Genomic DNA, 112,469 nt, shown 5'->3' with positions numbered 1-112,469 from the left:
GGCTCGGGGGTAGGACCACAGGTGTAACCGGAAACAACCCGGCTTTCCCTGCGCGATGGGTTACGGCTTATATGTGCTCACCCCGGTGAGACTGGGCTTTGTTGTCACCGTCTCGCGAAGATGCTTCGCATCTCGCGAGAGACACCTACCACTAGGGCGTCAGGCCTGCACGATTTCGCCGTCCGCTTCATGCGCACTCGTCAGTTGCGCTTGCCGCGTCCACCGCATCTCACCGCAACACTCCTGACGATGCGCAGCGCCCCTCGATCGGGTGAGACGGGTTATTCATACATTGAGTTGCCTTTCGGATAAAGCGAAATATTTTTGCTCCAAGGGCTTGACCCGTCGGGCAACTCAGTGATCGGCAATTTCCGGGCAGCAGGACTGTTTGGCTCTTGGTGCGCAGCAGGACTGCTGTTCCTGCAGCCATCGGTCGCGCGGCTTGCAACTCGACGGGCGCGCCGAGAGATAGACCCGGATCGCCGCGTCGCCGGCATCCATGCGTTCCGCCTGATAGATTTGCATCGGCCGAACACCGTCGCTCACCTCGAAGGTCAGCCTGGCTTGCGGGTCGAAGCCGACCGCCTCGTCGACCTTGCGGATGATCGCAAGAAGCTTTCCGGCTGGCATGTGGCCGCGGTTGTCCTCCTCGATGTCCCAGAGCTGAATGAAGGTCTCGCTCCAGCTCTCCGGGTTCGCGCCGCAATCGAGCGCCCTGAACGAACCGGTCTTGACTTCGGTCACGTGGTAGCTCGGGCGGACGTCCCGGCCGTCGTAGCTGAAGATCAGCGGCTTCTCCTTGTGCGCCTCGAGGCTGGAAAGGAGGGCTGCGGATGACAGCTCTTCCACCGGAAGCAGGGCGCCGACGATCGAACGGGTATTGGCAAGCGTGTCCATGGCTGCTATCCTCATTTCAATGATTATTGAATTGTAGGATTATCGAAAGATGGAGGAGCGTCAAGCCCGAACCGCGTTTGCCGCGCTGTCGCAGGAAACGCGGCTGCGGATCGTGCGGCTGCTGGTCCAGGCGGGTCCCGAGGGGATGGCCGCGGGTGCGATTGCGGAGGCGGTCGAGGTGTCGCCATCCAACGTGTCGTTCCATCTGAAGGACCTCGAGCACGCCGGCATGATCGTGCCACGCCGCGAGGCGCGCTCGATCATCTACTCGGCGGATTTCACCGGTTTGCGCGACCTCATTGCCTTCCTGATGAAGGATTGCTGCGCGGGCCACCCGGAGATCTGCGCGCCGGCGCTCGCCGCTGCCCAGTGCAAGCCTTCCACGGGCAAGAAGAAGGCGCGTGCCTGATGCGCGATTTCGATCTGCCACGGCGCCTTGTGGCTGAATGTCTCGGCACGTTGCTTCTGGTCGCGACCGTCGTTGGCTCCGGCATCATGGCAGAGGCCTTGACCAAGGACGTGGCGCTGGCGCTGCTCGGCAACACGCTGCCGACCGGCGCCATTCTGGTGGTGCTGATCACAATCCTTGGACCGATATCCGGCGCGCATTTCAATCCGGCGGTCACGCTGGTGTTCACGCTCAAGGGCGAACTCCGCCCGCCGCACGCCGGGCAGTACGTCGCGGTGCAGGTGCTCGGGGGAATGCTGGGTGCGATGGTCGCGCATGCCATGTTCGGCCTGCCGCTCCTGGAGTTCTCCGCCAAGGCGAGGACCGGGTTCCCGCAGTGGTTTGCGGAATTCGTTGCCGCGTTCGGATTGGTCGCAACGATCATCGGTGGCCTGCGGTTTCGCGAGGCCGCTATCCCATGGCTGGTCGGGCTCTACATCACGGCCGCCTACTGGTTCACCGCGTCCACGTCTTTCGCCAACCCGGCTGTTGCCATCGCGCGATCATTCACCGATACGTTTTCCGGTATCCGCGCGCAGGATCTGCCGGGATTCATCGTCGCCGAGATTCTGGGGGCGATGGTCGCGCTGGCGCTGATGACGTGGCTCCTGCGGCAGAGCGAAACGAAGATGGAAGCAATCCGATGACGATCACGATCTACCACAATCCCGCTTGCGGAACGTCGCGCAACGCCCTCGCCATGATCCGCCAAAGCGGGGAGGAGCCGGAGATCGTCGAGTATCTCAAGACGCCGCCCGCGCGCGACATGCTGATCTCGCTGATCAAGGCCATGGGCATGACGCCCCGCGCCCTGCTCCGCGAGAAAGGCACGCCTTATGCGGCGCTCGACCTTGCCAATCCGAAATGGAGTGACGACGAGTTGATCGATTTCATGATCGCGCATCCGATCCTGATCAATCGGCCGATCGTGGTCTCGCCGAACGGCGTGAAATTGTGCCGGCCGTCCGAGGCCGTGCTTGAACTTCTCGCCACTGACATTGGCCAGTTCGTCAAGGAAGACGGAGAAGTGGTTCCGCCCAGGACGCCGGGTGCGCGCGCCGGATGAGCCGCCGTGCAGACAACGTCCTGATCGTTGCGCTCGGGACCACGCAAACCCTTGCCTGGGCGTCGAGCTATTATCTGCCCGCCATCCTCGCGGACCCTATTGCGCGGGACCTCGGCATCTCGACGAACTGGCTGTTCGCCGCGTTCTCGATGGCGCTCGTGATCTCCGGGCTGCTCGGTCCGCGGGTCGGCCGCCAGATCGACCGGATGGGCGGACGCGAGGTGCTCTGCGCGTCCAACCTCATCCTGGCGTCCGGTCTGATCCTGCTTGGGCTGTCGCAGAGCGGCGTGCTGATGGCGGTGAGCTGGTTGTTGCTCGGCGTCGGCATGGGCCTTGGCCTGTATGATGCAGCCTTCGCGGCGCTCGGGCGCATTTACGGCAGCGCCGCCCGCCGCTCCATCACCGGCATTACCCTGATCGCGGGTTTTGCCAGCACCATCGGCTGGCCGCTGAGTGCGTGGGGGCTCGCAACCATCGGCTGGCGCTGGACCTGTTTCGGCTGGGCCGCGGCGCACATTCTGATCTGCTTGCCGCTCAATGGTTTCCTGATCCCCAGGCTGAAGCGAGAGCATCAGATCGCGGCCGACACGCCGAAGCCGCACATTGCCATCGACCGCGCGATGGTGTTGCTCGCCTTCGCCTTCGCCGCCGCCTGGAGCGTGACGTCGGCGATGGCGGTTCATCTGCCGCGAATTTTGGAGTCGCTCGGTGCGACGCAGGCGCAGGCGATCGCCGCGGGCGCACTGATCGGTCCGGCGCAGGTGGCGGCGCGCATTGTCGAAGCGAGCCTGCTGAAGCGTTTCCATCCGCTCTGGTCAGCGCGCCTGGCCTGCATCACGCATCCCTTGGGCGCCTGCGTCATCGGCCTGTTCGGCGGGGGCTTCGCGGGGGTGTTCGCGCTGTTGCACGGCGCGGGGAATGGAATCCTGACGATCGCGCGCGGCACGCTGCCGCTGGCGATATTCGGTCCGAAGGACTACGGCTACCGCCTGGGACTGCTCGGCGCGCCGTCGCGACTGTCTCAAGCCCTCGCGCCCCTTGTATTCGGATTCCTGATTTCGCCGCTCGGCGGCTATACGCTTGTGGTCACGTCGGCCCTCAGCCTTGCCGCGCTGCTGGCATTGATCGCGCTCAAGGCCGCGCCGAAGGCTTAGCGGTAGCGGATGGCGGCGGCATCGGTGTCGGCAGGGCGGCCGATCCGCGCACTCCTTCGGCTCGATCTCAATCGTGCCGACACCCCTAGGGAGGTCCAGCGCCGCCTGACGAGCCATAGACCTGGCCGTTGGCGAAGCTTGCGTCGGCAGCGGCAAGTTGCACGTAGATCGATGCCAGCTCGACGGGCTGGCCGGGTCGGCCGAGAGGGGTATGTCCGCCGAAGTTTTCCAGCTTCTCCATCGATGCCCCGCCGGACACTTGCAGCGGGGTCCAGATCGGTCCCGGCGCGACGGCGTTGACACGAATGCCCTTTGGTCCGAGCTGCTTTGCCAGCGACTTCACGTAGTTCATCGTCGCAGCCTTGGTCTGGGCATAGTCGTATAGGTCGGGCGAGGGATCGTAGGCTTGCTCCGAAGCCGTACCGATGATCACCGCGCCCGGCTTGAGATGCGGCAGCGCGGCCTTGATGATCCAGAACGGCGCATAGACATTGGTCTTCATCGTCGCATCGAAATCTTCCGAAGAGACGTCCAGGATGGACTCGCGCGCTTGCTGCCGGGCTGCGTTGTTGACGATGATGTCGAGGCCGCCAAGCCCGTCGATCGAGCGCTTGACCAGCTCCTTGCAAAAACCTTCGTCGCGAAGATCGCCAGGAATTGCCAGACCGTTGCGCTTCTCGGCCCTGATCAGGCCGATGACCTCCTCCGCATCGGGCTCTTCCGAAGGAAAATAGTTGATGGCGACGTCGGCGCCCTCGCGCGCGAAGGCGATAGCGGCGGCGCGCCCCATGCCGGAGTCGCCACCCGTGATCAGCGCCTTGCGCCCGGCGAGCCGGCCCGAGCCGCGATAGCTTCGTTCGCCATGGTCCGGCCGCGGCTCCATCTTGCTTGCAAGACCGGGCCAGGGCTGGCTTTGCCGCCTGAACGGCGGTTTCGGATATTTGCTGATCGGGTTCTCGAGCGGCTTGCTGGCCATTGGCTGCTGTCCTTTCCGAAAGAGCTGATGGCCTAACCGGCGGGACGGGGAATCGTTGCTAACGCCTGGGGATGGAGGCGCTGGGGCGAAAGTCGCCGCTAGTTGCGATCCGTACCCTTCATGCGCCGGACCGTGTCGATGAACGCTTTGATGATCGGCGAGTGGCCGCGGCCGCTGTGATGGGCGATGCTGTACTGGGTCTTGATGGTGCGGTCGCTGATCTCCAGCGCGCGCAGATTGGGGTGCGGCACGAATTCGAAGTCGGCGACGACGCTGATGCCGAGGCCGCGCTCGACCGCCTTCCACACGCCCTCGCGGCTCTCGATCTCGAACACCGGCTCGATCCTGATGCCCTCGGCCTGCATCGTCGCCTCGAACGCGCGCCGCGTGGTCGAGCCGCGCTCGCGCAGCACGATCGGCTGGTCGGCCAGCTCGCGCAGCCTGACCGACTTGCGCTTGAACCAGGGATGATCGCGGTTGACGAACACGATCACGCGGTGGGTGCGGTAGGGGATCATGGTAACGCGCGGATCCTCCGGCACCTCCGCCAGGATCGCGACGTCGGCCTCGAAGTCGATGATGTGGCGGAAGGTGCGTTCGGAATTGCCGAGCAGGGTCGAGATCTGCACCTCCGGATGATCGCGCTTGAACGCCGCGATGATCTCGGTGGCATGAAACGGCCCGACTGTCGCGACCCGCAGGTGTCCTTTGGTGGCCTTGCCGTGTGCGGCCAGGAGGTCGTGGGCTTCGTCGCAGAACGTCATGATGCCGCGGGTGATCTCGAACAGCGCGGCGCCGGCCTCGGTGAGTTCGGTGTGCCGCGGCTTCCGGATCAAAAGCTCGACGCCGTAGCTCTCTTCCAGCTCTTTGACCTGGATGGTCAGCGTCGGCTGCCCGACATTGAGCACGCGCGAGGCCGCGGTGAAGCCGCCATGGGCGGCGACCGCGTGGAAGGCGCGAAGCTGGCTGAACACTATTGACATAATCAATAGAACGCATCCGCAGAATGAATTTGTCAATAGCAGCCGGCGCCGTACCTTCGCGCCAAACGGAGGACGCGCTGATGGACTGGACTTATTCCAACCCGGTGAGGATCGAATTCGGAGTCGACAGCTTCGACAAGCTGCCGGGACTGATCGACAAGCGCGCCTATGCGCTCGTGACCTATGGCGAGCCGGTCTTCGACGAGCTCGAGCGGCGACTGCGCGCCGCGGCGGGACCATCGGTCCTGACCATCCGCGACGTCGCGCCCAATCCGGACTATCGCCTGCTCACCGAACAGACCGCGCGTTTTGCCGGGCTCGCGAAACAGCCCGAGGTGATCGTCGCGCTCGGCGGCGGTTCGGTGATCGACTCCGCAAAGGTGTTCGCGGCCGCCGGCGGCGACTTTGCGACCGTCAAAACCTATCTGGAGACGCAGCAGGGCGCCGAGCGCCTCGCGGCGATCCCGATCATCGCGGTGCCGACCACTGCCGGCACCGGCAGCGAGGTGACCTGCTGGGGCACGGTGTGGGACGAGGCCAACGGCAAGAAATATTCGCTGGCACGTCCATCGCTTTATCCGACCCATGCGGTGATCGATCCGCGCCTGATGCTCGGCAAGCCGCAGCTTCTCACCATCAGCACTGGGCTCGACGCGCTGTCGCATGCACTGGAGAGCATCTGGAACCTCAACAACAACCCGGTGTCGGCCAACCACGCGGTGGCCGCGGCGCGCAGCATCCTCGACGTGCTGCCGAAGCTCGCCAATGACCTCGGCGATCTCGAGCTGCGCAGCCGCATGGCGCAGGCGGCGCTGTTCGCGGGCCTCGCGTTCTCCAACACCAAGACCGCGATCGCGCATTCGCTGTCCTATCCGATCACGCTGCGGCACGGCGTGCAGCACGGCATCGCCTGCTCGTTCTCGCTGCCGATGGTGCTGCGGAGCGTCAAAGGGGCGGGCGGGCTCTGCGAGGACAGTTTGAGGCAGATCTTCGGCGCCGATCTGGCGCGGGCCGCCGACGATCTCGAGGATTTCATGGCTCGGCTCGGCATCTCCTGCAATCCGGCCGCCTACAGGATCGAGCGCGCCGAATGGCACGCGCTGATCGCGGACTCGCTCGAGGGCGAGCGCGGCCGCAACTTCCTGGGGTCGAAGGAACGGCTGATCGAGGCAGCGCAGACGCAGCGGACGCCCAGCGCGGTGAACGCGTGACGACACCGCAGTGACAAGGAGAGGCATCATGCAAGACAAGCGCAAGACAATCACCGTCAACGGGCGCCGTTACGAAGCGCCGACGCGGCCAACCGTCGTGATCTGCCTCGACGGTTCGGAGCCCGGCTATATCGAGCAGGCGATCGAGGCCGGCGTCGCGCCGACCTTCGCGCGCTTCATGAAGGAGGGCGCGCATGTCCATGCCGCCAGCGTGATCCCGAGCTTCACCAATCCGAACAACCTCTCGATCATCACCGGGCGGCCGCCCGCGGTGCACGGCATCGCCGGCAACTACTTCTACGACACGGCGAACAACGCCGAGGTCATGATGAACGATCCGAAGTTCCTGCGCGCACCGACCATCCTGGCCGGTGTCCATGACGCCGGCTACAAGGTCGCCGCCGTCACCGCCAAGGACAAGCTGCGCACCTTGCTTGCGTACGGTCTGGACTATTCCAGCGGCCGCGCCATCGCCTTCTCGTCGGAGAAGGCCGACCAGGCCACCAGGGCCGCCAACGGCATCGATGACGTGCTCGACTTCGTCGGCCTGCCGCTGCCCGAAGTCTACTCGGCCGATCTGTCGCGCTTCGTGTTCGCGGCCGGCGTCAAGCTGGTCGAGCGCTACCGTCCCGATCTGATGTACCTGTCGACCACCGACTACATCCAGCACAAGGTCGGGCTCGGCACCAAGATCGCCAACGACTTCTACGCGATGATCGACGGCTATCTTGCGGAGCTCGATGCGCTCGGCTGCAACATCGTGGCGACCGCCGACCACGGCATGAACGACAAGTTCCTGCCCGACGGCAAGCCCGACGTGATCTACCTCCAGGATGTCATGGACGACTGGACCGGAAAGGGCGCGGCGCGGGTGATCCTGCCGATCACCGATCCCTATGTCGCCCATCACGGCTCGCTCGGCTCGTTCGCGACCATCTACACGCCAGAGGGCGCCAACGTCGACACGCTGCTGTCGCGGCTGCGTGCGACCGGAGGCATCGAGGTCGCGCTGACGCGCAAGGAGGCCTGCGCCAGGTTCGAGCTGCCGCCGGACCGGGTCGGCGACATCGTCGTGATCTCGACCAGGCACAAGGTGCTCGGCACCAGCGAGTCGCGTCACGATCTCTCGGGCCTGACCGAGCCGCTGCGCTCGCATGGCGGGCTGACCGAGGAGCGGGTGCCGCTGATCGCCAACCGCAGGATCGCGCTGCCCGCCGGTCACGCCCTGCGCAATTTCGACGCCTTCGACGTCGCGCTCAACCGCATCCAGTGACGCATTCGGACCCCAAGGACAGTGCCATGAACATCCAGAGCCCGGCCGTTCGCCACGAGCAGATGCGGATCGCAGGCAGCCTCGTCGACACCGACGAGCATGTCGAGGTTTTCAATCCCTACACCAACAAGGTGGTGGGCACGGTCCCGGCGGCGCGGCCGGAGCATGTGCGCAGCGCCTTCGCCAGGGCGGCCGCGTTCAAGCCGAAGCTGACGCGCTACGAGCGCCAGCGCATCCTGCTGCGCACCGCCGAGATCCTGGCCGGGCGCAAGGAGGAATTCGCGCGGCTGATCACGGCCGAGTCCGGGCTGTGCTGGAAGGATTCGCTCTACGAGGCCGGCCGCGCCTATGACGTCTATTCCTTTGCCGGCCAGCTCGCGATCAAGGACGACGGCGAGACGTTCTCCTGCGATATCAGCCCGCAGGGCAAGGCGCGCAAGATCTTCACGACGCGCACGCCGTTGCTCGGTGCGATCTCGGCGATCACGCCCTTCAACCATCCGCTCAACATGGTGAGCCACAAGATCGCGCCGGCGATCGCGACCAACAACCGCGTGGTGCTGAAGCCGACCGAGCTGACGCCTTTGACCGCGCTCGCGCTCGCCGACGTGCTCTACGAGGCCGGGCTGCCGCCCGAGATGCTGTCGGTGGTGACCGGCAATCCGCATTCGATGGGGGATGCGATGATCACCGATCCGGACGCCGATCTCGTGACCTTCACCGGCTCGGTCAGGGTTGGCAAGCACATCGCTAGCAAGGCCGGCTACAAGCGCCTGGTGCTCGAGCTCGGCGGCAACGATCCGCTGATCGTGATGGAGGACGCCGACCTCGACAAGGCGGCCGAGCTCGCGGCCACCGGCGCCACCAAGAATTCCGGCCAGCGTTGCACGGCCGTGAAGCGCATTCTCTGCGTCGAGGCGGTCGCCGACGATTTTGCCGCGCTGGTGCTGAAGAAGGCACGCAAGCTGAAATGCGGCGACCCGATGGATCCGACGGTCGACGTCGGCACCGTGATCCACGAGGGCGCGGCGAAGGAGTTCGAGCGCCGCGTCAATGCCGCCGTCGCCGACGGCGCCGAGCTGTTGCACGGCAACGCTCGCGACGGCGCGCTCTATCCGCCGACCGTGGTGGACCGGATTCCCTACACCAGCGAGCTGGTGATGCAGGAGACCTTCGGGCCTGTGATCCCGATCATCCGCGTGCCCAACGATATCGACAGCGTGATCCGGATCTCGAACGCGACCGCGTTCGGCCTGTCGTCCGGCGTCTGCACCAACCGGCTCGACTATATCACGCGATTCGTCAACGAGCTCGATGTCGGCACCGTCAATGTCTGGGAAGTGCCGGGCTACCGGATCGAGATGTCGCCGTTCGGCGGGATCAAGGATTCCGGCCTTGGCTACAAGGAAGGCGTGCAGGAGGCGATCAAGAGCTTCACCAACGTCAAGACCTACTCGCTGCCCTGGCCGGTCTAGAGCAGCGCGTTCGACGAGGGCCGCACGCGGACAACAAGAACAACGCGGCGGCCGACTGCGATCAACTAAACAAGGGGAGGCCTCAATGTCGATCACGTTCAGTCCGTCGGGCGTCGGCTCGGTCGGAGTCCAGAATCCGGAGCTTGCGACGTCGTTCCGCCGCGCGCAGTGGCGGATGCTGTTCGCGGCGATGTTCTGCTATCTGTTCTTCTACACCGGGCGGCAAACCTTCGGCTTCGCCATTCCCGGCATCCAGGCCGAGTTCGGCGTCACCAAGGAGGCGTTGGGCTGGGCCAGCGCGGCGCTGCTCTGGTGCTACGCGGTCGGGCAGGCGATCAACGGCAATCTCGGCGACAAGTTCGGCGGCCGCCGCGTGATGAGCGCCGGCGCGATCCTCTCCTTCATCATGAACTGGGCCACCAGCCTCTCGACCGGCATCGTCAGCCTCACCGCGTTCTGGGGCATCAACGGCTATTTCCAGTCGATGGGATGGGCTCCGGGCAGCCGGTTGCTGTCGAACTGGTGGGGCCGCCACGAGCGCGGCACGGTCTACGGGCTCTATACATTCGCGGCCGGTCTCGCCTCGGTGCTGTCGTTCGTCACCTCGCTGGTCGTTGTCGGCTACTTCCAGCTCGACTGGCGCTGGATCTTCCGCATCCCGGTCGTGCTGCTGCTGCTCGGCGGCATCGCGTTCTATCTGATCGCGCGCGAGAAGCCCGAGGACATGGGCTTTGCCTCGCCGCATGACGAGGCCGACGATGTCGCCGCTGCGGAAGCCGCGGTCAGCGCCAACGAGGGCTCGCTGGCGCGCTACAAGGCGGTGCTGTCGAACTGGCGCCTCTTGGTCGCCGGCGTTGCGATCGGCTTCCAGAACGCGGCGCGTTATGGATTGCTGGTGTGGGTGCCGGTGCACTTCCTCGGCAGCAACTGGGCCAAGGCCGGCGCCGCCTCGGTGATCGATCCGCGCTGGATCAGCATCGCGCTGCCGGTCGGCATGGCGGTCGGCGCGTTCAGCAATGGCTGGGTTTCGGACAAGGTGTTCGGCTCGCGCCGCTACCTCGCCATCGTGCTCTACATGGCGCTCGCCGCGGTCACCTCGCTGTGCATGTACGCGATCCCGACCTCGGACGTCGTTCTCGGGATGACCGTGCTGTTCCTGTGCGGCTTCTTCACCTACGGGCCGCAATCCTCGTTCTGGGCGCTGTGCCCGGATCTGGTCGGCCACAAACGGGCAGGGACCGCGACCGGGGTGATGAACTTCTTCGCCTACCTGTTCGCAGGTCTCGGCGAGCCGATGATCGGCCACTTCATGGACAAGCATAACCAGACCTCGCTGGTGTTCCTGGTGGTCGCTGTCTGCGCGACCTCCAGCGCGGTGGTGGCGGCCTTCATCCGCCGCTGACGAACGATCCGCATCAGCGGCTCACCACAGGTCCGCGCTTCCGAGAGGAGGCGCGGACCAACTCTTTTTGCAACGAGCAACGCCGTTGCGCGCGCGATCGCTGCAGCCGCAATGCGGGGACCAATTCCCCGAAATTGCCTGGCTCGAGCGGTGACCTGACGCTCAATCGCTCATTACCGGCTGACCAAAATCGATGCATGAAAATATAAATATCACGTAATATCAATATGATATAGAAAATTGCATGCAGAATACAAAATGTGCTTGTCCCGTTTGCCGCCTTGAAGCAGACTTTGCGCAGGGCAGGAGAGGCCGGCGACCGTCAAGGACGAGGGGCGCGGCAGGGCAAAACAATCTGTCGGGAGGAGCGAGCAATGAGCGATCAGGTGTCCACCATCGCAATGGCAGATACGGCAAAGCCTTCCGGCGTGCGCTGGAAGATCTTCCTGCTGATGCTGTTCCTGATCTCGATCAACTATATCGATCGTGCCTCGCTCTCGGTCGCGATGCCGGTCATCGCCAAGGAGTTCGATATCGATCCGGCGATGCAGGGCCTGATCCTGAGCTCGTTCTTCTGGACCTACGCGCTGATGCAGGTGCCGGGCGGCATGCTCGCCGATCGCTTCAAGCCGCGTATCGTGATCGCGCTCGCGACGCTGTTCTGGGGCTTCTTCCAGGCGCTGGCGGCGCTGTCCACCAGCTGGATGCTGCTGCTGCTGACCCGGCTCGGGCTCGGCGCGTCGGAAGCGCCGATCTATCCGGCGGGCGGCAAGCTCAACGCTATCTGGATGACGCAGACCGAGCGCGGCCGCGGCGCCACCTTGCTGGACGGCGGCGCACCGCTTGGTGCGGCGCTCGGCTCGATCGTGATCGCCTGGTTGATGGCGGCGTTCAGCTCCTGGCGCGTCGCCTTCGTCATCGCCGGCGTCGGCACCATGCTGTGCGGGCTGTGGGCCTGGTACTACATCCGCAACGTGCCGCGCGAGCATCCCTCGGTCAATGAAGCCGAGGCGCGCTATCTCGAGGAGGCGCACGCGATCGAGGATGCGGCGACGCCGCCGTCCTCGGGCGCAAGCTGGATGGCGTATTTCCGGTTTCGCTCGGTGTGGTGCATGTGCCTCGGCTGGATGTTCTTCAACACCACGTTCTACGGGCTGCTGACCTGGATGCCGACCTACCTGTTCAAGGTGCACGGCTTCGACATCAAGGCGCTGGGCGGCGCGTCCTTCATCATCTTCTTCGCAGGCTTCGTCGGCGAGCTGGTCGGCGGCTGGATCGGCGATAACTGGCGGGAGCGGGGTGGGTCGCCCAACACCGTGTTCCGCACGCTGTTCGGCATCGCGGCGATCATGGCGACGGTGTCGATCTTCCTCGTCGCCTACGTCACCAACGCGGTTGCGGTCGTGGTGCTGCTGTCGACGACGCTGTTCTTCCTGCGCTGGTGCGGCATGTACTGGGCGATCCCGTCAGCGCTGGCGGGCCGCGGCAAGTCCGGCTTCCTCGGCGGCTGCATGAATCTCGGCGGCAACATCGCCGGCATCACGACGCCGCTGATCGTCGGCTTCATCGTGCAGGCCACCGGCTCCTATTTCCTGGCCCTGATGTATTTCGCCGCCGCGGGCATTGCGCTGTTGATCTGCTCGACCCTGATCGATTACAGCCGCAAGCTCCCGGTCTAGAACGGATGCGGTCGAATCCGCCAAGGGTTCGGCCGCTTGATGAGGCTCACTAATGACACGTCCCGTCCGGCTCGGCATGCTGACGCCGTCGTCGAATACCGCGCTCGAGCCGATCACCTGCGCGATGCTATCGGGGATCAACAACGTCTCGGCGCATTTCTCGCGCTTCAAGGTGACCGAGATCGCGCTGTCGGAGCAGGCGCTGCGCCAGTTCGACGCCAGCGAGATCCTTCGCGCGGCCGAGCTGCTCGCCCATGCCAAAGTCGACGTCATCGCCTGGAATGGCACCTCGGCAAGCTGGCTCGGTTTTGATCGCGACGAGAGCCTGTGCGAGCAGATCACGGCGGCGACCGGGATCAAGGCCTGTACCACGGTGCTGGCCTATCGCGACCTGTTGCGGCGGATCGGCGCCAGCCGCATCGGGCTGGTGACGCCATATCGCACGGATGTGCAGGAGCGGATCATCGCCAACTGGAATTCGCAAGGACTGCATTGTTTTGCCGAGCGGCATCTGTCGCTGCAGGACAATTTCTCCTTTGCCGAGGTCAGCGAGGCCGAGGTCGCAGAGCTGATCGAGGAGGTGGTGCGGGAGGGCTGCGATGCCGCCGTCGTGCTCTGCACCAACATGCGCGGCGCCGGCGCGGCCGAGCGGCTGGAGCAGAGGTTTGGCGTCCCGGTGCTGGACTCGATCGCGGTGACGCTGTGGGCGTGCCTTGCCGCGGCCGGCTGCGATCCGTCGCGCGTGCAGGGCTGGGGCAGCCTGTTCTCGAACCCCGATCTGCGCGCGACCACCGCGATCCACGTGGGAGGGCGCGATCTCCAATCATGACAGTGAAGGCAAGCGGTGACTGAACCCAAGGCGACCAGACGGAACAAGGAACCCAAGCGCGCGATGACCGCGCTGCAACGGCGCCGCCTGCGTGTGCCGCGGGTCGGGCTGCACGAGCAGGCAGCGGCGCGGCTGCGCACCATGATCGTGCGCGGCGAGCTGGCGCCGGGGCAATCGTTGGGGGAGGCGGACCTGTCCGACGCGCTCGGCGTCTCGCGCACGCCGCTGCGCGAGGCGCTGAAGCAATTGGCGAGCGAGGGTCTGGTCGAGCTGCGGCTCAACCACAGCGCCGTGGTGGCGCCGTTCCGCCGTGCCGAGCTCGCTGAACTGTTCGAGGCTGTCAGCGGCATCGAACGCTGCGCCGCCGAGCTCGCCGCGCTGCGCATGGAGCCGGACGACTTCGAGCGGCTCGCGGTGCTGCAGGACAAGATCGAGTGGCATCACGGCCGCGGCGAGCTGCGCGAGTATTTCCAGACCAATCAGCAGATCCATTCGGCGATCGTCGGCTTCGCCCGCAATGCGGTGCTGAAGGCGACGCACGAGGCGCTGCTGGCGCGGGCCGAGCGGGCGCGCTTCTTCGCGCTGTCGGTGCTCGGCCGCTGGGATGAATCGGTGCGGGAGCACCAGGAGATTCTGTCCGCGCTGAAGCGCCGCGATGCGGCGCGGGCCGGGCAGATACTGGCCCACCACGTGCGCCGCACCGGCGAGATCGTCGCCGAGACGCTGGATGCCAAGACACTGGATGCCAAGACGCTGGATGCCGAGGCGGACGGCGCCGCGGCACCGGAGGCACCGGCAAGGCCGCGCGGCCGCAAGACGAGGAACGTTGCGCCATGAAGATCCTGCTGCTCAATCCCAACACGACGGCTGATGTGACGGATCTGCTCCATGCCGCCGGCAGCAAGGCGGCGTCGGTCGGCACCGAACTCGTGCCGCTCACCGCCGCCCGCGGCGTGCCTTATATCGCGACGCGCACCGAGGCGCAGATCGGCGGCGCCATTGCGCTGGAGATGCTGGCCGAGCAGCACAGGAGGGTCGATGCCGCGATCATCGCGGCCTTCGGCGATCCCGGCCTGTTCGCCGCGCGCGAGACCTTCGACATTCCCGTGGTCGGCATGGCGGAAGCGGCGATGCTGACCGCCTGCATGGCCGGGCGTCGCTTCGCCATCGTCACCTTCGCCGGCGCGCTGGCGCCCTGGTACGAGGAATGCGTCGCCATGCACGGACTGAGCTCGCGCTGCGCCGGCATCCGCACGCTTGACGGCGGCTTCCAGTCGATCTCGGAGGTGCAGGCCGAGAAGGAGGAGCTGCTGGTCGCGCTCGCCAACCGCGCGGTCGAGCAGGACAACGCCGACGTCGTCATTCTGTCGGGCGCGCCGCTCGCCGGGCTCGCGGCAAAAGTCCGCGACCGCATTCCGGTGCCGGTGGTCGATCCGGTCGCGGCGGCGGTGCGGCAGGCGGAGACGCTCGCCGTGCTCAAGGCGCGCAAGGCGGTGGCCGGCACCTTCCGCCGTCCCGATCCGAAGCCGACGCGCGGGCTGGCCGAGCCACTCGCCGCAATCATCGAACACCGCTCACCGAAGGAGGGAACAAACTGATGTCCTTCGACACCATCATCCGCGGCGGCACTGTGGTGACCGCTGCCGACACCTTCGCCTGCGACGTCGGGATTAGCGGCGGCAAGATCACGGCGCTCGGTCATGATCTCGGCGATGCGGCCACGATCATCGACGCCACCGACCGCCTGGTGCTGCCCGGCGGCATCGACAGCCATGTCCACTTCGCCCAGCCGTCCGGCGACGGCATCGTGATGGCCGACGGCTTTGCCAGCGGCACGCGATCGGCGGCGTTCGGCGGCAACACCACCGTGCTGCCGTTCTGCCTGCAGGAGAAGGGCCAGACGCTGCGCGAGGCGCTGAAGCATTACCATTCGCTGGCCGAAGGCGAGTGCCATGTCGACGTCGCCTTCCATCTCATCCTCACCGATCCGACCGAACATGTGCTGGGCCAGGAGCTGCCGGCGCTGGTCGAGGACGGCTACACCTCGCTAAAGGTCTTCATGACCTATGAAGGCCTCGCGCTGTCGGACCGCGAGCTGCTCGAAACCATGTCGGTCGCGCGCGAGACCGGCGCCATGCTGATGGTGCATGCGGAGAATTTCGACGCCATCCGCTTCCTGACCGACCGGCTCGAGCGCGCCGGCAACACCGCACCGCGCTTTCATGCGACCTCGCGGCCGATCCCGGTCGAGCGCGAGGCCACCCACCGCGCGATCTCGCTGTCCGAGCTCGTCGACGTGCCGATCATGATCGTGCATGTCTCGAACGGCGAGGCGATGGACGAAATCCGGCGCGCGCAGCAGCGGGGCTTGCGGGTAATGGGCGAGACCTGTCCGCAGTATCTGATGCTGACCGAAAAGGATCTCGATCAGCTCAACATGGAAGGCGCAAAATACGTCTGTTCGCCGCCGCCGCGCGACGTCGCCAGCCAGCAGGCCTGCTGGGAGGGCTTGCAGCAGAAGGTGTTCTCGGTGTTCTCGTCCGATCATTGCCCGTTCCGTTACGACGATCCCAAGGGCAAGCTGACGCCGAATGCGCGCACCTCGTTCCGCTGGGTGCCGAACGGCATCCCCGGGGTGGAGACGCGGCTGCCGATCCTGTTCTCCGAGGGCGTCTCGAAGGGACGGATCGACCTCAACAGCTTCGTCGCCTTCAGCGCCACCAACCACGCCAAGATCTACGGCCTCTATCCGCGCAAGGGCACGATCGCGGTCGGCTCGGATGCCGACATCGCGCTGTGGGACCCGAAGCGCAAGGTGACGATCCGTCACGAGCTGATCCACGACGGCGCGGACTACACGCCCTATGAGGGGCTCGCGGTCACGGGCTGGCCGGTGCTGACCATGGTGCGCGGCAAGGTCGTCGTCGATAACGGTACGCTCATTGGCGGCAAGGGCCACGGCACCTATCTGCCGCGCGCCAAGCCGCCGAAGACCGCGACCATTCCGTAACGCGACCATCCCGTAACAAGCAAAGAGAGAAGGCAGGAGATCAACATGCCCTATGCTGTGACAGACGACGGAGTGCGGCTTTATTTCGAGGAGACCGGATCGGGGCATCCGGTGATCCTGGTCCACGAGTTCGCCGGCGACCTGCGTAGCTACGAGCCGCAGATGCGGCACTTCGGCAAGCGCTTCCGGACCATCGCCTACAATGCGCGCGGCTTTCCGCCGTCGGATGTGCCGGAGCAGGTCTCGTCCTATTCGCAGGCGCGCGCCGCCGACGACATCCTGGCCGTGCTCGATCACATCGGCGCGCCGAAGGCGCATATCGTCGGCCTGTCGATGGGCGGCTTTGCGACGCTGCATTTCGGCTTGCGTCACCCTGATCGGGCGCTGTCGCTGTGCATCGGTGGCTGTGGCTACGGCGCCGAGCTCGACAAGCGCGAAACGTTTCGCGCCGAGGCCGACGTGATCGCGAACATGATCCGCAAGGACGGCATGCCGGCCTTCGCCGAGCGCTACGCCTACGGGCCGACCCGGGTGCAGTACGAGAACAAGGACCCCCGCGGCCACGCCGAGTTCAAGACCATGCTGGCCGAGCATTCGGCGGTGGGATCGGCCAACACCCAGCAGGGCGTGCAGAAGGAGCGTCCCTCGCTCTACACGCTGGTCGACGAGATGAAGCGCATCAATGTGCCGACGCTAATCATCACCGGCGACGAGGATTGGCCGTGCCTGCTGCCCGGCATCCTGATGAAGCAGAGCATCCCCTCGGCCGCGCTCGCGGTGATGCCGAACTGCGGCCACGCCATCAACATCGAGGAACCCGACGAATACAACCGGATCGTCGGCGATTTTCTGTCGCAGGTCGAAAGCGGCCGCTGGCCACAGCGCGATCCGCGCGCGGTAAGTGCCTCGATTACGGGAATGAAGGATTAGGCCCAGGACTCATCCGGACTCATTAAGGCGCAGTCTGATTGCCCTTAGTTGAACGAAGCCAAGGTAGTCGGCGGCAAGCCAGTCGTGGTGCGTAGCAGCCCGACGACGTTGTTTGATCCTGTTGAAGTAGATTGGATCGCTGCGATTGCTGTTCGGCGGGCGCCCGCGCCCCTTTCTGCGTCGCAAGCTCGCCGGCCGAACGCAACGCTGCTGGCATGGCCCCTGGTTCGGCGTTGATGAGCGGAAGCGGACGTCAACCCATCGACAATCACCGCAGCCATTCCTGAAGGGTGACAATTGCAAGATGCAGTTGAAAGCCACCGTTGATCTAAATCAATTCAGATGGCGAAATGTCTGCGGCAGGCTGTGTCGCGTGGGCCGGTGTCGTGCTCAGGCCCCGGCCGGTGGCGCGCGCTGCCGTCCGTCATATTGGAAAGGGAGTGTTTGATGCAAAGGCGATCGAACTCTGAGCCCGCAGACCGTGACGAAGCGCGATTTTCTGCGGTCTGCCGCGTTGGCGGCGATTACGGCAACTGCCAGCAGTTCAACCTGGGCGCAGTCCGAGCGTCCGGGATTCTTCAAGGCCAAGGACATTGCCGAGGCCGGCTTCATCTATGGCCTGCCGATCGTGATGTCCTATGGTGTGATGTACGAGTACGCCGTGGACAAGTCGTCAGGGCAGTACAAGGCGCCGTTCAATACGCTGGTCAACGAGGCCCGCGTTTACACCTACGAAGATACCGCCGTCGTCACGCCCAACAGTGACACGCCGTATTCGTTTGCATGGCTGGACTTGCGGGCCGAGCCCATCGTCTTTTCGGTGCCGGCGGTCGATCCCAAGCGCTACTATTCGCTGCAGTTGATCGACCTTAATACGTATAATTTTGGCTATGTCGGTTCGCGCGCGACGGGCAGCGATGCGGGAAGTTATCTGGTCGCCGGCCCGCGATGGACCGGCGCGACACCGGCCGGCATCAAGAAGGTGTTCCGGTCGACGAGCGATTTCTGCCTGGCACTTTTCCGGACCCAGCTGTTCGACCCGGCCGATATTGAGGCCGTCAAGAAGGTTCAGGCCGGCTACAAGGCGCAGCCGCTTTCCAGCTTCCTGAATCGGCCCGCGCCGTCGCCGGCGTCGGCGCCGTCTTTCCCCAAATTCGAGAAGGATCTCGTCCGCACCGAGTTCTTCGAATATCTGGACTTCGCGCTTCAATTCGCGCCGGCGCTGCCGGAGGAACGCTGGATCCGGGAGCAACTGGCACGGATCGGCGTGGGGCCAGGGAAGACCTTCGATTTCCGCAGCCTGTCGCTGGAAGACAAGGCCGAGATTTTGCTTGGCATGAAGGAGGGCGAGCGCAAGGTCAGCGAGACCGTGGCGAGCCTCGGCAAGGACATCAATGGCTGGCGCGTCAGCTCGGCGTTCGGTGACGCGGCATTCTTTCACGGCGACTGGCTCTTGCGCGCGGCAGCCGCGAAGGCCGGCATCTATGGCAACGACGCGGTGGAGGCCATGTATCCCCTGGGCAAAGTGGACGCCGATGGCAAGGAACTCGACTGCTCGAAGTCGAGCTACACACTGACCTTCCCGGCGGGACAACTGCCACCGGTGAACTCCTTCTGGTCGGTGACGATGTATGACGGCAAGAGCCAACTCCTGGTCAAGAACCCGATCAGCCGCTACCTCATCAACTCGCCGATGTTGCCGCACATGAAGCGCGGCTCTGACGGTTCGCTGACGATCTACGTCCAGAGCAAGTCTCCGGGAGCGGACAAGGAGGCAAACTGGCTGCCGGCGCCGGATGGCCCGATCTATGTGGTGATGCGACTGTACTGGCCGAAAACCACGCCGCCATCGATTCTGCCGGCAGGCGAAGGGGCGTGGAAACCTCCCGGCTTTATGCGCGTGTCCTAGCAACCGGTCTCACATCCGCCGCGTGCGCCGAGCCGAAGCGCCGCCCGCCACAAGACCAGGCATCCGCGCTTTTCGGGACAACATTCCCGGAAGGCGCGGATTTATTTTCGGGCGTGAGCAGCCGCGATTGCCGGCAGCGCACAACTAGTTCACGCGATTGCTGACCGCTGCCGTCATCTTCAGCGCGATCCCTTCAATTCCAAGTCTTCTGATCCAAGCCTTCTGACCGAAGCCTTCTGACCGAAGCCGCGTCCACGGATAGCCGCTCGTGTCAGAGGCGTGACGTCTGCCATGCGCGCAAAGATTGATCCCCCGACGCTCGCTGCAACCGACGCAAACATCGGCGCACATCATCGTTCGTCGCATTCATTCGATCGACACAGCGCTGTCATCGGCGATGGATAACTTGTCGCAGGTCGACGTCATAAATCCTTCAAAAATAAAAGGGGCACTACGGTGAAAGCCAAATTTCTTTCGACGGTCGGAGTTTGTCTGGTTGCTGCCGCTGCGGTGATGTGCAGCGCCGCCGCCCAGGACGACAACAAGGGCAATAACGGCCACGATCATCATCCGCACGACATCCACACCCAAACGCCGATCAAGCATCTTGTCGTCATCTTCAACGAGAACCGCTCGTTCGATCACTACTTCGCAACCTACCCGGTTGCGACCAACCCGACCGGCTCGATTCCGTTCACGGCGAAGCCGCATACGCCGAAGGTCAACAATCTCGCCAGCGCCAATCTGTTGACCAATAACCCGAACAACAACCCGGCCAATGGCACCGGCGCGACCAATCCGTTCCGCCTCGACCGCACCCAGGCCAACACCAAGTCGCAGAACCACGCCTATACGCCCGAGCAGCAGGCGGTCGACAACGGCAAGGAAGACCTGTTTCCGAAATTCACCGGTCGCGGCACCGCCGGCGGCGTCGGCGCTTTCGGCACCAACGGGCAGGTGATGGGTTATTTCGACGGCAACACCGTCACCGCGTTCTGGAATTACGCCCAGAACTTCGCGATGAGCGACAACAGCTGGACCGACACCTTTGGTCCGTCGACGCCCGGCGCGCTCGAGGTGGTTTCCGGCCAGACCAACGGCGCACAGAACATCGTCGGTTCGTCGTCGTCGATCGCCGACGGCCAGGGCGGCCTGACGCTGATCGGCGATACCGATCCTGCCTATGATGCCTGCTCGAGCACGACCAGCCAGGTCCTGATGACCAGCAAGAACATCGGCGATCTGCTCAATGCCCAGCAGATCAGCTGGGGCAGTTTCATGGGCGGCTTCGACCTGACGCTCAAGAACAGCAACGGCACCACCAACTGCGGCCGCAGCACGTTCTCGAGCAACGTCAACGGCACCGTCGTGGACTACATCCCGCACCACGCCTGGTTCCAGTACTACAAGTCGACCGCCAACCCGACCCATGCGCGGCCGAGCTCGGTGAATGCGGTCGGTCACACCTATGTGCCCGGCAGCAAGACGCTCGATCCGGCCAATCATGCCTACGATCTCGAGGACTTCTATGCTTCGGTGAAGGCCGGCAACTTCCCGGCCGTCTCCTACATCAAGATGCCGGCCTATCAGGACGGTCATCCCGGCAACTCCGATCCGCTCGATGAGCAGGCCGGCAATGTCGAGCTGATCAACTTCCTGCAGAAGCAGAAGGAGTGGGGCGAGACCGCCGTCATCATCACCTATGACGACTCCGACGGCTGGTACGACCACCAGTACCTTGCGCCGATCAGCGCTTCGTATGATCCGACCGCCGACCAGGTCAACGGTCCCGGCCAGTGTGGCCGCGGTATCGGCAAGCAGACGCAGCCGAATGGCCTCAACGGCCAGCCGGTGAACGGCCGCTGCGGTCCCGGTACGCGCGTCCCGTTCCTGGTGATCTCGCCCTTCGCCAAGCGGAATTACGTCAGCCACACCCGCATTTCGCAGGCCTCCGTCGTGCGCTTCATCGAGGACAACTGGCTGCATGGCCAGCGTCTCGGCGGCGGCTCGTTCGACGACAACGTCGAATCGATCGCCGACATGTTCGACTTCGAGCGTGGCCACGGCCAGGACCACGAGTATCGGCAGGACACGCTGTTCCTCGATCCGACCGCCGGCACCGTCATCGTCAGCGCGCCGGATGATCACCATCACCACTAACGCCCTTCGGTTCTGATCCAATCAGAACCGAAGCTTTGCCCTGACGCGTTCTGCTCGCGCGAACTGGTCTCCGGTTCGCGCGAAAACGCTTAACGACACTGGATCTGACATGAACGGCCGCACCTTGTGGCTTCTCGGCGCCGGCCTGCTGTGCATGGCGGGCACTGTTGCGGCCGTCGAGACGCAGGGACTTCCGGGGACCAATCCGCACCCGGTGCAGCTCAGGCGTCCGCCGGCCGCTCCGCTGTCCGCCATGGCGCAGCTCGGCCAGAAGATCTTCTTCGACGCGTTGCTGTCCTCGTCGGGCGCATTGTCATGCGCGTCCTGTCACAGTCCGGACCACGCCTACGGGCCACCCAATGACGGGCCGGTGATGCTCGGCGGGCCCGCGCAATCCCGGCAAGGGACCCGCGCCGTGCCGGGCCTGACCTATCTCGAGCGGCAGCCGAATTTCAGCATCGGGCCGGAAAAGGACGATGACGACAATGTCGTCGACTTCGCGCAACTGGCCGCGCTCGGCCAGCAGGCCCCGCGCGCCAAAAAAGTTGCGACCGGGACCGCCGCGTCGGCGGTCAACATCGTGCCGCAGGGCGGACTGTTCTGGGACGGCCGCGCCGATACGCTGCAGGACCAGGCGATATTCCCGCTGCTCGATCCCAACGAGATGGACGGCGGCAGCATCGAAATCGTGGCGCAGAAGCTGCGCCAGGCGAGCTACGCGCCGCGCTTCGCCGAGCTGTTCGGTGCCGGTGTCTTCGACAATACGCGGCTGCTGGTCGCGGAGGCGATGTTTGCCGTCGCGCGCTATCAGGTGGAGGAGCCGAGCTTCCATCCCTACACCAGCAAGTTCGATTACTGGCTGGAAGGCAAGGCGCGATTGAACGAGAGCGAGCTGCGCGGCCTGCAATTGTTCAACGATCCGGACAAGGCCAATTGCGGCGGCTGCCATACGTCGCAGCCGACCCGGGACGGTCTGCCGCCGCTGTTCACCGATCACCAATATGAGGCGCTCGGCGCGCCGCGCAACGCCGCGCTCGCCGGCAACCGCGATCCCGATCATTTCGATCTCGGGGTCTGCGGTCCGTACCGCACCGACATTGCCGAGCAGACGCAATATTGCGGGATGTTTCTGACGCCGACCTTGCGCAACACGGCGACGCGTCGCGTGTTCTTCCACAACGGGGTCTTCACCAGCCTCGAGCAGGTGCTCGACTTCTATAACTTCCGCGATACCAATCCGGAGAAGGTGTTTCCGCGCGGCGCCGACGGCGCGGTGCGCAAATACGATGACCTGCCGGAAAAATATCACGGCAATGTCGACGTCAGCGATCCGCCGTTCGAGCGCCATCCCGGCGACACGCCGGCGATGACGGCGCAGGACGAGGCCGACATAATCGCCTTCCTGAAGACGCTGACCGATGGCTACCAGCCGGAGCGATGAGACGTCGCGACGTTCCATCGCGGAACCGAACCGTGAGTTGGCAGGGCTTCGTCATGCGCGCATAATGGGCGCATGAATGTCGTCGAAGGCAACGGTGCCAGAATCCCGGCGATCGGGCTCGGGACCTGGGAGCTGAGCGGCAGGCCTGCCGCGCGCGTGGTCGAGCAGGCGCTACGGCTCGGCTATCGTCACATCGACACCGCGCAGGTCTACGACAATGAGCGCGAGGTCGGCGACGGCTTGCGCGCCTCCGGCGTGCGCCGCGACGACGTCTTCCTCACCACCAAGGTCTGGACCAACCATTTCATGGCGAAGGATCTCGAGCGGTCGGCGAAGGAGAGCCTGGCGCGGCTGCGCCTGACCGAGGTCGATCTGTTGCTGCTGCACTGGCCCAATTCCCACGTGCCGCTGGCGGAGACGCTGGGCGCGCTGTCGCATGCCAGGCAGATGGGACTGACCCGCCACATCGGCGTCTCCAATTTCACGGTGGCGCTGATCGAGCAGGCGGTCGCGGCATGTCCCGAGCCGCTCGCCTGCGACCAGGTCGAGTACCATCCTTACCTACACCAGGCCGACGTGATCGAGGCCTGTCGGCGCCACGGCATGGCGTTCGTCGCCTATAGCCCGATCGCGAAGGGACGGGTCAAGGGCGACCGCGCGCTGGCGCGGATCGGCGACCGCTATCGCAAGAGCGCTGCCCAGGTCTGCCTGCGCTGGCTGGTGCAGCAGAATGTCGCTGCGATCCCGCGCACCTCGCGCGTCGAGCGCCTGTCGGAAAACATCGACATCTTCGATTTCGAGCTGTCGGAAGACGACATGCGCGAGATCTCGGCGATCGGGAGAGCTGACGCGCGATGACGGGCCCCGCGACGCATGGGGTCTTTGCCTGAGCATCAAGGTCTTGGGAAGCATCAAGTCTTGGAAAAATGGCTGGGTCCTGATCCGGATCATGCTAATGCCCCGCTGGCCGATTGCGGCTTTGGACCGAATGGGGATTGAGGCAGGCGGGTTCCGGCCGGTATTGTAGCCCGGCGGGGAGAGACGTCACTGATGTGATCGAGTGGGATGAAGTTTCGGCCAAACGCGGATCTGATGGCGTCGGTGTTCGTGCACCTGATGCTGCTTGCGCTGATTTTCCTGTATTCGGAGGTCCATCAGTTCGATCCCGTCGCCGCTGACACGGTGCCGGTCGAGATCGTGACGCCGCAGGAGGTCGCCAAGTCCGAGGTCGAGACCAAGCCCGAACCGGCCCCGAGCCCGTCGCCGACGCCTGAGTTGCAGTTGCCGTCGCTCGATAAGCCGGTGGATTCAGCCAAGCCCGAACCATCGGCGCAGGCGCCCGCGCCACAGCAGAGCGCGCCACAGCAACCGCCGCAGAAGCAGGCGCAGCCGCCCAAGCCCACCCCAACTCCGCAACAAGCCGCGGCTGCGCAGCCGGCGCCTCAGCCGCCACCGATGCCCCAGCCAATGGCGCAGCAACAGGCGGCAGCGTCGTCGCCTGCCTATGCGCAGCCCGAGCCCGATCTTTCGGTCAAATACAATGTCATGCTCGGCCTGCCGCCCGATATTTCCGTGAAGCCGCCCGCCGCCGCGCCGTCCGGCCCCGGACCCGGCAAGGACAATTTCGACGCAGCCGCCACCGAGCAGGCGGACGTCGGCTCAAGCGTGGTCGCCGAATTCCGCCGTCACCTGAAGACCTGCCTGAAACTCCCGCCGACGCTGAGCACGGGCGACGACGTGAGGATCAAGCTCAGGGTGTTCATGAAGCCCGACGGTAAGCTCGCCGCGCAGCCCTTGCTGATCGAAGCCACCGCCTCGGAAAAGGGGCCGCTGTTGCTGAAGAGCGCGACCGAAGCGCTGCAGGCCTGCCAGCCCTATGCGATGCTGCCGCGGGATCGCTACGGCGAATGGAAGGTGCTCGACCTCGATTTCAGTCCGCGCGATTTCGCGTCGTAGACGAGGTTCGCCTCAGCTTCCCATCGCCTGCCAGGCATTCGAGGCGAACTGCCGCCGCCAGGTGACGACCACCACGGCGGCCGTGGTCACGAACAGCACCCAGGGGCTGACGAACCAGCCGAGATAGCCGAGCGCGAAGAAGAACGCGCGCTGGCCGCGGTTGAAATGGCGGCCGGCGGATTCGAACAGGCGGGAGGTGCGAATGACATGGGCTTCGGCCTCCGGCGTGTCGCGCCGGTCGGCCGGCGGCATGCCGCCGAACAGGATCGCGACATAGTTGAATAGGCGATAGGCCCAGGCGAACTTGAAGAAGGCGTAGACGCAGATCAGGATCAGCCCGATGCACTTGACCTCCCACAAAGCGGGCGAGGGCGTCAGGTTGACCGGCAGCGCGCCGAGCACCGCGAGCGCGTCGTTGGTGGCGTGCAGCAGCGCCAGCGCGCCGCCGAGCGCGAAAAGGCTGGTGGAGGCGAAGAAGGCGGTGCCGCTCTGGAGCGAGGCCATGATCTGCATGTCGACCATGCGCGTCTCGCGGTGGAGCATGCGGCGCACCCAGACCTCGCGATAGCGGTTCATGCGCGCCGACAGGCTGTCGCGACCGTAGGCCGAGTGCTCCAGCGTCAGGGCATAGACCAGCCATTCCAGCGCAAAGAAGCCGACGGCCAGGATGTCGGTCCAATAGCCGGTCATGTTGCCTTCCTTCGTGAGCGCGCGGCTGACTGTCCGCGCCGGACCGCATCCGCGTCATGTACAGGTTGAACGCGTGCAATGCACTATGGCAAACTACCGTGGCAACAGGATTCCCGGACATGCTCAAGCTCGTCATCGGCAACAAGAACTACTCGTCATGGTCGATGCGGCCCTGGCTCGCGCTCCGCGCCAACGACATTCCGTTCGAAGAGGTCTTCATTCCGCTCTACACGGACCAGGCCGACAAGGACCGCATCCTCTCTTTCAGCAAGGCCGGCAAGGTGCCGGTGCTGGTCGATGGCGACATCACGGTGTGGGATTCGCTTGCCATCATCGAGTATCTCGCCGAGAGATTTCCCGAGGCGAAGCTCTGGCCTGCGGATCGTGCCGCGCGCGCGCATGCCCGCGCGATCTCGGCCGAGATGCATTCCGGCTTCATGGCCTTGCGCAACGAATGCGGCATGAACCTGCATCGGCCGATCCGCCCCGTGGCGCTGTCGGATGATGCGCGCGCCAACGTGGCGCGGATCCAGGAGATCTGGGCCGAGTGCCATGCGCGCTACGGCAAGCAGGGTCCGTTCCTGTTCGGCGCATTCTCCGCCGCCGATGCGATGTACGCGCCCGTGGTGCATCGTTTCCGCACCTACGCGATCCCGGTGAAGGCCGAAGCGCAGCACTATGTCGATGCCATGATGCAGCTTCCGGCGTTCCAGGAATGGAGCCGCGACGGCGTTGCCGAGACGCTGCGGATCGCTCGTTTCGAGGATGTCTGACGGTTGCTGCGCTTCCGAATTGTGACAGCGGTCGCAAAGATCGCGGCTTGACGTCGCGGGGCCGAAGGCGTCGAATCCGGAAAGGCTGGTTTTGCAAGTCGTGAAAGGACTTAGACCATGGGCATTCTCGATTCCCTGGAGAATTCGCCGGAGCTGAAAGGCATGCTTGGCCAGCTTGGCGCGGCGGTGATCCCGGTCGTGCTCGGCGAGGTCCTGGGCAATGGCGGGCAGGGCGGCTTGTCCTCGATCGTCGCCAAGCTCGAGCAAGCCGGGCTCGGCGAGCAGGTCAAATCCTGGATCGGTACCGGTCAGAACCTGCCGATCACCGCTGAGCAGCTCCAGCAGGTGCTCGGCAGCGACACCGTCAAGCAGCTCGCCGCCAGGTTCAACATTCCGGTGGACCAGCTGTCCAAGGTGCTCGCCCAGCAACTTCCGGCTGCGGTCGATGGCGCGAGCCCGGACGGCAAGCTGCCGCACACCGCCTGAGCGGCTGGAATCAGGGTTCCAGCCGGGCTCGGCGGGCAATTTCCGGCTGGCACGCAAATTGCTGCCTATCGCCCTGAAAAACCTGCAAAAATCGCACCTTCGCCATGCCCCAATCTCGCTGGATTTGGGGAGGTGCGATGTGCTAGCTTGCCGCAGGGTTCTCAAAATGCCGGCCTGAGCTATCGGGACTGTCAGCTCAGCCAGCAATCTCTAAGAAAATGGAGAGGGCGTTGAAGCATAAGTACTCGATTGGCGAGACCGTCTATTTCACGGCCAGCAACGTGGCGCGCCCCGCCGCGAGCGGCACCTATCAAGTGATCCGCCTGCTGCCGACCGACGGTGACGACTGCCAATATCGCATCAAGAGCTCGACTGAAGCTTTCGAACGGGTGGCCAAGGAGAGTCAGCTCGCGCTGTCCTGAAGGAGTTGTGCGCAAGCCGGCGGCTGGAGCGGGTTCCGCGCCGCCGCCGTCAAAAGGCCCCGTTCGCAGATCCATTGTGCTGAAGGTTGGACGTCGGGGTGGCGGCGTTCGCCGTCGCCGATTGTGCTTACGCTGCGTTGAGGGACATCGCGCATGAACTGGGCTTCCTCGCTGGATCAGATCTGGCGCTCACCGACCTTCCCGATGTGGCTGACGCTGGCCGCTGCGGGGTTCTTTGGGATCGTCGTTCTGGTCACGCTGCTGCGTGCGGAAAAATCCGTCGCCAACGGCGCGCTGACCGTGATCACGCTGCTGTCGATCGCGGTTGCGGTCGCTGCGACGATCCGTGGCTTCGGCCCAGGTGGGCAGGCGGCGCCGGCCGAGACACGGACGGCGCAACTGGCCAGCCAGACGGTGCCGGCGCTGGCCTGCGTCGACGATCTCGCCGGAGACGCCGTTCTCAACGCCTGCGAGAAGGTGCTGTTCGGTTCATCGGATACGGCGGCAGCGGCGGTCAGTTACGCTGCGGCGCAGATCTCGCGCCTGACTGCGCTCGGCGACCTCGCGACCGCCGAGCGCAATTCGACCACCGAGTTGCAGGCGCTGCGCCGTGCCATCGAGCATGACCGCTACGGCTTGGTCGCCTATGCGCTGATGGCGCGCGACCACTGCACGCCGACCGCGTGCCCCGCGTTCCGCTCGCTCGGCGACAACCATCAGATCATCGCCAACATGAACGAGCGGACCTACGAGAACCTGATCACGCGCTACGCGGGGTCGTGGAACGCGCCGGCCGGCGCCCAGGCGTCGGCCGTCTCCGGCCTGGTCGCGGCGCTGCCGCAGTCATTGCCCACCGGCAAGCCGACCAATGCGGAGTTTCCGAGCTCGGCGAACACGCCGCCGGTCAGCATCATGACGCCCGAGCCGGCAAAGCCAGCCGCCGCCGCACCCGCGCCGGCCGCGCGCGCCGCCGCGCCGCCCGCCGCAGCCCCGAAGCGGCCGCCGGCAGCGAAGCGCCCGGTCCAGATCGCGCCGGCCCCGGCCGCGCCGGCGCCGCCTCCTGCCGCCGCCAGCGCACCGGCGGCTGCGAACGAGCAATGAGCGTGATGACGGCGGCTTGAGCCGCCGTCATTGCACTGTTCCGGCTTCGTTTGGCTCGAAAAACGCTCTAGTCCCGATATCCACCGCCGCGGAGAGCGCTCCCTTTTCAAAGCGCGCGCCGGCCGCTACATCCGGCGCATGCCGCTTCATCTCATCAAGCTCGCCGTCGGTTGCGACTCCGTCAAGGAACTCAAGGGCTGGGTTGCCGAGCGGATGGCGACCGCGAAGAAAAAGGGCCTGCCGCTCCGTCACGTCCACATCACGCGGATGACGCCGAAGCGCGAGGAGGAGATCCTCGCCGGCGGTTCGCTCTATTGGGTGATCAAGGGCGAGATCGCCGCGCGGGAAAAGATCATCGGCATCGAGCCGTTCCGCGACAAGGATGGCATCGGGCGCTGCCGGATCGTGATGCAGCCGAAAGTGATCTCGGTCTCGCCGCGGCCGATGCGCCCGTTCCAGGGCTGGCGCTATCTCACCGCGGACTCCGCGCCGGCCGATCTCACCAAGTCGAGCGCCGCCAGCGTGGCATCGATGCCCGAGCCGATGCGCCGCGAGTTGCGCGACCTCGGCTTGCTCTGAGGCCGATGACTGCCGCGAACTACTGCGTCACGAGGTGCAGCCGGCTCCATTCGGACGCCGGGATCTCGACATAGCGGCTGCCGCCCGCATTGCTGACGGCGACGTCGAGCAGCTCGTGATCGATCCCCATCTCGCCGAGATAGCGTCGGAACTGGTCGGTGAAGACCGAGGTCAGGCTCTCGCGATGCTCGGCCGAGACGTTGGGCGCGAGCCGGTTGTGGATCGCCATGCCGCTCAGCACCACGCGGCTGCCTTCCGGCAGGCTGCGATGCACGCCGCCCGACAGCATCAGCACGCAGGCCAAATCGCAGGCAATGCCGGACAGCTTCTCCTTGGCGTCGAGCGGGCCGCCGGGCCGCTTGAGCGCGAAACATTCCTCCTCGGATTTCCCGGTGCAGGCCTCGACCTCGGTCGCCGCGACCGCGGCATCGATGCCGCGATCGCGCAGGATGCGGCCGAGGCTGGAGGCAACGTTGAGGTTGGAATTCCCTTTGACGTTGATCACCACCGGCAGCTTGCGGCCGTTCTGCCGGTCGAGGATCGCCAGCAGGCGCTTGTAGGTATCCCACTGCACGGCGCCCTCGGCGGCGATCCAGTCCGAGCAGCCCGGGCCGCAGGCATCAGGCGCACCATGCGCGACATAGAAGATCATCGCGCCGGGCGCCGAATTGACCCCGCCGACCGGCGGCCGGGTCTGCGCCTGCACGAGGCCTGCGGCCACGAGCGCGATGCCGAAAGCAATGCCTTTCCTGAAATAACCGCTCATTCCGATCGCCTCTGAAAGGCGCGATCATCCACGCGTCGGCCGCGCAGATGAGGCCGAGCCCTCATTACAGGCTCGAACCCCGTTTGCGCATGAACCGCATCACACTTTCCGGATCCTGCTCTATACCGCGATGTTGTCGATCAGGCGGGTGCTGCCGAGCTTTGCCGCCACCAGCATCCGCATCGGGCCGTCCTTCAGCGAGCCGATCGGCGCCAGGGAGGCGGCGTGGCGGACTTCGAGATAATCGAGCACGAAGCCGGCCCTGGTGATCGCCGCGGCGCCGTCGGCCATTGCAGTCGCGGTATCCTCGCCGGCGCGCAGGCGGCCGGCCGTTTGCTTCATCACCCGGTGAAGCTCGGGGGCGGCGCGCCGTTCCTCGGGCGAGAGGTAGACGTTGCGCGAGGACATCGCGAGCCCGTCGCGCTCGCGCACGGTGCGGGAGCCGAGGACCTTGACGCCGAGGTCGAGGTCGCGCGCCATCTGCGTCACCACCCGCAGCTGCTGAAAATCCTTTTCGCCGAAGATCGCAAAGTCCGGCCGGCACTGAGTGAACAGCTTGCCGACGACGGTGGCGACGCCGCCGAAGAAGTGCGGGCGGAAGCGGTCCTCGAGGCCGGCGAGCGCCGGTCCTTCCGGCACGATGCGGGTGGCAAAGCCCTCCGGATACATGGCCTCGACGCCCGGGTGCCAGACGATATCGACGTCCTCGGCCGCGAGCTTGGCGATGTCGGCCTTCCAGGTGCGCGGATAGGCGCCAAAATCCTCGGTCGGGGCAAACTGAGTCGGGTTGACGAAGATGGACACCACGACGCGGCTGGCGCGCCGCTTGGCGAGGCGAACCAGGGACACATGTCCGTCATGGAGGGCCCCCATGGTCGGGACCAGCGCGACGGTTGCCTTCTTGGCGCGCAGGGTGTCGACGGCGCGACGAAGGGCGGGGACGGTACGGACGACGGTGGGATTTCTCGGCATCTGGTCTCGGCTCGTGGGGCAATCCGGGTGGGAACGAATCTGGGCGGGACGGGTTGGCGTTCGGCAGGTCACGCAGCTTACCAAGTCCGAACCACGATCGGCAAACCGGCCGATAAGCCTTACACGATCTCGAACGCGCGCGGATCAAAGCCGCCGATCGACTCAGCAGTCTTGCTTGATCGATTCATCAGCATGGCCGCAATTGATTTCCTGTCGCAGCGATGCATTTCACTTGACCGCAGCGGCGCTCGCTTTGAAGATCATTGCGGGGATTTGAATCATGTTGGTGCAGGCTCGTCAGGGTCAATCCGGCTCCGCACATGTCATCGTGCTCGGCAACGAGAAGGGCGGCTCCGGCAAATCGACCACCGCATTGCACATCGCCGTTGCGCTCCTCAAGGCCGGCCAGCGCGTCGCCACGATCGATCTCGACTGCCGCCAGCAAAGCTTCACCCGCTACATCGACAATCGCCAGGCCTGGGCGCGACGCACCGGGCTCGACCTCGAGCTCCCGGTACACCACTGCATCAAGTACGGCGAGACGATGCAGATCGAGGAGAACGAGAACGCGGAATTCCAGCAGTTCATGGCCGCGGTGAGTGCGGTGGAACGCGCCTATGATTTCATCGTCATCGATACGCCCGGCACCGACAGCTATCTCATGCGGCTCGCTCATTCGATGGCCGACACCCTGGTGACGCCGATCAACGACAGCTTCCTGGATTTCGACGTGCTCGGTACCGTCGATCCCGCCAACTACGCGGTGACGGGTGAGAGCCACTATGCCGAGATGGTGCGAGACGTCAGGCGCAAGCGCCGCCAGCTCGACGGCGCAACCACCGAATGGATCGTCGTGCGCAACCGCCTGTCGATGCTCGGCTCCCGCAACAAGCAGCTCGTCGCCGAGGGCCTGAAGGATTTGTCGCTGCGGCTCGGCTTCCGTTACGTCGACGGCTTCGCCGAGCGGGTGGTCTATCGCGAATTCTTCCCGCGCGGGCTGACGGCGCTCGATGACATCGACGAGGCGACGCTCGGCACCCGCCCGAGCCTTGGGCACGTTACCGCGCGGGAGGAGGTAACGAGCCTGCTCCGCCAGCTCAAACTGCCGCTCGACGAGCGCGGTCGGCGCCGCGCGGCCAACCGGGCCGAGTGGTTCAACCAGGTCGACAAGCCGCTCGAGGTCCACGACATCCTCGGCAGCTAGGCCGCCAAGCTCTCCCTCGGGCAGGTTCCACGGCCGGCGCAGCAGGTGACGATCGTCACTTCCTGGACGGTGCAGAAGCACGGTAGTCTTGCGGGGTTTTCGGCCACTCCGTCGCCAATATGCCGGAACAAAGCTGGCCAGATCCGGTTTTCCCAAGCCAGCCGCGTTCCCGCTCCCGGTCGGTTGGTCTTGAGGTATTATCGTGCCGCAGAGCCATGGCGCCAGAAGCGAATGCACAAAGGTTGTGTGCACCGCACAATGAACGTGCTGCGAAGTCCCAACTTTTAGACTTCCTGTCACAGCGCTGTGACATATATTCTCAAAAGGAGGCCGAAGAGTCTCCGGCCAAGAACAGCCCTGAAAAGGCGGGCACCTCGAGGACGTCATGAAGCGTGGAATTCTCGTTCTGCTTTCTCTCTCCGTGGTGATCACGGCGGCCTATTTCACCGCGAGCAAGTGGGCGATCCGTCACGAAACTCTCATGTTCAAGGACCCGACGCGCGATGAGCGGCCGGTCGCGGTCGACGTTGCCGTGCGCTTCGACAAGGAGATGCAGGCCGACGCTGGCATGATAACGCTGCCGGTTGCGATCCTCAATCATGGCAATACCGTCAAATTCACCGAATATTCCTTCCTCGCGAACGTGTTCGCGGCGCGCGGCTATCTGACCATCAGCATTCAGAACGACCTGCCGTCGGACGGACCGATGGTGACCAAGCCCGGCGAGCTCTATGTCGGCCGCCTGCCGCAGATCCTGCGCGGCGTCGCCAACATCAAGTTCGCGATCGAGGAGATGAAGAAGCGCCAGCCGAACGCGGACTACGACAAGGTGACGATGGTCGGCCACTCCATGGGCGGCGACATCACGATGTACTTCGCCAAGCAGTATCCGGATGAGGTCAAGAAGGTTGTCACCCTCGACAATCTGCGCGTGCCCTTCGTCACCGCCGGCAAGTTCAAGATCCTGTCGTTCCGTTCGCATGACTCGCAGTTCAAGCCGGATCCGGGCGTCGTTCCCGATGCCGACGAATGCGAGAAGGCCGGCATCACCGTGGTGAACACCAACTTCCAGCACAACGACATGCGTGACACAGGGCCCGAGAAGGCCAAGGACTCGATCCAGGCCATGCTCGATAAATTCCTCGCCGACACCGACAGCGCTGTCGCGCCGGTCGACACCAGGAATGCGCCGCCGAATATTCTGGAGCCCGGTCCCGTCTCGCTCTACGTGCCGGTCGAGAAACCTCAGACCTTGACCGATAAGCTCAAGAAGTCGCTCTCGCTGACCAAGACCGAGACGAAGAAGGATCCGTCGGTCACGAACTGACGGGGCGGCCCGCGGTCCAGGCTGGCCTCTCACGTTGACCAATCCACTGCCGCGGCCCACATAGTGTTTGCTGTACGAGGCAAGCGCTGATGGCCGGCAAGACGATCAAACCGACATCCGGAAGCGATGTACGCCCGGCCCATGAGCCTGGCGTGCTGACATCCAGCGCGAACGACATCGCGGCATTCGTCGCCAGGGCGCGAGCGATGTCGCCGCATCGCGCCGGCGCCCACGGCAGGCTGGTCTTCGCGCTGGATGCAACGATGAGCCGGCAGCCGACCTGGGACCTGGCCTGCGCGCTCCAGGCCGACATGTTTCGCGAGACCGCAGCGCTCGGCAGTCTCGACATCCGGCTGGTCTACTATCGCGGCTTCAACGAGTGCCGTGCCACGGGCTGGATCTCCGACAGCGCCAAGCTGGCGGCGCTGATGAGCAAGATCGATTGCCGCGGCGGCGATACCCAGATCGGCAAGGTGCTGAGCGAGACGCGTCGCGAAGCGGTCGAGGCAGGGGTGCGCGCCTTGGTGTTCGTCGGCGACGCGATGGAGGAGAGCGCCGACGATCTGTGCGCGAAGGCCGGCGAGCTCGGCCTGCTCAAGGTGCCGGTCTTCATGTTCCAGGAGGGCAGGGATGCGACCGCCGAGCAAACGTTTCGCCAGATCGCGCGCCTGACCGGTGGCGCCTGGTGCCGGTTCGATCCCGGCGCGGCGGCGCAGCTGCGCGAGCTGTTGCGGGCAGCTGCGGCCTATGCAGCCGGAGGACGCGAAGCGTTGCTGAAACTGGCGAAGACCGCGAGCGGCGCGGCGCTTCTGATCGGCCAGATGAAGTAGCGCCGCGTCGCGTCAGGCTCCGCCTGACGCCGGTGAAACGAAGCTTCGCATGCTTTTTGTCGCCGGGCCGCCTATATTCCCGACATGCCAACGCTGATCGCCGGCGTCATCGCCGTTGTCGTCCTTTATTCCGCGCTGCAGATGTTTCGTGCGGCCAATCCCGCCGTGCTTGCGCGCGCGATCAAGATCGGCGGCGGGGTGCTCGCCCTCGCGGTCGCAGCCTTTACCGGCGTGCGGGGCGAACTGGCGGTGGCAATTCCGCTCGGCATCTTCGGTGCCGGACTGCTCGGCTGGTCGCCGTTCGGAAGCACCGGATTTCCCAATCTCGGCGGCATGTTCGGCGGTTCGCGCAGCCAGGGACAAAGCTCGCGGGTGCGCTCGCAATATCTCGATATGGCCCTCGATCACGGCAGCGGCGTGCTCAGGGGCCAGATCGTGGCCGGACCGCAGGCCGGCCGCATGCTCGATGAATTCGACCTGTCGCAGCTACTGGCGATGGTCCCGACGTTCGACGCCGAGAGCGTGGCCTTACTTGAAAGCTATCTGGACCGCCGGTTTCCCGCTTGGCGTCAGAACGCGCAGGGCGATGCGGCAGGGCGGCAGCGCCGCACGGCGGCGAGCGGCAAAATGACGGCGGAGGAAGCCTATCAGATCCTTGGCTTGCAGCCGGGAGCGGGGCGCGACGACATCAGCCGGGCCCACAAAGCCCTGATGAAGAAACTCCATCCCGACCAGGGGGGCTCGACGTATCTCGCTGCCCGGGTAAACGAGGCCAAGGATACTCTGCTTCGCACGCATCTCTAACTCCGGCTACGCTACCAACGCCACAGCCGAGAGCTGCCTTCCGTTTCTGATTGATGCCCCGTCTGGCCCGCCGCTGTCCGGCGTGGCCGATCGCTCTTTCGGGAAAACTTAACCGTAAAATCTTGACGAGAAGTTTCATGGTTGCGCCGCGCGCGGCCGGCCGGCCGTTTTCGCGGCGGCAAAAACAAAACGGCCGGCGCTTGCTGCGCCGGCCGTTTGAAATCAGCAGATGCTGGCGATCAGTTGCGCACGGTGATGCAGGAGATCTCGGCGCGCTTCAAGGTGCGGCAGACGGCTTCGGCCTGGTCGCGCTCGAGCCCGGCGAAGCGGGCGCGGTAGAGCTTGCGATTGTCCTTGGCGACAACCGGCTCGGTGAACGGATCGGCCTTGCTGAGCAGGCCGCGGGCGGAGCTGCGGGCCAGGTCGATGCGCTTGTTGGCCTCGCCCTCGGACTCCAGCGCGCCAACCTGGATGATCCAGCCGGTATGCGCGGCGCTCGGCCTGGCGGCGCTGGTCGACGGAGCGGCCTGCACGCTGCGGGTTGCGGGTTCGATCGAAGCCACGGCCTGCGGTGCCGGGGCAGCGGGTGCATGGACGGCCGAGGCCGGCAGCACGCCGAGGATGCCGTTGCCGGTGCCGAAATTGGCCGGCTGCGGCGGCATTTCCGGCCTCGAGGTCTCGGCGGCTCGCGCCATCATCGCATTGGAGGTCTCGGGGACCTCTCCGCGCGAGGGGATCGTGTTGGTGATCGGAGGCGCGGACTGCGCCGGGCCGGCCGCGGCGAGCTTGATCTGGCCGGCCTTGACCTGCACCGTCTTCACCTTGACCGGCTTCATCGGTTCAGCCGAGCCGGGAATCGCGGCGATCGGCTGGGTCTGGATCACGCCTGAGGTCAGCGGCGCCGGCTCGGGCTTGGCCTGCGGCTCCGGCTTGGCCGGGAGCGGCGGCAGCGCAGCGGCGGCCGCCGCCATCAGCGAGGGCTTGCTGGCCGGGCGCGGCGCCTGGATCGCGGCAGCCGCAGCGGCGGGCTCCGATGCCGCGACGGGCGAAGTGTCCGGCGCGCGCGCATTATCCGCGTCGGCGACCTCGACATTGGCGTCGGCCGGATTGCGTTCGGTGATCGCGGCGGCAGTGCGGGTGGTCGCGGCCTTCCCGACGTTCTCCGCGAGCAGGTTGCGCATGATGGCATCGCGCGAGCCGCCGCTGCGGCCGCCCAGCACCACGCCGATCAGGTGGCGGTTGCCGCGGCGGATCGAGGTAACGAGGTTGAAGCCGGAGGCGCGGGTGTAGCCGGTCTTGATGCCGTCCACGCCCTCGACGCTGCCGAGCAGGTGGTTGTGGTTGCGGATCGATTGGCCGCGGAAGTTAAACACCGAGGTCGAGAAGTAGCGGTAATAGCGCGGGAAGCGGTCCTGGATCGCGCGGCCGAGGGTCGATTGATCGCGCGCCGTCGTCACCTGCTCATCGTTGGGCAGGCCGGAGGCATTGCGATAGACGGTTCGGCTCATGCCGAGCGCGCGGGCCTTGCGGGTCATCATCCGGGCGAAATCGTCTTCGCTGCCGCCGATCGCCTCGGCGATCACGACCGCGGCGTCATTGGCGGAGCGGGTGACCAGGCCCTTGATGGCGTCTTCGACCTTGATGGTCGAGCCGGGCCGCAGGCCGAGCTTGGTCGGATCCTGATTGGCGGCGTGCTGGGACACCGGCATCTCGGTGTCGAGCTTCATCTTGCCGGATTCGAGGCGCTCGAACAGCAGATAGAGCGTCATGATCTTGGTCAGCGAGGCGGGGTGGCGCAAGCCGTCGGGACTGGTGGCGGTGAGCACCGAACCGGTGTTGCCGTCGACGATGATCGACGCGAATTGCGGGCTGTAGCTCTCGCGCGCTTCCTGGCTGTGGTGGTGACGGGCGTAGTGGCGCCGGTGACGGCGCGCCTCGGCGCTATCACTCGTGATCAGGATCGCCGTCGTGACGGTCACGAGCCCAAGAACGCCAACTCGCAGCGCCCGCGAGGAGGCCAAGGTTGTTCGAAGCATCTACTTCCCCGTCCCAATTTCTATCTAGATCACTGGCTCGTGAGGCGAAATTGTGCCCGGCGGCCATCGATCCTTGCCTGCGCAACAAACCACTCCGGGCAGCACCGTCGGCCCAAATGGCGGCTCAGGTCGCTCTTCTAGCTAAGGTGTTGTTCACAAACAGCTTTCGAGGCTGTCTGTCGGAAGGCGAACAAAGTCCGGGAATCAGGTTAGGCGGACCGAGTTTCCAAAAGATTAAGCAACCGTTGCGTAGTCCCCCGGGGTTTATCGCGAATGCAGGAGATTCGGGGCTGTGTGATTGTGCGATGCACAATATTTATTGACTCTATTGTGCGATGCGATATGGCTATCGGCGTCAGGGGGCCGGGAGCTTCCCGGCAATGGGAATTTGCGCCTTCAAGTCTGGGAAAAGGAATTCCATCCATGGTCAAGATCGAAGACATTCAGAACTACGGCAAAGAGCATTTCGAGTCGGTCACCGCATCGGCGAACAACCTGCAGAGCGGCGTCCAGGCGATCGCCAGCGCCTATGGCGACTACACGAAGAAGTCGTTCGAAGACACCAAGTCCTTCGTCGAGAAGCTGTCCGGTGTGAAGTCGCTGGACAAGGCGATGGAAGCGCAGACCGATTTTGCCCGTTCCGCCTACGAGACCTTCGTTGCGGAATCGCAGAAGATCGCCGGCCTCTACAGCGACCTCGCCAAGCAGGCGTTCAAGCCCTATGAGGGCCTGGTCTCCAAGTTCGCGCCCGCCGCTCAGTAAGCGCAGCGGACCAAGACAAGCGAAAAGCCCGGCCGTTTGGCCGGGCTTTTTTGTTGTGCCTGAAGCGCGCGACTATTTGGCCAGCCGCAGCTTGCTGAGGGCGGTTCCGATCGTGTTGAACGTCGTTAGGATCTGGGTCGAACTAGTCAGCATGAAGAATTTGTCGGGCGTGCTGGCGCAGTTCTTCAGGACGGTCGAGGTCGGATCGGCGGGCGAACTCGTGTTCACCTGGATCGTGTAGATCGTGTACAACGGCGCTCCGTTCGAATCCTTCGCGTTCTGCAGGTTTTGGCACATCAATGCCTGCCTTGCGTCGATCGGATTGCCTGAGGCCTGCGAGCTTCCGTCGCCGTAGTCGGGCCAGCGGTCCTCGGTATTCAGACCGTCGGACAAGAGGATAATGACCCGGTTGTAGGTCGTGTTGGTGTCCTCCGACGGCGTGTTCAGCGGGCCGCCCACCAGCAGCGACTGCCACGCCCAAGCGAGCCCGACGGCTTGGTTGGTGCCGCCGGTCGGCTGCATCGCGTTGACTGCCGTCTTGAGCGCGCTCCAGTTATAGCTCAGCGGAATGATGGGCTCGAGCGGCGTCGAGGCGCTGCTGTTGCAATAGAATGTGCTGTTCTCATAGTACTCGTTGGCCGGGAACAGCGTGGTGACGTCGGATGATGCCGGCAGCACGCCGGTCGCATCGTTCGGCTGGGTGCGGTCCGTGATGCAGCCCGTCCAGTTGCCGATCGGATTGGTGGAGGCCTGCCGCCAGTCGTTCTTCACCGTGGGGGTCTGACTGGTCGAGGTCCACTGGTTGTTGGTCCACCCGACAATGGCGCTGACCCGGGGCTGGCTCGTATTGTCCACGGTATCGTTGGGGCCCGGCTGCGTCCAGTCGTGGGTATACAGCTTGCCGGTGCACTGATAGACGCCGCCGGTCGTCTTGCAACTGCAGCCGGACACCGCGTTGCCCGTGGAGTCCGTCGGACATGCACAGGAGTTCGAGCCGCTGCAGAACACGCCGGTGCCGGCCGCAGTGCTCACCCAGCAGCCATTGTAGCGCGTATGCGAGTTCGCATCGACGCTGGGGCAAATGTAGCCGGAATAAGTCCCGCTCGACGGGATGTAGTTCGTGTTGGACGTGCTGGTCGGGTTCTTCGTGCAGGTGAAGCCGCCATTGTTGTTGGTCCAGGGGCATCGCGCACCGGGTCCGACCGCGTGCCAGTTCATCGGCAGGCTTGCTTGCATGGTGCCGTTCGCGGGCTGCGTGGTCGGCGGATTGAGCCAGTCGGTCCAGTCGATCCAGCTCTGGCCGACATTGCTGGTGCCGACATTGACGACCTTGGCGAACGGAATGACGGAGATGTAGACGTCACCGTTGTTCTTGCTCAGCGCGCTGAGCTGGTCGATCAGTCCGCCGGTTCCGGCCACGGCGTTGCGTAGCGCGGTGATCTTGCCGTCCTGCGCCATCGATCCCGTGTTGTCGAGGGCTAGGGCGACGCGCATCTTGACGTTGCCCCAGGTGGTGGTCGTCGAGCTCTTGAAACCCAGCGTCGGAAAACCGGCCAGCTGCATGAAGTCGGATTTGATGTGGCCGGATCCGCCCAGCAGAATGTTGGCCGCCGCGCCAGAGGTCGGGGTCGTATAGTTGGCCGTGACGGAAATGCCCTGGCCGTCCTTGTTGGTGTAAAGCGCCGTGAAATAGGTCTGCGCCTTGCTCGGGATCTCCGCGGCCGTGATGTTGCCCATGGTCAGATCCTTGGACAGCATCAGCGCGGTCGAATCGAGCGCCGCCTGCATCGCGGAGCGGGCGTTGTTGGCGCGGGTATAGTCGATCGCGGCTCCCACGAAAGCGAGGAGCGGCAGCATTGCGAAGGTGAAGATCACCGCGACATTGCCGTTATTTGCCCTGGAAAACCGGCGAGCAACCGCGCAGACGCGATCGGAAATGGCTGAACCAAGCATGGTACTCTCGTCGAAATGGATTGCTGTGGCATCTCGACCGGCGCCGCTAAACAGATGGTGAATCAGGCGCCGGAAACCCGGCAGGGCGGCGCGGGGGAGGCTCAAAAGCAGGGCAAAAGCACTCGCTATCCTCAATGACGTCTAAATTAGCGGCCCGACTCCTTTGTCAAATCAGGCAGAAATGATTAACCTTCCGAGGGTTGCCGCGCCGGGAATCGGACCGGTGGGCCGCGCCGGGTCTGCGCTTGCGGCAGGGCCTCGCGAGGCCCATATTCGGGAGGTCGATCCGGCCGCCGGATCGGACCGGGAGCGGCAATCTGGAAAGCATTGCTGGGGGTTCCGCGATCAGTCTTGCGGCAATCGCGACCACCGTCCAACTGCCATCCGGTTTCCCGCCATCCGGCTTCCCTTGGGGAATTCGAACGCCTGAGCCATGTTGCGATCCACGTTGACAGTCCCGATTTCCGAGCCGGTTTCTTCGATGCCGGCGGTGGGCGCCGCGCCGGCGCCGAAAATGAACAATGACGACAACCGGAATGGGGCGGGCAGCGGCCCGTCGACCTCGGTCATCACCAAGGTCAAGCCCAAGACCAAGCGGCCGAACCTATATCGCGTGCTGATCCTGAACGACGACTACACGCCGATGGAGTTCGTCGTCCACGTGCTGGAGAAGTTCTTCAACAAGGACGTCGAAGCGGCGACCAAGATCATGCTGCACGTCCATCATCACGGCATCGGCGAGTGCGGCGTGTTTACCTATGAGATCGCCGAGACCAAGGTGACGCAGGTGATGGACTTTGCTCGCAAGCACCAGCATCCCCTGCAATGCGTGATGGAAAAGAAGTAGGTCGCTGGAACGACTGACCCGCCGCGAGGCGCGGAACGGGTCTTGCATCGCGGTTTTTGATGGTGGTGAACGGCGTTCCCGTACGATCACGGGCGTCGCCGCGCGACGCCCCGATGCCCCGAATTTAGAAGAAAACCATCATCGCGGGACCGGTCTTTCGCCACGATCCGTCGTAACTATATCAAAGGCGATCACGAAGGTTGTTGTTGCCTGACCGGGCGAGGACGATCATGATGGTGGGGGCCATAGAGGACGCGAATGCCGACTTTTTCCCAAAGCCTTGAACAATCCCTGCATCGTGCGCTGGCGATCGCAAACGAGCGTCATCACCAATACGCGACGCTCGAGCATCTTTTGCTCTCACTGATCGACGACTCCGATGCAGCCGCGGTCATGCGCGCCTGTAGCGTCGATCTCGACAAGCTCCGCACGAGCCTCGTCAACTACCTTGAGACCGAATTCGAGAACCTGGTGACGGATGGCGCCGATGACGCCAAGCCAACCGCCGGTTTCCAGCGCGTGATCCAGCGCGCGGTGATCCACGTTCAATCCTCCGGTCGCGAAGAGGTGACCGGTGCCAATGTGCTGATCGCGATCTTTGCCGAGCGCGAGAGTCATGCCGCGTATTTCCTGCAGGAGCAGGACATGACGCGTTATGACGCGGTCAACTACATCAGCCACGGCATTGCCAAGCGGCCGGGCGTGTCCGAGGCGCGCCCCGTGCGCGGCGTCGACGAGGAGACCGAGACCAAGGGCAACGAGGACGCCAAGAAGAAGGGCGAGGCGCTCGAGACCTATTGCGTCAACCTCAACAAGAAGGCACGGGACGGCAAGATCGATCCGGTGATCGGACGCAATTCCGAGATCAACCGTGCGATCCAGGTGTTGTGCCGGCGGCAGAAGAACAACCCGCTGTTCGTGGGCGAGGCCGGCGTCGGCAAGACCGCGATTGCGGAGGGTCTTGCCAAGCGCATCGTCGACAGCGAGGTGCCGGAGGTGTTGGCGGCCGCGACCGTGTTCTCGCTGGACATGGGCACGCTGCTTGCTGGCACGCGCTATCGCGGCGACTTCGAGGAGCGCCTCAAGCAGGTGCTGAAGGAGCTCGAGGCGCATCCCAACGCCATCCTGTTCATCGACGAGATCCACACCGTCATCGGTGCGGGCGCCACGTCGGGCGGGGCGATGGACGCTTCGAACCTGCTCAAGCCGGCGCTGGCGTCGGGCACCATCCGCTGCATGGGCTCGACCACCTACAAGGAATATCGCCAGCACTTCGAGAAGGACCGCGCGCTGGTGCGGCGCTTCCAGAAGATCGACATCAACGAGCCGACCGTCGAGGACGCGATCGCGATCCTGAAGGGGCTCAAGCCGTATTTCGAGGACTACCACCGGCTGAAGTACACCAACGAGGCGATCGAGGCCGCCGTTCAGCTCTCCTCGCGCTACATCCACGACCGCAAGCTGCCGGACAAGGCGATCGACGTGATCGACGAGTCGGGTGCGGCGCAGATGCTGGTCGCCGAGAACAAGCGCAAGAAGACCATCGGCATCAAGGAGATCGAGACCACGATCGCCTCGATGGCGCGGATCCCGCCCAAGAGCGTGTCGAAGGACGATGCCGAGGTGCTCAAGCATCTCGAGCAGACGCTGAAGCGCACCGTGTTCGGCCAGGACAAGGCAATCGAGTCGCTCGCGGCTTCGATCAAGCTGGCGCGTGCCGGCTTGCGCGAGCCGGAGAAGCCGATCGGCTGCTATTTGTTCTCGGGTCCGACCGGCGTCGGCAAGACCGAAGTCGCCAAGCAGCTCGCGGCGAGCCTCGGCGTCGAGCTGCTGCGCTTCGACATGTCCGAATACATGGAGCGGCACACCGTGTCGCGCCTGATCGGCGCGCCTCCCGGCTATGTCGGCTTCGACCAGGGCGGCCTCTTGACCGACGGCGTCGACCAGCATCCGCATTGCGTGGTGCTGCTAGACGAGATCGAGAAGGCGCATCCCGATCTCTACAACGTGCTGCTCCAGATTATGGATCACGGCCGGCTCACCGATCACAATGGCAAGCAGGTCAACTTCCGCAACGTGATCCTGATCATGACCACGAACGCGGGTGCGTCCGATCTCGCCAAGCAGGCGTTCGGCTTCACGCGCTCGAAGCGGGAAGGGGACGACCACGAGGCGATCAACCGGCAGTTCGCGCCGGAATTCCGCAACCGTCTCGATGCCATCGTCTCGTTCGGCCATCTCAGTGTCGAGGTGATCGGCACCGTGGTCGAGAAGTTCGTGCTTCAGCTCGAAGCGCAACTCGGCGATCGCGACGTCACGATCGAGCTGTCCGAGCCGGCCAAGGCCTGGCTGGTCCAGCACGGCTACGACGAGCAGATGGGCGCGCGTCCGATGGCCCGCGTGATCCAGGAGCACATCAAGAAGCCGCTGGCCGACGAGGTGCTGTTCGGCAAGCTGAAGGGCGGCGGTCACGTCCGCGTCGTTCTGGTCAAGGACGAGGCCGACGAGACCAAGGACAAGATCGGCTTCGAGTTCGTCGAAGGCCCGGTCACGCCGAAGCCCGAGAACCTGCCGCCACGCAAGCGCAAGCCGCCGAAGGGTGGTCCCAACGGTGGCGGAGGCGGCACCAAGGGGCCGGCCTCAAAGGGGCCGATGGTCAAGGTCTGAGGCGCGAGCGAACAACCACACGGAAAGGCCGGCTGAACAGCCGGCCTTTCTGTTTCTGGCGGTGGGAGGCGCGTCTCCGCGCCGTCACTCGCCCTTCAGCCGCTGGCCCTCCTGGACCCGCACCCGGTCGGCGCCGCGGCTGCCGGCGGTGGACAGCCGGAGCGTGCTGAGTACAGCCCCCACGACGGCAAAGCCGACGCCGACCATCAGCGAGATCCGGGTGCCGTCAGCCGGATAGCGCGCCAGCAGCAGCGCCACCAGCGCTGCCCCCGTGGTCTGGCCGAGCAGGCGCGCCGTGCCCAGCATCCCGCTGGCGCCGCCGGCGCGCTCGCGCGGGGCGGCCGCGATCATGGTGCGGTTGTTGGGGGTCTGGAAAAGGCCGAAGCCGGCACCGGCCAGCGCCATGCGCCAGATCACGTCGATCGGTGTCGCGTTGGCCGGCATCAGGGCCAGCGTGCCCAATCCCGTCGCGAACAGCAGCAGCCCGATGCCGCCGAGCAGGCCGGCCGGATAATGTTCGACGAGGCGGCCGGCGAGGGGGGCCGCGAAGGCCACCGCGATCGGCCAGGGCGTGATCAAGAGGCCCATCTGCACCGCCGAATAGCCGAAGCGGCTCTGGAGATAGAAGGGGATCGCGACGAAGGCCAGCATCTGCCCGCAGAACGATGCGATCGAAGTGCCGATCGAGAGCGCGAAGATCGGAATCCGCAGCAGGTCGACGGGCAGCAGCGGCGAGGGCAGATGCTGCTGCCGCCGGTACAGCAAATGCGAGGCGACCGCGGCAACAGCGAACTCCAATGCGCAGAGATACAGCGACCCGCCATGGCCGGCGCTGTCGATCGCGCTGATGCCGAACCCGAACGCGATGGCGCTCAGCGCGGCGCTCTGCCAGTCGAAGGCGTGAACCGCAGGCCTCGTGTGCGGCAGGAAGCGCCAACCCAGCGCCAGCGTGACAATGCCGAGCGGGACATTGATGGCGAACAGATACGGCCAGGTCCCGACCGCCAGGATGAACGAGGCGATGGTCGGGCCGACCGCAGCCGAGATCGCGACCACCAGCGCGTTGAGCCCGATGCCGCGGCCGAGCTGGCTGCGCGGATAGGTGAAGCGCACCAGCGCCGCGTTGACGCTCATGATGCCGGCCGCGCCAAAGCCCTGGAGGATGCGCGCGGCCGTCAGCAGCGGCAGCGTGTGCGCCAGCGCGCACAATGCGGAGGCCAGCGTGAACAGCACCAGTCCGACCAGATAGACGCGGCGATAGCCGACGATCTCGCCGAGCGAGGCCAGCGGCAGCAGTGAGATCGTGATCGCGAGCTGGTAGCCGTTGACGATCCAGATCGAGAAGGCCGGGCTGGCTTTCAGATCGCGGGCAATGGTCGGCAGCGCAACGTTGGCGATCGAGCCGTCGACGACGGCCATCACGAGGCCGAGCGCGATCGTGAGAATGGCCCAATTGCGCTGCGGTTGCGGCAGCCCGTCGGGATGCTCGATGATCGCGGACGACATGTGGTGGAGTGGCTCTCGGTTCCGGCGTTGCGGGGATTACCGCATGCTGGATTAGCCCGGCCTTTGCAACCCCGAATGCCGGATGCCGGCCGCGACGGGAACGAGGGCTCCGAGCCGAGATGGCTCAGCCCTGGCCGAGCAATTCATTGATGCGCCGCTGCAGCTGCCGCTTCTTGATCTCGCTACGGCGGACCCGCTCGTCGAGATCGCTGACCGGCGTGTCGGAAGTCATGATCCGGAAGGCGAGGCCGACCTTGTTGGCCTGGCGCCAGATCAGGCGGGCCAGGAACCAGCGGCCCTTGCGTGCGACGCTGAGATTCATCTCTTCGGGCAAGTGTGCGGCATCGCTAAATTCAACGCAGGCACCGCCTTCACTGATGTTGCGGACGACGCAATCCATCGTCGAGCCGCGTTCATTGATCTCCGCAACCGCACCATAGAACACCTTCTCGCGTACGCTCTGGCGCCGGTCCTGCATGGGGAAATCCTCCAAATGAACGGCACGACTGTACCGGTCGGCACCAGCGAAAAGAAGGGCGCCGGGGAACCGGTTGCAGTTAGTGTAAATATTTGCTCCCGCGAGGGCGTGGATTCCCGGCTATTTTGCGCCGCAAGAGACCCTTGGCTTCCCTCGAAAAGCTTTAGTTCGGCAGCCGGCTTTGCCGCCAGTTGCGCGGCGAGAGGCCATAGTGCTCGCGGAAGACGCGGCCGAAATGCGAGAGGTCGTTGAAGCCCCAGCCGAATGCGACCTCGCTGATGTGGCGATGGGCGAGCACAGGCGAAGCGAGGTCGCGCTTGCAGCGCTCCAGCCGCTGCGCCAGCACGAAGCGCTGGAAGGAGGTATCCTCGTCGGCGAGAAGATCGTTGACGTAGCGCGGCGAGATGCCGAGCGCGCCGGCCGCCTCGGTGAGGTTGAGCTCGGGGTTCGGCAGATGCGCGAGCACATGCGCCTTCAGCCGGTAGAGCAGCGCGGAGCGGTGGGTCGAGGCGGGCAGCGCGGCGCCGCCGAGCCGCTCGCTCATCGCCATCGCGAGCAGGTCGGCGGCCTGGTCGGCGAGGCGGATCGCGTTGTCAGGATCGAGCTTGTCGGCGTTCTCGGAGAGCCCCGCGATGAACTGCCAGGCGAGCCGCTGCACGGGACGATCCGATGTGAACGTGGTCGCAGTTAGGCCCTGGGTGCCGGCGAAGCGCCGGTGCAGCATCTCGCGCGGCACCTTGAAGATGGTCTGCGTGAAGGCGTCGTTGAACTTCAGCTCATACGGACGCGTGGTGTCATAGAGCGCGAACTCGCCGGGATGGATCACGGTTTCCCGGCCGTCCTGCAGCACGCTGCCAGTGCCGCTCCGGCCGAGCGCGAACAGAACAAGATCCTCGCTGGCGCGTGCGATCCGCGACGGCGTGCGCAGCACCCGTTGCTGGCTCGACGAGACAACGGAGCATTTCACCGCGCCCAGCTGCGTGCTGGTGATGGCGCCGTGGAAGGCGGTGCCGAGATCGGACTTGCAGTCGAGCTGCACGAACACGTCGCAGACGATGTCCTGCCAGAGCGCAAGGCGCCGATGGGTGGGCGCGTCTTCCGTGGTGAACAGGGCCGGCATGATTTCCTCCCTTCACGAGTGCAAACGCTGGCCACGCAAACAAAGCAAGCTTCATACCGGGGACGGCCGGGGAATCTCCTCCGCAGTCGAATTTTCCTTCCGTCCTGGTCGAGCGGGGTACCCGGTCCCGGGGCAGCATGATGTCAGAGGCCGCCATGGCCGATCAAGCACGAACCGGCCGGAAGCGTCGGCCGCGAGGAGGACATCATGGGCATCGAACATCCGAAATACCGCGTTGCGGTGGTGCAGGCCGCACCTGCCTGGCTTGACCTCGAGGCCTCGATCGACAAGTCGATCGCTCTGATCAGGGAGGCCGCGGAAAAGGGCGAAGCTGATCGCCTTTCCCGAGGCCTTCATCCCCGGTTACCCCTGGCATATCTGGATGGACTCGCCGGCCTGGGCGATCGGCCGCGGCTTCGTGCAGCGCTATTTCGACAATTCGCTGTCCTACGACAGCCCGCAGGCCGAGCGGCTGCGCGAGGCCGTGCGCAAGGCAAAGCTCACCGCCGTGGTCGGCCTGTCCGAACGCGATGGCGGCAGCCTCTATCTGGCGCAATGGCTGATCGGGCCCGACGGCGAGACCATCGCAAAGCGCCGCAAGCTGCGGCCGACCCATGCCGAGCGCACCGTCTATGGCGAGGGCGACGGCAGCGACCTTGCCGTGCATGCGCGGCCCGACATCGGCCGTCTCGGCGCACTGTGCTGCTGGGAGCATCTCCAGCCGCTGTCGAAATACGCGATGTATGCCCAGAACGAGCAGGTCCACGTCGCGGCCTGGCCGAGCTTCTCGCTCTACGATCCCTTCGCGCCGGCGCTGGGTGCCGAGGTCAACAACGCCGCCTCGCGCGTCTATGCGGTGGAGGGCTCCTGCTTCGTGCTGGCGCCTTGCGCGACGGTGTCGCAGGCCATGATCGACGAGATGTGCGACCGCGACGACAAGCACGCGCTGCTGCATGTCGGCGGCGGACACGCTGCGATCTACGGGCCGGACGGCAGCTCGATCGCCGAGAAGCTGCCGCCCGATCAGGAGGGCCTGCTGCTCGCCGATATCGATCTCGGCGCGATCGGGATCGCCAAGAACGCCGCCGATCCGGCCGGGCACTATTCGCGCCCCGATGTCACGCGTCTGCTGCTGAACAGGAAGCCCTCGAAGCGCGTCGAGCATTTCGCGCTGCCGCTCGACAGCCTTGAGGAGATCGACGCGGCCGCGAGCTGAAAGCACGACATCCAACTGGAGGCGACTGCCATGGAATCCGCCATTCCATCTCATCTGCAGACAGCCCGATCGCGTCATCGGCGTGTGCCCGACGACTACGCGCCGCCTTATCCGTCCTTCGTCGCGCGCCACAAGCCCGCGGTCACGTGCGTGATCATGGCCTATTTCGGCGTGCAATATCGCGGTGAGCGGAGCGCGGCGGCGACCGACGCGCTGGCGCAGATCGCAACGCGCTTCGCCAGAGAAAACGGTCCGACGCATTGGGACCGTGCGCAATATGTCGACCAGGCCGGCTACACCAACGTCGTCTCGGTCGCCTATTGGGACGATGCCGGGCGTTTCGACGCCTGGTTCGACGGTGCGCGCGAGGCCTGGACCGGTGGCGGCGCCACTGAGGGCGTCGGCCGCTTCATCGAGGTGCTGCGGCCGCATGTTGCGCGCTACGAGACGCTGTTCTCGTCGCTCGGCCGTCCGGAGGGCGTCGCGGTGCTTGCCGACGGCATGAGCGGAGAGGTGCAGGAGCACGCCTATTGGGGCGGTATGCGCGACCGTATCCCGCTGTCGCAGACCGACGCGATGACGCCGGGCGGCGAGCCGCGCGTGATCCGCGACGGCGCACGTATCCGTGTGGTCGCGCATGACAATCTCTGCCTGATCCGCTCCGGACAGGACTGGAGCGACACCGAGGCATCGGAACGCAAGATGTATCTCGACGATGTCGAGCCGGTGCTGCGCGAGGGCATGGATTTCCTGCGCGACGACGGTGTGCCGATCGGCTGCTATGCCAACCGCTATATGCGCGTCGTCGATGCGGAGGGCAGGCCGACCGAAAAATCCTACGGCCAGAGCTGGTGGAAGAGCCTTGCGGCACTCGAGCGCTGGGCGGAATCGCACCCGACCCATGTCAGGATTTTTGGCGCGGCGATGAAGTATCTCTCGACTTTGGGGCCGAACGCCAAGCTCAGGCTGTATCACGAGGTCACGGTGGCAGGCGCCGACGAGCAGTTCTTCGAATATCTCGGCTGCCATGAACGGACCGGCATGCTCACCGCCGTACAGGTCGCCCGAGCGACGACACCTTGAGTTGGCAAAATGCTCGTGTCTAACGCCGAGTCTTACGCGACGCGCTCGCGCAGCCCTTTGGCGACTTCCTTCTGCGCGTCGAACTCGCGGCGCAGGCGGGCCAGCTCCTCGGCGCTGAGCGTGTCTGCGTTGTTGTAGTCGAGCTTCCAGGAGGCATCCTCGCTCCAGCGCAGCGGCGACTGCATCGTGGTCTGCGGACCGCTTGCGGTCTCCAGCAGCTTGAGCGCGAGCTCCAGCGTCTGCGCCTGCGAGGCGATGTCATGCGGCTTGCCGGCGGAATTGCCGAGCGGGAAGTCGCTGAACAGAAAGCGCGGAACGGCCGCGTGCTCGATGATGTCCTTGGCGCAGCCCATGATCACGGTCGCAATGCCGTTCTGCTCCAGATGCCGCGCCACCAGAGCCGTGGTCTGGTGACAGACCGGGCAGTTCGGCACCAGCACGGCGACGTCGACTTTGTCGTCACGGCAGCGCTTGAGGATTTCGGGCGCGTCGGTCTCGATGGTGACGCGGTGGCTGCGGTTGGTCGGGGCGCCGAAGAAGCGCGGCGCGACTTCGCCGATCGTGCCGGCGGCGGCGAGGCGCTTCAGCTGCGCCATCGGGAACCAGGTGCCGCCGTCGGTCGCCGTGGTGTGGGTGCGGTCATAGGCGATGTGCGAAATCCGCAGATCGTGCAGCTTTGATGTGTCGCCGTCATAGACCGAATAGAATTTTGCGCCGCCATTGTATTTCGCACCGGGACCCTGGTCGCCCTTGGCCGGATCGAACGGCGCGGCCGTGGTGATGATGGTGACGCGCGACTGCGCCAGCGGCTTCTTCAGCGGCTGGAACGGCGCCGCGGTGTGATGCGCCCAGCGATACGGCGTGGTGTAGCCGATCGCCGCGTAATAGTCCCGCGTCCGCTGCATATAGCCGATCGGGGCGTCGTCATCGGGGGCAAAGCCGAGTTGATCGTCGGATGCTGCGGCCATTTTGCGCTCCCTTTTGCGCGCCATCATTTCAGTCCATAGCTAGACCACGAGCTTGCGGTGTCAAGCCGCGCCCGCACGGGAACAGAATTGCCATGCGAACCGGTCGTTGCGCCGCATTGGTCATGCTTGTGCTGCTGGTGCCGCCGGCCCGGGTCGGCGCGGAGGACGCACCGGCCGCGGCCCCGGCGCCGCCGCCAGGCGCCGAGCAGCCGGCAGCGCCGCCCCCGGACAAGCCCGCTGAGAAGCCCGCGGCGGTCCCGGCGGAGCCGCCTGCGCCACCGCCGGGAGAGCAGGCCGCACCATCGGCCGAGAAACCTGCCGCGCCCCCGGCGGATACGCCCGCGGCGCCAGCCGAGAAGCCCGCGGCGGCGACCGACGACAAGCCCGCGGATGACGCGCGCGAGAGCGACACGCGGGAGTCGATCTGCCTGATCGTGGAGGCGGCTGCGCGCGATGCCAATCTTCCGCTCGAATTCTTCGCCCGGGTGATCTGGCAGGAGAGCCGCTTCCAGGCCGATGCGGTCGGCCCGATGACGCGCAACGGCGAGCACGCACAAGGGATCGCGCAGTTCATGCCGGGCACTGCAAGCGAGCGCGGGCTGCTCAATCCATTCAATCCGGTGCAGGCATTGCCGAAGTCGGCCGAGTTCTTGAACGAGCTGCGCAACCAGTTCGGCAATCTCGGCCTCGCCGCGGCGGCCTACAATGCCGGTCCGCGCCGGATCCAGGACTGGCTCGCCGGCTCCGGATACATGCCGCAGGAGACGCGCAATTACGTCTCCGCGATCACCGGCTCCAGCGTCGACGACTGGGCAGCCGCCGGGCGCAACGGCAAGATGCCACAGCGCGCGCCGACGAAGAGCTGCCGCGAACTGATGGCGTTGCTCAAACGCGCGCCCAACCCGTTCGTCGCAGGGCTCGAGCAGCACGTCACGCTGTCGGCGGCCAAGGTCTGGGGCGTGCAGCTCGCGGCCGGCTTCGACCGCAACAAGGCGCTGGCGATGTATTCCCGCGCCATCAAGCGCCTTGCCAACGTGATCGGCGATCAGGATCCGAGCCTGCTTTCTTCGCGGCTACGCACCCGCGGCAGCGCGACCTTCTACCAGGTGCGCATCGGCGCCGACACGCGCCCCGAGGCAGACGGCCTGTGCAACCGCATCCGCAAGGCGGGCGGGGCGTGTTTTGTTCTAAAGAACAGGGCGTGATTGCGTGGATCCGTAGCCCGGATGAAGCGAAGCGCAATCCGGGACAGCTCTCGCCGGTCGCAAGAGCGGCCCCGGATTTAGCTGGCGCTTCATCCGGGCTACCAAGGCGCATACCGGACCTGTGCCGTCTCTTGCTTGACCCTGCGTTGTCCGCGCCCTAATCCGCCGCGATTGCAAACCATCCGTTCCCCGTGGCGCTTCCTCCGCTCGATTCCCCGCAATGGCACACCTCATTCCGCGCCTTCCTGTGGGGCGCGCGGTCGATCGGCGCGACCGTGCTGACCCTGGTGCTGTTTGCGACCTATCTCGGCATCGGCGCGCTGGCGCATGATAGCGGCTTCTCGCTGGGTTGGACGCTGGCGAGCACGGCGTTCGTATGGGCTGGCCCTGCGCAGATCATCGTGATCACGACACTCGGCTCCGGCGCCACCGTGCTGCAATCGGCGATCGCGGTCACGGTCAGCGCGATCCGCCTCTTTCCGATGGTGGTGTCGGTGTTGCCGATGATGCGCACCGAACAGACCAAGCGGCGGCATCTGATCCTCGTGGCGCATCTCACCGCCGTCACGCTGTGGGTCGAGTGCTTCCGCTTCCTGCCGCAGGTGCCGCGCAACCGGCGGATCGCCTTCATCCACGGGCTTGGCTGCGGGCTGGTCACCGTCTGCCTGATCGCCAACACGATCGGCTACATGCTCGCCGCCAACCTCACGCCGCTGTTCGCCGCCGGCATGCTGATGCTGACGCCGCTCGCCTTCCTGTTCTCCACGGCGCGCAACTGCCGCGAGCTCGCCGACGTCATCGCGCTGGTGCTCGGCCTGTTGCTGTTTCCGCTGGCGGCGATGCTGAACAGCGGCGTCGACATCCTGGTCAGCGGGGTCGTCGCGGGCACCATCGCCTACGGCGTGCACCGGGCGAGGGCGGGCATCGTCGGGGCGCGCGCATGAGCGGTTTCATCGGCGACTGGCACGCGCTCGCCGTGCTGTTCGTCGCCGGCGTCGTTCCGAACCAGATCTGGCGCATGCTGGGCCTGTGGTTCGGCGGTGGCATCGACGAGGGCTCGGAGCTCCTGGTCTGGGTGCGGGCGGTCGCGACCGCGATCCTGGCCGGTGTCATCGCCCAGATCGTGGTGGAGCCGCCTGGGGCGCTTGCCAGCGTGCCGGACTGGCTGCGTTACGGCGCCGTCGCCGCGGGCTTTGTCGTGTTCATGCTGGCGAGGAAATCGATCTTCGCCGGCGTGATCGCGGGCGAGATCGTCATGATCGCGGGCAAATACTGGCTCGGCTGATTGCGGCGTCCGCATTATCCGCTACTCTCGCTTCCCAAGAACAAGACAACGGGGAAACGGCATGCAGCGGCGCGCATCATCGCTATTCATTGTTGCTCTGACGGCGTTGCTGGCGGCGACGCTGCCGGCGCGTACCGCGGATTATCCAACGCGGCCGATCAAGCTCGTGGTGCCCTATGCCGCGGGCGGGCCGACCGACGTGCTCGGCCGCATCGTCGGTGAATATCTCGGGCGCGATCTCAAGCAGGTGGTCGTGGTCGAGAACAAGGCCGGCGCGCAGGGCGCGATCGGCGCCGAGGCCGTGGCGCGCTCCGATCCCGACGGCTACACGCTGTTCGTGACGGCCGCCTCTATCTTCGTGCTCAATCCGCTGCTCTACAAGAAGCTGCCCTACGATCCGACCAAGGATTTTCGCCTGCTGTCCGTCATCACGGACGCGCCGATGATCATGGAGGTGCATCCCTCCGTGCCGGCAAAGACGATCGCGGAGTTCGTCGCCTACGCCAAGAAGAATCCCGGAAAACTCAATTTCGGATCGGCGGGCACCGGCGGCACGGTTCATCTCGCCGGCGAGATGTTCAAGCAGATGGCTGGCGTCGAGATGACCCACGTGCCCTACAAGGGCGCGGGGCCGGCGCTGACCGATCTTTTGTCCGGCAACATCCAGCTGATGTTCGACACGCTCGGCACCGCGCTGCCGCCGGTCAAATCAGGCATGCTGCGTGCGCTCGGCGTCAGCTCGACCGAGCGCATTACCGATCTGCCCGATCTGCCGACGATCGCCGAGAGCGGTTATCCCGATTATGCGGTCAGCGTCTGGTATGGTATCGCAGCGCCGTCGAAGGTGCCCGACGACATCGCCGACAAGATCAAGGCAAGCCTCGACCGGGCCTTGAACGATGAGGCGTTCCGCGCTTCGCTGCTCAAGATCGGTTTCCCGCCGCTGCGCGCGAAGAGCCTGGCCGAGATCGACAAGTTCGTGAATACCGATCGCGCGCGATGGGCGGGCGTGGTCAAGGCGTTGAACATATCGCTGGATTGACACATGGTACGTGAAATGGAACTGCGCCAGGGCGAGGTCGCCGTCGACATGCCGACAGCGCGCGATGCCGCGCTCGTCTTCATCGGCCGCATCCGCACGCCCTGGACGTCGCGCCTGGAGACGCCGCGGCAGGGGCGTCAGGACGGCCCGATATGCCGGCTCGAGATCTTCGAGCCGTTCGTGCCGGCGATCAAGGGCGTCGATTTCTACAGCAATCTCGAAGTGCTCTACTGGCTCGACCAGTCGCGCCGCGACATCATCCTGCAAAGCCCGAAGAACAATGAGAAGACCCGCGGCACGTTCTCGCTGCGCTCGCCGGTTCGGCCCAACCCGATCGGCACGTCGATCGTGAAGCTGGTCGGCATCGAGGGCAATGCGATCCTGGTGCGTGGGCTCGATTGCCTCGACAACACACCGCTGATCGATCTCAAGCCCGACCGCTGCGAGTTCACGCCACTGGCCGCGCCGCAGGCTGGAGACTTCGAGACGGAGTGAGATTCGTCGATACCGTAGCCCGGATGCACCGAAGCGAAATCCGGGGCGGTCTTACATCGGCTGCAAGATTCCCGAAATTGCGCTACGCTCCATCCGGGCTACGCAGCGACGCCTTCGGCGTTACTTCAACGCCGCGATCAGCTTGGCCGCGTGCTCTTCCAGCACCTTGGCGTCTTCCATGCGGCTCGCCGGCGGCAGCATGGCGACGTCGTCGTGGCGCGGCATGACGTGCATGTGCAGATGAAACACCACCTGTCCACCGGCCGGCTCGTTGAATTGCTGCACGGTGATGCCGTTGGCCTCGAACGCCTTCATCGCGGCGGCCGCGATCTTGTGGGCGCCGCGGGCGACATGGGCGTAGTCGTCCGGCTTGATGTCGAGGATGTTACGGGCAGGGGCCTTGGGGATCACCAGGGTGTGGCCGGGCGTGCGCGGCATGATGTCGAGGAAGGCCAACACGTGCTCGTCCTCGTAGACCTTGTAGCAGGGCAGCTCGCCGCGCAGAATCTTTGCGAAGATGTTGTTGGTGTCGTAGGCGGCGGGCATGGCGGCGGCTCCTCGATGATGCTGCTTTATTGCCTAGGTGGCGGCGGAGACGTCAAGCGTCGTCGTCGACCGTCTTGCGGAACGGGCCGAGCTCGGCGAGCTCCCGTCCGGCCTCAGCGACATAGGCGCGCTCGCGCTTGAGGTAATCGTCGATGGCGCGGCGCAGGCCCGGATCGGCGATGAAGTGGGCGGAGTAGGTGGTGCGCGGCAGGTAGCCGCGCGCGATCTTGTGCTCGCCCTGCGCGCCGGCCTCGACATGCTTCAGGCCGTGTCTGATCGCGAAGTCGATCGCCTGATAGTAGCAGACCTCGAAATGCAGAAACGGATGATGCTCGACCGCGCCCCAGTTGCGGCCGAACAGCGTGTCCGAGCCGATGAAGTTGATCGCGCCCGCGATCCAGCGGCCGTTGCGGCGGGCCATCACCAGCAGCACGTCCTCGCTCATGGTCTCGCCGATCAGTGAGAAGAACTCGCGCGTCAGGTAAGGCCGGCCCCATTTGCGCGAGCCGGTCTCCATGTAGAATTGGAAGAACGCATCCCAGGCATCCTCGGTGATGTCCTTGCCCGTGAGGCAGTGGATCGTGATCCCCGCGCCAACCGCCTCGCGGCGCTCGCGCTTGATGCCCTTGCGGTGACGCGAGTTCAGCGAGCCGAGAAAATCGTCGAAGGTCTTGTAGCCCTCATTGCGCCAGTGGAACTGCTGGTCGGTCCGCTGCAGGAAACCGTGTGCGCCAAGGAACCTGGCCTCGTCCTCGCGGGCGAACGTCACATGCACGGAGGAGGCCTCGGTGGCGTTGCAGAGTGCCCGGAGGCCTCGTGCCAGCGCCGAGCCGATCACCTCGCGGTCGACGCCGTCGCGGATCAACAGCCGCGGCCCGGTCGCGGGCGTGAAGGGGACGGACACCTGAAGCTTCGGGTAATAGCTGCCGCCGGCACGGTGATAGGCCTCTGCCCAGCCGCGGTCGAAGACGTATTCACCCTGGCTGTGCGATTTCAGATAGCAGGGCACGACGCCGACGATGCGGCCGTCGAGCTTGGCCACCAGATGCCGCGGACCCCAGCCGGTCCGCGGGCAGGCCGAGTTGGAGGCTTCGGCGGCAGCAAAAAAGGCGTGGGAAACGAATGGGTTATAGCTCGAACTTGCGGCGACCTGGCAATTGTTTGCAGAACCGGGCGAGGCCAGCGTGTCGAGGTGATGGATGCTGTCCGCGTCCGCCTTGGGATTGGCGCAAGCGTCCCATTCGGCGGACGGAATGCCGCCGATGTCAGCTACAGCCTCTAGGGTGATTTCAGAAGACGCCATCGAGAATGAAGACCGGTGCCTCGTTTGAGCATGATCTTTCCGGAACAGCTGGCTCAACTTCCGGATCATGCCCCGCATTCCGCCATCGCCGATGACGACCAACCCTCGCCAACATCGTGCGTCGCAGCGGCGAGTTCAAGACGGCAAGGGCATGTCTCGGACATGTCAGGTTCCCGGCACGAACCCCTCGAAAATCATCTGGTCGGCGTAGCGCGCCGCGCGCTCGCGCTGTTCCACCGTCCGCACGGTCCAGGCCAGCAGCGGACAGCCGAACACATTGCGGGCGATCCACGGCTCCGGCGCCGGCAGCTGGTTGACCCAATAGGCGACGAAATGCGGCTCGGTCGTAAAGCCATGCCGCAGGTACAGCATGCTGTCGCGCTGCGCCGGCGTCAGCTTGTCCCAATGGCCGTCGTCATAGGTGCGCTGGGCGGTGATGCCGCGCGGCAGGTTCGGCATGATCTCGCGCAGCGCCAGCACCTGGTCGGGATCGAACGACATGCCGACCGCGGGGCCGTCATAGGACGCCAAGACTTCGGCCATCCGCTTCACCAGCTTGCGGTCGCCGCCAAAATGACTCTTCACCTCGATCACCAGCGGCACGCGGCCGGCGACCATGGCGCAGAGGTCGCTGAGCGACATCATCCGCTCGTTGGTGTCCCTGAACCTGACCGTCCTCAGCTCCGCCGCGGTCTTGGTCGCCAGCATGCCCGCAGCCTCGGTGAGACGGCCCAGCGCGTGATCGTGATGCACCATGGCCTCGCCGTCGGACGAGAGCTGGATATCGACCTCGATGGCGAAGTTGCCGGCGACCGCGGCGGTGGCCGCGCCCGGCATGTTCTCGATGATGCCGCGCGAAATATCGTGCAGGCCGCGGTGGGCGACCGGCCGGGCTGTCAGCCAATCCGGAGCGCGCATGCGCCTCAGGCGACCTCGAACACGCCGTCGACCTCGACCGCCGCATCGGCGGGCAGCGAGGCAACCCCGACCGTGGTCCGGGCATGGCGGCCCTTGTCACCGAAGGCGGCGACCATCAGGTCGGAAGCGCCGTTGAGCACCTTCGGCCCGTCGAGGAAGTCCGGCGCCGAGTTGATGAAGCCGCCGAGGCGGACCACCCGCACGACCTTGTCGAGATCGCCGAGCGCTGCCTTGACCTGGGCCAGCAGGTTCACCGCGCAGCCGCGCGCGGCCGCCGCCCCCTCTTCGATGGAGACACCAGCGCCGAGCTTGCCCTTGGCGATCAGCTTGCCGGCGGGGTCGAAGCAGACCTGGCCGGAGACGAACAGCAGATTGCCGGTGCGCACGAAGGGAACATAGTTTGCGACCGGGGAGGTCGGCTCGGGAAGTGTGATGCCCTGTGACGCCAGTTTTTGTTCGACGGTACCCGCCATTTTTTGGTCCCCCAATTGGATTGCACGAAGCCTGAAACGCGGTCAGGGCCAAGTTTGTTTCGATTGTTTCGCGCATCGTGCCGCCGGTTGCAAGCGACGGTAAGGGGAGGATAGTGCCGCCATGAGGTGCGGATTCGCACGGTAAGCCGCCGAAAATGACGGCAATTTCGCTGCGTACATTGCCATTTTGTCAGACTTGCCCCAGTTGCGGCGCAATACCACCGTCACTATTGTGGCGAATCCCTGCCTCCTTGAGGAAACCACATGACCCTGCCGTTCCGGACTCCGTCGCGTGCCCTGGTGTTTGCGATCGCCGTTGCCGCAGGATCCGGTCTGGTTCAGGGGCCCGCGGTCGCGGCGGCAAGCGGGCCGTTTCTCGCGCATCAGGCGCTGTATGACCTCAACCTCGTCAAATCGCGCTCCAATTCGGTCAACAGTGCCCGCGGCCGCATCCTCTACAATTTCACGGGGAACGCCTGCGAGGGCTATACCTCGGAATTCCGCCAGGTCTCCGAGCTCGACAGCGGCGAGGGCAAGGTCACGCTCAGCGATCTCCGCTCCAATTCCTGGGAGGACGCCGCCGGCAAGAGCTACCGCTTCAAGATCGAGACGCGCATGAACGACAGCGAATCGTCGCCGGTCGACGGCATCGCTGAGCGGGTCGGCGATCATATCACCGTGAAGCTGACCCAGCCGGTGAAGAAGACGTTCAATATCGACGGCAAGATCGTGTTCCCGACCGAGCAGATCCAGCGCATCATCGCCGCCGCCAGGGACGGCAAGTCGCTGCTCGAGCTCTCCGTCTATGACGGCTCCGACGACGGCCAGAAAGTCTACAACACGCTGACCGTGATCGGCCAGCCGATCGCGGGCGACCGCGCGCCGTCATCGCCCGATCCGTCGACGGCGAGCAATGCGATGAAGGCCATGACGCGCTGGCCGGTGACGGTGAGCTATTACGACAGCGACGCGCGCGCGAAGGAGGGCGAGCAGACGCCGGTCTATGCGATGTCGTTCGAGCTCTACGAGAACGGCGTCTCGCGCCAGCTTATGCTCGATTACAACGATTTTGTGATCTCGGGTTCGATGGGCAAGTTCGACGTCAGGGATTCCAAGCCCTGCAAGTGACGGGCTGGCTATCGCCACCCACTCAGCGTCGTCCCGGCGAAAGCCGGGACCCATAATCACCGTTGTTTGTAGTTGGGCCTCGCTGGGACCGCAGCGTCGTGTCGCAACACGGCCCTGTGGTTATGGGTCGCGGCTCTCGCCAGGACGACAGCGGAGCAAGCCCCCCGCGAGACCGCACTGGCCGTAACCGTCCGACACGAGTACGCTTCCCAAAACGCACGTGTCAGGGAGGCACCTCATGAGCAAGCTCGACCATCTCCGCCCCAGCGGCCTGCATCACAATCCCGCTTACTCCCACGTCGTGACCGCTACCGGTGCGCGCACCATCTACATCTCCGGCCAGGTGTCGGTGGATGAGGAGGGGCGGATCGTCGGCGAGGGCGATATCGCCGCGCAGACGACCCAGGTGATGCAGAACCTCGGCATGGCGCTGAAGGCCGCCGGGGCCAGCTATTCCGATATCGTCAAGATCACGACGTTCGTCGTGAACTACAAGCCGGAGCTGCGCCCGATCATCGGCAAGGCCCGCTCCGCGTTCTTCGAAGGCATGGAGCCTCCGGCCTCGACGCTGGTCGGCGTCTCCGCGCTCGCCGCGCCGGAATGGCTGATCGAGATCGAGGCGATCGCGGTCACGGATTGACGGGCTGCGCAGTCGTCATGCGCGGGCGCGACCCGCGCATCCATCGCCTTTCAAAGAGTCCTTGTTGATGGATGGCCGGGTCAAGCGGCCATGACGACCGATTACTCCTCCGCGCTCTTCTCCGGCCCGTCATAGGCGATGCCGCGGATCACCGCGGCGCTGCCGAACTTCTTGCGCAGGCTGTCCACCGCGCGCTCGGCGTGCGCGGCGCGGCGGTCGAGCATGTCGGTATCGTCGCTCGCTGAGCCTTCGCGCAGCGCGCTGACGCCGGCGCCCATCAGGCGGAAGGCGGTGCCGTCGATCTCCTTGGCCAGCATCTCGCGGGACACCGCAAAGATCTTGGCCGCAAGCTGGGTCGGCGTCTGGATCGATTGCGAACGGGTGCGCTGGCGGAAGTCCGCGGTCTTTAGCTTCAGCGTGACGGTGCAGCCCGAGAGCTCGCTGGTCTTCAGCCGCGCCGAGACTTTCTCGGACAGTTTCCAGAGCAGTCTTTCCAGCGTCGCGAAATCGCGGATGTCGGTCTCGAAGGTGGTTTCGCTGGAGATCGTCTTGGCGCCGCGGTCAGGCTCGACGCGGCGGTCGTCGATGCCGCGCGCGAGCCGCCACAGCCGGCGGCCGTCGCTCGGAAACTGCCGCATCATCTCGATCTCGTCGGCCTTCTGCAGGTCGGCGATGATTCGGAAGCCGCGCTGCACGAGCTTTTCCTGGGTCGCAGGGCCGACGCCGTAGATGAACCCGACCGGTTTGCTGGCCAGCATCTCGCGCGCTTCATCCTGGTCGAGTGCGGCAAAGCCGCGGGGCTTGTCGAGGTCGGAGGCGATCTTGGCCAGGAACTTGTTGCAGGACAGGCCGACCGAGACGGTGATGCCGATGTCACGCTCGACGTCGCGGGCAAAGCGCGCCAGCACCTTTGCCGGGATCATGCCGTGCACCCGTTCGGTGCCGGAGAGATCGAGGAAGGCTTCGTCGATCGAGAGCGGCTCGACCAGCGGCGTCAGCGCCTGCATGGCCTGGCGCACCTCGCGGCCGACCCGGACATATTTGGCCATGTCCGGCCGGATCACGGTCGCATGCGGGCAGGCTTCCAACGCCCTATACATCGGCATGGCAGAGCGCACGCCATAGGTGCGTGCAATGTAGCAGGCGGCCGACACCACGCCGCGTTTTCCCCCGCCGATGATGACGGGCCTGTCGGCGATGTCAGGATTGTCGCGCTTCTCGACCGTGGCATAGAAGGCGTCGCAGTCGATATGGGCCAGCGCCAGCGCGGGCAGGGCGCGATGACGCACCAGCCGCGGCGAGCCGCAATGGCTGCAGCGCTTCACCTTGATATCGAGGTCGCCGAGGCAGTCTCGGCAGAAACTGAGGGGGCCGTCGGAAGCTGCCGCTGCCGTCGTCACGGCACGTCGCGCTCCCATTTCGGGTCGCCCAGCGCCTGACGGGCGGCGGCGATATTGGTCGGGTGCAGTTCCGAGGCCTTGGCAAACGCCGTCACGGTGGCGTCGTCGCGCATCACGAAATCGAGCACGCTCGCAAGAAATTGAGGATCGGACGCGGCGTTCCGCAGCGTCTCTGGACCGATTCCGGTCTCGGCCAGGAACAGGCCCAGCCGCTCGGGCTCGCTCGCGACGAAGGACAGCGCCTGAATCGCAACGATTTCAGCGACTTCGCGGGGGTTGTGAACAGGCTTTTTCACGGGCCCGATTTGCCTTTCCGTTAACTTTTGGTCTCTATTGAGAGGCCCATCATGCCCGAGTCTTCCGCGTGTGTTCAAGCAACGGAAACCACGCTGTGGAAGTTGGAGTTCGGGTTAACGGGTTAGAGCGATTCTGGCGCTAGTTTGAATTCACATTTTCGACGCGCCCCGAGCGCGGTGCGTGAGGTGCCGCAGCCGGGCCCGTCTCCTGGGTTTGGGAGGGACGGGATGGCTAAGACCGTCCTGATCGTGGAAGACAACGAGCTCAACATGAAGCTCTTCCGCGACCTGTTGGAGGCGCATGGTTATCAGACTTCGGGCACCAGCAACGGTTACGAGGCGCTCGATCTCGTTCGCAAGATGCGGCCCGACCTCGTGCTGATGGATATCCAGTTGCCGCAGGTCTCCGGCCTCGAGGTGACGCGCTGGATCAAGGACGATCCGGAGCTGCGCGCCATTCCCATCGTCGCGGTCACGGCATTCGCGATGAAGGGCGACGAAGAGCGCATCCGCGAGGGCGGGTGCGAGGCCTATTTGTCCAAGCCGATCTCGGTCGGCAAATTCATTGAGACGGTCCGGCGTTTTATCGGATAGGAAGTGAGTTCAAAGTGTCCGCGCGTATCCTGGTTGTCGATGACGTTCCTGCCAACGTCAAACTCCTCGAAGCCCGCCTGTCCGCCGAATATTTCGATGTACTGACTGCCTCCAACGGGACCGAGGCACTGGAAATTTGCGCACGCGCCGAATGCGACATCATCCTGCTCGACGTGATGATGCCCGACATGGACGGCTTTGAAGTCTGCCGCCGGCTGAAGTCGAATCCGGCGACCCATTTCATTCCCGTCGTCATGGTGACAGCGCTCGACAGCCCCGCCGACCGCAACCGCGGTCTGGAAGCCGGCGCCGACGACTTCCTCACCAAGCCCGTCTCCGACGTCGTGCTGATCGCGCGCGTGCGCTCGCTGACCCGGCTGAAGATGATGACCGACGAGCTGCGCATGCGCGCCATCACCTCGCTCGAGATCGGCATGCAGACGCCGGAGCGCAGCGCGATCGCCGACAAGGGCACCGGCGGCCGCATTCTCCTCGTCGACGACCGGCCGTCGTCCTACGAGAAGCTGGCGCCGATCCTCTCCGCCGAACACACGGTCGACGTCGAGATCAATCCGTCGGAAGCGCTGTTCCACGCCGCCGAGGGCAATTACGACCTCCTGATCGTCTCGCTCGATCTCAACAATTTCGACGGTCTCAGGCTGTGCAGCCAGGCGCGCTCACTGGAGCGCACGCGGCATGTGCCGATCCTGGCCATCGCCGACCCCGAGAACTCGACGCGGCTGCTCCGCGGCCTCGAGATCGGCGTCAACGACTACCTGTTGCGTCCGATCGACAAGACCGAGCTCTTGGCCCGCGCCCGCACCCAGATCCGCCGCCGCCGCTACACCGATCATCTGCGCGACAATGTGCAGAACTCGATCGAGATGGCGATCACCGACGCGCTCACCGGCCTGCACAATCGCCGCTACATGGAGAGCCATCTCGCGACCCTCGCCGAGCAGGCCTCGATCCGCGGCAAGCCCCTGGCGCTGATGATCCTCGACATCGACTACTTCAAGTCGATCAACGACAATTACGGCCACGACGCTGGCGACGACGTGCTGCGCGAGTTCGCGGTGCGCGTGCGCAAGTCGATCCGCGGCATCGATCTCGCCTGCCGCTACGGCGGCGAGGAGTTCGTCATCGTGATGCCGGAGACCGATCTGCACGTCGCCGGCATGGTCGCCGAGCGCCTGCGCCGCTCGATCGCGGGCGAGCCGTTCGCGATCCACAAGGGCACCAAGCGCATCGAGGTCACGATCTCGATCGGCCTCACCACGCTGGAGCGGAAGGGCGAGGCGGTTGCCGACGTCCTCAAGCGCGCCGATACGGCGCTCTATCGCGCCAAGCACGACGGCCGCAATCGGGTGGTGTCGGCCGCAGCCTAGCCGCATCTCGTAGCCCGGATGGAGCGAAGCGTAATCCGGGACGCCGGTGCATGTGGCGCGGTACCCGGATTTCGCGGAGCCTGTCATCGGGCGCGCATTCGCGCGACCCGTTGGTTCCATCCGGGCTTACCCAGTTGCACTATCTGCCGCGCTTCACCGCGTCATAGGCCATCCGCTTGAACTCGAACGAGAACGGATGGACGAACGCCATCTGGCGCTGCGCCATCATGACGCCGGCGATGCCCGTTTTGGGCGAAGTCCACCACTGCGTGCCTGCGACGCCGCCCCAATAGAGTTCGCCGGCGGCGTCGGGATGATCGATCGGGGAGGGGTTGAGGATCAACCCGCCGGCGAGACCGTAGGTCTTGCCGGGCTGCTCGCCCATCATCGCGAAGCGGATCCATTGGCCCGGTGTGAGCTGGTTGGTCATCGCCTCTGCGATCGTCTCCGGCTTCAGCAGCGTCGGTCCGCCGGGCAGCAGGCTGCGGATCAGCGCGACCATGTCATGGAGCGTCGAGACGAGACCGCCGCCGCCATTGAAGCGCGGCACCGGCCGCAAATAAGCGCCCGGATAGGGAGCATTGTCGGTGCGTGTCAGGCCCGGCTTCATCGGATCCATCAGATCGGCGCCGGCGTAATAGGCGACGAGCCGGTTGTGGTCCTTCTCCGGAACATGGAAGCCGGTGTCGACCATGCCGAGCGGATCGAGGATGCGCGCCTTGATGAACTTGTCGAACGGCTGGCCGCTCACCACCTCGACCAGTCGTGCGACCACGTCGATCGCAACCGAATATTCCCATGACGAGCCGGGATGGAACACCAGCGGCAGATCGGACAGACCGTCGACCATGTCGGCGAGCGTCGTCATCGGATTGAGGATCTTGCGCTCGTTGTAGGCCTTGAAGATCGGTGTCCCTGGATCGAACAGGCCGTAGCTGAGGCCGGCCGAGTGACTCAGCAGATGGCGAATGGTGATCGACCGCTGTGCCGGCCCGGTGTCGTCGATCGACGTCGCGCCCGGCCGCAGCACCTTCCGGTTTCTGAGTTGCGGGATGAAGGTCTCGATCGGATCGTCGAGCCGGAAGCGGCCCTCCTCGACCAGCAGCAGCGCTGCGCAGGAGGTGATCAGCTTGGTGTTGGAGAAGACGCGGAAGATGTGATCGGTGCGCAGCGGAATCTGCGCTTCCTTGTCGGCCCATCCGACGCAGCCCGTGTCAGCGACGTCGCGCCCGACCAGAACCGTCCAGGAGATGCCGGACAGGAGATCGTTGTCGATATAGCGCTGCATGGCCGCGCGCGCCGGCGCGAAATCATACCCGGTGGCCGTTACTTTCAGATCTTCCATGGTCGTTCCCTGTTGTGCCGCAGATCTTCTGTGGAGCAGGTCTTTGCGCGGTCGCTGTCAATCTCGCCGGACGGAATATCCAATCGGGAATGCCGTGGCCTGCGGTCGGTGTTAACAACCAAACCTGACTTCGGCACGCAACCGGATTTATCCGGCGCGTTTCTTGCCCGCGGGGGCGGGGCTGCCGACCTTGACGCCTGCATTTGCCAGCAACACGCGCGCGGCTTCCCTGGCGGCGCGCGCCATCGCCGGATCGTCACGCACCAAATCCTGGGCAATGGAGCCGTCGACCAGCAACGTGAGCTGGGTCGCAAGTCCCTCGGCGTCCGTGACGCCGAGCTGCCGCAGCAGGTCGCGAAACCAGATGCGGCGGCTTTCCTTGAAGGCGATCGCGATCTTCTTCACGGCGCGGTCCGTGTCCTCCGGGCCCAGCTCGGCGACTGCATTGACGAACGGGCAGCCGCGAAAATCTTTCGCCGCAAACCGCCGCTCCAGCGAATCGAACGTCGCGAGAATCTGCTCGGCCGGCGGCTTGTCGGACGGGCGCTGAGCTACGAAGCGGCGCTCGAGATAGGCCGCGATCAGCGCGTCCTTGGACGGAAAGTGGTTGTAGAGCGTGCGCTTGGAGATGCCGATCTCGGCCGCGATGGTGTCGACGCCGATGGCGCGAATGCCTTGCAGATAGAACAGCTTGTCGGCGGTCTCGAGGATCCGCTCCTTCATCGTCTGTTTGGGAGGCGGGGAAGCCATGCGCCAGCCGTGATCCTCTTCGCTTGACAGTCGGCCCCCTGTATAGCCTAAGTACACAGGTCTGTGTAACCAAAACATGCATAAATCGCAGGCCATGGCACGCGTGCCGTGCCGTTATGGGAGAACAAGAAAATGCCCCTGCTGCAGGTCCTGCGTCCGACCTTGCCGATCCTGATCGGCGCCTCGATCATGCTGACGCTGAGCATGGGGCTGCGGCAGAGCCTCGGGATCTTCATGCAGCCGCTGACGCATGACATCCACATTTCGATCTCGGATTTCACGCTGGCGCTGGCCGTGCAGAACCTCGCCTGGGGCTTTCTCCAGCCGCCCGCCGGCGCGCTCACCGCGCGCTACGGCTTCCGCCCGATCATGGTGGTCGGCGCGCTGGCCTACATCGCGGGCCTCGTACTGATGACCACGGCGCATGGGCTCGTTGCCATCATGATCGGCGCAGGTGTCCTGATCGGCCTTTCGCTCGCCTGCACCGCGAATGCGATTGCGATGTCGGTGGCGGCGCGTGCGGTGCCGGAAACGGTGCGCTCCACCGTGCTCGGCATCGTCTCCGGCGCGGGCTCGCTCGGCGCGCTGTTGTCGGCGCCGATCGGGCAGATGCTCAACGAGGGTTTCGGCTGGCGCATCGGCCTTGCCGGCTTCGTGATCCTCTCGGTCTTCATGATTCCGGCTGCGTTGTATGCCGGCCGTATCGACAGGATCCCGCTGCCGAAGCCGGCCGCCGACGAGATCGACGATGCCACGGCGGCGGCCGCGGCGAGAACCGCGTTCGGCAATGCCTCCTTCGTGGTGATGACCTGCGCCTATCTCGTCTGCGGCATGCAGCTCGTGTTCCTCACCACGCACCTGCCGTCGTACCTCGCGATCTGCGGCCTCGATCCCATGCTCAGCGCGCAGACGCTCGGCATGATCGGCGGCTTCAACGTGCTGGGCTCGCTGTTCTTTGGCTGGGCCGGCCAGCGCTGGAACAAGCTGGCACTGCTCGGCGGCATCTACATCCTGCGCTCGCTGGCGCTCGCCTGGTATTTCACGCTGCCGGCGACGCCGTTCTCGACGCTGCTGTTCGGCGCGATCATGGGCTTCTTGTGGATGGGCGTCGGCCCGCTGGTCGCGGGCGCGGTCGCCGAGATGTTCGGCCTGCGCTGGCAGGCGATGATCCAGGGCCTCGCCTTCATGAGCCACCAGATCGGCAGCTTCCTCGGCGCCTATGGCGGCGGGGTGCTCTATGACGCGCTCGGCTCCTACACCATGGCCTGGCGCATCGGCGTGGCGCTGGGTCTTGCCGGCGGCATCGTGCAGGTCGCGTTCGCGCTGATCCGGCCGGCGCAACCGCCACTGCTCAAAGTCGCATAGAAACGCAAAACGGGGCCCAAGGGGCCCCGTTTGAACGTCGGAAGTAGCCGATCTTACTTGATCTTGGCTTCGCGGAATTCGACGTGCTTGCGCGCGACCGGATCGTACTTCTTCTTGACCAGCTTGTCGGTCATGGTGCGCGAGTTCTTCTTGGCGACGTAGTAGAAGCCGGTGTCGGCCGAGGACACGAGCTTGACCTTGATGGTGACCGCTTTGGCCATGTTCTGAACCTCAGAATATCGGGGAATCTGGAGCCGGCCAAACGGCCCGCGTTGGCCGGCAACCTAGCCAGAAACAGCCCAAAGTCAAGGATTTCTGAGCCAAGATCACCCCGATTCCGGGCCTATTACCCCTCGAAGAACCGGTTTTTCGGCCGCGGCAGGCCCAGATTCTCCCTCAAAGTGGGCCCTTCATACTCTTTGCGGAAAATCCCGCGCTTCTGGAGCTCCGGGACGACCTTGTCGACGAAATCGTCGAGGCCGGCGGGCAGGAACGGGAACATGATGTTGAAGCCGTCCGAGCCGCGCCCGACCAGCCATTCCTCCATCTGGTCGGCGATGGTCTTTGCGGTCCCGACGAAGGACAGGCCGCCATAGCCGCCGACGCGCTGGGCGAGCTGGCGCACGGTGAGCTTTTCGCGCGCGGCGAGATCGACCATGCGCTGGCGGCCGCTCTTGCTGGCGTTGGTCTCGGGGATCTCCGGCAGCGGGCCGTCGGGATCGAAGCCGGAAGCATCGGTGCCGAGGATGACGGAGAGCGAGGCGATGGCGCTGTCGTAATGCACGCGGCTGTCGAGCAGGGCGCGCTTCTCCCGGGCCTCATCGACGCTGTCGCCGACCACGACGAAGGCGCCGGGCAGGATCTTCAGATGTTCGGGATCGCGGCCGACCTTCTCCATGCGGCCCTTGATGTCGGCGTAGAGCTTCTGGCCGTCGGCGAGGCTGCCGCCGCCGGTGAACACGGCTTCCGCCGTCTCGGCCGCGAGCTGCCTGCCGTCTTCGGACGCGCCGGCCTGCACGATCACCGGCCAGCCCTGCACGGGCCGGGCGATGTTGAGCGGGCCGCGCACCTTCAGGTATTTGCCGTGGTGGTCGAGCGTGTGCATCTTGGCGGGATCGAAGAACAGGCCGCTCTCGACATCGCGCACGAAGGCGTCGTCGGCGAAGGAATCCCAGAGGCCGGTGACGACGTCGTAGAATTCGCGGGCGCGCTTGTAGCGCTCGCCGTGCTCCATGTGGTCGTCGAGGCCGAAGTTGAGTGCGGCGTCAGGATTCGAGGTGGTGACGATGTTCCAGCCGGCGCGGCCGCCGCTGATGTGATCGAGCGAGGCGAAGCGGCGTGCGACGTGATAGGGCTCGTCGAAGGTGGTCGAGCCTGTCGCGATCAGGCCGATGCGCTCGGTGACGGCCGAGAGTGCCGACAGCAGCGTGAACGGTTCGAACGAGGTCACGGTGTGGCTGCGCTTGAGCGCATTGATCGGCATGTTGAGGACGGCGAGGTGATCGGCCATGAAGAAGGCGTCGAACCTGCCGGCCTCGAGCTTCCGGATCAGCGTCTTGATGTGCGAGAAGTTGAAATTGGCGTCGGGCCACGCGCCGGGATAGCGCCATGCGGCGGTGTGGATGCTGATCGGGCGCATGAACGCGCCAAGCTTGAGTTGACGCTTCGCCATTGCCCCGTTCCGTCCTTGATGTCGTTAGCGGAACAGATAGGGAGGCGTTTCGCGGCGCGCCATCCTGACGGCGCCAGAAGATTTTTGCAATTTGAGGGCCGGTCAGAGGATAAGTCCACGCTCGCCTTACGGTCGTCATCGCGAGCGAAGCAAAGCAATCCATCTCACCGCTTCTTGAACCGTGGATTGCTTCGTCGCTTCGGCGCAAAATTGCTTTGCAATTTCGTCGCGAGCTTCTCCCAAGGACGGGGCGCTACTACGTCCCCAGCACGTCCTTCTGCATCCTGCCGCCGTAGAAATGGAAGAACGGCACCGGCGCCTCGTGGTGGAGCGGGCCGGTGGCAAGGCGGGCGTCGAGCTCGTTGAGCACGTTGCGTGTCATCGGATGCAGATCGGCGAGCGGTTTCGAGCCGAGCTCGACCCAGACCAGCTCGACCAGCTCCGCATCGGCATGGATCACGCCCTCGACGCGATGGGTGATCGCGGAGGCGTCGGCGGTGAAGAAGCGGGTGTCGAACCGCTTGACGCGGCCGGGCGGGGTGATCGCGCGCGCGATCAGGAACAGGCCGGAGGGATCGGGCAAGAGGTCTGCGTCGGCGAACGGCGCCCAGGGCCCGTCGAGCTTGTGCCGCTTCTCGACCTTGCGGCCAAGGCAGAGCCCGGTCTCCTCGCAGGCCTCGCGGATCGCGGCGTTGGCAAGCGCACGCGCGCGGCCGGGCGTGATCTTCGGGCTGCCCTTCAACAAATTGGCTTCGAGCTCCGGCGTGATCGGCGCTGCGACCGGCACGCGATAGTCGGCCTTGTCGACGCGGCCGCCCGGGAAGACGAATTTTCCGGGCATGAACACCACCTTGTCGTGGCGCTTGCCGACCAGCACTTTCGGAACGGCGCCGCTGCGATCGACCAGGATCAGTGTCGCCGCATCCCGTGGGCGGAAATAGGGATGATGGTCGGCTTCTTTTTCGCCCTGGTGGACGACAGCGGCGGGTGCGGCAGCTTCAGTCATTTCATCCCTTTCATTTCTTCTTGCGGCCCGGTTTAGCTAGACCGGCGGGATGTCGCTAGGGGGGTTCTCGTCAAACCCGTGCATGCGCAGAGCCCATTGCAAGCCGACCACAGCTCCCTTCACCGGCTGCAACAAAGCCAGCGATGCTAACAGCGTGAAGGGCAGATAGATCGCAAGCTGCAGCCACACCGGCGGCGAATAATTAGTCTCGATCCACAGCGCCATCGGCACCACGATGTGACCGACGATGACGATGACGAGATAGGCGGGCAGATCGTCGGCGCGATGCGGCGTGAAATCGAGGCCGCAGACCGGGCAATGGCCGTCGCATTTGAGAAACTTGCGGAACAGTCTGCCTTTTCCGCAGCGCGGACAGCGGCAGCGGAACCCGCGCTTCATCGCGCTCCACGCGTCGCGCTTCTCGGGCTCGGCCGCCTCACGAGTCCAGACCACCGTCGGCGGTGTCACTTCCATGACTTGCCTCGCTTCGATTTGCCGGACTTCTGCTGCGCCGGCTTGCGATCCTTCTTGCGCGATTTCCGCTCCTTGTGCGCCTTCTTGCCTGATCCGTTTGGTCCCTTGCCAAATCCGGCGGCGCGGCGCTCGGCCCTTGCGCTGTCGCGTTTTCTGCCGCGCGGAATTGCCTGACCATCGGATAATAACTCAAATCGCAGCGCGCCGGCTATCGGCGCGGCTTCCACCAGACGCACATCGACGACGTCGCCGAGCCGATACTTGGTGCCGCTGCGCGTGCCGATCAGCGCGTGGCGGGTTTCGTCGTAGTTGAAATATTCGCTGCCGATGGTTCGGATCGGGATCAGGCCGTCGGCGCCGGTGTCGTCGAGTTTCACGAACAGGCCGGATCGCGTCACGCCGGAAATGCGGCCCTGGAACGAGGCGCCGACCTTATCGGCAAGGAAATGCGCGATCAGGCGGTCGACGGTCTCGCGCTCCGCCTTCATCGCGCGCCGCTCGGTGACGGAAATCTGCGCGGCGATCTCGGCGAGCGTCTCCACGGTCTCATCCGTCGGCAAGGCGCCTTCGCCAAGCCCGAGCGCGCGGATCAGCGCGCGATGCACGATCAGATCGGCATAGCGACGGATCGGCGAGGTGAAGTGGGCGTAGCGGCGCAGGTTCAAGCCGAAATGGCCGTAGTTCTCGGCGGAGTATTCGGCCTGCGCCTGCGAACGCAGCACCACCTCGTTGACCAGCGGCTCGTAGTCCTCGCCGGCAACCTGCGCCAGCACGCGGTTGAATTGGGTGGGACGCAGCGCGCCCTGCTTGGTGAAGGGCAGGTCGAGCGTCTTGAGGAATTCCTGCAGGTTGTGCACCTTCTCCAGCGTCGGCTCGTCGTGCACGCGGTAGATCAGCGGCAGCGATTTCTTCTCCAGCATCTCGGCTGCGGCGACGTTGGCGAGGATCATGAACTCCTCGATCAGCTTGTGCGCATCGAGCCGCTCAGGCACGACGACGCGGTCGACCGTGCCGTCGCTCCTCAGCAGGATCTTGCGCTCGGGCAGATCGAGATTGAGCGGATCGCGCTCGTCGCGTGCAAGCTTGACCAACTCGTAGGCCGACCACAGCGGCTTCAGGATCGGATCGAGGATAGGGCCCGTCGTGTCGTCCGGCCTGCCGTCGATCGCGGCCTGGGCCTGCGCGTAGCTCAGCTTCGCGGCCGAGCGCATCAGGATGCGGTGGAAGCTGTGCGAACGCTTGCGTCCGTCGGGGCCGAGCACCATGCGAACTGCGAGCGCGCCGCGCGGCTCGCCGGGCACCAGCGAGCAGAGATTGTTGGAGATGCGCTCGGGCAGCATCGGCACGACGCGGTCGGGGAAGTAGACCGAATTGCCGCGGTCGAGCGCGTCGCGATCGAGCGCAGTGCCCGGCCGGACGTAGAAGCTGACATCGGCAATGGCGACGTTGACGATGAAGCCGCCCTTGTTGTTGGGATCGTCGTCGGGCCGCGCCTGCACCGCATCGTCGTGGTCTTTTGCGTCCGGCGGATCGATCGTGACCAGCGGGACGTCGCGCCAGTCCTCGCGGCCCTGCAAGGTCGCGGGCTTGGCGTCTTCAGCTTCGCGCAGCGCAGAAGTGGAGAACACCTGCGGGATATCGTGGGTGTTGATCGCGATCAGACTGATCGCCTTTTCACTGGCAATCGAGCCGAGCCGCTCCTTGACGCGGGCGGAGGCGAGGCCGTAGCCGCGGGTGCGGATCAGGTCGACGCTGATGAGATCGCCGTCTTCGGCGCCGCCGCTGTCGGCTTTGGCGATGTTGAGCTCGCGGCCGGCCTGCTTCTTGTCGACCGGGATCAGGCGCCCGCCGCCATCGGGATTGCGACGGAAGATGCCGAGGATCCGCGTGCGCCCGTGATCGATCACCTTGATGACGCGGCCGCGATAGGGCGTGCCGCCTTGCTCGTCCGTGACTTCGACGCGCAGCAGCGCGCGGTCGCCGACACCGGCGGCGGTGCCGGGTTTCGGCCGGCGCGGCATCTCGATGAGGATCTTCGGCGGCTCGCCGCTCTCGACCTCGTCCCATTCGGCGGGAGAGGCGATCAATTCGCCGTCGCTGTCGCGGCCGGTGATGTCGGCCAGCACGGTAGGCGGCAGCGCCGCCGGCTCGTGGATCTTGCGGCCGCGCTTGGCAATTGTGCCGTCGTCGGCGAGCTCGCGCAGCATGCGCCTGAGCTCGGCACGGTCGGCGTTCTTCAGGCCGAACTCGCGTGCAATTTCGCGGGTCCCGACCTTGCCTGGATTGGCGCGGATGAAAGCGACGATGGCATCCCGGCCCGGAAAGCCATTGTCGGGTTTTCGTTTCACTTATCCTCGTGCCTTGCCGGCGCTTTTCTTCGCGGGTGCTTTCGCTGGTGCCGATGATTTTGCAGGCGACGTCTTGGCACCGGAGGCGACCGGCGCGCGCGCCTTGCTGGTCGCATCCGTTTTCGGCTTCGCTGCGGCTTTCTTCGACGCCGCCTTCTTGGTGGGCTTGGCGTCGGCGTCGGCGTCGCCGTCAGTCTCGGTCGCCTCGGACTTGGCTTTCTTCGCCTTGGCGGGCTTTTCCGCCTTCGCCTTCTTGGCCTTCTTGCCGCCACCCTTGGCGGCGCGCTCGTCGATCAGCGCGATCGCTTCGGCGAGCGTGATCTGGTCGGGGGTGCGGTCGCTCGGAATCGTCGCGTTGACACCGCCGGCGGCGACATAGGCACCGTAGCGGCCGTTCTTCAGCGCGACCGCGCCGAGCGTCGGGTGATCGCCGAGCGGCTTGCCGGGATCGGCGCCGAAGCGGCGGCCGCTCGGGCCCTTCGCGATCTTCTCCGCGATCAGCGTGACGGCACGGTTCAATCCGATGTCGAACACTTCGTCGCCGGCTTCCAGGCTGGCGTAGGTCTTCTCGTGCTTCACGAACGGCCCGAAGCGGCCGAGGCCGGCGACAATCGGCTGGCCGGTTTCCGGGTGCTTGCCGATCTCGCGCGGCAGCGACAGCAGTCTCAGCGCGAGCTCGAGATCGACATCGCCGGGCGAGGTGCCCTTCGGGATGCCGGCGCGCTTGGGCTTCTCGCCTTCTGCATAATCCTTCTGCTCGCCGAGCTGGATGTAGGGCCCGAAGCGGCCGGCCTTGACCCAGACGTCGAAGCCGGTGTCGGGATCGGTGCCGAGCACGCGGTCGGCGCTCTCGGCGCTGTCGGCCGCAAGCGGCCTTGTATAGCGGCATTCCGGATAGTTCGAGCAGCCGACGAAGGCGCCGAACTTGCCGGCCTTGAGGTTCAGCCGGCCGGTGCCGCAGTTCGGGCACTGGCGGACGTCGCCGCCATCGGCGCGCGGCGGATAGATGTGCGGCCCCAGCATCTCGTCGAGCACGTCGAGCACCTGCGCGACGCGCAAATCCTTGATGTCGTCGACGGCACCGATGAAGTCGCGCCAGAAGTCCTTCAGCACCTGCTGCCAGGAGATCTCGTTGTTGGAGATGCGGTCGAGCTGTTCTTCAAGGGCTGCGGTGAAATCGTATTCGACATAGCGGCTGAAGAAACTCTCCAGGAACGCGATCACGACACGGCCCTTGTCCTCGCCATGCAGGCGCTTCTTCTCCAGCTTGACGTAGCCGCGGTCCTTCAGCACCTGGAGGATCGAGGCATAGGTCGAGGGCCGGCCGATGCCGAGCTCTTCCATCCGCTTGACGAGGGATGCTTCCGAGAAGCGCGGCGGCGGCTCGGTGAAGTGCTGGGTGACGGACAGACTCTGCCGCTTCAGGGCATCGTTCGGGCTCATCGCGGGCAGGCGGCGGGAATCCTCGTCTTCCTCGTCGTCGCGGCCTTCCTGGTAGAGCGCGAGGAAGCCGTCGAACTTGACGACCTGGCCGGTGGCGCGCAGCTCCAGCGTGCGGGAGCCTGCCTTCGCCACGATGTCGACCGTGGTGCGCTCGAGCTCGGCGGATTCCATCTGGCTCGCGATCGTGCGCTTCCAGATCAGCTCATAGAGCTTCGCCTGATCGGCATCGAGCTTGCGGTTCAGGCTGTCGGGGCGGCGGGAGAGGTCGGTCGGGCGGATCGCTTCGTGCGCTTCCTGGGCGTTCTTGGCCTTCGCCTGGTACTGGCGGGGCGCATCGGGCACGTAGGCGTTGCCGTAATCCTCGCCGATCACCTTGCGCGCCTGGGTGATCGCGGACGGATCGATCTGCACGCCGTCGGTACGCATATAAGTAATGAGTCCGGTGGTCTCGCCGCCGATGTCGATGCCCTCATAAAGGCGCTGGGCGATGCGCATGGTGTGCGCCGGCGCAAAGCCGTATTTGCGGCTGGCTTCCTGCTGCAGCGTCGAAGTGGTGAAGGGCGCCTGCGGATTGCGCCGGGCCGGCTTGGCATCGACGGTCGCGACCTTGAACAGGGCGGCCTCCAGCGCCTTCTTGAAGTCTTCGGCTTCGGCGCCGGTGCCGATGTCGAGACGCTGGATCTTCTTGCCGTCGGCGCCGACGAGGCGGGCCTCGAAGGTGTCGCCGCGCGGGGTGAGCAGGGTCGCGATCAGCGACCAATATTCGCGCGGCACGAACTTCTCGATCTCGAGCTCGCGGTCGCAGACGAGGCGCAGCGCCACCGACTGCACGCGGCCGGCCGAGCGCGCGCCCGGCAGCTTGCGCCACAGTACGGGGGAGAGGGTGAAGCCGACCAGGTAGTCGAGCGCGCGGCGCGCCATGTAGGCATCGACGAGCGCGCCGTCGATCTGGCGCGGATGCTTCATCGCGTCGGAGACCGCCTGCTTGGTGATGGCGTTGAACACCACCCGCTCGATCTTCTGGTCCTTCAGCGCGCGCTTTTCCTTCAGCACCTCCAGCACGTGCCAGGAGATGGCCTCGCCCTCGCGATCTGGGTCGGTGGCGAGAATCAGGCGGTCGGCGCCCTTCAGGGACCGGGCGATCTCGTTGAGCCGGCCGGCCGCCTTGGGATCGACCTCCCAGATCATCTTGAAATTGGCATCGGGATCGACGGAGCCGTTCTTCGCGGGCAGGTCGCGGACATGGCCGAACGAGGCCAGAACCTCATAGGACGAGCCCAAATATTTGTTGATCGTCTTGGCTTTCGCCGGCGACTCCACGATGACGATATTCATGTCATTCCAATAGCTTGTGGGAAAACTTGAAGGTGGGTTCCGCTAGACTCGCGGCCCGCCGTGTCGGGGCGAACATGGGTGCTGGGGCGGTCCCTGTCAAATCGCCAGATATTGAAGGGAGGCGCCAAGCTGTGGAGTTTCTATCCCAGGGGTTGCAAAATACGTCCTAGAGTTGCGTCCGGAAAGGGCGTATCTCTCTATATATAGGGTGGAAATCGGATTAGGCCTTTTGAGCAGCACAGGGGCGGCCGGAAGCGCAAGGCGTCGGGCCGGCGGCGACCGGCGGGCGACGAGACGGCTGGGGAGGGCGGCCCGGACGATGCCCTGGTCCTGATCGCAGCCGCCGCGACCGAACTCGCCAAACTCGCCCAGCGCCACAAATTCGAAGTCCTCGAGCGCCTGTTCGCGATGGCCCGCCTGGAGGCCGACGAGCAACTGCGTTCGTGCAGCCGGAGGAGGTTGTCGTGAGGGGCGTCGCGGGATGCAGGGGTCGGGGCTCTCTCCATTCGTCGTCCTGGCCTTAGTGCGGCGCGGCGTACTGGATCGCCCCGCATCGACCGGTGTCGTCCCTGCGAAAGCAGGGACCCACACGCCGCAGCGGGTGTTGTGGAGGGGATTCGTCGTTGCAGCACTGCTCAACAATGACCATCGGTGGTTATGGGTCCCTGCTTTCGCAGGGACGACACCGAATGTGTGGCGTCGTCTGTGACCACGTTCGTGACGACCGCGAAGCGCCCCTCGATCGGGTGAGACGGGCAATTCATAACACTGAGTTGCGCTTCGGATAAAGCGAAATATTTTTGCAGGCGAAGCATTGGCAGGTTTTTGCTGAGTTGCCCGTCGTGTCGTACCAACAACACCCATCCTACGTACTCGCGAGACGCCGCGCGCGCTTCGCTGCAGGCCGCGGCTTCAGCGCAGTGTCGGCCGCGCCAAGCACGCGTCCATCCTGCGAATAGAGCGCGAGCTTCTTCACCGGCTTGCCCTTGTCGCGATCGACCAGGATGGTCGCGATCTCCTCGGGGTGATCGTCGAACGCCTCGCTCCATTGCCGCAGCGCGACCAGGATCGGGAAGGCGCCGCGGCCCTTCGGCGTCAGCAGATATTCCTGATAGGCGCTGCCGTCGGAGGCGGGGACCGTCTTCAGGATGCCGCGCTCGACCAGCGTGCGCAGCCGTGTGGCAAGGATGTTCTTGGCAAGCCCGAGGCTTGCCTGGAATTCGCCGAAGCGGCGCCGGCCGAGGCTGGCGTCGCGGATGATCAGGAGCGACCACCAGTCGCCGAACACGTCGAGCGCGCGTGCGACGGGACAGCTGTCGCCTGCAAGGCTGGTTCGTTTCACCGACCGTCTCCAGGAATTCGGGCCATCACGACCTTGTGTGGTTGCAATATTAAACCGTATGCCCTAGCTAGGCAATGAAGTTTAATAATGCAACCAATTGGAGGCGGACATGAGACTGGCGGACAAGACGGCATTGATTACGGGCGGCAACAGCGGCATCGGGCTTGCGACGGCAAAGCTGTTCGCGGCCGAGGGCGCCAAGGTGGTGATCACCGGGCGCAACAAGCAGACGCTGGAGGCTGCCGCGAAGGAACTCGGGCCGAACGCGCTCGCACTGGCCGCCGATGCCACCGACATCGCGGCGCTGGAAGCCGCGGTGAAGCAGGGCACCGAGAAGTTCGGCAAGTATGACGTGCTGTTCGCCAATGCCGGCATTCCCGGCCAGACGCCGGTCGGCGGCACCACGCTGGCCGCATTCGAGAATGTGATCCGGACCAATCTCACCGGTGTGTTCTTCACGGTGCAGGCGGTCGCGCCGTATCTCAACGACGGCGCATCGATCATTCTCAACGGCTCGGTGATTTCCGTGCTCGGCAATCCCGGCTACTCGGCCTATGCCGCGAGCAAGGCCGGCGTGCGCGCGATGGCGCGGGTGATGGCGTCAGAATTCTCGCCGCGCAACATCCGCGTCAACGTGGTGGCGCCGGGTGCCGTGCGCACCCCGATCTGGGGCGCGGCGATCGCAACGCCCGAGGCCGAGAAGACATTTGAGCAGCGGATCGGCAAGACCACGCCGCTCGGGCGGATCGGCGAGCCCGATCACATTTCAAAGACCGTGCTATTCCTGGCGTCGGACGACGCCGCGCATGTGCAAGGGCAGGAGCTGTTCATCGACGGCGGTGCAACCGCATCACCGGCGGGCGCGCCGATCTATCGCGGATAATTTGTTTCTCATTGTATCGAACGGCCGGTGTGAAGCGTTTCATACCGGCCGATTTCGTTTGCGACTATCATCGCGCAATAGTTTGTTGTCTACGCATGATCTTTCCGGAAAACCGCTTCGCACTTTTCCGGATCATGCTTGAACCTTTGACGTACTCGCCGGACTCTTGAATGGGCGGGGGATTTTTCACCACGGAATCATTTGGAGTGCCGCCATGCCGAAAGCAGCCCGCATTTCGACGTCGATCCCGGTTTCGCCCGCATTCGAAAGTTCAGATACGACGCAATTCGTGACGGTCGCGCTGTTCTCCGGCATCGGCCTGTTGATTTTCGCTGGTCGCCGTCATCCTCGGCATTCAGGGCGTCTGGTTCTGAGTTCCTCCGCCTGAACGGCCTGCCGCCGCCAGGCGACAGCAGGCGCTTTGAATCACATCAGGCTGCGTTCAGATTGCCGGCGGCCTGCAGCGCGCCCGCAACCGCCTTTTCGCGATGCTCGGGGCCGACCTGGATGCCGTCGGCGGGGATGAACTCAACATTCCTGACGCCGATGAAGCCGAACACACCGCGCAGGTAGGTCTCGAGGTGCTCGAGCGCGGCCATCGGCGTGTCGGCGCCGTAATAGCCGCCGCGCGAGATCGCGACGATCACGCGCTTGCCGCCGGCGAGCCCCTCCGGCCCGGCCGCGCCATACTTAAAAGTCTTCCCCACCACCATGATGCGGTCGATCCAGGCCTTGAGCTGGCTCGGAATGGTGAAGTTGTACATGGGTGCACCGATGACCACGACGTCGGCGCCCAGGAACTCCTCCAGCACGGCCTGGCCGGTCGCGATGTCGTCGCGCACCGACGGGTCCGGCGCCGCGCCCTGGCTGGCGGCGAGGTGCAGGCCGGAGAGGTGGGCGAGCGGGGTCTGGCTGAGGTCGCGGTAGTTGACGACGAGGCGCTGATTGGCCTGGCGCAGCCGGTCGACGATGGCGGCGGAGACCTGCCGGCTGACGGAGTGGGGGCCGAGGACCGAGGAATTGATGTGCAGAAGTTTCATGGCAGAGGTCACCTTTGGTATAGGTTTGTAACTGGCGCTATATGAGTGACCACCCTAAATCTCCGCAAGAACGCACATTTTTGAAACCAGAGCACAGAAATGAGACCCGAGAACATCGATGTGACCGCTCCGCCGCCGCGGCCCAGCCCCGACCACAGCGATTGCCGCGCGGTCGCCTCCGTGCTGGCGCGCGTCGGCGACAAATGGAGCGTGTTCGTCATCATGATGCTCAGCGACGGGCCGAAGCGCTTCAACGAACTGAAGCGAATGATCAACGGCATCTCGCAGCGGATGCTGACCTTGACGCTGCGCGGCCTCGAGCGCGACGGCCTCGTCACGCGCACGATCTTCCCGACCATTCCGCCGCGGGTGGACTATGAGCTGACTGACCTCGGCCGCGGTCTGGCGGCGCCCGTGAAGGCGCTCGGCCAGTGGGCATTCGCGCATCTGCCGGAGATCGAGGGGGCGCGAAACGACTTCGATGCGCGGAATGGGGAAGGTTGAAACGTGTTGTCCGTTACCCTGAGGAGGCCGCAACGTGGCCGTCTCGAAGGGGCGACAGCCACCAGCGGGGCCGTGCGTCCTTCGAGACGCCTGCTGCGCGGCTCCTCAGGATCACGGTGACGGATTGGCGTAAGCCGTCAAGCCGGAGCACTAAATCAGCGACACCAGCCCACCGCCGTGGCGTTCGAGCCCGCCGGCGAGCTCGAGCTCAAGCAGCACGGCGCGCACAACGGCCGGCGACACGTCGGCCATCCGGATCAGATCGTCGATGCTGATCGGGCTCGGCCCGAGCAGATCGATGATGCGGGCGCGATCGCCGCTGTCAGTGGCAAAGTCCAGCGGCTCGTCGTCCTCGCGCAAGCCAGGCATCAGCGGCCGCTCCATGATCGGCTGAACCGCGTTGATGATGTCGGCGGCCTCGGTGACGAGCGTCGCGCCCTGCTTGATCAGATCGTTGGCGCCGGCTGCGCGCGGATCGAGTGGCGAGCCGGGCACGGCGAACACCTCGCGGCCCTGTTCGGCCGCCATGCGCGCCGTGATCAGTGAGCCCGAGCGGTGCGCCGCTTCCACCACGACGACGCCGAGCGAGGCGCCCGAGATCAGCCGGTTGCGGCGGGGAAAGTCGCGGGCGCGCGGCTCGTGGCCGAGCGGCATCTCGGAGATCGCCGCGCCGTGTTCGAGGAGGGCGGCCAGCAGATCCTCGTGCTCCGGCGGGTAGATCCTGTCGTGGCCGCCCGCGAGCACGGCGATCGTGCCGCTCTCGACGCTGGCGCGATGCGCGGCCTGATCGACGCCGCGGGCGAGGCCCGAGATGACGACGAATCCGGCCTCGCCAAGCTCGCGCGCGAGCTGGCCGGCGAACTTCAAGCCGGCGCCCGAGGCATTGCGCGAGCCGACGATGGCGATCATCGGCCGCATCAGGGTGTCGCGCGCGCCGCGCACGGCAAGCAGCGGCGGCGCATCGTCGATGGTGGCAAGCCGCGCCGGATAATGCGCTTCCTCCGGCGCGACGAGATCGATGCCGAATTTGCGGCAGGCTGCGAGCTCTGCCGCAGCGTCGGCCTCGCTGCAGATGCGTCCGGGGCCGGAGGCGCCGCCGCGGCGCGCGAGGTCAGGCAGGCGCTCCAGCGCGTGCGCCGCATCGCCAAAATGGCGGAGCAGCGATGCAAAGGTGCGCGGCCCGACATTGTCGGAACGGATCAGCCGCAGGCGGTCGATCCGTTCGGTGTCGGTGAGTTTTGGAGGGCTGGGCGAGCGGTCATGCATGCGGGGCTTAGCTTCGCCCAACCTGAGATTGTGATCAACTGCGACATTGGCGCAGCCGCGCGCGACGCGCTAAAAGCGCTTGGCAAGAAGCTGCCAAAAAACCGTCAAGAACCATCAAGAAACAGGACGTCTGCCGATGATTTCGCTTGCCGATCTCCAACACCGCATCGCCTCCGGCGAATTGTCCACCGATGCCGCCATCACGCAGACGCGGGACGCCATCGCGGCGCGGGACAGAACCATCGGCGCCTTCGTTCGCCTCGACGAGACGGCGCGTGCGCAACAGGCCGGGCCGCTGCGCGGGATTGCGGTCGGCATCAAGGACATCATCGACACCGCCAACATGCCGACCGAGATGGGTTCGGAGATCTACCGCGGCTGGCAGCCGCGCGCTGACGCGCCTGTGGTGATGATGCTGAAGCGGGCAGGGGCCACCATCATCGGCAAGACCACCACGACCGCGTTCGCCTCGCGCGATCCGACCCCGACACTCAATCCGCACAATCCCGGCCATTCGCCGGGCGGCTCGTCGTCGGGTTCGGCCGCCGCGGTCGCGGCCGGGATGATCCCGCTGGCGCTCGGCACGCAGACCGGCGGTTCGGTGATCCGGCCGGCGTCGTTCTGTGGCGTCGCCGCGATCAAGCCGAGCTACCGCCTGCTGCCGACCGTCGGCGTGAAATGCTTCTCCTGGACGCTCGACACCGTCGGGCTGTTCGGCGCCGGCGTGCGCGACGTCGCGCTGGGGCTCGCTGCGATGACCAGGCGGCCTGAGCTGGTGGGGCCGTCGAAAGTTTCCGCGCCGCGCATCGGCGTGGTGACGCAGGCCTTCGCCGGTTCGCCGGAACCTTCCGGCGCGGAGGCGTTGCAGAAGGCCGCGCGTGCGGCGGAGCAGGCGGGTGCGACCGTGCGCGAGCTCGCGATGCCCGAGGTCGTCGCGGAGGCGTGGCGGATCCATCCGGTGGTGCAGGAGTTCGAGGCGCATCAGTCGTTCGCCTGGGAATACGGCCAGAACTACGATGCGATGCCGCCGCTCCTGCGCGGCCGGCTCGACGAGAGCAAGGGCGGCACGCCGGCGGAATACGACGCGGCGATGGCCGTCACGCTGCGCGCGCGGCAGGCGCTGGCCACGATCCTCTCGGAGGTCGACGTGCTGCTGACGCTGTCGGCGCCGGGCGCGGCACCCGAGGGTTTGGCGTCGACCGGCGATCCCCGTTACAACCGGCTCTGGACCTTGATGGGCGTGCCTTGCGTCAACGTGCCGACGCTGACCGCCGAGGGCGGATTGCCGGTCGGCGTGACCGTGATCGCGGGTTTTGGCGATGATGCGAAGGCGCTGGCGGCGGCGAGCTTTGTCGAGGACGCGCTGAGGAAATAGGCCTCGTCATTCCGGGGGCGATGCGCAGCATCGAACCCGGAATCTCGGCCAAAACCTCTAGATTCCGGGCTCATCGCTGACGCGATGCCCCGGAATGACTGACGTCACTTCCGCTCGCCGATCTTGCCCTCGGTGCCGGCCTGCAGGCGCTGGATGTTCTCGCGGTGCATGTAGAACAGCAGCAGCGTCAGCACGGCGAACAGCGAGGCGAGCGCGTTGTGGCCGAACCACCACAGGAACAGCGGCGTCACGAACGCGGCGATCAGCGCCGACAGCGACGAGTAGCGGGTGGTGTAGGCGGTGCCGAGCCAGATCGCGGCGAAGATCAGCGCCGCGGGCCAGAACAGGCCAAGCAGGACGCCGATATAGACGGCGACGCCCTTGCCGCCCTTGAACTTGAGCCAGACCGGGAAGAGGTGGCCGAGGAAAGCCCCCAGCGCCGCCAGCATCGCCGCGTTCGGGCCGTCGATGGTGCCGGCGATGATGACGGCGACGGTGCCCTTCAGCATGTCGCCGAGCAGCGTCGCCGCGGCGAGGCCCTTGCGGCCGGTGCGCAGCACATTGGTGGCGCCGATATTGCCCGAGCCGACCGTGCGCAGATCCTGCGTGCCGGCCATCCTGGTCAGCACCATGCCGAACGGGATCGAGCCCAGCAGGTAGCCGATCAGGAAAGCGAGCGGCAGCAGCCCATCAGCAGACATCGCGGTGGTTCCCTGGAGCGGTCCCACCCAAACGGGGCAGTGCCGTCAATGAAATATTAACCATAAATCCGCACCATGGCCTTGGTAATGAGGGAGCTTATCATGGCTTCTGTTCGCAGGCGGCTGGAGCAGTTTTTCTTTGTCGTTTACGTCGCGGCCATCGTCGTTGGCACAACGATGGAAGCGATGTCGCAACTCGCGTCGCGCTGAGTTCCACCCCAGTTTCAGACGTGCTCGTACACGGTCCGTCCACCGACGATCGTCCGCGTCACGCGGCCCGAGAAGCGGGCGTCGTCAAACGGCGTGTTCTTGCACAGTGATTTGAGATCGTCGCGGTCGACCACCCAGGGCGTATCGGGATCGATCACGATGACGTCGGCGGGGCTCCCGGCGCGCAGGGTTCCGCCTGGCAGCCCGAGCAGCTCGGCCGGACGGGTCGACATCGCCCGGATCAGCGTCTTCAGCTCCAATTCGCCATTATGCACCAGCCGCAGGCCGGCCGGCAGCATGGTCTCGAGCCCGATGGCACCGGGCGCGGCTTCCGCGAACGGCAGGCGCTTGACCTCGACGTCCTGCGGATTGTGGTCGGACATGATGACGTCGAGGAGGCCGGAGGCGATCGCCGCCACCAGCGCGCGGCGGTCGTCCTCGGTCCGCAGCGGCGGTGACAGCTTCAGGAAGGATCGATAGGGGCCGATGTCGTTCTCGTTCAGCGCCAGATGGTTGATCGAGACCGAGGCCGAGACATTGTGGCCGGCGTCGCGGGCGCGCTTGAGGATCTCCAGCGACTCGATCGAGGTCAGCGAGGCTGCGTGATAGCGCCCGCCGGTCAAGCCTGCGAGCCGCATGTCGCGCTCGAGCATGATCGACTCGGCCGCCGTGGGAATGCCGGCAAGGCCGAGCCGGGTCGCGAACTCGCCCTCGTTCATCACGCCTTCGCCGACGAGGTTGGGGTCCTCGGTGTGATGCACGATCAGCGCGTCGAAGTCGCGGGCGTAGGTCAGCGCGCGTCGCATGACCTGGGCGTTGGTCACGCTTTTGTCGCCGTCGCTGAAGGCAACCGCGCCGGCGGCTTTCAGGAGGCCGAACTCGGTCATCTCCTCGCCGTGCATGCCCTTGGTCAGCGCCGCCATCGGCTGGATGTTGACGATCGCGGTGTCGCGGGCGCGGCGCATCACGAAGTCGACGGTTGCCGAATTGTCGATGACGGGAGAGGTGGCCGGCTGGCAGATGATGGTGGTGATGCCGCCCGTCGCGGCGGCCTGGCTCGCGGAGGCAAAGGTCTCGCGATGGCTGAGGCCGGGCTCGCCGACGAAGGCGCGCATGTCGATCAGGCCCGGCGCCACGATCTTGCCGGAGCAGTTGACGATGTCGGTGCCCTCGGGGACGCCGGCCGCGCCGATGCCGCGCTTGGCGTCACGGATCACGCCGTCGGCGATCAGGACATCGCCCGGACCGTCGAAATCCCTGGAGGGATCGACGACGCGGGCATTGGCGAGCAGGATGGGGCGGCGATCGGTCAACATCAGCATCACGCGTTGGGCAGGTTGCGGGCGAGCGCTTCCAGCACGGCCATGCGCACGGCGACGCCCATCTCCACCTGTTCGCGGATCAGGGACTGGGCGCCGTCGGCCACGATCGAGTCGATCTCCACGCCGCGGTTCATCGGACCCGGATGCATCACGAGGGCATCCGGCTTGGCGTAGGCGAGCTTCTTCTGGTCGAGCCCGAAATAATGGAAATATTCCGACGACGAGGGCACGAAGGAGCCATTCATGCGCTCGCGTTGCAGCCGCAGCATCATGACGATGTCGGCGCCTTCGAGGCCCTCGCGCATGTCGCGCATGACCTCGACGCCCATCCGCTCGATGCCGGTCGGCAGCAGCGTGGAAGGGCCGACGACCCGGACGCGGGCGCCCATGGTGTTGAGCAGGATGATGTTGGAGCGGGCCACGCGCGAATGCAGCACGTCGCCGCAGATCGCGACCACGAGGCCTTCGAGCCGGCCCTTGTTGCGGCGGATGGTGAGCGCGTCGAGCAGCGCCTGCGTCGGATGCTCGTGCGCGCCGTCGCCGGCATTGATCACGGAACCGTCAACCTTGCGCGCCAGCAGTTCCACCGCGCCGGAGGCGTGATGGCGCACCACCAGGATGTCCGGGTGCATCGCATTCAGCGTCACGGCGGTGTCGATCAGGGTCTCGCCCTTGCGGATCGAGGACGAGGATACCGACATGTTCATGACGTCGGCGCCGAGCCGCTTGCCCGCGAGCTCGAACGAGGACTGGGTCCGGGTGGAAGCCTCGAAGAAGAGGTTCACCTGCGTCCGTCCACGCAGGACGGTGCGCTTCTTGTCAACCTGGCGGTTGACCTCGACATATTCTTCGGACAGGTCGAGGAGGCCGCTGATGTCGGCGGCAGAAAGGCCCTCGATGCCCAGCAAATGCCGGTGGCCGAGGACGAAGGTCGATTTCAACGATGGGGTCATTAAAGCGAGAGCTATAGGCGCGGATGGCCGGTGGGGCAAGCGCGAAGAGGGCTCGCGGGAGTTTTCCCCGAGTAAGATGTTGTTGCCTTCTCGGCGGTCCTGCCGGGGCTCGCCGCGGGACATCCGCGCCTTGCTTTTGCGGGGTTTTCCGGAACAAGACGTGGATGGCCGGGCATAGGCGGAGCGGCAGCGACGCCGTCCTCCTGACGGGCTATACCCGGCCGTGACGCCGGAGCGAGACCTCGTGAAAATTGTCGTGATCGCATGGATGACCATCGCGTTGATCCCGGGGGCGATCTCGCCTGCCTTCGCTCAGAACCTGCCCGGCGACTTCGCGTTCCTCCGCAACATCGATCCGACCATCATTCAGGACATCCGCTACGCCGCCGCGAACAATTTCATGGGCCGGCCGCTCGCGGGCTATGGCGCGGCGGAATGCGTGGTGAAGCGGGAGGTCGGGCTCAGGCTCAAGGCCGTGCAGCAGGAACTGGCCCGGCAAAGACTGTCGCTGAAGATGTTCGATTGCTACCGGCCGGCCCGTGCCGTCGCCGACATGGTGGCGTGGTCGAAAAATGGCACCGAGACCGTCGCCGAGCGGCGCTACAACCCGGTCTTCTCGAAAGCCGATCTGTTCCGCCTCGGCTACATCGCCACCCATTCGGGGCATTCGACAGGGGCCGCGGTCGATCTCACGCTGGTCGATCTTGGCGCCGACAATTCGCGCAAGTTCGATCCGGCCAGGGACTATGCCGACTGCACCGCGCCGGCCGCCGCGCGTGCCCCGGAGGGCAGCGTCGACATGGGTACCGGCTACGATTGTTCCGACGTGAAGGCCCACACCGCGGCCGCCTCGATCACGCCGGCGCAGAGACGCTGGCGCACCAAGCTGGTCGCGGCGATGGCCCGGCAGGGGTTCGCGAACTATGCCAAGGAATGGTGGCACTTTTCGCTGCCGGGGGCAGGCGGGCCGGCCTACGACTTCCCGATCGTCCGGGCGCGCTAGAGCGTTTTCGAGCGAAGGGGACGCCGGTTCGCGTGAAGAAAACGCGTCGGAACAAGAGACTAGAGCTTCGATTCTGATTCAATCAGAACCGAAGCTCCAGCGCAGGATTTTCCTCAAATCCGAAGCATTTTCGCAAGGCGACGCTTGCCATCGCAAAAGTAGCCGAGCGCACTTTCAACACTCCTTAATTGTGGCCGTATGAAGTGCGGGCAACACGGGAGCATGCAGCATGCGTTTCGCAGCCATTGCAATTGTTGTCGTCGGCGTCGCCGGCGTCTTGATCTACGATCGACACGACAAGAGCGCGAACTATCAGCGCGTCGATGCCCGCATCAGCGGCGTCAGCGAGCAATGCTATCTGGAAAAGGTCGAGCGCGGCGTCATCACCAAGACGACGTCGACCTCCGACCTGACCCGTTGCGAGATTGCCGAGCTGCTGCGCAAGGAGCATCCGAAGTGGCAGGGTTATGACGTGAAGCACAAGATCGAGGTGAAGGTCGTCTATGTCTCGCCGGTCGACGGGGCCACGCACCAGTCGAGCCTGCAGATGTCCTATTTGCCCAATGGCAAGCCGCTGCGCGCCGGGGATGTGTTTCCTGTGCTCGCCTCCAAGACCAAGGCGGACAAGGCGCGTTCGATCTGACCGACGCGGTTCGACAGGACGGAAGCACAACCATGCGCCTTGGCCTCTACGCTATGATCGCTGTCGCCGTCGCGAGCTTCTATGTCTATAGCGAGCTCGACAAGCGGTTGAACTTCCGGCCGATCGACGCGCGCGTCAGCAGCGTCAAGGAACAATGCTACATGGAGAAGACCGAGGGATCGCGAAGCTCGACCTCCGATCTGTTGCCGTGCGAGCTTACCGAGCTTCTGGCGCGCCATCATCCGAAATGGCAAGGCGCCGACATCAAGCACAAGATCGAGATCCGGTTTGCCTACATCTCGCCGGTGGATGGCGCCGCGCATGAGTCCAACCTGCAGTTGGCGGCCTATCCCGATAACCGGCAATTGAGCAGCGGCGACATTTTTCCGGTCCAGGCTTCCAGGAAGGAGGCGAACCGGACCCGCGTCAATGACTCGGTCGACCGCTGGCTCGGCCGCCATGCGCCCAAGCGCGCAAGCATCTAAAGCACAGAAGCATCTGGCGGACGTGTACTTTTCGCTGCCCCGCGCCGGCTCGCAGGCTTATGATCCTCCGATTCCATTGCGCCGCGGCTGGCCCGTGATCCCGGCCGGGGAAGGCCTGTTGTCCAGGCCGCATGCGTGCAGACCAGTTGCCGAGGAGACCATGACGCAGGCTCCGTTTGCCACCCATGAGGTCTTCAACCAGTCGCCGCCGTTCGAGGACGTCGACCTGTTCGCGGTGGACGCGCCGCTCGCCGCGGCGGTCGCTGCCAATGGCGGGGAGGCGGCAACGGCTGAGCTGTCCGATTTCGGCAAGCAATGGGGCTCTGCGGCGATGGCCGATCGCGGCCGCCTCGCGAACGAGAACACGCCGAAGCTGCGCACCTTCGATGCCAAGGGCAATCGCCGCGACCAGGTCGAGTTTCATCCCGCCTATCACGAGCTGATGGCGCACAGTGCGCACGCGGGCGTGCACAATTCGACCTGGACCGCCGACGGCAAGCCGGCCGGCGGGGCGGCCGAGGTGGTGCGCGCGGCAAGGTTCTACATCGCTTCCCAGGTCGAGACCGGCCATCTCTGTCCGATCACGATGACGCGCGCCTCGGTCGCGGCGCTGGCCTCGCAGCCGGATATTCTGGCGAAGACGATGCCGGTGATCGGAACGCGCGCCTATGATCCCACCTTTGCGCCGTGGTGGCAGAAGCGCGGCATGACGCTCGGCATGGGCATGACCGAGAAGCAGGGCGGCACCGACGTGCGCGCCAACATGACGCGGGCCGTGCGTGACGGGGACGGCTATCGCATCACCGGTCACAAATGGTTCATGTCGGCGCCGATGTGCGATGCGTTCCTGGTGCTGGCGCAGGCAGATGGCGGGCTGACCTGCTTCTTCATGCCGCGCTTCGCGCCGGACGGCTCTGTCAACGCCATCCAGTTCCAGCGGCTGAAGGACAAGCTCGGCAACCGCTCCAACGCCTCGTCCGAGGTCGAGTTCGCCGGCGCCTACGCGGAAGCGGTCGGCGAGGAGGGCAAGGGCATCCGCACCATCATCCAGATGGTGCAGCTGACGCGGCAGGATTGCGCGATTGCGTCCGTCGGCCTGATGCGCTCGGGGCTCGCACATGCGCTGCATCACGCGCGGCACCGCAGCGTGTTCCAGAAGCATCTTGCCGATCAGCCCCTGATGCAGGCCGTGCTGTCGGACATGGCGCTGCATGTGGAGGCGAGCACGGCCCTGGTGATGCGGCTCTGCCGCGCCTTCGACCGCACGCCGCAGGATGCGGCGGAGGCGGCCTATATGCGGCTGCTGACGCCCGCGATCAAATACTGGACCTGCAAGAGCGCGCCGCCGTTCCTCTACGAGGCGATGGAGTGCCTCGGCGGCAACGGTTATGTCGAGGACGGCATCCTGGCCCGCCACTATCGGGAGTCGCCGGTCAACGCGATCTGGGAAGGCTCGGGCAACGTGATGTGCCTCGACGTGCTGCGCGCGCTCGCGCGCGAGGCTGACGCCGCACTCGCGGTGCTGCGCGCGCTCGCCGAGGAGACCAAGGGCCTGCCGGGCGCCGCCGAGGCCGTTGGCTCGATCGGGCAGTCGTTCCGCCGGCCGGACAGCGAGCGCGTCGCGCGGCTTGCGGTCGAGCAGCTGGCGCTCCTGGCGGCAACTGCGGCGCTCAACCAGGTCTCGCCGAAAAACGCCGAGCTGTTGGCGGCGACACGGCTTGCCGAACGCCACGCCGGGATGTACGGCGCGGTGGACTTATCCGATACCGATCAGCGCGCGCTGCTGGCGCGGGCGCTGCCATGAAGGTTTGCTGATGGACGCACTCAATCCCGATACTTCGCCGTCGGCTGTCGAACCGCCGCCGCTCCCCCCGCGGGTCTGGAAATTCTGGGGCACCGCACTGTGGGGCCTTTTGATTTTCGCCGCGATGTTCGTCGGCCAGGTCACGGTCATCGTCTGGCGCATCGTCGCGCAGGGCGGGGAGGTGTCGACGGCCGGCATCACCCACGTGGTCGCCGACGGCCTGACGATCTCGCTCTCGGTCCTCGCCGGCCTGCCGATGGTGTTGCTGGTGCTGTGGTTCGCGATCCGCAGGACCCGGATCCCGTTCGCCGATTATCTCGGGCTGCGCGGGACGTCGTGGAAGAACGTGATCATCGGCGTCGTCGCGCTCGTCGTACTGGTCGGGGCCTGGGACATGGTGTCCCGCGCCGCCGGCCGCGAGGTGTCGCCGGGCTTCATGGGCGACGTGCTGAAATCGGCGCAGGAGCACAGCGCACTGTGGCTCCTGGTGATCGCCTTCGCCGTGGCCGCGCCGCTCTGGGAGGAACTGTTCGCACGCGGCTGGCTCTACCGCGGCTGGTCGGAATCCGCGCTCGGACCCTATGGCGCGATCCTGCTGTCGTCGATCGTCTGGACCGTGATGCACCTGCAATACGATTGGTTCTTCCTCTGCCAGGTGCTGACGATCGGCCTCCTGTTCGGCTATTTGCGCTTCCGCACCGGCTCGACCTGGCTGACCATCCTGCTGCACGGGCTGAACAATTTCGCGGCGACGATCCAGACCTGGTGGCTGGCGGGATCGTAACGCCCTGTCCAATTGCTAGGAGCCAACAGGTCGCGCGGACGCGCGCGCGACGACAGGTTCCGCGACGAAGCAATCGACGTCTCTGCACGCGGAAAGATGGATTGCTCCGCTTCGCTCGCAATGGCGGGAGTGTGGACCAAGGGGATGTCGGTGCCCCCGTCCGAGTGCTATGATCCAGATTCAATGAATGAGCGCGGGCCGGTCCGAAACTAGGCAGCGGCGGCTGCCGTCGTGCGAGCTCTTCTCATGGCTATCTTGATCCGAGCAATCCTGGCCGGCGTCGTCGCGCTGGCGTCTCTCGGCGCCATCACGCAGCAGGTGCGCGACCAGGGCGTTACCGACACCGAAATCCGGATCGGCAATGTCATGCCGTATAGCGGCGCGCTGGAGATTTTCGGCCAGATCGGCCAGGCGGAGGCCGCCTATTTCAACATGATCAACGCGCGTGGCGGGATCAACGGCCGCAAGATCCGCTTCATGTCCTATGACGATCTGTCGGATCCCTCCAACGCCATGGATCTCACGCGCATTCTGGTCGAAACCGACAATGTGCTCTTGATGTTCGGTTCGTTCGGCACGCCGGGGAATCTCGCGGTGCGGAAGTATCTCAACGAACGGAAGATCCCCCAGCTTTTCGTTGCTTCCGGCGATCACGAGCTCAGCGAGCCGGCGGCCTATCCGTGGACCATGGGCTGGCAGCCCTCGTATCGCGAGGAAGGGCGCATCTACGCCAACTACATCCAGGCCTACTACCCCAGGAAGAAGATCGTGGTGCTCTGGCAGAACGACCAGTTCGGGCGCGAATTGTTCAAGGGACTGGTGCAGGGGCTGGGCGACGTCGCCCACAACATCAGGGTCGACATCGCCTATGATGTCGACGATCAGCACCTGGACGGCCACGTCTCGATCCTGAAGCAATCGGGCGCCGAGGTCTTTGTGTTTGCCGGAGTACCGGAAAATGCCGCCAAGGTGATCCGCGCGGCGGCCGACCACGGTTGGCGGCCGGTGTTCGTCGTGAACCAGATGGCGTCATCGATCGAGACGGTGCTCAAGCGGGCCGGCACGGAGAATGCGACCGGCGTCATCACCGCCGCGTTCCTGAAGGATGCGAGCGATCCGGCCTGGAGAGCGGAGCAGGGCGCCTGGTACAGCTTCCTGGACAAGTATACCAAAGCCGGCGGCAAGGATGACGCGGCCGCAGTCTACGGCTATGCCGCCGCCGAAACGATGGTCGAGGTGCTCAGGCAATGCGGCAACGACCTGTCGCGCGAGAATGTCATGAAGCAGGCCGCGGCGCTCAGGGATTATCAGGCGTCCGCCTTGCTCCCCGGCATCAAGATCAACACCGCTCAGTTCCGACCGGTCGAGCAATTGCGGTTGCTTCAGTTCGATGGCCGTAGCTGGCAGCCGATCGGGGATGTGCTCGATACGGCGTTCGCCGGTTCGGCCGGGAAATAGCGGCGATCAGGAGAAGCCGTACAAGCCGCGCCCAATCGTTGCTGGCCCTCGCTCTTGCTGAAGCGCAAGGGCGAGTTGTGGTGCTACGTCGCTGGGACCGGCGGGCCGGTCTATTGCGGGAGGGCGCGCCGCTCGGCGCCGACGGGGCTTCGAAAGAGACGCGATTTCGAAAGTAATGACTTGTTGCGCGGATGGCACAGGAGCCCGCGTCCAAATCAGGTACATTGATACTGTATTGAAAGACTTTTCATCACCCGGAGCATTGCGTTGGCGTCAGACGCAGTCAGTCTGGCTGATACAACAAGCGTAGCGGACGCGGCAGCTGCTACAGCGCCTTTTCGCGTAAAGATCGTGACGCGCGACGAAATCGCCGGTTGTCCCGCTTGGGCTGCCAGCTTCGCCGACTTGCGCAAGGATCACCGCTACTACGAAATCCTGGAGGATACGCTCCGCGAGCGCGTCGAGTACCGGTACTTCGCGATCATCGACCGGGCAGGCTGTCTCCATGCCGTCCAGCCGTTTTTTCTTCTCGACCAGGACGTTCTCGAAGGACTTGGAGCGCAATGGCAGCCGCTGCTGGCGCGCATCCGAGGCGTCGTTCCCGGGTTTCTCAAAATGCGAACCCTGATGGTCGGATGTTTCGCCGGGGAAGGGCATCTTGCCGGATCAAGCACGGTGCCGTCCGGCAAGATCGCCGAGATTCTTTGCGGGGAAATCGTCACACTCGCAAGATCGTGCCGGGCGCAGCTCATCGTCCTGAAGGAATTCCCCGCGCGCTACCGGCCGGTGCTGGATTGCTTCGTCCGGCGCGGCTTCGCCCGCGCGCCGAGCATGCCGATGACGGCGCTCAATATCGAGCACGACGACTTCGATGCCTACATGCAAAATGCGCTGCCGCGGTCGGCGCGCTGGCAGCTCCGCAAGAAATTCAAGGCAACCGACGGTGAAACCATAGCTCTTACCGTCACCGACGACGCAAGGAATGCCGTCGACGAGATCTATCCGCTCTACCTGCAGGTCTTCGACCGCTCGAAATTCCGTTTCGAAAAACTGACAGCCGACTATCTCCGCCGGCTCGGCACCGACATGAAGGACAAGGTCCGCTTCTTCATCTGGCGCCGTGGCGGCAAGGTGATCGCCTTCAGCCTTTGCATGGTGGAAGGCGACAGTCTGTTCTGGGAGTATGTCGGCCTCGACTATGCTGTCGCACTCGACCTTCATCTTTATTACTACACCATTCGCGACATGATGAATTGGGCGATCGCCAACGGTTACAGATGGCTTCGAAGCACGGGTCTCAGCTACGAACCGAAATTCCGGATGCGGCATGACCTCGATCCGCTCGACCTCTATGTGCGGCTTCGCTCTCCGCTTCCGAACGCGATCTTCAGGCTCCTGTTGCCCTGGATCGTCCCGGCCCGCTATGACAAGACCCTGCGCAAGTTCGCGAACTATCGCGAAGTCTGGTAGCAACCGATAGGCGCGGCGCCATGCTGCCTCGGCTCCAGTCAAGGCCGATTGGGTACGCCCTCTAAAGCCCCACTGCGGCGATCGCGATCGGCATCGTGATTGCCGCCAGGATCGTCTGCAGCGTGATGATCTGCGCCAGCAACGGCGCGTCGCCGCCCATCTGGCGGGCCAGCACATAGGCGCTGGGCGAGGTCGGCACGGCCGCGCAGATCGCGACGATCGCGAGATCGGGCCCGGTAACGCCGAACCACACCGCGAGCGCGACGGTCAGGACGGGCATCAGCACGAGTTTCAGCACCAGCGCGATGCTCGCGGCGAGGCTGGGCCGGAAGATGCCTTCCAGATGCAGCCCGGCCCCGGTGACGAGCAGGCCGATCGCCAGCGACGATCCGCCGAGCGCGTCGGCGACGTCATACCAGATCTGTGGCAGCGGGATGTGCACGACATTGATGACGAGCCCGATGACGCAGGCCCAGATCAGCGGGTTCTTCACGACAGTCATCACGATGGCGCCGGTCGAACGCTTTGCGGACGAGGCATAATTCGCCAGCACGGCGACGCTGAACACATTGACCAGCGGGATGATTGCGACCATCGCGACCGAAGCCAGCGCGAGGCCTGTACTGCCATACAGATTGCGCGATACCGACAGCGCGACAAAGGTCTGCCAGCGCGTTGCGCCCTGGAAGATCGAGGTGAAGGCGGGACCATCGATGCCCAGCCGCGACAGCGCCGGCCGCAGCGCGAGACAGAGCAGCGACATCGCGAGCGCCGACAGCAGCAGCGCGCCGCCGACGCCGGCGACCGGCACCCTGGAGAGGTCGGCCTTGACCAGGGTCTGGATCAGCAGCATCGGAAACAGCACGAAATAGGTCAGTTGCTCCAGCCCGTGCCATTGCGTGTCGAGGCGCATCAGGCTGTGCTTCAGCACGACACCGAGCACGATGAGGATGAAGACCGGCAGCAGCGCCGCGATCACCACGGCCATGGTCAGCGCTCCCCGCGCAGCTTCGCGAGCCGGTCGAGCGCGCCCTGCAGGATGAAGATCGCGGCATGCTCGTCGATCACCTCGGCGCGCTTGGCGCGGCTGACGTCCATGCCGATCAGCTCGCGCTCGACCGCAGCGGTCGAGAGGCGCTCGTCCCAGAGGCCGATGGGCAGCTGGGTCAGTCCGGCGAGATTGCGGGCGAAGGCGCGGGTGGATTGCGCGCGCGGGCCCTCGCTGCCGTCCATGTTGATGGGCAGGCCGAGCACGAAGCCGACCACCTTGCGCTCGGCCGCGATCGCGAGCAGCCGGGCGGCGTCCTGCTTGAACGCCTTGCGGGCGATGGTCTCGACGCCGGTCGCGAGCCGACGATCGGGGTCGGACACGGCAACGCCGATGGTCTTGGTGCCGAGATCGAGCCCGACCAGCGCGCCGCGCGCGGGCCAGTGCGGCGCAGCTTCGATCAGGGGAAGGATGGGGGCGGGCATGGCGCTAGTGTCCCGAATCCGAAGTTCGCATCATTTGCCGCACCTTCGGAGCGAACTTCGGATTCGATAAGGACACTAGCAAACTTATGATTCTAGTGTGCTTTATGAATGCGAAGTTCGTGAAAGTGGCTGCCGCGAAATCGCACGAACTTCGCATTCAGCACACTAGCGCTTAGCACGCACCCGCGCGCCGAGGCAAAGCCCGGCGCTGCCGTGGTGTCCATGCGAAAACGCCGGTCAGGCGGCGATCACCCGCTCGTCGCCACCGAGGCACGCGGCCAGCCCCCGCAACGCGCTGTACTGATGCGCGGTGCGGCGCTGGATGAACAGCGTCTCGACATGCGCATGCTGCGGATTGAGCTTGTGGATGTTGATGTCGCGCTGGACGTGATCGCGCTCGACGACCGCGCGCGGCAGCAACGTTACGCCCATGTCGGCGGCGACGCAGCCGATCATGCCGTCGAGCGTGCCGAGCTCGAAGCGCGCGGCCGACGGCCAGCCGAACTCGACGAACACTTGTTCGAGCCGCTGGCGGTAGGTGCAGCCGGTGCGGAAAACCAGCGCGGTCGGCCCGGACTGCGGCGTTCCCGCGCGCAGCTCGGCCAGCGATTTCCAGCGCTGCGCGGTGACCAGGACCAGTTCCTCGGTGAAGGCTGATGTCGCTGACAGATCGGCATGCGTGATGGGACCCGCGACGAAGGCGCCGTCGAGCGAGCCTTCAAGCACGCCGGTGACGAGGTCGGCCGTCGGCGCGGTACGCAAGGAAAGGCGCACGGCGGGGAAGCGGCGGTGGAAGTCGGCGAGCAGCGGCGGCAGACGCACGGCCGCCGTCGTCTCCATCGATCCGATCGCGAGCGGTCCTTTCGGCGCGCCATCGTCGCGTGCGGCGAGCAAGGCTTCGCGCGACAGCGCCGCCATCCTTTGTGCGTAGGGGAGAAGGCGCTTGCCGGCACCCGTCAGCGTCATGCCGCGGCTGTGGCGCTCGAACAGTGCCGTGCCGATCTCCGCCTCCAGCGCCTTCACGCGCTGGGTGACGTTCGACTGCACCGTGTTGAGCTCTTCGGCGGCGCGGGTGATGCCGCCGAGCCGGGCGACCGTGGAAAAGGTGAGCAGGTCGGTCAATTCCATCTGGGATCACCGTTCTGATTTAGAGATGGTAGCGATCTCTAGTATTCATTATCCGAGAATGTTAGGCCCGCTTAGGCTGCGAGTCCAGAACAGCACGTCCAGAACAGGGAGCAAGCGCATGCCGATCAGCACCGAATTGACGGCACGTCTGGGCATCGAGCATCCGATTCTGCTGGCGCCGATGGACACGATCGCCGGCAGCGGGCTGGTCAAGGCGGTCAGCGCCGCCGGCGGCTTCGGCATTCTGGGCGGCGGCTACGGCGACAAGACGCGGCTGCAGACCGAGACCGCGAGGCTGAAGGGTTTTGCTAAGCCGTTCGGCATCGGCTTCATCACCTGGAGCCTGGCCAGGCAGCCCGACCTGATCGACATCGCACTGGATGCGCGGCCGCGCGCGGTGATGCTGTCATTCGGCGATCCCCTGCCGTTCGCGCCGAAGATCAAGGCGGCGGGCGCGCTCCTGATCTGCCAGGTGCAGAGCGAGGAGATGGCACAGCAGGCGCTCGATGCCGGCGCCGATGTCCTGATCGCGCAGGGAGCGGAGGCGGGAGGTCACGGTGCCTCACGCACCACCATCGATCTCGTGCCGGCGATCGTCGATCTCGCCGCCGGCCGCGTGCCGGTGGTCGCGGCCGGCGGCATCGCGGACGGGCGCGGGCTCGCCGCCATGATGATGCTGGGCGCAAGCGGCGTGCTGCTCGGCACGCGCTTCTACGCCAGCGTCGAGGCCGACGCGGCCGAGCAGGCGAAGCAGCTGATCTGTGCGGCAAAGAGCGGCGAGACGGTGCGCGGCGTGGTGTTCGACTGGTCGCGCAAGCTGATGTGGCCGGCGCCGTTCACCGCGCGTTCGCTTGCCAACGATCATCTGCGGCGCTGGAGCGGGCGCGAGATCGAGCTGATGCAGCGCGCCGACGAGGTCGCGGTGGAGTATGCCGCCGCGAAGGCCGCGGCCAATTTCGATGTCGCCGCGGTGTTTGCCGGCGAGTCCGTCGGCCTGATCCATGATATCGTTCCGGCGGCCGAGATCGTCGGCCGCATCGTCGCCGAGGCCGAGCAGTCGCTGCAGGGCCGGCGCAACTCTCTTTCCTCTTTGACCTGAACAAGCGTGAGACACACCATGTGGCCTGACCGTCGACTGATCGATCTGTTCAAGACCGAATTTCCGATCGTGCTGGCGCCGATGGCCGGCGTGATGGATGCGGAGCTGGTGATTGCGGCCGCGCAAGGCGGAGCGCTGGGCTCGCTGCCTTGCGCGATGCTGTCGGCCGAGAAGGCGCGCGAGCAGGTCAACATCATCCGTCAACGCGTCTCTGCGCCGGTCAACCTCAACTTCTTCTGCCACAAGGCGGTCGACGCCGATCCGGCGCGCGAGGCGAACTGGCGGCGGCGGCTGGCGCCTTACTATCGCGAGCATGGTCTCGATCCGAATGCGCCGATCAATGCAGCCAACCGCGCACCGTTCGATGCGGCCTTCTGTGAAGTCGTCGAAGAGCTCAAGCCGGAGGTCGTCAGCTTCCATTTCGGCCTGCCGGAGCCAAATCTGTTGCAGCGGGTGAAAGCCACCGGCGCCACCGTGATGTCGTCGGCGACGACGGTGAAGGAAGCGATCTGGCTCGAGGAGAACGGCGCTGACGTCATCATTGCGCAAGGCGCCGACGCCGGCGGCCATCGCGCCATGTTCTTGACCGACAACATCGCCGAGCAGCCCGGGACGTTCTCGCTGCTGCCGCAGGTGGTGGATGCGGTGAAGGTGCCGGTCGTCGCGGCAGGCGGCATCGCCGACGGGCGCGGGATCGCCGCGGCATTCGCCCTCGGCGCCTCCGGCGTTCAGGTCGGCTCGGCCTATCTGCGCTGCCCGGAGTCCAAGGTGACGGCGCAGGCCCGCATCGCGCTGGCGCAGGCGAGCGACGATTCCACCGTCATCACCAATGTCATGACGGGCCGTCCGGCGCGCGGCGTCCAGAACCGCCTGATGCGCGAGGCCGGCCCGGTCTCGCCGGATGCGCCGCCGTTTCCCCATGCCGCGACCGCGCTGGGGCCGCTGAAGGCCGCGGCCGAAAAGCAGGGGAAGGTCGATTTCACCAATCTGTGGGCCGGACAGGCGGTGCGGATGGGCAAGGAGATGCCGGCGGCCGAGTTGACCCGCGCGCTGGCCGGCGCCGCGCTGGCGCGGATGGCGGCTCTGTCTCAGGCCTGACGCGCGGTCTCGTTCAGACCAGGCATGCCACGTAGAGGATCGCGACCCCCAGCGCCGTGCCGATCGACCAGAGGGCGGGGTCCCAGCCCTCCGGGCGGGGGCTGCCGTTGAGCATTGACATGACGCGCTCCGAACTTTTTGTTTGGGTGGAGTAGGCGCCGTGAATGTTTCGAGACGACTTCGCGGCGGCCGCGAAGTGGTTTCGTCGCCGTGTTTCGCAGCCGGAATGCGTGGCAGGGTGTCTTGCCTGGTCGCCAGAGGGGCGCAAAGCCCTGTTGGGCGGGCAAATCCGCGCGGTTGCGGCGCAAAACCGGCCTCTGCTATACGGCAGGCTGACCTTTCAGCCCCGAGGCCTTATATAATGTCCGTCGACGCCGCTACCGTCCGCCGCATCGCGCATCTGGCGCGCATTGCGGTTTCCGAGGACGAGGTTCCGCATCTGCAGGGCGAGCTCAACGCCATGCTCGCTTTCGTCGAGCAGCTCTCGGAGGTCAATGTCGAGGGCGTGGAGCCGATGACCTCGGTCACCCCGATGCAGATGAAGAAGCGGCAGGACGTGGTCAATGACGGCGAGATCGCCGACGATATCGTTGCCAACGCGCCCGCGACCGAAGGCCACTTCTTCCTGGTGCCGAAGGTCGTCGAGTAGCATGGCGTTTTCGAGCGAAGTGGAAGCCGGTTCGCGTGAAGAAAGCGCGTCAAACAAAGAGTCTTAGGACGTAGTCCGATGTGTCTGCTTTGCGACGATGAGAAGGCCTATCAGGCCTATATGGACTTCCTCGATGCCATGGAGCGCAAGGGGAAGGTCGCCGATCCCAACGCGGCGATGGACGCCGTGCTCGACCATCTTGAGGCGCTTGACGCCGCCCGCGCCAAGGAAAATGCCAAGGCAAATAACCTGGCGCGCAAAGACGACCCGGCCAACGACAAGACCCTGTCCCCGTTCTTCTGCAGCCCGATCAATAAATGACCGATTTGACATCGCTGACGCTCGCCGAGGCCCGCAAGGGTCTCGCCGACAAGACTTTCACGTCGCTCGAGCTGACCGACGCGCATCTTTCCGCGATCGAGGCCGCGCGCGTGCTCAATGCCTATGTGCTCGAAACGCCCGACCGCGCCCGCGAGATGGCCAAGGCCGCCGACGCGAAAATTGCAAAAGGCGAGGGCGGACCGCTCGCCGGCATCCCGCTCGGCATCAAGGACCTGTTCGCGACCAAGGGCGTGCGCACCACGGCGTGCTCGAAGATCCTCGGCAATTTCGTGCCGACCTATGAGTCCACCGTCACCTCGCAGCTCTGGCGGGACGGCGCGGTGATGCTCGGCAAGCTCAACAATGACGAGTTCGCCATGGGCTCGTCGAACGAGACCTCCTGCTTCGGCCCCGTCGGCAATCCCTGGCGGCGCGACGGCAGCAACACCACGCTGGTGCCGGGCGGCTCGTCCGGCGGTTCGGCCTCGGCCGTCGCCGCGCTGCTCTGCATGGGCGCGACCGCGACCGACACCGGCGGCTCGATCCGCCAGCCGGCGGCGTTCACCGCGACCGTCGGCATCAAGCCGACCTATGGCCGCTGCTCGCGCTGGGGCATCGTCGCCTTTGCGTCGTCGCTCGACCAGGCCGGTCCGATCGCGCGCTGCGCGATGCCGCGATGCTGCTGCGCTCGATGGCCGGCCATGACCCCAAGGACACGACCTCGGTCGACATTCCGGTGCCGGACTACGAGACCGCGATCGGCAAGTCGGTGAAGGGCATGAAGATCGGGATCCCTAGGGAGTATCGTCTCGACGGCATGCCGGCCGAGATCGAGAAACTCTGGAGCGAGGGCGCGGCCTGGCTGAAGGCGGCCGGCGCCGAGCTGGTCGAAGTCTCGCTGCCGCACACCAAATATGCGCTGCCGGCCTATTACATCGTGGCGCCGGCGGAGGCCTCCTCCAACCTCGCGCGCTATGACGGCGTCCGCTATGGCCTGCGCGAGCCCGCAAAGAACATCATCGAGCTCTACGAGAATACCCGCGCGTCGGGCTTTGGCGCCGAGGTGAAGCGCCGCGTCATGATCGGCACCTATGTGCTCTCGGCCGGCTATTACGACGCCTATTATCTGCGCGCGCAAAAAGTGCGGACGCTGATCAAGAAGGACTTCGAGGACTGCTTCGCGAGGGGCGTCGACGCGATCCTCACCCCCGCGACGCCGTCGGCCGCCTTCGGCATCGGCGAGAAGGGCGGCGCCGATCCGGTCGAGATGTACCTCAACGACATCTTCACCGTGACGGTGAACATGGCAGGCCTGCCGGGCATCGCCGTGCCCGCCGGCAGGGACGCGCAGGGCCTGCCGCTCGGCCTGCAATTGATCGGCCGTCCGTTCGACGAGGAGACGCTGTTCTCGCTCGGCGAGGTGATCGAGCAGGCCGCCGGCCGCTTCACGGCGCCCAGATGGTGGTGAGCGATGGCGGATTTCCGCGCCAGTCTCGCCGACACCGCGCCCGATGCGGCGCTGTCGCCGCCGCTCGCCGCGTTGTGGTGGGCGAAGAAGGGCGATTGGGACCAGGCGCACCGCATCGTGCAGGACGAGAGCGACGCCAATTCGGCCTGGGTGCATGCCCATCTGCATCGCGTCGAGGGCGATCTTGGCAATGCCGGCTACTGGTATCGCCAGGCCGGCCGGCCGGTCGCAAAGGACACGCTCGAGGCCGAGTGGGAGCGGATCGTTGCCACGCTGCTTGCGCAGCGCGGTTAAAGGACGCCGGTGCGGAGGCACCGCGAGCATTAACCCTGTTTCGGCCGCCATGCCGCTGCCCAGATTGGCCGTGATAGGCTAATGGAACCGGGCGGGGGCCAGCGGCAAAAGAGAGTATTCGTGCGTGGGTCGGGCATAGGGGGATGGCTGTCAGCAATGCTGGTGGCCGTGGTGGCGGCGGGCCTTGCCGGCTGCGCCTCCGTCTACAATCTGCCCGGCAACGTCCCGCTCGGCGCCGCGCTCGCCGACAACAGCAGCGCCCGCGACATTCCGGCCTACGAAGATGATCTGCTGCTCGCACTGTCGTTCTCCGGCGGCGGCACCCGCGCGGCGGCGTTTTCGTTCGGCGTGCTGGAGGAGCTTGACCACACGCGTTCGAGTGCGGCGGGCACCAAGACGCTGCTCGACCGCGTCGACTTCGTCTCCGGCGTCTCCGGCGGATCGGTCACCGCCGCCTATTTCGGATTGAAGCGCCGAGCGGCGCTCGACGATTTCCGCCAGCGCTTCCTGCTGCGTAACGCCGAGGAGGGACTGAAGACCCGGATCTCGCTCGGCAATATCGGGCGCGCACTCGGCGGCGGCGTCAACGACAGCCAGTTCACCGACTGGCTCGATCAGAATGTGTTCGACGGCGCGCGGTTCGACGCATTGGCCGACGATCGCCGGCCGCGGGTCTGGATCAACGCGTCTGATATCTACAACCGCACGCCGTTCGTGTTCGGCAAGACGTCGTTCGATGCCTTGTGCAGCGACATCAGATCGTATCGTGTCGCCGAAGCGGTGGCGGCATCCGCCGCGGTGCCGCTGGCATTCGCCCCGATCGTGCTGCAAACCTATCCCGGCGGCTGCGCCGCGCCGCTGCCGGCCTGGCTCGAGCGGGTGCGCAACGATCCGAACGCACAGCCGTTGCTGCGCGCCTACGCCGAGGCCCAGGCACATTACCGCGACGGCTCGATGCGCTACGTCAAGCTGCTCGATGGCGGCCTCGTCGACAATTACGGCCTGTCGGGGCTGAGCATCGGCTTGCTCGCCGCGCAGCGTCCCTACGAGCCGCTGAACGAGCGGCAGGCGGCCAAGCTGAAACGCATTCTGTTCCTGGTGGTCGACGCCGGCCGCGGCATCTCCGGCGACTTCGTGCAGACGCTCGAAGGGCCGAGCGGCGTCGAACTGGTGTCCGCGGCCGCCGACACCGCGATCGATGCCAGCGTGCGCTCCAGCTACGCCGCCTTCACGGCGCTCGCCGAGGACTGGTCCGGCAAGCTGAAGCGCTGGCGCTGCGGGCTGTCGGCGGCGGAGCGCAGCCGGCTCGGCATCGGCGCTGGTTGGAAATGCGGTGACGTCGCGATCTATGTCGAGCGGCTCGGCTTCGACCGGCTCGGACCGGATCGCGCCGGCATCCTGAACGCCATCCCGACGCGGCTGTCGCTGCCGCCGGAGCAGGTCGACCAGCTGATCGCGGGCGGCGCCGACGCGCTGCGCTCGAGCAAGGCCTACCAGCAGTTCCGGCGCGGTCTCTGATCCCACCTCGGGCGACGGCTGCGGGCTGCAAGGGGACCGCAAGGCGGCTTGACTGGCGCGATTGGTTGCGCGAAGCCCAATCCATCCCAGATATCCTTTTATCCGGAAACCGAGATCCATGACCGCATCTGCCGCCCCGCACAAACTGATCAAGAGCGCCACCGGCGATTGGGAGATGGTCATCGGCATGGAGATCCACGCCCAGGTGACCTCGAACGCGAAGCTGTTCTCCGGCGCCTCCACGGAATTCGGCGGCGAGCCGAACACGCACGTGTCCCTGGTCGATGCGGCGATGCCGGGGATGCTGCCCGTCATCAACGAGGAATGCGTCAGGCAGGCTGTCCGGACCGGGCTCGGTCTCAACGCCAGGATCAATCTGCGTTCGGTGTTCGACCGCAAGAACTATTTCTATCCGGACTCGCCGCAGGGCTACCAGATCAGCCAGTACAAGTCGCCAGTCGTGGGCGAGGGCGAGGTGCTGGTCGAGCTCGACGGCGGCCGCAGCGTCACCATCGGCATCGAGCGGCTGCATCTGGAGCAGGACGCCGGCAAGCTGCTGCACGACCGGTCGCCGACCATGTCCAATGTCGATCTCAACCGCTGCGGCGTGGCGCTGATGGAGATCGTGTCAAAACCGGACATCCGCGACGCCGAGCAGGCCAAGGCCTATGTGACCAAGCTGCGCTCGATCCTGCGCTATCTCGGCACCTGCGACGGCGACATGGAGAAGGGGTCCTTGCGGGCCGACGTCAACGTCTCGGTGCGCAAGCCGGGCGGGCCACTCGGCACCCGCTGCGAGATCAAGAACATGAACTCGATCACCTTCATCGGCCAGGCGATCGAGTACGAGGCGCGGCGCCAGATCGAAATCCTCGAGGAGGGCGGCCAGATCGAGCAGGAGACGCGGCTCTACGACCCCAACAAGGGCGAGACGCGCTCGATGCGGTCCAAGGAAGAGGCGCACGACTACCGCTACTTCCCCGATCCCGACCTGCTGCCGCTGGAGTTCAGCCAGGAATTCGTCGACGCGTTGAAGGCGAAGCTGCCGGAGCTGCCGGACCAGAAGAAGACCCGTTTTATTACGGGTTTCGGCCTGTCGGCTTACGACGCGAGCGTGCTGGTCGCCGAGCGCGAGAGCGCGGTGTTCTACGAGACGGTGCTCGACAAGCTCGCCAATCGCGCCCGCGACGGCAAGCTGGCGGCGAACTGGGTGATCAACGAGCTGTTCGGCCGTCTCAACAAGGAAGGCGTTGAGATCGCAGCCTCGCCGGTCAATGCGGAGCAGCTGGCGGCGATCATCGACCTGATCGGCGAGGGCACGATCTCCGGCAAGATCGCCAAGGATCTGTTCGAGATCGTCTGGCAGGAAGGCGGCGATCCCCGCGCGCTGGTGGAAAGCCGCGGCATGAAGCAGGTGACGGATCTTTCGGCGATCGAAAAGGTTGTCGACGACATCCTCGCTGCCAATCCCGACAAGGTCGAGCAAGCGAAGGCGAAGCCGCAACTGGTCGGCTGGTTCGTCGGTCAGGTGATGAAGTCGTCAGGCGGCAAGGCGAACCCGCAGGCGGTCAACGACCTCCTGAAGTCGAAGCTCGGCATCTGAACAACAGGACAATGATGTTGTCCTTGGCGCATGATCCAGCCGGATCATGCGCCCTTGCATGCTCCGTTGCCGTCAACTTCGGTGTCGTCGCGCGCGCGTGAACGCGGCGTGATCCTGCCTCACACCCTCCGTTCGTGGCGCGCCGGCGCCATCGGCGCCGAATCGCCGAAGCTGCGATTCGTTCGCGAATCCGCCTCGGCCGACCTCAAACGAGGCAAAAGCCGTCTTTCCCACGAAAATTTTTTCGTTGCCAAAAATTGCGACTCGGCGTCGGCGACGTGCCCCTTTTCGTCTTCGCTCGCGACTCAGCGCAACGACGATCTCGCGTCGATCGCTTCAATGCGAATTCAAGAAAAGCCTACAGCAGAAGGCATTTCCTGCAACGTTGACAAATGCCGATGTCGGCGGCTGTTGCACTTCTTGCATCGTCGCGTGAATGCATCGTCGATTTGAACGGCGCCGCGCGCGGTGCGCGTTGCCACCGCTGCGTCAACACTTCCTTAAGCGGGACACTGTTTTTTTCGGTGTGTTGGTGTATTCGGGATGAAGTGCATTCGATCCCCGAGTGCACGCAGCGATTAAAGCCATCTCACACATCGGAGGGCAACATGGCCAAGAAAGCGAAGAAGGCGAAGGCGAAGAAGGCGAAGAGCGCAGTGAAGAAGACTGCGAAGAAGACCCGCAAGGTCGCGAAGAAGAAGAAAGCCTCTCGCCTCGAGAGGATTGCCGGCGGCTTGACGCCGGCACGTCGCGAGAGCCAGCGGACGGACTGCTGAGAGGCACATCCCACCCCCAAGGCTCTGGCTGACGAAAGAGGGTGTCGGCGAGACATCAGGTCAAACGGCTGGATCGAATTTCGGAGAGGGCAACCTTCCCAAAACCGGTCCGGCAGAAGAAACAGAGATTTCTTCGTTCGGTGCGGAGCCCGCTTGGTTCCGCAATTTCACCGGCGAGAATGCCGAGCTGGAATCTGGTCCTGACGTGTTCGCCGACGCCCTCGTTCCGGCGGCCCGCGCAGTCCGCGCCCGGCAGCCACTTTCCCCATCCCCATTGCGGATCGACGTTGGGCCTGACGGCCTCGCGTTGCTTTGTCTGTGCACCCGACCGCACGCCGCTCCGCGGCTCGTCGATTGGTCGCGCCACCCTCCGTCAATTTCGAAACTGATCGGCCGGTGGGGCCTGCCGTCGCGCGGGGCCAATGTCCGCCATGGTTATCGTTGTCCCAAACACCAGGGTAAACCGGCGTTCACGAATGCAAGGAAGTGCCTGCGGCACAGGTACTTCTGCGATTCCTGGAGGCGCCCTTGGCGACGCCGATTTACATCCCGTTCATCGCGATACTTAAACCGCTCTTCAAATTTGATGGGCCATGATCATCCCAACAAGCCGGCAAACGGCACGCGGTGATCCCAAAGATCGGCGCGGGGCATGATCAAAGATCAGCCCGGGCATGATCAAAGATCAGCCAGGGAATGACAGGGTAGTTTTAACAGTGGACGGGGGCCGCGCTCGGGGGAGGGCGGCCAACAACAAAAAGGGGATTGAGAATGTTTCAGGGGGTCATCGATCAGGAAAGCGCTGTCCCGGTTGCCGCAACGGCGATCCAGGACGTGCTGTTCGAGCGCGGGATCTATTGGGCGAGCGGTCGCTCCGGGATCGTCGATCTCGTCGCCGCGCACAAATGGTTCAACCTCGCGGCGTTGAAGGGACGTACTGACGCGATCGCGCACCGCCGCGAAGTCGCCGAGCAGATGTCCGATGTCGAGATCGCGGCCGCCCAGCGTGAAGCCCGCGCCTGGATGACGACGCACTAAGCCAACCGATATCGATGGGAGCCTCGGCTCCCTCGCTCCACCTAGAACCAGTATCGCGCCGCGTAGACCACCGTCATCAGCGCTCCGGCCACGATGACGAACTGCCGGACGATGTGGGCGGGAAGGATCCTGATCAGGAAGCCTCCGGCAAAGCCGCCGACCATGGCGCCGAGCAGCATCGCCAAGGTCTCCGGCCACCGCACCGCCCCCTGCAAGATAAAGATCAATGTGGCAGCGAGCGACACGCAGGTCGCGAGCAGGTTCTTCAACGCCTTGATCGCCCGGATGTTGTTGGGCTCGGTGATCGACAGCACCGCGGTCAGGATGACGCCGAGACCGGCGCCGAAGAAGCCTCCATAGACGCACGACAATCCCAGGATAGCACCGCTCGCGCCGGTCGAGGGCAGCGCTGCGGCCTTCTCGCGCCCGACGGTCCATCCCTGGATCTGCGGCGCGAAGCCGAACAGCAACGTCGCGAATGCAATCAAGGCCGGTACCGGCAGCAGGAACAGCCGCTCGGGAAGCAGCAACAGCACGCCGGCGCCGACCGCGCCGCCCACCGTGGCGACCGCGACGTAGCTGATCGTGCGCCACGTCGGCGGCGGCAGCTTGCCGCGATCGGCGAGCGCGGCGATCAAATGGCCCGGCGAGATCGCCACCGCATTCGACGCGTTGGCGATGACGGCCGGCAGATCCGCCGCGAGCATCGCCGGAAAGGTAATGAGCGTCGCGCCGCCCGCCAGCGCATTGATGATCCCTCCCGCGACCCCGGCCGCCAGCAGCAGAAGACTTGTCTGGATATCCATTCTTCACCCTCGTGAGGGTGAGCAGGCTAGCGGGCGGCGCTCCGATCGGTCTGGAACATCTGTGACGTCACTTCAGCCGCGCCAATAGACGCCAGGCGTCGTGCCAAAGGTGCGGCGGAACAGTCGGGTGAGGTGGCTCTGGTCGGAAAAGCCCGCATCGGCCGCGACTGCTGCGATCGGCGCGCCGGCGCGCAGCAATTGCCGGGCAAGATTGAGGCGGGCCAGCAGGCGGAAGGTATGTGGCGGGATGCCGAGCTCGCGGCTGACCATGCGGCTGAACCCTTCGCGGCTTCGCCCGAAGCCGGCGGCAATCGCGCCGATCGGCGCGACGCTTTCGGTCAGCGCGATGCCGAGCTTCGTCCTGTCGGTGTACCCGGCGGCGTGGGGCGGCGCGCACGACAGCATGTCGTCGGCGATTTCGCTGACATGCTCAGGCGAGATCTCGTCGACGTTCCGCCAATGCTGCCCGAAACGGTTGATCCGCACCGATGAGCAGACGCGGCCGGCAGGGACATAGGCGTTCAGGCAGACCGTTTCCTCGTCCGACATCGTCATCGGCGCATGCAGCATCCCCGCCGGAATGAGCGCGGCATGGCCGGCAGGCACGGTGACGGTCGCGCCGCCGATGCGAAAGGCGCGCGACCCCGACAGCACCAGCACGATCTGGCTCTCGTCATGAAAGTGCGGCTTGAGGCCAAGCGAGCCGGCGCCGCGCCACGATGCCAGTTCGACGATGCCGTCACTGTCGGTTCGCCGATAAGTCCAGGCATTGGTCATGGCGAGGCGAGTGATCACGGAGGTCTCGAACCGATGGGGTGGTGATCCCCAAGGGTAGCACGGGGATCACCACCGTCATGGGACGTCACCGCTGCGCAACCGAGGCGATCGGCGAGGCCGTGCGCATGGTCGCCATTGCGATGAGGGCGGCGACGAGGTTGGCGGCTGCACTGATCGCCACCGGAATGAAGTAGCTGTGGCTGACGTCGTAGGCGAAACCGGCGGCGCTGGGGCCCAGCAACGTGCCAACCGCGACGCTGGTGTAGAGGATGCCGATGATGCCGCCGACATTGCGGCCGCCGAAATGGTCGGTGACGACAGCGGGCAGGATCGCGACCCAGCCGCCATAGAACAGGCCGAACAGCAGCGCGAAGGCCGTGAGCGACCAGAAGGTGCCGGCGATCGCCCAGATCGCGAGCGAGACGGCCATGCCGAGATACATCGCGACCAGGAATGCATCGCGGCCGACGCGGTCGGCGATGCCGCCGAGGAAGAACCGGCCGGCCGTGCTGCCGACCCCGATCATTCCGAGCAGCAGCACGGCCAGCGTCGGCGCCACCTGATGATCGACCGCAAACGGCACGAGGTGCACGAAGGGCACGAACACGCCGAATGCGCTGATCAGGCAGGCGGCATAGAGCCCGGTGAAGCGCGCGCTCCGTACCGCAGCGCGGATCGCAACACCCTGACGGAGCGGCGCACCCGAAACCGTATCGAGCGGATCGCCGTCCGGTCCGGTGCCGTGGCGGCGCGGATCGTCCGCAATCAGCAGCGATGCACCGATCCCGGCGACGGCGGCGACAACGCCCAGCACGACATAGGCATCGCGCCAGCCGAAGCTCGTGATCAGCCAGGTCGCGAGCGGCGGCATCACCAGTGTGCCGACCCCGATCCCGCTGACGGCGAGGCCCGACGCAAAGCCGCGTCGCCTGACGAACCAGCGCTGCACGGCGCCCAAGGTCGGCACGTAGGCGCAGCCGACGCCGGCGCCGATCCCGATGCTGTAGGCGGCATAGACCTGGAGGATGGTCTGCGCCTGTCCCGCCAGCACCATGCCGAGACCGACCAGCGCCATTCCGAGGCCGGCGAGCCTGCGTGCGCCCCAGCGATCGGCTAGCGGACCGGAGATCACTCCCAGGCCGAAATACAGGAAGCCCGCGAAGGAGAACACCAGCGACACCGAGCCACGCGAGGCGCCGAACTCCCGCTGCAGGGACTCGACGAAGGACGAGAATGTGTAGGCGCTGCCGAAGCCGATCAGCGTCACGACCAAGGCTGCTGCGACGACGTACCAGCCGTAGAACGGCTTGGCTCGTTGATAACCGGCGTGCATGACGGCATTCCTCATGATCGTTCTCCCTGTGCCGCATGGCCACCGGCCTTGCTCGGCGGATAGAGCAGCATCTGCGTGCAGCGGAACAGCGCGATGGTCTTGCCCGTCGCCTCGCTGCGGATCTCGGTGTCCCACACCTGGGTGGTGCGCCCGGCGTGAACGAGGCGCGCCTCGCAGCTCACGCCGCCTTCGCGCGCGGCGCCGATGAAGTTGGTCTTCAACTCTCCGGTGGCGAAGCCAATGGCGCCGTCCGGCAACGACGCGAGGCAGCCGAACCCGCATGCGGTATCGGCCAATGCGACGATGCTTGCGCCGTGCAGCAGCCCGTGCGGCGAGAAGTGTTTTGCGGCAATCTCGAAGCGGCCGCGGATGTGGCCACGTCCGGCTTCGAGCCATTGAAAGCCCAGCAGGCCGGGCAGGCTGCCGGCTTGCGACGCGTTGATGCGGTCGACGAGCGGGCCGGTCTCGCCGCCTGCAGCGATCTCGCGGAGGGCGAGCTTGCTTGCGACCTCAGTCATGGCTTGGCTCCATCAAGAAAACGGAGCCGTCAGAGCGGCAAAGGAGGTTAGAAAATCTAAGTTCCATGGTTCGACTTTCTCGGCGTTGACGCAGCTTTCACCGTCAGATTAAGCTGATAGGGCGCCCCAAACGCCGAGTTAGCAAACCAGATTTGCTGAGCAATTCAGATTAGAAATTCTAAATCATGGAAAGCAGGCTTCCACCCCTGAACGCGCTCAAGGCGTTCGAATCCGCCGCTCGCCATCTCTCGGTGAAGCTCGCGGCCGAGGAGCTATGCGTGACGCCGGGCGCGGTCAGCCAGATGCTCAAGACGCTCGAAGCCGATCTCGGCGTGAAGCTGTTCGAGCGGGTGCCGCGCGGCATCTATCTCACCGACGCCGGCCGCGACTATCTGCCGTCGATCCGCAACGCGTTTCGCCAGATCGCGGATGCCTCGCGCCGCGTCGCGGCATCTGTCGATGTCGGTACGCTGACGGTGAGCGTCACGCCATTCTTTGCGTCGGCCTGGCTGGTGCCGCGCATGGCGTCGTTTCAGAACACGCATCCCGAGATCGATCTGCAGATCGTCACCAGCAACACGGTGGTCGATTTCTCGCGCAGCGGCGTCGACGTCGCGGTGCGCCACGGCCTTGGCCGCTATCCGGGGCTGCGCAGCGACCGCGTCGTCACGGTGGAGATGGTGGCGGTGGCATCGCCGTCGCTGGTTGGGCGCCTCGGCCGGCCGGCATCGCCGGGCGAACTCGCGGGCTGGCCGCAGGTGCATGACGCCGATCGCAAGGGGTGGAGCCTGTGGTTTCAGGCCAACGGCATCGCGGAGGTTCGCACGCCGCGCGGACCCTCGTTCGATGACAGCGGCCTCCTGCTGAAGGCCGTGCTGACCGGGCAGGGCGCGGGCCTGCTGCCGGCCGCGATGGTGGCAAATGAGATCGCGAGCGGCGAACTGGTCCAGCTGCTCGAGACCGCGCATCTGGAGGAGTTCGCCTACTATCTCGTCTGTCCCGACAACCGGCAGTCGCTTCCGAAGATCGCGGCGTTCAGGGAATGGATCCTGGGACCGGAGGCTCAGTCGGCGGCGGAGCACTAAAGCGCGACGAGGTTATGTCAGGTCGAGCAACGGACTCTGCTTCACCTCGCCCCGTGTGCGGGGAGAGGTCGGATCGCATGGAGCGAAGCGCAATGTGATCCGGGTGAGGGGGAATCTCCGCGAGTCTAACTCGAAGTTATTTTGCGGATGCGGCCCCTCACCCCAACCCTCTCCCCGTAAGAATGGGGAGAGGGAGCACAGCGGCAGTGGACGGCTTACCGATAGAACGCGTTGGGCGGCACGCCAAAATGCTTGCGGAACATGGCGGTGAAGGCGCTCTGGCTGGCATAGCCGGCATCGAGCGCGACATCGACCACCCGCGTGCCGCGCGCGAGGCGCTCGAGCGCAAACAGCAGGCGGGCCTGCTGACGCCATTCGCCGAACGTCATGCCGGTTTCCCTGGCGAACAGACGATGGATGGTCTTCGACGTCAGCTTCAGCCTTCGCGCCCATTGCTCGGCGGTTGAGGCATCGTCAGGGCGTGCCAGCAGCGCGGCGCAGATCCGCGCGAGCCTTTCGTCGCGCGGCATCGGCAGGTGCAGGGGCAGCACATCGACTTCGCGCAACTGGTCGAGCAGCACCTGCATCAGGCGCTCGTCGCTGGTTGCGGGCGCATAGTCCAGCGGGACGCGCATCGCGGCGACGAACAATTCGCGCAGCAGCGGCGAGACCGCGAACACGCAGCTGGCCCGCGGCAGATTGGGAGCCGCGTCGGCGTCCACGAACACGGTGCGGATCTTGACCGCGCCGCACATCCGGACCTCGTGCGCGAGATCGGCCACGAGCCACACCGCCCGGTTGGGCGGTACCACCCAGGTGCCTTCAGCGCAGCGCACGACCATCACGCCTTCGATCGCATAGAGCAGCTGGCCGCGCGGATGCGCGTGCAGGCCGGTCGACGCGCCGCTCGGATAGTCGATCTCCATCGCCGCCATCGGCCGCGCCGTGGCGTGATAGTCGAGGTGCCGTGTGATCAGCTCGTCCAACACGTCTTCATCTCGCATGTCCCAATCTCGCTAGGTGAGGTCATTCTAGCGTGAGACGGACGTTGGGGCGACAGGTAGTTGCTGGAGTGTCCTTCACCAACGCGCTGCCGGGTCATGTTCAAGCAGAAAGTCGCACTTCTCTATCCCTTCGTTGCCATCGTGCTGTGGGCGGGCAACGTCATCGTCTCTCGCCTCTCGGCGCACATGATCGGTCCGCAGGCGATCACCTTCTATCGCCTGCTGGTCGCGGTGCTGTTGATGTCTCCGTTCGTGGCGCGCGGCGCCTGGCGCAATCGCCGTGCGGTCTGGCCGCATCTCGGTCCGCTCGCGATCCTCGGCTTCCTTGCGATGTGCCTGTTCCAGAGCCTGTCGTATCTGGCGGCCGAAACCACCACCGCGACCAACATGGCTGTCTTCACCGCGCTGACGCCGCTGTTGACGGTCGCCCTCAGTGCCGCGCTGCTCGGCGAACCGCCGACGCTTGGCATGATCTGCGGCGCTACGCTGTCGTTTGCGGGCCTCGTCTATCTCGTCAGCGGCGGCGACTTGTGGTCGGTGTTGCAGAACGGCGTGCATGCGGGCGACGCGCTGATGCCGCTGGCCGCGATCGTTTATGCGCTGTACGGCGTGCTGCTGAAACGCTGGAATTTGCCGATCACTGGATGGCAATCCACCTACATGCAGGCGCTGTGCGCGCTGGCCGTGATGTTTCCCGCGTTCCTCGCGACGCCGGCGCCGCTGCGTCAGGTCAACGCCGAGACCTTGCCGCTGATCGTGTATGCCGGTGCGCTCGCGTCGGTCGTGCTGCCGTTCCTCTGGATCCGCGGCGTCGCGCAGCTCGGCCCGAACCGCTGCGCGATCTTTATGAATCTCTTGCCGGTGCTGACCGCTGTGGCCGCGATCGTGATGCTCGGCGAGCCGGTGAGGCCATTCCACGTCATCGGCGGCGGCCTCGCGCTGCTCGGTGTCGCCATCGCGCAAGCCCTGCCGCGGCCGCTGAAGACCGCGATCGCTGCGATAACGAAGTGACGGATCGCCGATCTCGCTGTTTTGATCGCATGTGAGAAGCCAGCGCAGAATACAGCGCTACGTTTGGCGATCACCTGTTCGGTGAAACGGAGTGATCGCGATGCGTGTTGCCTTGCGTCTATGCTTGGCTATTTCCTTGGTCTTGGCGTTGCCGCTTGTGGTGCTGTGGAGCTCGGTTGCCGGCGCCGCAACGGCGCATCATCGTCGCGTGCGACAGCACCTCATCATCCGTCCAAGTGAACAGGTCGTCCCTCCGGACCGGTACGTATATCCGGGCTTTGGCCCGATCCCGCCCGGCGAGAACCGAAACCTCGATCCATCCACCCGCGGCAGCGGCTGACGTCGTCGCCGCCGCACTGATGCTTCATCGCATCGATCGCTCTGCCCGCGTGCAAGGAGCTGGTCAAAGACCGAGCTATGCTGCGTCGGTCACCATCTTGTGCTGAGAGCTCTCGGCTACACGCTTTTTGAGGGTGGCAATCGTTCCCTTGAGATTGGCGTGCCGCTCATTGAGCGACCTTGCCAAAATCGGATACCTCGCGTCCGATCGGTCATGAATTCCCACGCGCGCTTCTTCGGTCGCGATGTCGGCTTCGATCTGCTGGCAGGCCAGGATCAGATCAGACAGCATCTTGCTGACCGTCGACTCGCGCCCGCCACGTCCGCGACCTGTCTCAAAACGATGATGCATGTTCATTGCGTGCTCCGAATGTCTGAGTTCGGCACACCGAGAACAGCTGGCACCGAACTATTCACGGATACATCGCAAGTTCCCTGCCAGTTGGGGGTCCGTAAGAATACTGTCGGGGCGGTGCGGCGCGGCGTATGCCCGCCGGGTGGGGACAGTCTGATGGCGCGGACTATTCTCGCCGCCACGCCGGAACGCAGGCACCTAGCGTGACGCGCTCGTAGTCTCGCGCGGCGTCCTGATCTCCAGCCTGTTCGGCAAACCTAACCGCTGCTTCCATGTCTTGAGCGGCGGACGCGCTATCGCAGAATTGGCTGCGAATTTCAGCCCGGTATCGATATGCCCTGTAGTTCATCGGGTTGTACTGAAGCGCAAGGTTGTAGCTGTTTTGCTCCTCAGTGGCGCCGCGGCGGGCTTCATCCGACTGACTGCCGAAATTGGTTTGGCGATTGAGCGCCTGGAGTGTCCCGAGCTCCGTGTAACGCAGAGACATGGCGCCGAAACTGGCAGGAAGTGCATCACCCGACGAAGAAGGTTGCCTCGCCGAGGTGCGTTCAATTTCGATCTTCTTGTACTTGATGGCGTTGCTGTAGTCCCGCAAGCTTTGGAAAGTGCTCGATATTTCGCCGGTGATTGAGGCAAGATAAGCGGTCGAGAGGCGTCGATCGCTCAGCAGGTTGAGACACGCCCGTATCTTTGCCTGCGCAGGCAAGACGTCGCGGCATTCCTTGTCAACCACACGCCACTCGTCCCGCGAATGCAGTGTCGGCGGCGTCTGCGCAGCAGGCAGAACGAGAACCAGCGAGAAACAGATCGCTAACCTGAGACCGCGACTTGGACCATCCATCTATTTCTTCGCCTTCAGCTCGATCTCGACCGGCCGGCGGATTCTTCGTGCGGGCGCCTTGATCATTTGATGCCAAATAATCAAGCCGAGGGAAAGCTGACGCGGTTCATAGGTGGACCTAAAAGTGAGGCCGTTCGTGACTGGGAAAGACCGAACGGCCCCAGCCGGCCCGTAGTGCCAAAATGGAAGAAATAGGCCGGCGCTCCAGCTACGGAGTCGCCGGGCAGATGGTTTCACCAGTGCCAATTGCCATCGCTACCGTACGCCCCCCGATGCGGCCGCTTGCTATGAACGGGCAGGGTCGGCTTGACGGCAGGTCGTCAGGACAAACGCCGCCTTGCTGCATTGCCACTCGCTGCCGAGCGCAGCGCTCGAGACGGGCCGCGGGGCAGCAACGATCGCCAGCACAACAACAATGCAAGCCAGCGAAGTTGCGACCACGAGCCTGCCTGCCTTGGATGAGAAGCGATGCCGTAACCAGGGACCTAAGTCGGCGGATCGGCGAAGCTGGGCGTTACGCAGAACCTGGTCGGTATCCTGGAATTGGATGCCACTGTCTTGCTGCATGGCTTTACCCCGGAAATGCTCAGGTGAAATAAACAATGCGGGGATGGTGGGCGCGGTTTGTTGCGCGCTCGCTTCGCGGCGCCGGGAATGATGTTTCGTTCACGCGGAGGTGACAACCGGTCCAGGCCCGGGGCCGATGCCGGCATTTCTCTGCGATGACCCCTTAGGACCACCGCTCATTGGTCGCTGGCCGGCTCGATAGGCCGCTCCCGGATCGTCCGCCCGGCCGGGCAACCGACTGGATCTGATCGAATCCCCAAAAAGTACGCCGCCGGTCTCAAAAAT

109 protein-coding genes and 2 pseudogenes are annotated in these 112,469 nt (G+C 65.2%); 67 read left to right on the top strand and 44 right to left on the bottom strand.

Annotated elements, in window-relative coordinates:
- Positions 1-354: 354 nt before the first annotated feature.
- Positions 355-897 carry a DUF6428 family protein gene (locus RX327_RS23040; RefSeq protein WP_050385731.1) on the bottom strand — a complete coding sequence of 181 codons (543 nt, stop codon included), beginning with the start codon at positions 895-897 and terminating at the stop codon, positions 355-357.
- A 49-nt stretch (positions 898-946) separates the two neighbouring features.
- On the opposite strand from RX327_RS23040, the gene RX327_RS23035 reads away from it, so the two are divergent.
- The 4 genes from RX327_RS23035 to RX327_RS23020 are packed head-to-tail and all read left to right on the top strand — an operon-like array spanning position 947 to position 3,565.
- Positions 947-1,306, top strand: coding sequence for an ArsR/SmtB family transcription factor (locus RX327_RS23035; protein ID WP_050385732.1), 360 nt, complete (start codon positions 947-949; stop codon positions 1,304-1,306).
- Positions 1,306-1,992: an aquaporin gene (locus tag RX327_RS23030; protein ID WP_050385733.1), complete on the top strand. Its 687-nt coding sequence runs from the start codon at positions 1,306-1,308 to the stop codon at positions 1,990-1,992. The genes RX327_RS23035 and RX327_RS23030 overlap by 1 nt, the downstream gene beginning before the upstream one ends.
- Positions 1,989-2,411 (top strand): arsenate reductase (glutaredoxin), encoded by a 423-nt coding sequence (arsC, locus tag RX327_RS23025; protein WP_050385734.1) that lies wholly within the window; start codon positions 1,989-1,991, stop codon positions 2,409-2,411. Before RX327_RS23030 ends, arsC begins: the two co-directional genes overlap by 4 nt.
- A complete protein-coding gene (locus RX327_RS23020) occupies positions 2,408-3,565 on the top strand; it encodes an MFS transporter (RefSeq protein ID WP_050385735.1) in 1,158 nt (385 codons plus the stop codon). The genes arsC and RX327_RS23020 overlap by 4 nt, the downstream gene beginning before the upstream one ends.
- Positions 3,566-3,650: 85 nt before the next feature.
- On the opposite strand, the gene RX327_RS23015 is transcribed toward RX327_RS23020, so the two are convergent.
- Positions 3,651-4,541 (bottom strand): SDR family oxidoreductase, encoded by an 891-nt coding sequence (locus RX327_RS23015; protein WP_050385736.1) that lies wholly within the window; start codon positions 4,539-4,541, stop codon positions 3,651-3,653.
- 98 nt (positions 4,542-4,639) lie between these two features.
- Complete coding sequence (locus RX327_RS23010; RefSeq protein ID WP_050385737.1) at positions 4,640-5,524, bottom strand: LysR substrate-binding domain-containing protein; 885 nt, start codon at positions 5,522-5,524, stop codon at positions 4,640-4,642.
- A gap of 80 nt (positions 5,525-5,604) precedes the next feature.
- Here RX327_RS23010 and psrA point away from each other — a divergent pair, with 80 nt between their 5' ends.
- The 15 genes from psrA (at position 5,605) to RX327_RS22935 (ending at position 24,799) form a co-directional block, all read left to right on the top strand.
- Positions 5,605-6,735, top strand: a complete 1,131-nt coding sequence (gene psrA / locus RX327_RS23005; RefSeq protein WP_050385738.1) for an iron-containing alcohol dehydrogenase PsrA — start codon at positions 5,605-5,607, stop codon at positions 6,733-6,735.
- 25 nt (positions 6,736-6,760) lie between these two features.
- Positions 6,761-8,008 carry a phosphonoacetate hydrolase gene (phnA, locus tag RX327_RS23000; RefSeq protein WP_410712197.1) on the top strand — a complete coding sequence of 416 codons (1,248 nt, stop codon included), beginning with the start codon at positions 6,761-6,763 and terminating at the stop codon, positions 8,006-8,008.
- Between the two features lie 26 nt (positions 8,009-8,034).
- Positions 8,035-9,483 (top strand): phosphonoacetaldehyde dehydrogenase, encoded by a 1,449-nt coding sequence (gene phnY, locus RX327_RS22995; protein WP_050385805.1) that lies wholly within the window; start codon positions 8,035-8,037, stop codon positions 9,481-9,483.
- A gap of 85 nt (positions 9,484-9,568) precedes the next feature.
- Positions 9,569-10,885: an MFS transporter gene (locus RX327_RS22990; protein WP_028336434.1), complete on the top strand. Its 1,317-nt coding sequence runs from the start codon at positions 9,569-9,571 to the stop codon at positions 10,883-10,885.
- A 374-nt stretch (positions 10,886-11,259) separates the two neighbouring features.
- Positions 11,260-12,564 (top strand): MFS transporter, encoded by a 1,305-nt coding sequence (locus RX327_RS22985; protein WP_028336433.1) that lies wholly within the window; start codon positions 11,260-11,262, stop codon positions 12,562-12,564.
- A gap of 52 nt (positions 12,565-12,616) precedes the next feature.
- Positions 12,617-13,393: an aspartate/glutamate racemase family protein gene (locus tag RX327_RS22980; protein ID WP_317247211.1), complete on the top strand. Its 777-nt coding sequence runs from the start codon at positions 12,617-12,619 to the stop codon at positions 13,391-13,393.
- 63 nt (positions 13,394-13,456) lie between these two features.
- On the top strand, positions 13,457-14,230 hold the full coding sequence (locus RX327_RS22975) for a GntR family transcriptional regulator (RefSeq protein ID WP_050385807.1): 774 nt from the start codon (positions 13,457-13,459) through the stop codon (positions 14,228-14,230).
- Positions 14,227-14,991 (top strand): aspartate/glutamate racemase family protein, encoded by a 765-nt coding sequence (locus RX327_RS22970; RefSeq protein WP_317247210.1) that lies wholly within the window; start codon positions 14,227-14,229, stop codon positions 14,989-14,991. Before RX327_RS22975 ends, RX327_RS22970 begins: the two co-directional genes overlap by 4 nt.
- Complete coding sequence (gene hydA, locus RX327_RS22965; protein ID WP_317247209.1) at positions 14,991-16,403, top strand: dihydropyrimidinase; 1,413 nt, start codon at positions 14,991-14,993, stop codon at positions 16,401-16,403. The genes RX327_RS22970 and hydA overlap by 1 nt, the downstream gene beginning before the upstream one ends.
- Before the next feature lie 45 nt (positions 16,404-16,448).
- On the top strand, positions 16,449-17,333 hold the full coding sequence (locus RX327_RS22960) for an alpha/beta fold hydrolase (RefSeq protein WP_225161822.1): 885 nt from the start codon (positions 16,449-16,451) through the stop codon (positions 17,331-17,333).
- A gap of 481 nt (positions 17,334-17,814) precedes the next feature.
- On the top strand, positions 17,815-19,242 hold the full coding sequence (locus RX327_RS22955) for a DUF1254 domain-containing protein (RefSeq protein ID WP_317247208.1): 1,428 nt from the start codon (positions 17,815-17,817) through the stop codon (positions 19,240-19,242).
- Positions 19,243-19,755: 513 nt separating this feature from the next.
- Complete coding sequence (locus tag RX327_RS22950; protein WP_410712196.1) at positions 19,756-21,402, top strand: phospholipase C; 1,647 nt, start codon at positions 19,756-19,758, stop codon at positions 21,400-21,402.
- Between the two features lie 109 nt (positions 21,403-21,511).
- Positions 21,512-22,843, top strand: a complete 1,332-nt coding sequence (locus RX327_RS22945; RefSeq protein WP_050385745.1) for a cytochrome-c peroxidase — start codon at positions 21,512-21,514, stop codon at positions 22,841-22,843.
- A gap of 72 nt (positions 22,844-22,915) precedes the next feature.
- The gene (locus RX327_RS22940) at positions 22,916-23,701 is read left to right on the top strand and encodes an aldo/keto reductase (RefSeq protein ID WP_317247207.1); all 786 of its coding nucleotides are present in this window, start codon (positions 22,916-22,918) and stop codon (positions 23,699-23,701) included.
- A gap of 207 nt (positions 23,702-23,908) precedes the next feature.
- Positions 23,909-24,799: a hypothetical protein gene (locus RX327_RS22935; RefSeq protein ID WP_050385747.1), complete on the top strand. Its 891-nt coding sequence runs from the start codon at positions 23,909-23,911 to the stop codon at positions 24,797-24,799.
- Between the two features lie 12 nt (positions 24,800-24,811).
- On the opposite strand, the gene RX327_RS22930 is transcribed toward RX327_RS22935, so the two are convergent.
- The gene (locus RX327_RS22930; RefSeq protein WP_317247206.1) at positions 24,812-25,489 is read right to left on the bottom strand and encodes a DUF599 domain-containing protein; all 678 of its coding nucleotides are present in this window, start codon (positions 25,487-25,489) and stop codon (positions 24,812-24,814) included.
- 119 nt (positions 25,490-25,608) lie between these two features.
- Here RX327_RS22930 and RX327_RS22925 point away from each other — a divergent pair, with 119 nt between their 5' ends.
- The 5 genes from RX327_RS22925 (at position 25,609) to RX327_RS22905 (ending at position 28,850) form a co-directional block, all read left to right on the top strand.
- Positions 25,609-26,262: a glutathione S-transferase family protein gene (locus tag RX327_RS22925; RefSeq protein ID WP_317247205.1), complete on the top strand. Its 654-nt coding sequence runs from the start codon at positions 25,609-25,611 to the stop codon at positions 26,260-26,262.
- Positions 26,263-26,379: 117 nt separating this feature from the next.
- The gene (locus tag RX327_RS22920; RefSeq protein WP_028336420.1) at positions 26,380-26,748 is read left to right on the top strand and encodes a YidB family protein; all 369 of its coding nucleotides are present in this window, start codon (positions 26,380-26,382) and stop codon (positions 26,746-26,748) included.
- Between the two features lie 218 nt (positions 26,749-26,966).
- Entirely contained in the window at positions 26,967-27,170 is a 204-nt protein-coding gene (locus RX327_RS22915; RefSeq protein WP_018272021.1) for a hypothetical protein, read from the top strand.
- Between the two features lie 153 nt (positions 27,171-27,323).
- On the top strand, positions 27,324-28,271 hold the full coding sequence (locus RX327_RS22910; RefSeq protein ID WP_050385749.1) for a hypothetical protein: 948 nt from the start codon (positions 27,324-27,326) through the stop codon (positions 28,269-28,271).
- A gap of 138 nt (positions 28,272-28,409) precedes the next feature.
- Complete coding sequence (locus RX327_RS22905) at positions 28,410-28,850, top strand: DUF1489 domain-containing protein (RefSeq protein WP_317247204.1); 441 nt, start codon at positions 28,410-28,412, stop codon at positions 28,848-28,850.
- A gap of 19 nt (positions 28,851-28,869) precedes the next feature.
- Here the strand turns inward: RX327_RS22905 and RX327_RS22900 are convergent, their stop codons facing one another.
- A complete protein-coding gene (locus RX327_RS22900; RefSeq protein WP_082190671.1) occupies positions 28,870-29,616 on the bottom strand; it encodes a hypothetical protein in 747 nt (248 codons plus the stop codon).
- A gap of 120 nt (positions 29,617-29,736) precedes the next feature.
- Positions 29,737-30,588, bottom strand: a complete 852-nt coding sequence (gene panC / locus RX327_RS22895) for a pantoate--beta-alanine ligase (protein ID WP_317247203.1) — start codon at positions 30,586-30,588, stop codon at positions 29,737-29,739.
- A gap of 280 nt (positions 30,589-30,868) precedes the next feature.
- Here panC and RX327_RS22890 point away from each other — a divergent pair, with 280 nt between their 5' ends.
- The 4 genes from RX327_RS22890 to RX327_RS22875 all read left to right on the top strand — a co-directional run bounded on the left by RX327_RS22890 (position 30,869) and on the right by RX327_RS22875 (position 34,753).
- Complete coding sequence (locus RX327_RS22890) at positions 30,869-31,792, top strand: division plane positioning ATPase MipZ (protein WP_317247202.1); 924 nt, start codon at positions 30,869-30,871, stop codon at positions 31,790-31,792.
- A 385-nt stretch (positions 31,793-32,177) separates the two neighbouring features.
- Complete coding sequence (locus tag RX327_RS22885) at positions 32,178-33,119, top strand: alpha/beta fold hydrolase (RefSeq protein WP_317247201.1); 942 nt, start codon at positions 32,178-32,180, stop codon at positions 33,117-33,119.
- Between the two features lie 89 nt (positions 33,120-33,208).
- Positions 33,209-33,949, top strand: coding sequence for a VWA domain-containing protein (locus tag RX327_RS22880; protein ID WP_317247200.1), 741 nt, complete (start codon positions 33,209-33,211; stop codon positions 33,947-33,949).
- An 84-nt stretch (positions 33,950-34,033) separates the two neighbouring features.
- Entirely contained in the window at positions 34,034-34,753 is a 720-nt protein-coding gene (locus RX327_RS22875; RefSeq protein WP_317247199.1) for a DnaJ domain-containing protein, read from the top strand.
- Between the two features lie 239 nt (positions 34,754-34,992).
- Here RX327_RS22875 and RX327_RS22870 read toward each other — a convergent pair whose 3' ends face one another.
- A complete protein-coding gene (locus tag RX327_RS22870; RefSeq protein ID WP_317247198.1) occupies positions 34,993-36,789 on the bottom strand; it encodes a D-alanyl-D-alanine carboxypeptidase in 1,797 nt (598 codons plus the stop codon).
- 423 nt (positions 36,790-37,212) lie between these two features.
- Here RX327_RS22870 and RX327_RS22865 point away from each other — a divergent pair, with 423 nt between their 5' ends.
- On the top strand, positions 37,213-37,551 hold the full coding sequence (locus tag RX327_RS22865) for a phasin family protein (protein WP_317247197.1): 339 nt from the start codon (positions 37,213-37,215) through the stop codon (positions 37,549-37,551).
- A 72-nt stretch (positions 37,552-37,623) separates the two neighbouring features.
- Here RX327_RS22865 and RX327_RS22860 read toward each other — a convergent pair whose 3' ends face one another.
- Both RX327_RS22860 and RX327_RS22855 read right to left on the bottom strand, forming a co-directional pair.
- Complete coding sequence (locus tag RX327_RS22860; RefSeq protein WP_050385755.1) at positions 37,624-39,504, bottom strand: TadE/TadG family type IV pilus assembly protein; 1,881 nt, start codon at positions 39,502-39,504, stop codon at positions 37,624-37,626.
- 345 nt (positions 39,505-39,849) lie between these two features.
- Complete coding sequence (locus RX327_RS22855; RefSeq protein WP_160321774.1) at positions 39,850-40,026, bottom strand: hypothetical protein; 177 nt, start codon at positions 40,024-40,026, stop codon at positions 39,850-39,852.
- Here RX327_RS22855 and clpS point away from each other — a divergent pair.
- Together clpS and clpA are read left to right on the top strand one after the other, a co-directional pair.
- Positions 40,019-40,351, top strand: coding sequence for an ATP-dependent Clp protease adapter ClpS (gene clpS, locus RX327_RS22850; RefSeq protein ID WP_317247196.1), 333 nt, complete (start codon positions 40,019-40,021; stop codon positions 40,349-40,351). The two genes, RX327_RS22855 and clpS, sit on opposite strands and share 8 nt — an antisense overlap.
- Before the next feature lie 258 nt (positions 40,352-40,609).
- Complete coding sequence (clpA, locus tag RX327_RS22845) at positions 40,610-43,018, top strand: ATP-dependent Clp protease ATP-binding subunit ClpA (RefSeq protein WP_317247195.1); 2,409 nt, start codon at positions 40,610-40,612, stop codon at positions 43,016-43,018.
- Positions 43,019-43,102: 84 nt separating this feature from the next.
- Here the strand turns inward: clpA and RX327_RS22840 are convergent, their stop codons facing one another.
- From RX327_RS22840 to RX327_RS22830, 3 genes are all read right to left on the bottom strand, one after another.
- Positions 43,103-44,524 (bottom strand): MFS transporter, encoded by a 1,422-nt coding sequence (locus RX327_RS22840; RefSeq protein ID WP_317247194.1) that lies wholly within the window; start codon positions 44,522-44,524, stop codon positions 43,103-43,105.
- A gap of 124 nt (positions 44,525-44,648) precedes the next feature.
- Positions 44,649-45,002, bottom strand: a complete 354-nt coding sequence (locus RX327_RS22835; protein WP_050385758.1) for a PilZ domain-containing protein — start codon at positions 45,000-45,002, stop codon at positions 44,649-44,651.
- A 163-nt stretch (positions 45,003-45,165) separates the two neighbouring features.
- On the bottom strand, positions 45,166-46,122 hold the full coding sequence (locus RX327_RS22830) for a helix-turn-helix domain-containing protein (RefSeq protein WP_317247193.1): 957 nt from the start codon (positions 46,120-46,122) through the stop codon (positions 45,166-45,168).
- A gap of 207 nt (positions 46,123-46,329) precedes the next feature.
- Between RX327_RS22830 and RX327_RS22825 the strand changes: the two are divergent.
- Positions 46,330-47,338, top strand: a pseudogene (locus tag RX327_RS22825) (carbon-nitrogen hydrolase family protein).
- Between the two features lie 30 nt (positions 47,339-47,368).
- A complete protein-coding gene (locus tag RX327_RS22820; RefSeq protein ID WP_050385761.1) occupies positions 47,369-48,421 on the top strand; it encodes a phenylacetaldoxime dehydratase family protein in 1,053 nt (350 codons plus the stop codon).
- A gap of 32 nt (positions 48,422-48,453) precedes the next feature.
- Here the strand turns inward: RX327_RS22820 and RX327_RS22815 are convergent, their stop codons facing one another.
- Positions 48,454-49,389: a glycine reductase gene (locus RX327_RS22815; protein ID WP_317247192.1), complete on the bottom strand. Its 936-nt coding sequence runs from the start codon at positions 49,387-49,389 to the stop codon at positions 48,454-48,456.
- A gap of 92 nt (positions 49,390-49,481) precedes the next feature.
- Between RX327_RS22815 and RX327_RS22810 the strand changes: the two genes are divergently transcribed.
- The 5 genes from RX327_RS22810 to tsaA all read left to right on the top strand — a co-directional run bounded on the left by RX327_RS22810 (position 49,482) and on the right by tsaA (position 53,416).
- The gene (locus RX327_RS22810) at positions 49,482-50,594 is read left to right on the top strand and encodes a lytic transglycosylase domain-containing protein (protein ID WP_317247191.1); all 1,113 of its coding nucleotides are present in this window, start codon (positions 49,482-49,484) and stop codon (positions 50,592-50,594) included.
- 191 nt (positions 50,595-50,785) lie between these two features.
- Positions 50,786-51,538, top strand: a complete 753-nt coding sequence (locus RX327_RS22805) for an AzlC family ABC transporter permease (RefSeq protein ID WP_050385764.1) — start codon at positions 50,786-50,788, stop codon at positions 51,536-51,538.
- The gene (locus RX327_RS22800; RefSeq protein ID WP_317247190.1) at positions 51,535-51,879 is read left to right on the top strand and encodes an AzlD domain-containing protein; all 345 of its coding nucleotides are present in this window, start codon (positions 51,535-51,537) and stop codon (positions 51,877-51,879) included. The genes RX327_RS22805 and RX327_RS22800 overlap by 4 nt, the downstream gene beginning before the upstream one ends.
- A gap of 61 nt (positions 51,880-51,940) precedes the next feature.
- Positions 51,941-52,921 carry a Bug family tripartite tricarboxylate transporter substrate binding protein gene (locus RX327_RS22795; RefSeq protein WP_063779929.1) on the top strand — a complete coding sequence of 327 codons (981 nt, stop codon included), beginning with the start codon at positions 51,941-51,943 and terminating at the stop codon, positions 52,919-52,921.
- Between the two features lie 3 nt (positions 52,922-52,924).
- The gene (tsaA, locus tag RX327_RS22790; RefSeq protein WP_317247189.1) at positions 52,925-53,416 is read left to right on the top strand and encodes a tRNA (N6-threonylcarbamoyladenosine(37)-N6)-methyltransferase TrmO; all 492 of its coding nucleotides are present in this window, start codon (positions 52,925-52,927) and stop codon (positions 53,414-53,416) included.
- Between the two features lie 120 nt (positions 53,417-53,536).
- Here the strand turns inward: tsaA and RX327_RS22785 are convergent, their stop codons facing one another.
- From RX327_RS22785 to RX327_RS22770, 4 genes are all read right to left on the bottom strand, one after another.
- Complete coding sequence (locus RX327_RS22785) at positions 53,537-53,962, bottom strand: HIT family protein (RefSeq protein WP_317247188.1); 426 nt, start codon at positions 53,960-53,962, stop codon at positions 53,537-53,539.
- Between the two features lie 52 nt (positions 53,963-54,014).
- Positions 54,015-55,265 (bottom strand): GNAT family N-acetyltransferase, encoded by a 1,251-nt coding sequence (locus RX327_RS22780; protein ID WP_317247187.1) that lies wholly within the window; start codon positions 55,263-55,265, stop codon positions 54,015-54,017.
- Between the two features lie 165 nt (positions 55,266-55,430).
- Complete coding sequence (locus RX327_RS22775) at positions 55,431-56,183, bottom strand: glycerophosphodiester phosphodiesterase (RefSeq protein ID WP_317247186.1); 753 nt, start codon at positions 56,181-56,183, stop codon at positions 55,431-55,433.
- Between the two features lie 5 nt (positions 56,184-56,188).
- Positions 56,189-56,656, bottom strand: coding sequence for a RidA family protein (locus RX327_RS22770; protein ID WP_317247185.1), 468 nt, complete (start codon positions 56,654-56,656; stop codon positions 56,189-56,191).
- A gap of 264 nt (positions 56,657-56,920) precedes the next feature.
- Here RX327_RS22770 and RX327_RS22765 point away from each other — a divergent pair, with 264 nt between their 5' ends.
- Positions 56,921-57,784 (top strand): cell envelope integrity EipB family protein, encoded by an 864-nt coding sequence (locus RX327_RS22765; protein ID WP_317247184.1) that lies wholly within the window; start codon positions 56,921-56,923, stop codon positions 57,782-57,784.
- Positions 57,785-58,022: 238 nt separating this feature from the next.
- Positions 58,023-58,424 carry a RidA family protein gene (locus tag RX327_RS22760; protein WP_317247183.1) on the top strand — a complete coding sequence of 134 codons (402 nt, stop codon included), beginning with the start codon at positions 58,023-58,025 and terminating at the stop codon, positions 58,422-58,424.
- 101 nt (positions 58,425-58,525) lie between these two features.
- Here RX327_RS22760 and RX327_RS22755 read toward each other — a convergent pair whose 3' ends face one another.
- Both RX327_RS22755 and RX327_RS22750 read right to left on the bottom strand, forming a co-directional pair.
- Positions 58,526-59,842, bottom strand: a complete 1,317-nt coding sequence (locus tag RX327_RS22755) for a DNA polymerase IV (protein ID WP_317247182.1) — start codon at positions 59,840-59,842, stop codon at positions 58,526-58,528.
- Positions 59,821-60,120, bottom strand: a complete 300-nt coding sequence (locus RX327_RS22750) for a DUF3572 domain-containing protein (RefSeq protein WP_317247181.1) — start codon at positions 60,118-60,120, stop codon at positions 59,821-59,823. The genes RX327_RS22755 and RX327_RS22750 overlap by 22 nt, the downstream gene beginning before the upstream one ends.
- A gap of 228 nt (positions 60,121-60,348) precedes the next feature.
- On the opposite strand from RX327_RS22750, the gene RX327_RS22745 reads away from it, so the two are divergent.
- A complete protein-coding gene (locus tag RX327_RS22745) occupies positions 60,349-60,714 on the top strand; it encodes a response regulator (protein ID WP_028177873.1) in 366 nt (121 codons plus the stop codon).
- Positions 60,715-60,728: 14 nt separating this feature from the next.
- Positions 60,729-62,102, top strand: a complete 1,374-nt coding sequence (locus RX327_RS22740; protein ID WP_317247180.1) for a PleD family two-component system response regulator — start codon at positions 60,729-60,731, stop codon at positions 62,100-62,102.
- A 139-nt stretch (positions 62,103-62,241) separates the two neighbouring features.
- Here RX327_RS22740 and RX327_RS22735 read toward each other — a convergent pair whose 3' ends face one another.
- Together RX327_RS22735 and RX327_RS22730 are read right to left on the bottom strand one after the other, a co-directional pair.
- Entirely contained in the window at positions 62,242-63,447 is a 1,206-nt protein-coding gene (locus RX327_RS22735; RefSeq protein WP_244482326.1) for a serine hydrolase domain-containing protein, read from the bottom strand.
- Between the two features lie 147 nt (positions 63,448-63,594).
- Positions 63,595-64,197 (bottom strand): TetR/AcrR family transcriptional regulator, encoded by a 603-nt coding sequence (locus RX327_RS22730; protein WP_317247179.1) that lies wholly within the window; start codon positions 64,195-64,197, stop codon positions 63,595-63,597.
- Between the two features lie 132 nt (positions 64,198-64,329).
- On the opposite strand from RX327_RS22730, the gene RX327_RS22725 reads away from it, so the two are divergent.
- Positions 64,330-65,562, top strand: a complete 1,233-nt coding sequence (locus RX327_RS22725; RefSeq protein WP_317247178.1) for an MFS transporter — start codon at positions 64,330-64,332, stop codon at positions 65,560-65,562.
- 53 nt (positions 65,563-65,615) lie between these two features.
- Here RX327_RS22725 and rpmG read toward each other — a convergent pair whose 3' ends face one another.
- The 8 genes from rpmG to RX327_RS22685 all read right to left on the bottom strand — a co-directional run bounded on the left by rpmG (position 65,616) and on the right by RX327_RS22685 (position 75,182).
- Positions 65,616-65,783, bottom strand: a complete 168-nt coding sequence (gene rpmG / locus RX327_RS22720; RefSeq protein WP_007603295.1) for a 50S ribosomal protein L33 — start codon at positions 65,781-65,783, stop codon at positions 65,616-65,618.
- A gap of 125 nt (positions 65,784-65,908) precedes the next feature.
- Positions 65,909-67,234, bottom strand: a complete 1,326-nt coding sequence (locus RX327_RS22715) for an LLM class flavin-dependent oxidoreductase (RefSeq protein ID WP_317247177.1) — start codon at positions 67,232-67,234, stop codon at positions 65,909-65,911.
- Between the two features lie 256 nt (positions 67,235-67,490).
- Positions 67,491-68,240: an NUDIX domain-containing protein gene (locus tag RX327_RS22710; RefSeq protein ID WP_317247176.1), complete on the bottom strand. Its 750-nt coding sequence runs from the start codon at positions 68,238-68,240 to the stop codon at positions 67,491-67,493.
- 36 nt (positions 68,241-68,276) lie between these two features.
- Positions 68,277-68,714 (bottom strand): DUF983 domain-containing protein, encoded by a 438-nt coding sequence (locus RX327_RS22705; RefSeq protein ID WP_317247175.1) that lies wholly within the window; start codon positions 68,712-68,714, stop codon positions 68,277-68,279.
- Positions 68,705-71,062 (bottom strand): ribonuclease R, encoded by a 2,358-nt coding sequence (gene rnr, locus RX327_RS22700; protein ID WP_317247174.1) that lies wholly within the window; start codon positions 71,060-71,062, stop codon positions 68,705-68,707. The genes RX327_RS22705 and rnr overlap by 10 nt, the downstream gene beginning before the upstream one ends.
- Positions 71,063-73,840: a type I DNA topoisomerase gene (gene topA / locus RX327_RS22695; protein WP_317247173.1), complete on the bottom strand. Its 2,778-nt coding sequence runs from the start codon at positions 73,838-73,840 to the stop codon at positions 71,063-71,065.
- 96 nt (positions 73,841-73,936) lie between these two features.
- Positions 73,937-74,275: a hypothetical protein gene (locus RX327_RS22690; protein WP_050385776.1), complete on the bottom strand. Its 339-nt coding sequence runs from the start codon at positions 74,273-74,275 to the stop codon at positions 73,937-73,939.
- Positions 74,276-74,705: 430 nt separating this feature from the next.
- Positions 74,706-75,182, bottom strand: coding sequence for a helix-turn-helix domain-containing protein (locus RX327_RS22685; RefSeq protein ID WP_317247172.1), 477 nt, complete (start codon positions 75,180-75,182; stop codon positions 74,706-74,708).
- A gap of 109 nt (positions 75,183-75,291) precedes the next feature.
- Between RX327_RS22685 and RX327_RS22680 the strand changes: the two genes are divergently transcribed.
- A complete protein-coding gene (locus RX327_RS22680) occupies positions 75,292-76,065 on the top strand; it encodes a glucose 1-dehydrogenase (protein WP_317247171.1) in 774 nt (257 codons plus the stop codon).
- A gap of 214 nt (positions 76,066-76,279) precedes the next feature.
- A complete protein-coding gene (locus RX327_RS22675) occupies positions 76,280-76,453 on the top strand; it encodes a hypothetical protein (RefSeq protein ID WP_167350416.1) in 174 nt (57 codons plus the stop codon).
- Between the two features lie 43 nt (positions 76,454-76,496).
- Here the strand turns inward: RX327_RS22675 and RX327_RS22670 are convergent, their stop codons facing one another.
- Positions 76,497-77,105 carry an FMN-dependent NADH-azoreductase gene (locus RX327_RS22670; protein ID WP_317247170.1) on the bottom strand — a complete coding sequence of 203 codons (609 nt, stop codon included), beginning with the start codon at positions 77,103-77,105 and terminating at the stop codon, positions 76,497-76,499.
- A 99-nt stretch (positions 77,106-77,204) separates the two neighbouring features.
- On the opposite strand from RX327_RS22670, the gene RX327_RS22665 reads away from it, so the two are divergent.
- The gene (locus RX327_RS22665) at positions 77,205-77,609 is read left to right on the top strand and encodes a helix-turn-helix domain-containing protein (protein ID WP_317247169.1); all 405 of its coding nucleotides are present in this window, start codon (positions 77,205-77,207) and stop codon (positions 77,607-77,609) included.
- 150 nt (positions 77,610-77,759) lie between these two features.
- On the opposite strand, the gene dprA is transcribed toward RX327_RS22665, so the two are convergent.
- On the bottom strand, positions 77,760-78,875 hold the full coding sequence (gene dprA / locus RX327_RS22660) for a DNA-processing protein DprA (RefSeq protein ID WP_317247168.1): 1,116 nt from the start codon (positions 78,873-78,875) through the stop codon (positions 77,760-77,762).
- Positions 78,876-79,011: 136 nt separating this feature from the next.
- Between dprA and RX327_RS22655 the strand changes: the two genes are divergently transcribed.
- Complete coding sequence (locus RX327_RS22655; protein ID WP_317247167.1) at positions 79,012-80,250, top strand: amidase; 1,239 nt, start codon at positions 79,012-79,014, stop codon at positions 80,248-80,250.
- A 104-nt stretch (positions 80,251-80,354) separates the two neighbouring features.
- On the opposite strand, the gene plsY is transcribed toward RX327_RS22655, so the two are convergent.
- The 3 genes from plsY to RX327_RS22640 all read right to left on the bottom strand — a co-directional run bounded on the left by plsY (position 80,355) and on the right by RX327_RS22640 (position 83,436).
- Positions 80,355-80,951, bottom strand: a complete 597-nt coding sequence (gene plsY, locus RX327_RS22650) for a glycerol-3-phosphate 1-O-acyltransferase PlsY (protein ID WP_317247166.1) — start codon at positions 80,949-80,951, stop codon at positions 80,355-80,357.
- 224 nt (positions 80,952-81,175) lie between these two features.
- A complete protein-coding gene (locus RX327_RS22645) occupies positions 81,176-82,477 on the bottom strand; it encodes a dihydroorotase (RefSeq protein WP_317247165.1) in 1,302 nt (433 codons plus the stop codon).
- Positions 82,478-82,482: 5 nt separating this feature from the next.
- Positions 82,483-83,436 carry an aspartate carbamoyltransferase catalytic subunit gene (locus tag RX327_RS22640; RefSeq protein ID WP_317247164.1) on the bottom strand — a complete coding sequence of 318 codons (954 nt, stop codon included), beginning with the start codon at positions 83,434-83,436 and terminating at the stop codon, positions 82,483-82,485.
- Positions 83,437-83,704: 268 nt separating this feature from the next.
- Between RX327_RS22640 and RX327_RS22635 the strand changes: the two genes are divergently transcribed.
- The 7 genes from RX327_RS22635 (at position 83,705) to RX327_RS22605 (ending at position 91,083) form a co-directional block, all read left to right on the top strand.
- Positions 83,705-84,439: a M15 family metallopeptidase gene (locus RX327_RS22635; RefSeq protein ID WP_050385810.1), complete on the top strand. Its 735-nt coding sequence runs from the start codon at positions 83,705-83,707 to the stop codon at positions 84,437-84,439.
- Positions 84,440-84,668: 229 nt separating this feature from the next.
- Entirely contained in the window at positions 84,669-85,082 is a 414-nt protein-coding gene (locus RX327_RS22630) for a hypothetical protein (RefSeq protein ID WP_050385782.1), read from the top strand.
- Between the two features lie 32 nt (positions 85,083-85,114).
- Positions 85,115-85,567, top strand: a complete 453-nt coding sequence (locus RX327_RS22625) for a hypothetical protein (RefSeq protein ID WP_050385783.1) — start codon at positions 85,115-85,117, stop codon at positions 85,565-85,567.
- A 160-nt stretch (positions 85,568-85,727) separates the two neighbouring features.
- On the top strand, positions 85,728-87,371 hold the full coding sequence (locus RX327_RS22620) for an isovaleryl-CoA dehydrogenase (RefSeq protein ID WP_317247163.1): 1,644 nt from the start codon (positions 85,728-85,730) through the stop codon (positions 87,369-87,371).
- A 10-nt stretch (positions 87,372-87,381) separates the two neighbouring features.
- On the top strand, positions 87,382-88,155 hold the full coding sequence (locus RX327_RS22615) for a CPBP family intramembrane glutamic endopeptidase (RefSeq protein WP_050385784.1): 774 nt from the start codon (positions 87,382-87,384) through the stop codon (positions 88,153-88,155).
- Positions 88,156-88,401: 246 nt separating this feature from the next.
- A complete protein-coding gene (locus tag RX327_RS22610; protein ID WP_317247162.1) occupies positions 88,402-89,613 on the top strand; it encodes an ABC transporter substrate-binding protein in 1,212 nt (403 codons plus the stop codon).
- Positions 89,614-89,964: 351 nt separating this feature from the next.
- The gene (locus tag RX327_RS22605; RefSeq protein ID WP_244482330.1) at positions 89,965-91,083 is read left to right on the top strand and encodes a GNAT family N-acetyltransferase; all 1,119 of its coding nucleotides are present in this window, start codon (positions 89,965-89,967) and stop codon (positions 91,081-91,083) included.
- A gap of 61 nt (positions 91,084-91,144) precedes the next feature.
- Here the strand turns inward: RX327_RS22605 and RX327_RS22600 are convergent, their stop codons facing one another.
- The 3 genes from RX327_RS22600 to RX327_RS22590 form a co-directional block, all read right to left on the bottom strand.
- On the bottom strand, positions 91,145-92,071 hold the full coding sequence (locus tag RX327_RS22600) for an AEC family transporter (RefSeq protein ID WP_317247161.1): 927 nt from the start codon (positions 92,069-92,071) through the stop codon (positions 91,145-91,147).
- Between the two features lie 2 nt (positions 92,072-92,073).
- On the bottom strand, positions 92,074-92,556 hold the full coding sequence (gene ruvX / locus RX327_RS22595) for a Holliday junction resolvase RuvX (protein WP_317247160.1): 483 nt from the start codon (positions 92,554-92,556) through the stop codon (positions 92,074-92,076).
- 237 nt (positions 92,557-92,793) lie between these two features.
- On the bottom strand, positions 92,794-93,684 hold the full coding sequence (locus RX327_RS22590) for a LysR family transcriptional regulator (protein WP_317247159.1): 891 nt from the start codon (positions 93,682-93,684) through the stop codon (positions 92,794-92,796).
- A 118-nt stretch (positions 93,685-93,802) separates the two neighbouring features.
- On the opposite strand from RX327_RS22590, the gene RX327_RS22585 reads away from it, so the two are divergent.
- From RX327_RS22585 to RX327_RS22535, 11 genes and pseudogenes are all read left to right on the top strand, one after another.
- Positions 93,803-94,783, top strand: coding sequence for a nitronate monooxygenase (locus RX327_RS22585; protein WP_317247158.1), 981 nt, complete (start codon positions 93,803-93,805; stop codon positions 94,781-94,783).
- Positions 94,784-94,801: 18 nt separating this feature from the next.
- Positions 94,802-95,881: a nitronate monooxygenase family protein gene (locus RX327_RS22580; protein ID WP_317247157.1), complete on the top strand. Its 1,080-nt coding sequence runs from the start codon at positions 94,802-94,804 to the stop codon at positions 95,879-95,881.
- Between the two features lie 361 nt (positions 95,882-96,242).
- A complete protein-coding gene (gene gatC / locus RX327_RS22575) occupies positions 96,243-96,530 on the top strand; it encodes an Asp-tRNA(Asn)/Glu-tRNA(Gln) amidotransferase subunit GatC (RefSeq protein ID WP_008548395.1) in 288 nt (95 codons plus the stop codon).
- A gap of 78 nt (positions 96,531-96,608) precedes the next feature.
- Positions 96,609-96,851: a hypothetical protein gene (locus tag RX327_RS22570; RefSeq protein WP_317247156.1), complete on the top strand. Its 243-nt coding sequence runs from the start codon at positions 96,609-96,611 to the stop codon at positions 96,849-96,851.
- Positions 96,848-98,319, top strand: a pseudogene (gatA, locus tag RX327_RS22565) (Asp-tRNA(Asn)/Glu-tRNA(Gln) amidotransferase subunit GatA). The gene RX327_RS22570 and the pseudogene gatA overlap by 4 nt, the downstream one beginning before the upstream one ends.
- Positions 98,320-98,322: 3 nt before the next feature.
- A complete protein-coding gene (locus tag RX327_RS22560) occupies positions 98,323-98,613 on the top strand; it encodes a hypothetical protein (protein ID WP_028333821.1) in 291 nt (96 codons plus the stop codon).
- A 156-nt stretch (positions 98,614-98,769) separates the two neighbouring features.
- Positions 98,770-100,131 (top strand): patatin-like phospholipase family protein, encoded by a 1,362-nt coding sequence (locus RX327_RS22555; RefSeq protein WP_028333822.1) that lies wholly within the window; start codon positions 98,770-98,772, stop codon positions 100,129-100,131.
- A gap of 118 nt (positions 100,132-100,249) precedes the next feature.
- The gene (gene gatB, locus RX327_RS22550; RefSeq protein ID WP_317247155.1) at positions 100,250-101,734 is read left to right on the top strand and encodes an Asp-tRNA(Asn)/Glu-tRNA(Gln) amidotransferase subunit GatB; all 1,485 of its coding nucleotides are present in this window, start codon (positions 100,250-100,252) and stop codon (positions 101,732-101,734) included.
- Between the two features lie 30 nt (positions 101,735-101,764).
- The gene (locus tag RX327_RS22545; RefSeq protein ID WP_028333824.1) at positions 101,765-102,187 is read left to right on the top strand and encodes a hypothetical protein; all 423 of its coding nucleotides are present in this window, start codon (positions 101,765-101,767) and stop codon (positions 102,185-102,187) included.
- A gap of 155 nt (positions 102,188-102,342) precedes the next feature.
- Positions 102,343-102,510 carry a hypothetical protein gene (locus RX327_RS22540; RefSeq protein ID WP_317247154.1) on the top strand — a complete coding sequence of 56 codons (168 nt, stop codon included), beginning with the start codon at positions 102,343-102,345 and terminating at the stop codon, positions 102,508-102,510.
- Between the two features lie 771 nt (positions 102,511-103,281).
- Entirely contained in the window at positions 103,282-103,548 is a 267-nt protein-coding gene (locus tag RX327_RS22535) for a hypothetical protein (protein ID WP_317247153.1), read from the top strand.
- A 41-nt stretch (positions 103,549-103,589) separates the two neighbouring features.
- Here RX327_RS22535 and RX327_RS22530 read toward each other — a convergent pair whose 3' ends face one another.
- The 4 genes from RX327_RS22530 to RX327_RS22515 form a co-directional block, all read right to left on the bottom strand.
- On the bottom strand, positions 103,590-104,354 hold the full coding sequence (locus RX327_RS22530) for a sulfite exporter TauE/SafE family protein (protein WP_317247152.1): 765 nt from the start codon (positions 104,352-104,354) through the stop codon (positions 103,590-103,592).
- Positions 104,355-104,426: 72 nt separating this feature from the next.
- The gene (locus RX327_RS22525) at positions 104,427-105,149 is read right to left on the bottom strand and encodes an AraC family transcriptional regulator (protein WP_028333825.1); all 723 of its coding nucleotides are present in this window, start codon (positions 105,147-105,149) and stop codon (positions 104,427-104,429) included.
- 67 nt (positions 105,150-105,216) lie between these two features.
- A complete protein-coding gene (locus RX327_RS22520) occupies positions 105,217-106,479 on the bottom strand; it encodes an MFS transporter (protein WP_082190673.1) in 1,263 nt (420 codons plus the stop codon).
- Positions 106,476-106,982, bottom strand: coding sequence for a PaaI family thioesterase (locus RX327_RS22515; protein WP_050385793.1), 507 nt, complete (start codon positions 106,980-106,982; stop codon positions 106,476-106,478). The genes RX327_RS22520 and RX327_RS22515 overlap by 4 nt, the downstream gene beginning before the upstream one ends.
- 185 nt (positions 106,983-107,167) lie before the next feature.
- Here RX327_RS22515 and gcvA point away from each other — a divergent pair, with 185 nt between their 5' ends.
- Complete coding sequence (gene gcvA / locus RX327_RS22510) at positions 107,168-108,067, top strand: transcriptional regulator GcvA (RefSeq protein ID WP_050385794.1); 900 nt, start codon at positions 107,168-107,170, stop codon at positions 108,065-108,067.
- A 215-nt stretch (positions 108,068-108,282) separates the two neighbouring features.
- Here the strand turns inward: gcvA and RX327_RS22505 are convergent, their stop codons facing one another.
- Positions 108,283-109,071, bottom strand: coding sequence for an AraC family transcriptional regulator (locus tag RX327_RS22505; RefSeq protein ID WP_038377415.1), 789 nt, complete (start codon positions 109,069-109,071; stop codon positions 108,283-108,285).
- Positions 109,072-109,167: 96 nt separating this feature from the next.
- On the opposite strand from RX327_RS22505, the gene RX327_RS22500 reads away from it, so the two are divergent.
- Positions 109,168-110,082 (top strand): DMT family transporter, encoded by a 915-nt coding sequence (locus RX327_RS22500; protein ID WP_050385795.1) that lies wholly within the window; start codon positions 109,168-109,170, stop codon positions 110,080-110,082.
- Between the two features lie 415 nt (positions 110,083-110,497).
- Here the strand turns inward: RX327_RS22500 and RX327_RS22495 are convergent, their stop codons facing one another.
- Together RX327_RS22495 and RX327_RS22490 are read right to left on the bottom strand one after the other, a co-directional pair.
- Positions 110,498-110,779: a hypothetical protein gene (locus RX327_RS22495; protein WP_028333831.1), complete on the bottom strand. Its 282-nt coding sequence runs from the start codon at positions 110,777-110,779 to the stop codon at positions 110,498-110,500.
- Positions 110,780-110,942: 163 nt separating this feature from the next.
- Positions 110,943-111,509 carry a hypothetical protein gene (locus RX327_RS22490; protein ID WP_244482332.1) on the bottom strand — a complete coding sequence of 189 codons (567 nt, stop codon included), beginning with the start codon at positions 111,507-111,509 and terminating at the stop codon, positions 110,943-110,945.
- Positions 111,510-112,469: the final 960 nt, after the last annotated feature.

The organism is Bradyrhizobium sp. BEA-2-5, from assembly GCF_032918025.1.
Classification (GTDB): Bacteria; Pseudomonadota; Alphaproteobacteria; order Rhizobiales; family Xanthobacteraceae; genus Bradyrhizobium; species Bradyrhizobium pachyrhizi.
The sequence above is the reverse complement of the archived record's forward strand: the minus strand, read 5'-3'. Positions and strand labels throughout refer to the sequence as shown.

Bases quoted from the DNA above. Each gene is read 5' to 3' on its own strand.
- RX327_RS23040 (WP_050385731.1), bottom strand. From the start codon at position 897: ATGGACACGCTTGCCAATACCCGTTCGATCGTCGGCGCCCTGCTTCCG.
- RX327_RS23035 (WP_050385732.1), top strand. From the start codon at position 947: ATGGAGGAGCGTCAAGCCCGAACCGCGTTTGCCGCGCTGTCGCAGGAA.
- RX327_RS23030 (WP_050385733.1), top strand. From the start codon at position 1,306: ATGCGCGATTTCGATCTGCCACGGCGCCTTGTGGCTGAATGTCTCGGC.
- arsC (WP_050385734.1), top strand. From the start codon at position 1,989: ATGACGATCACGATCTACCACAATCCCGCTTGCGGAACGTCGCGCAAC.
- RX327_RS23020 (WP_050385735.1), top strand. From the start codon at position 2,408: ATGAGCCGCCGTGCAGACAACGTCCTGATCGTTGCGCTCGGGACCACG.
- RX327_RS23015 (WP_050385736.1), bottom strand. From the start codon at position 4,541: ATGGCCAGCAAGCCGCTCGAGAACCCGATCAGCAAATATCCGAAACCG.
- RX327_RS23010 (WP_050385737.1), bottom strand. From the start codon at position 5,524: ATGTCAATAGTGTTCAGCCAGCTTCGCGCCTTCCACGCGGTCGCCGCC.
- psrA (WP_050385738.1), top strand. From the start codon at position 5,605: ATGGACTGGACTTATTCCAACCCGGTGAGGATCGAATTCGGAGTCGAC.
- phnY (WP_050385805.1), top strand. From the start codon at position 8,035: ATGAACATCCAGAGCCCGGCCGTTCGCCACGAGCAGATGCGGATCGCA.
- RX327_RS22990 (WP_028336434.1), top strand. From the start codon at position 9,569: ATGTCGATCACGTTCAGTCCGTCGGGCGTCGGCTCGGTCGGAGTCCAG.
- RX327_RS22985 (WP_028336433.1), top strand. From the start codon at position 11,260: ATGAGCGATCAGGTGTCCACCATCGCAATGGCAGATACGGCAAAGCCT.
- RX327_RS22980 (WP_317247211.1), top strand. From the start codon at position 12,617: ATGACACGTCCCGTCCGGCTCGGCATGCTGACGCCGTCGTCGAATACC.
- RX327_RS22975 (WP_050385807.1), top strand. From the start codon at position 13,457: ATGACCGCGCTGCAACGGCGCCGCCTGCGTGTGCCGCGGGTCGGGCTG.
- RX327_RS22970 (WP_317247210.1), top strand. From the start codon at position 14,227: ATGAAGATCCTGCTGCTCAATCCCAACACGACGGCTGATGTGACGGAT.
- hydA (WP_317247209.1), top strand. From the start codon at position 14,991: ATGTCCTTCGACACCATCATCCGCGGCGGCACTGTGGTGACCGCTGCC.
- RX327_RS22960 (WP_225161822.1), top strand. From the start codon at position 16,449: ATGCCCTATGCTGTGACAGACGACGGAGTGCGGCTTTATTTCGAGGAG.
- RX327_RS22950 (WP_410712196.1), top strand. From the start codon at position 19,756: ATGTGCAGCGCCGCCGCCCAGGACGACAACAAGGGCAATAACGGCCAC.
- RX327_RS22945 (WP_050385745.1), top strand. From the start codon at position 21,512: ATGAACGGCCGCACCTTGTGGCTTCTCGGCGCCGGCCTGCTGTGCATG.
- RX327_RS22940 (WP_317247207.1), top strand. From the start codon at position 22,916: ATGAATGTCGTCGAAGGCAACGGTGCCAGAATCCCGGCGATCGGGCTC.
- RX327_RS22935 (WP_050385747.1), top strand. From the start codon at position 23,909: ATGAAGTTTCGGCCAAACGCGGATCTGATGGCGTCGGTGTTCGTGCAC.
- RX327_RS22930 (WP_317247206.1), bottom strand. From the start codon at position 25,489: ATGACCGGCTATTGGACCGACATCCTGGCCGTCGGCTTCTTTGCGCTG.
- RX327_RS22925 (WP_317247205.1), top strand. From the start codon at position 25,609: ATGCTCAAGCTCGTCATCGGCAACAAGAACTACTCGTCATGGTCGATG.
- RX327_RS22920 (WP_028336420.1), top strand. From the start codon at position 26,380: ATGGGCATTCTCGATTCCCTGGAGAATTCGCCGGAGCTGAAAGGCATG.
- RX327_RS22915 (WP_018272021.1), top strand. From the start codon at position 26,967: ATGGAGAGGGCGTTGAAGCATAAGTACTCGATTGGCGAGACCGTCTAT.
- RX327_RS22910 (WP_050385749.1), top strand. From the start codon at position 27,324: ATGAACTGGGCTTCCTCGCTGGATCAGATCTGGCGCTCACCGACCTTC.
- RX327_RS22905 (WP_317247204.1), top strand. From the start codon at position 28,410: ATGCCGCTTCATCTCATCAAGCTCGCCGTCGGTTGCGACTCCGTCAAG.
- RX327_RS22900 (WP_082190671.1), bottom strand. From the start codon at position 29,616: ATGAGCGGTTATTTCAGGAAAGGCATTGCTTTCGGCATCGCGCTCGTG.
- panC (WP_317247203.1), bottom strand. From the start codon at position 30,588: ATGCCGAGAAATCCCACCGTCGTCCGTACCGTCCCCGCCCTTCGTCGC.
- RX327_RS22890 (WP_317247202.1), top strand. From the start codon at position 30,869: ATGTTGGTGCAGGCTCGTCAGGGTCAATCCGGCTCCGCACATGTCATC.
- RX327_RS22885 (WP_317247201.1), top strand. From the start codon at position 32,178: ATGAAGCGTGGAATTCTCGTTCTGCTTTCTCTCTCCGTGGTGATCACG.
- RX327_RS22880 (WP_317247200.1), top strand. From the start codon at position 33,209: ATGGCCGGCAAGACGATCAAACCGACATCCGGAAGCGATGTACGCCCG.
- RX327_RS22875 (WP_317247199.1), top strand. From the start codon at position 34,034: ATGCCAACGCTGATCGCCGGCGTCATCGCCGTTGTCGTCCTTTATTCC.
- RX327_RS22870 (WP_317247198.1), bottom strand. From the start codon at position 36,789: ATGCTTCGAACAACCTTGGCCTCCTCGCGGGCGCTGCGAGTTGGCGTT.
- RX327_RS22865 (WP_317247197.1), top strand. From the start codon at position 37,213: ATGGTCAAGATCGAAGACATTCAGAACTACGGCAAAGAGCATTTCGAG.
- RX327_RS22860 (WP_050385755.1), bottom strand. From the start codon at position 39,504: ATGCTTGGTTCAGCCATTTCCGATCGCGTCTGCGCGGTTGCTCGCCGG.
- clpS (WP_317247196.1), top strand. From the start codon at position 40,019: ATGAACAATGACGACAACCGGAATGGGGCGGGCAGCGGCCCGTCGACC.
- clpA (WP_317247195.1), top strand. From the start codon at position 40,610: ATGCCGACTTTTTCCCAAAGCCTTGAACAATCCCTGCATCGTGCGCTG.
- RX327_RS22840 (WP_317247194.1), bottom strand. From the start codon at position 44,524: ATGTCGTCCGCGATCATCGAGCATCCCGACGGGCTGCCGCAACCGCAG.
- RX327_RS22835 (WP_050385758.1), bottom strand. From the start codon at position 45,002: ATGCAGGACCGGCGCCAGAGCGTACGCGAGAAGGTGTTCTATGGTGCG.
- RX327_RS22830 (WP_317247193.1), bottom strand. From the start codon at position 46,122: ATGCCGGCCCTGTTCACCACGGAAGACGCGCCCACCCATCGGCGCCTT.
- RX327_RS22820 (WP_050385761.1), top strand. From the start codon at position 47,369: ATGGAATCCGCCATTCCATCTCATCTGCAGACAGCCCGATCGCGTCAT.
- RX327_RS22815 (WP_317247192.1), bottom strand. From the start codon at position 49,389: ATGGCCGCAGCATCCGACGATCAACTCGGCTTTGCCCCCGATGACGAC.
- RX327_RS22810 (WP_317247191.1), top strand. From the start codon at position 49,482: ATGCGAACCGGTCGTTGCGCCGCATTGGTCATGCTTGTGCTGCTGGTG.
- RX327_RS22800 (WP_317247190.1), top strand. From the start codon at position 51,535: ATGAGCGGTTTCATCGGCGACTGGCACGCGCTCGCCGTGCTGTTCGTC.
- RX327_RS22795 (WP_063779929.1), top strand. From the start codon at position 51,941: ATGCAGCGGCGCGCATCATCGCTATTCATTGTTGCTCTGACGGCGTTG.
- tsaA (WP_317247189.1), top strand. From the start codon at position 52,925: ATGGTACGTGAAATGGAACTGCGCCAGGGCGAGGTCGCCGTCGACATG.
- RX327_RS22785 (WP_317247188.1), bottom strand. From the start codon at position 53,962: ATGCCCGCCGCCTACGACACCAACAACATCTTCGCAAAGATTCTGCGC.
- RX327_RS22780 (WP_317247187.1), bottom strand. From the start codon at position 55,265: ATGGCGTCTTCTGAAATCACCCTAGAGGCTGTAGCTGACATCGGCGGC.
- RX327_RS22775 (WP_317247186.1), bottom strand. From the start codon at position 56,183: ATGCGCGCTCCGGATTGGCTGACAGCCCGGCCGGTCGCCCACCGCGGC.
- RX327_RS22770 (WP_317247185.1), bottom strand. From the start codon at position 56,656: ATGGCGGGTACCGTCGAACAAAAACTGGCGTCACAGGGCATCACACTT.
- RX327_RS22765 (WP_317247184.1), top strand. From the start codon at position 56,921: ATGACCCTGCCGTTCCGGACTCCGTCGCGTGCCCTGGTGTTTGCGATC.
- RX327_RS22760 (WP_317247183.1), top strand. From the start codon at position 58,023: ATGAGCAAGCTCGACCATCTCCGCCCCAGCGGCCTGCATCACAATCCC.
- RX327_RS22755 (WP_317247182.1), bottom strand. From the start codon at position 59,842: ATGGGAGCGCGACGTGCCGTGACGACGGCAGCGGCAGCTTCCGACGGC.
- RX327_RS22745 (WP_028177873.1), top strand. From the start codon at position 60,349: ATGGCTAAGACCGTCCTGATCGTGGAAGACAACGAGCTCAACATGAAG.
- RX327_RS22735 (WP_244482326.1), bottom strand. From the start codon at position 63,447: ATGGAAGATCTGAAAGTAACGGCCACCGGGTATGATTTCGCGCCGGCG.
- RX327_RS22730 (WP_317247179.1), bottom strand. From the start codon at position 64,197: ATGGCTTCCCCGCCTCCCAAACAGACGATGAAGGAGCGGATCCTCGAG.
- RX327_RS22725 (WP_317247178.1), top strand. From the start codon at position 64,330: ATGCCCCTGCTGCAGGTCCTGCGTCCGACCTTGCCGATCCTGATCGGC.
- rpmG (WP_007603295.1), bottom strand. From the start codon at position 65,783: ATGGCCAAAGCGGTCACCATCAAGGTCAAGCTCGTGTCCTCGGCCGAC.
- RX327_RS22715 (WP_317247177.1), bottom strand. From the start codon at position 67,234: ATGGCGAAGCGTCAACTCAAGCTTGGCGCGTTCATGCGCCCGATCAGC.
- RX327_RS22710 (WP_317247176.1), bottom strand. From the start codon at position 68,240: ATGACTGAAGCTGCCGCACCCGCCGCTGTCGTCCACCAGGGCGAAAAA.
- RX327_RS22705 (WP_317247175.1), bottom strand. From the start codon at position 68,714: ATGGAAGTGACACCGCCGACGGTGGTCTGGACTCGTGAGGCGGCCGAG.
- topA (WP_317247173.1), bottom strand. From the start codon at position 73,840: ATGAATATCGTCATCGTGGAGTCGCCGGCGAAAGCCAAGACGATCAAC.
- RX327_RS22680 (WP_317247171.1), top strand. From the start codon at position 75,292: ATGAGACTGGCGGACAAGACGGCATTGATTACGGGCGGCAACAGCGGC.
- RX327_RS22675 (WP_167350416.1), top strand. From the start codon at position 76,280: ATGCCGAAAGCAGCCCGCATTTCGACGTCGATCCCGGTTTCGCCCGCA.
- RX327_RS22670 (WP_317247170.1), bottom strand. From the start codon at position 77,105: ATGAAACTTCTGCACATCAATTCCTCGGTCCTCGGCCCCCACTCCGTC.
- RX327_RS22665 (WP_317247169.1), top strand. From the start codon at position 77,205: ATGAGACCCGAGAACATCGATGTGACCGCTCCGCCGCCGCGGCCCAGC.
- dprA (WP_317247168.1), bottom strand. From the start codon at position 78,875: ATGCATGACCGCTCGCCCAGCCCTCCAAAACTCACCGACACCGAACGG.
- RX327_RS22655 (WP_317247167.1), top strand. From the start codon at position 79,012: ATGATTTCGCTTGCCGATCTCCAACACCGCATCGCCTCCGGCGAATTG.
- plsY (WP_317247166.1), bottom strand. From the start codon at position 80,951: ATGTCTGCTGATGGGCTGCTGCCGCTCGCTTTCCTGATCGGCTACCTG.
- RX327_RS22645 (WP_317247165.1), bottom strand. From the start codon at position 82,477: ATGTTGACCGATCGCCGCCCCATCCTGCTCGCCAATGCCCGCGTCGTC.
- RX327_RS22640 (WP_317247164.1), bottom strand. From the start codon at position 83,436: ATGACCCCATCGTTGAAATCGACCTTCGTCCTCGGCCACCGGCATTTG.
- RX327_RS22635 (WP_050385810.1), top strand. From the start codon at position 83,705: ATGACCATCGCGTTGATCCCGGGGGCGATCTCGCCTGCCTTCGCTCAG.
- RX327_RS22630 (WP_050385782.1), top strand. From the start codon at position 84,669: ATGCGTTTCGCAGCCATTGCAATTGTTGTCGTCGGCGTCGCCGGCGTC.
- RX327_RS22625 (WP_050385783.1), top strand. From the start codon at position 85,115: ATGCGCCTTGGCCTCTACGCTATGATCGCTGTCGCCGTCGCGAGCTTC.
- RX327_RS22620 (WP_317247163.1), top strand. From the start codon at position 85,728: ATGACGCAGGCTCCGTTTGCCACCCATGAGGTCTTCAACCAGTCGCCG.
- RX327_RS22615 (WP_050385784.1), top strand. From the start codon at position 87,382: ATGGACGCACTCAATCCCGATACTTCGCCGTCGGCTGTCGAACCGCCG.
- RX327_RS22610 (WP_317247162.1), top strand. From the start codon at position 88,402: ATGGCTATCTTGATCCGAGCAATCCTGGCCGGCGTCGTCGCGCTGGCG.
- RX327_RS22600 (WP_317247161.1), bottom strand. From the start codon at position 92,071: ATGGCCGTGGTGATCGCGGCGCTGCTGCCGGTCTTCATCCTCATCGTG.
- ruvX (WP_317247160.1), bottom strand. From the start codon at position 92,556: ATGCCCGCCCCCATCCTTCCCCTGATCGAAGCTGCGCCGCACTGGCCC.
- RX327_RS22590 (WP_317247159.1), bottom strand. From the start codon at position 93,684: ATGGAATTGACCGACCTGCTCACCTTTTCCACGGTCGCCCGGCTCGGC.
- RX327_RS22585 (WP_317247158.1), top strand. From the start codon at position 93,803: ATGCCGATCAGCACCGAATTGACGGCACGTCTGGGCATCGAGCATCCG.
- RX327_RS22580 (WP_317247157.1), top strand. From the start codon at position 94,802: ATGTGGCCTGACCGTCGACTGATCGATCTGTTCAAGACCGAATTTCCG.
- gatC (WP_008548395.1), top strand. From the start codon at position 96,243: ATGTCCGTCGACGCCGCTACCGTCCGCCGCATCGCGCATCTGGCGCGC.
- RX327_RS22570 (WP_317247156.1), top strand. From the start codon at position 96,609: ATGTGTCTGCTTTGCGACGATGAGAAGGCCTATCAGGCCTATATGGAC.
- RX327_RS22560 (WP_028333821.1), top strand. From the start codon at position 98,323: ATGGCGGATTTCCGCGCCAGTCTCGCCGACACCGCGCCCGATGCGGCG.
- RX327_RS22555 (WP_028333822.1), top strand. From the start codon at position 98,770: ATGCTGGTGGCCGTGGTGGCGGCGGGCCTTGCCGGCTGCGCCTCCGTC.
- gatB (WP_317247155.1), top strand. From the start codon at position 100,250: ATGACCGCATCTGCCGCCCCGCACAAACTGATCAAGAGCGCCACCGGC.
- RX327_RS22545 (WP_028333824.1), top strand. From the start codon at position 101,765: ATGATCCAGCCGGATCATGCGCCCTTGCATGCTCCGTTGCCGTCAACT.
- RX327_RS22540 (WP_317247154.1), top strand. From the start codon at position 102,343: ATGGCCAAGAAAGCGAAGAAGGCGAAGGCGAAGAAGGCGAAGAGCGCA.
- RX327_RS22535 (WP_317247153.1), top strand. From the start codon at position 103,282: ATGTTTCAGGGGGTCATCGATCAGGAAAGCGCTGTCCCGGTTGCCGCA.
- RX327_RS22530 (WP_317247152.1), bottom strand. From the start codon at position 104,354: ATGGATATCCAGACAAGTCTTCTGCTGCTGGCGGCCGGGGTCGCGGGA.
- RX327_RS22520 (WP_082190673.1), bottom strand. From the start codon at position 106,479: ATGAGGAATGCCGTCATGCACGCCGGTTATCAACGAGCCAAGCCGTTC.
- RX327_RS22515 (WP_050385793.1), bottom strand. From the start codon at position 106,982: ATGACTGAGGTCGCAAGCAAGCTCGCCCTCCGCGAGATCGCTGCAGGC.
- gcvA (WP_050385794.1), top strand. From the start codon at position 107,168: ATGGAAAGCAGGCTTCCACCCCTGAACGCGCTCAAGGCGTTCGAATCC.
- RX327_RS22505 (WP_038377415.1), bottom strand. From the start codon at position 109,071: ATGCGAGATGAAGACGTGTTGGACGAGCTGATCACACGGCACCTCGAC.
- RX327_RS22500 (WP_050385795.1), top strand. From the start codon at position 109,168: ATGTTCAAGCAGAAAGTCGCACTTCTCTATCCCTTCGTTGCCATCGTG.
- RX327_RS22495 (WP_028333831.1), bottom strand. From the start codon at position 110,779: ATGAACATGCATCATCGTTTTGAGACAGGTCGCGGACGTGGCGGGCGC.